At 67.9% G+C, this 112048-nt stretch carries 103 protein-coding genes (1 of these 103 cut by a window edge); 65 read left to right on the forward strand and 38 right to left on the reverse strand.

From position 1 onward, the window contains the following. Positions 1–1317: a replication initiation protein gene (locus tag AC5LXK_RS31885; RefSeq protein ID WP_493394605.1), complete on the forward strand. Its 1317-nt coding sequence runs from the start codon at positions 1–3 to the stop codon at positions 1315–1317. Positions 1318–1410: 93 nt separating this feature from the next. Here AC5LXK_RS31885 and AC5LXK_RS31890 read toward each other — a convergent pair whose 3' ends face one another. The 4 genes from AC5LXK_RS31890 to AC5LXK_RS31905 all read right to left on the reverse strand — a co-directional run bounded on the left by AC5LXK_RS31890 (position 1411) and on the right by AC5LXK_RS31905 (position 7218). After that, positions 1411–2442, reverse strand: coding sequence for a ParB/RepB/Spo0J family partition protein (locus tag AC5LXK_RS31890; RefSeq protein ID WP_493394606.1), 1032 nt, complete (start codon positions 2440–2442; stop codon positions 1411–1413). Further along, a complete protein-coding gene (locus AC5LXK_RS31895) occupies positions 2435–3130 on the reverse strand; it encodes an AAA family ATPase (protein ID WP_006759638.1) in 696 nt (231 codons plus the stop codon). The genes AC5LXK_RS31890 and AC5LXK_RS31895 overlap by 8 nt, the downstream gene beginning before the upstream one ends. Before the next feature lie 1818 nt (positions 3131–4948). Further along, positions 4949–5965, reverse strand: a complete 1017-nt coding sequence (locus AC5LXK_RS31900; protein WP_493394607.1) for an AraC family transcriptional regulator — start codon at positions 5963–5965, stop codon at positions 4949–4951. 128 nt (positions 5966–6093) lie between these two features. After that, the gene (locus AC5LXK_RS31905; protein ID WP_493394608.1) at positions 6094–7218 is read right to left on the reverse strand and encodes an MBL fold metallo-hydrolase; all 1125 of its coding nucleotides are present in this window, start codon (positions 7216–7218) and stop codon (positions 6094–6096) included. Between the two features lie 83 nt (positions 7219–7301). Between AC5LXK_RS31905 and AC5LXK_RS31910 the strand changes: the two genes are divergently transcribed. Both AC5LXK_RS31910 and AC5LXK_RS31915 read left to right on the forward strand, forming a co-directional pair. Beyond that, on the forward strand, positions 7302–7955 hold the full coding sequence (locus tag AC5LXK_RS31910) for a TetR/AcrR family transcriptional regulator (RefSeq protein WP_493394609.1): 654 nt from the start codon (positions 7302–7304) through the stop codon (positions 7953–7955). 190 nt (positions 7956–8145) lie between these two features. Next, on the forward strand, positions 8146–8637 hold the full coding sequence (locus AC5LXK_RS31915; protein WP_493394610.1) for a flavodoxin family protein: 492 nt from the start codon (positions 8146–8148) through the stop codon (positions 8635–8637). Positions 8638–8735: 98 nt separating this feature from the next. On the opposite strand, the gene AC5LXK_RS31920 is transcribed toward AC5LXK_RS31915, so the two are convergent. After that, complete coding sequence (locus tag AC5LXK_RS31920) at positions 8736–9320, reverse strand: DUF2889 domain-containing protein (RefSeq protein WP_493394611.1); 585 nt, start codon at positions 9318–9320, stop codon at positions 8736–8738. A gap of 652 nt (positions 9321–9972) precedes the next feature. On the opposite strand from AC5LXK_RS31920, the gene AC5LXK_RS31925 reads away from it, so the two are divergent. Together AC5LXK_RS31925 and AC5LXK_RS31930 are read left to right on the forward strand one after the other, a co-directional pair. Next, positions 9973–10656, forward strand: a complete 684-nt coding sequence (locus tag AC5LXK_RS31925; RefSeq protein ID WP_493394612.1) for a ProQ/FinO family protein — start codon at positions 9973–9975, stop codon at positions 10654–10656. 480 nt (positions 10657–11136) lie between these two features. Beyond that, the gene (locus AC5LXK_RS31930) at positions 11137–12198 is read left to right on the forward strand and encodes a DMT family transporter (protein WP_493394613.1); all 1062 of its coding nucleotides are present in this window, start codon (positions 11137–11139) and stop codon (positions 12196–12198) included. A 145-nt stretch (positions 12199–12343) separates the two neighbouring features. Here the strand turns inward: AC5LXK_RS31930 and AC5LXK_RS31935 are convergent, their stop codons facing one another. The 7 genes from AC5LXK_RS31935 to AC5LXK_RS31965 form a co-directional block, all read right to left on the reverse strand. Further along, a complete protein-coding gene (locus AC5LXK_RS31935) occupies positions 12344–12940 on the reverse strand; it encodes a nitrogen fixation protein NifQ (RefSeq protein ID WP_493394614.1) in 597 nt (198 codons plus the stop codon). A 75-nt stretch (positions 12941–13015) separates the two neighbouring features. Beyond that, complete coding sequence (locus tag AC5LXK_RS31940) at positions 13016–13441, reverse strand: TOBE domain-containing protein (protein ID WP_493394615.1); 426 nt, start codon at positions 13439–13441, stop codon at positions 13016–13018. A gap of 179 nt (positions 13442–13620) precedes the next feature. Next, positions 13621–15129: an efflux transporter outer membrane subunit gene (locus tag AC5LXK_RS31945; protein WP_493394616.1), complete on the reverse strand. Its 1509-nt coding sequence runs from the start codon at positions 15127–15129 to the stop codon at positions 13621–13623. After that, positions 15126–16106 carry an efflux RND transporter periplasmic adaptor subunit gene (locus tag AC5LXK_RS31950; RefSeq protein ID WP_493394617.1) on the reverse strand — a complete coding sequence of 327 codons (981 nt, stop codon included), beginning with the start codon at positions 16104–16106 and terminating at the stop codon, positions 15126–15128. Before AC5LXK_RS31950 ends, AC5LXK_RS31945 begins: the two co-directional genes overlap by 4 nt. 1 nt (position 16107) lies before the next feature. Next, positions 16108–16320, reverse strand: a complete 213-nt coding sequence (locus tag AC5LXK_RS31955; protein ID WP_059241095.1) for a DUF1656 domain-containing protein — start codon at positions 16318–16320, stop codon at positions 16108–16110. 34 nt (positions 16321–16354) lie between these two features. Beyond that, positions 16355–18508, reverse strand: coding sequence for an FUSC family protein (locus AC5LXK_RS31960; protein WP_493394618.1), 2154 nt, complete (start codon positions 18506–18508; stop codon positions 16355–16357). Next, positions 18505–18984: a MarR family winged helix-turn-helix transcriptional regulator gene (locus AC5LXK_RS31965; RefSeq protein ID WP_493394619.1), complete on the reverse strand. Its 480-nt coding sequence runs from the start codon at positions 18982–18984 to the stop codon at positions 18505–18507. The genes AC5LXK_RS31960 and AC5LXK_RS31965 overlap by 4 nt, the downstream gene beginning before the upstream one ends. Before the next feature lie 326 nt (positions 18985–19310). Here AC5LXK_RS31965 and AC5LXK_RS31970 point away from each other — a divergent pair, with 326 nt between their 5' ends. The 5 genes from AC5LXK_RS31970 to AC5LXK_RS31990 are packed head-to-tail and all read left to right on the forward strand — an operon-like array spanning position 19311 to position 24768. After that, positions 19311–20171 (forward strand): HTD2 family dehydratase, encoded by an 861-nt coding sequence (locus tag AC5LXK_RS31970; protein ID WP_493394620.1) that lies wholly within the window; start codon positions 19311–19313, stop codon positions 20169–20171. Positions 20172–20201: 30 nt separating this feature from the next. Continuing rightward, complete coding sequence (locus AC5LXK_RS31975; RefSeq protein WP_493394621.1) at positions 20202–21365, forward strand: acyl-CoA dehydrogenase family protein; 1164 nt, start codon at positions 20202–20204, stop codon at positions 21363–21365. Positions 21366–21377: 12 nt separating this feature from the next. Continuing rightward, a complete protein-coding gene (locus AC5LXK_RS31980) occupies positions 21378–22556 on the forward strand; it encodes a CaiB/BaiF CoA transferase family protein (RefSeq protein WP_493394622.1) in 1179 nt (392 codons plus the stop codon). A gap of 20 nt (positions 22557–22576) precedes the next feature. Then, positions 22577–23962: an MmgE/PrpD family protein gene (locus AC5LXK_RS31985; RefSeq protein ID WP_493394623.1), complete on the forward strand. Its 1386-nt coding sequence runs from the start codon at positions 22577–22579 to the stop codon at positions 23960–23962. Beyond that, entirely contained in the window at positions 23959–24768 is an 810-nt protein-coding gene (locus AC5LXK_RS31990) for an HpcH/HpaI aldolase/citrate lyase family protein (RefSeq protein ID WP_493394624.1), read from the forward strand. The genes AC5LXK_RS31985 and AC5LXK_RS31990 overlap by 4 nt, the downstream gene beginning before the upstream one ends. 59 nt (positions 24769–24827) lie before the next feature. Here the strand turns inward: AC5LXK_RS31990 and AC5LXK_RS31995 are convergent, their stop codons facing one another. Beyond that, entirely contained in the window at positions 24828–25523 is a 696-nt protein-coding gene (locus AC5LXK_RS31995) for a TetR/AcrR family transcriptional regulator (protein WP_493394625.1), read from the reverse strand. 637 nt (positions 25524–26160) lie between these two features. On the opposite strand from AC5LXK_RS31995, the gene AC5LXK_RS32000 reads away from it, so the two are divergent. Together AC5LXK_RS32000 and AC5LXK_RS32005 are read left to right on the forward strand one after the other, a co-directional pair. Next, positions 26161–27525 carry a DUF1329 domain-containing protein gene (locus AC5LXK_RS32000; RefSeq protein ID WP_493394626.1) on the forward strand — a complete coding sequence of 455 codons (1365 nt, stop codon included), beginning with the start codon at positions 26161–26163 and terminating at the stop codon, positions 27523–27525. Positions 27526–27598: 73 nt separating this feature from the next. Continuing rightward, the gene (locus AC5LXK_RS32005; RefSeq protein ID WP_493394627.1) at positions 27599–29443 is read left to right on the forward strand and encodes a DUF1302 domain-containing protein; all 1845 of its coding nucleotides are present in this window, start codon (positions 27599–27601) and stop codon (positions 29441–29443) included. Here AC5LXK_RS32005 and AC5LXK_RS32010 read toward each other — a convergent pair. Continuing rightward, positions 29427–29660, reverse strand: a complete 234-nt coding sequence (locus AC5LXK_RS32010) for a hypothetical protein (protein ID WP_493395117.1) — start codon at positions 29658–29660, stop codon at positions 29427–29429. The genes AC5LXK_RS32005 and AC5LXK_RS32010 overlap by 17 nt on opposite strands. On the opposite strand from AC5LXK_RS32010, the gene AC5LXK_RS32015 reads away from it, so the two are divergent. The 3 genes from AC5LXK_RS32015 to AC5LXK_RS32025 are packed head-to-tail and all read left to right on the forward strand — an operon-like array spanning position 29595 to position 33159. Then, a complete protein-coding gene (locus tag AC5LXK_RS32015) occupies positions 29595–31865 on the forward strand; it encodes an efflux RND transporter permease subunit (protein WP_493395081.1) in 2271 nt (756 codons plus the stop codon). The two genes, AC5LXK_RS32010 and AC5LXK_RS32015, sit on opposite strands and share 66 nt — an antisense overlap. A 31-nt stretch (positions 31866–31896) precedes the next feature. Beyond that, the gene (locus tag AC5LXK_RS32020) at positions 31897–32163 is read left to right on the forward strand and encodes a hypothetical protein (protein WP_493394628.1); all 267 of its coding nucleotides are present in this window, start codon (positions 31897–31899) and stop codon (positions 32161–32163) included. Positions 32164–32190: 27 nt separating this feature from the next. Beyond that, positions 32191–33159 (forward strand): WD40/YVTN/BNR-like repeat-containing protein, encoded by a 969-nt coding sequence (locus tag AC5LXK_RS32025; protein WP_493394629.1) that lies wholly within the window; start codon positions 32191–32193, stop codon positions 33157–33159. 328 nt (positions 33160–33487) lie between these two features. Here the strand turns inward: AC5LXK_RS32025 and AC5LXK_RS32030 are convergent, their stop codons facing one another. Then, a complete protein-coding gene (locus AC5LXK_RS32030) occupies positions 33488–34384 on the reverse strand; it encodes a LysR family transcriptional regulator (protein WP_493394630.1) in 897 nt (298 codons plus the stop codon). A 157-nt stretch (positions 34385–34541) separates the two neighbouring features. Between AC5LXK_RS32030 and AC5LXK_RS32035 the strand changes: the two genes are divergently transcribed. From AC5LXK_RS32035 to AC5LXK_RS32105, 15 genes are all read left to right on the forward strand, one after another. Continuing rightward, positions 34542–35804 (forward strand): MFS transporter, encoded by a 1263-nt coding sequence (locus AC5LXK_RS32035; RefSeq protein ID WP_493395082.1) that lies wholly within the window; start codon positions 34542–34544, stop codon positions 35802–35804. Positions 35805–35876: 72 nt separating this feature from the next. Beyond that, positions 35877–36767, forward strand: coding sequence for an amidohydrolase family protein (locus AC5LXK_RS32040; protein WP_493394631.1), 891 nt, complete (start codon positions 35877–35879; stop codon positions 36765–36767). Positions 36768–36775: 8 nt separating this feature from the next. Beyond that, the gene (locus AC5LXK_RS32045) at positions 36776–37663 is read left to right on the forward strand and encodes an isocitrate lyase/PEP mutase family protein (protein ID WP_493394632.1); all 888 of its coding nucleotides are present in this window, start codon (positions 36776–36778) and stop codon (positions 37661–37663) included. 64 nt (positions 37664–37727) lie between these two features. Continuing rightward, positions 37728–39056, forward strand: a complete 1329-nt coding sequence (locus AC5LXK_RS32050) for an MFS transporter (protein WP_493394633.1) — start codon at positions 37728–37730, stop codon at positions 39054–39056. A gap of 174 nt (positions 39057–39230) precedes the next feature. After that, positions 39231–40643 (forward strand): KamA family radical SAM protein, encoded by a 1413-nt coding sequence (locus AC5LXK_RS32055; RefSeq protein WP_493394634.1) that lies wholly within the window; start codon positions 39231–39233, stop codon positions 40641–40643. Next, positions 40640–41785 carry an NAD(P)/FAD-dependent oxidoreductase gene (locus tag AC5LXK_RS32060; RefSeq protein ID WP_493394635.1) on the forward strand — a complete coding sequence of 382 codons (1146 nt, stop codon included), beginning with the start codon at positions 40640–40642 and terminating at the stop codon, positions 41783–41785. The genes AC5LXK_RS32055 and AC5LXK_RS32060 overlap by 4 nt, the downstream gene beginning before the upstream one ends. Then, the gene (locus AC5LXK_RS32065; RefSeq protein ID WP_493394636.1) at positions 41782–43137 is read left to right on the forward strand and encodes a lysine N(6)-hydroxylase/L-ornithine N(5)-oxygenase family protein; all 1356 of its coding nucleotides are present in this window, start codon (positions 41782–41784) and stop codon (positions 43135–43137) included. The genes AC5LXK_RS32060 and AC5LXK_RS32065 overlap by 4 nt, the downstream gene beginning before the upstream one ends. A 14-nt stretch (positions 43138–43151) precedes the next feature. Continuing rightward, positions 43152–44417, forward strand: a complete 1266-nt coding sequence (locus AC5LXK_RS32070) for an ATP-grasp domain-containing protein (RefSeq protein ID WP_493394637.1) — start codon at positions 43152–43154, stop codon at positions 44415–44417. A gap of 13 nt (positions 44418–44430) precedes the next feature. After that, positions 44431–46026, forward strand: a complete 1596-nt coding sequence (locus tag AC5LXK_RS32075) for a methionine--tRNA ligase (protein ID WP_493394638.1) — start codon at positions 44431–44433, stop codon at positions 46024–46026. Further along, positions 46023–47204 carry a CaiB/BaiF CoA transferase family protein gene (locus tag AC5LXK_RS32080; RefSeq protein WP_493394639.1) on the forward strand — a complete coding sequence of 394 codons (1182 nt, stop codon included), beginning with the start codon at positions 46023–46025 and terminating at the stop codon, positions 47202–47204. The genes AC5LXK_RS32075 and AC5LXK_RS32080 overlap by 4 nt, the downstream gene beginning before the upstream one ends. Continuing rightward, positions 47191–47541, forward strand: coding sequence for a cupin domain-containing protein (locus tag AC5LXK_RS32085; RefSeq protein WP_493394640.1), 351 nt, complete (start codon positions 47191–47193; stop codon positions 47539–47541). The genes AC5LXK_RS32080 and AC5LXK_RS32085 overlap by 14 nt, the downstream gene beginning before the upstream one ends. Continuing rightward, entirely contained in the window at positions 47531–48685 is a 1155-nt protein-coding gene (locus tag AC5LXK_RS32090; protein ID WP_493394641.1) for an NAD(P)/FAD-dependent oxidoreductase, read from the forward strand. Before AC5LXK_RS32085 ends, AC5LXK_RS32090 begins: the two co-directional genes overlap by 11 nt. Further along, positions 48637–49560: an AEC family transporter gene (locus AC5LXK_RS32095; protein WP_493394642.1), complete on the forward strand. Its 924-nt coding sequence runs from the start codon at positions 48637–48639 to the stop codon at positions 49558–49560. Before AC5LXK_RS32090 ends, AC5LXK_RS32095 begins: the two co-directional genes overlap by 49 nt. 69 nt (positions 49561–49629) lie before the next feature. Further along, on the forward strand, positions 49630–50541 hold the full coding sequence (locus tag AC5LXK_RS32100) for an amidohydrolase family protein (protein WP_493394643.1): 912 nt from the start codon (positions 49630–49632) through the stop codon (positions 50539–50541). Between the two features lie 58 nt (positions 50542–50599). Further along, positions 50600–51070 (forward strand): hypothetical protein, encoded by a 471-nt coding sequence (locus tag AC5LXK_RS32105; RefSeq protein WP_493394644.1) that lies wholly within the window; start codon positions 50600–50602, stop codon positions 51068–51070. Between the two features lie 52 nt (positions 51071–51122). Here AC5LXK_RS32105 and AC5LXK_RS32110 read toward each other — a convergent pair whose 3' ends face one another. Both AC5LXK_RS32110 and AC5LXK_RS32115 read right to left on the reverse strand, forming a co-directional pair. Beyond that, the gene (locus tag AC5LXK_RS32110; protein ID WP_493394645.1) at positions 51123–52823 is read right to left on the reverse strand and encodes a dihydroxyacetone kinase family protein; all 1701 of its coding nucleotides are present in this window, start codon (positions 52821–52823) and stop codon (positions 51123–51125) included. Between the two features lie 239 nt (positions 52824–53062). Beyond that, positions 53063–54205, reverse strand: coding sequence for a sigma-54 interaction domain-containing protein (locus tag AC5LXK_RS32115; protein ID WP_493394646.1), 1143 nt, complete (start codon positions 54203–54205; stop codon positions 53063–53065). Between the two features lie 478 nt (positions 54206–54683). Between AC5LXK_RS32115 and msuE the strand changes: the two genes are divergently transcribed. After that, positions 54684–55244: an FMN reductase gene (msuE, locus tag AC5LXK_RS32120; RefSeq protein ID WP_493394647.1), complete on the forward strand. Its 561-nt coding sequence runs from the start codon at positions 54684–54686 to the stop codon at positions 55242–55244. A 35-nt stretch (positions 55245–55279) separates the two neighbouring features. Further along, positions 55280–56383, forward strand: coding sequence for a dimethylsulfone monooxygenase SfnG (gene sfnG, locus AC5LXK_RS32125; protein ID WP_493394648.1), 1104 nt, complete (start codon positions 55280–55282; stop codon positions 56381–56383). 60 nt (positions 56384–56443) lie between these two features. On the opposite strand, the gene AC5LXK_RS32130 is transcribed toward sfnG, so the two are convergent. Continuing rightward, positions 56444–57091 (reverse strand): LysE family translocator, encoded by a 648-nt coding sequence (locus AC5LXK_RS32130; protein WP_493394649.1) that lies wholly within the window; start codon positions 57089–57091, stop codon positions 56444–56446. A 111-nt stretch (positions 57092–57202) separates the two neighbouring features. Between AC5LXK_RS32130 and AC5LXK_RS32135 the strand changes: the two genes are divergently transcribed. Beyond that, positions 57203–58054, forward strand: a complete 852-nt coding sequence (locus AC5LXK_RS32135; protein ID WP_493394650.1) for a LysR substrate-binding domain-containing protein — start codon at positions 57203–57205, stop codon at positions 58052–58054. 22 nt (positions 58055–58076) lie between these two features. Here the strand turns inward: AC5LXK_RS32135 and AC5LXK_RS32140 are convergent, their stop codons facing one another. Then, positions 58077–58967: a LysR substrate-binding domain-containing protein gene (locus tag AC5LXK_RS32140; protein WP_493394651.1), complete on the reverse strand. Its 891-nt coding sequence runs from the start codon at positions 58965–58967 to the stop codon at positions 58077–58079. Positions 58968–59121: 154 nt separating this feature from the next. Between AC5LXK_RS32140 and ydiJ the strand changes: the two genes are divergently transcribed. Beyond that, positions 59122–62175, forward strand: a complete 3054-nt coding sequence (gene ydiJ / locus AC5LXK_RS32145; protein WP_493394652.1) for a D-2-hydroxyglutarate dehydrogenase YdiJ — start codon at positions 59122–59124, stop codon at positions 62173–62175. 90 nt (positions 62176–62265) lie between these two features. Here ydiJ and AC5LXK_RS32150 read toward each other — a convergent pair whose 3' ends face one another. The 3 genes from AC5LXK_RS32150 to AC5LXK_RS32160 all read right to left on the reverse strand — a co-directional run bounded on the left by AC5LXK_RS32150 (position 62266) and on the right by AC5LXK_RS32160 (position 65333). After that, a complete protein-coding gene (locus AC5LXK_RS32150; protein ID WP_493394653.1) occupies positions 62266–62568 on the reverse strand; it encodes an XRE family transcriptional regulator in 303 nt (100 codons plus the stop codon). 87 nt (positions 62569–62655) lie between these two features. Next, on the reverse strand, positions 62656–63810 hold the full coding sequence (locus tag AC5LXK_RS32155; RefSeq protein ID WP_493394654.1) for a branched-chain amino acid ABC transporter substrate-binding protein: 1155 nt from the start codon (positions 63808–63810) through the stop codon (positions 62656–62658). A 623-nt stretch (positions 63811–64433) separates the two neighbouring features. Continuing rightward, positions 64434–65333 carry a DMT family transporter gene (locus AC5LXK_RS32160; RefSeq protein ID WP_493394655.1) on the reverse strand — a complete coding sequence of 300 codons (900 nt, stop codon included), beginning with the start codon at positions 65331–65333 and terminating at the stop codon, positions 64434–64436. 57 nt (positions 65334–65390) lie between these two features. Between AC5LXK_RS32160 and AC5LXK_RS32165 the strand changes: the two genes are divergently transcribed. The 3 genes from AC5LXK_RS32165 to AC5LXK_RS32175 all read left to right on the forward strand — a co-directional run bounded on the left by AC5LXK_RS32165 (position 65391) and on the right by AC5LXK_RS32175 (position 67765). After that, on the forward strand, positions 65391–66368 hold the full coding sequence (locus AC5LXK_RS32165; protein WP_493394656.1) for a LysR substrate-binding domain-containing protein: 978 nt from the start codon (positions 65391–65393) through the stop codon (positions 66366–66368). 206 nt (positions 66369–66574) lie between these two features. Continuing rightward, on the forward strand, positions 66575–67246 hold the full coding sequence (locus tag AC5LXK_RS32170) for a nitroreductase (protein ID WP_493394657.1): 672 nt from the start codon (positions 66575–66577) through the stop codon (positions 67244–67246). Positions 67247–67267: 21 nt separating this feature from the next. Continuing rightward, positions 67268–67765: a sodium:proline symporter gene (locus AC5LXK_RS32175; RefSeq protein WP_493394658.1), complete on the forward strand. Its 498-nt coding sequence runs from the start codon at positions 67268–67270 to the stop codon at positions 67763–67765. Positions 67766–67840: 75 nt separating this feature from the next. On the opposite strand, the gene AC5LXK_RS32180 is transcribed toward AC5LXK_RS32175, so the two are convergent. From AC5LXK_RS32180 to AC5LXK_RS32195, 4 genes are all read right to left on the reverse strand, one after another. After that, complete coding sequence (locus tag AC5LXK_RS32180; protein WP_493394659.1) at positions 67841–69007, reverse strand: acyltransferase family protein; 1167 nt, start codon at positions 69005–69007, stop codon at positions 67841–67843. 152 nt (positions 69008–69159) lie between these two features. Beyond that, positions 69160–69804: a glutathione S-transferase family protein gene (locus AC5LXK_RS32185; RefSeq protein WP_493394660.1), complete on the reverse strand. Its 645-nt coding sequence runs from the start codon at positions 69802–69804 to the stop codon at positions 69160–69162. Between the two features lie 105 nt (positions 69805–69909). Then, on the reverse strand, positions 69910–71082 hold the full coding sequence (locus tag AC5LXK_RS32190; RefSeq protein WP_493394661.1) for a porin: 1173 nt from the start codon (positions 71080–71082) through the stop codon (positions 69910–69912). A 137-nt stretch (positions 71083–71219) separates the two neighbouring features. After that, complete coding sequence (locus AC5LXK_RS32195; protein WP_493394662.1) at positions 71220–72050, reverse strand: helix-turn-helix transcriptional regulator; 831 nt, start codon at positions 72048–72050, stop codon at positions 71220–71222. Between the two features lie 241 nt (positions 72051–72291). Between AC5LXK_RS32195 and AC5LXK_RS32200 the strand changes: the two genes are divergently transcribed. From AC5LXK_RS32200 to AC5LXK_RS32240, 9 genes are all read left to right on the forward strand, one after another. Then, positions 72292–73413: a polyamine ABC transporter substrate-binding protein gene (locus tag AC5LXK_RS32200; protein ID WP_493394663.1), complete on the forward strand. Its 1122-nt coding sequence runs from the start codon at positions 72292–72294 to the stop codon at positions 73411–73413. Between the two features lie 11 nt (positions 73414–73424). Further along, entirely contained in the window at positions 73425–74564 is a 1140-nt protein-coding gene (locus tag AC5LXK_RS32205) for an ABC transporter ATP-binding protein (protein WP_493394664.1), read from the forward strand. Positions 74565–74571: 7 nt separating this feature from the next. Next, positions 74572–75495 (forward strand): ABC transporter permease subunit, encoded by a 924-nt coding sequence (locus tag AC5LXK_RS32210; protein WP_493394665.1) that lies wholly within the window; start codon positions 74572–74574, stop codon positions 75493–75495. Continuing rightward, positions 75492–76424, forward strand: coding sequence for an ABC transporter permease subunit (locus AC5LXK_RS32215; RefSeq protein WP_493394666.1), 933 nt, complete (start codon positions 75492–75494; stop codon positions 76422–76424). The genes AC5LXK_RS32210 and AC5LXK_RS32215 overlap by 4 nt, the downstream gene beginning before the upstream one ends. Positions 76425–76455: 31 nt before the next feature. Beyond that, the gene (locus AC5LXK_RS32220) at positions 76456–78012 is read left to right on the forward strand and encodes a DUF3138 family protein (RefSeq protein WP_493394667.1); all 1557 of its coding nucleotides are present in this window, start codon (positions 76456–76458) and stop codon (positions 78010–78012) included. Positions 78013–78038: 26 nt separating this feature from the next. Beyond that, a complete protein-coding gene (locus tag AC5LXK_RS32225) occupies positions 78039–79331 on the forward strand; it encodes an NAD(P)/FAD-dependent oxidoreductase (RefSeq protein ID WP_493394668.1) in 1293 nt (430 codons plus the stop codon). A 71-nt stretch (positions 79332–79402) separates the two neighbouring features. Beyond that, positions 79403–79783: a cupin domain-containing protein gene (locus tag AC5LXK_RS32230; protein ID WP_493394669.1), complete on the forward strand. Its 381-nt coding sequence runs from the start codon at positions 79403–79405 to the stop codon at positions 79781–79783. Positions 79784–79828: 45 nt separating this feature from the next. Continuing rightward, positions 79829–81244, forward strand: coding sequence for an amidase family protein (locus AC5LXK_RS32235; RefSeq protein ID WP_493394670.1), 1416 nt, complete (start codon positions 79829–79831; stop codon positions 81242–81244). Between the two features lie 25 nt (positions 81245–81269). Beyond that, positions 81270–82760, forward strand: a complete 1491-nt coding sequence (locus AC5LXK_RS32240; protein WP_493394671.1) for an aldehyde dehydrogenase — start codon at positions 81270–81272, stop codon at positions 82758–82760. A gap of 55 nt (positions 82761–82815) precedes the next feature. On the opposite strand, the gene AC5LXK_RS32245 is transcribed toward AC5LXK_RS32240, so the two are convergent. The 3 genes from AC5LXK_RS32245 to AC5LXK_RS32255 form a co-directional block, all read right to left on the reverse strand. Then, complete coding sequence (locus AC5LXK_RS32245) at positions 82816–83328, reverse strand: DUF4262 domain-containing protein (RefSeq protein WP_493394672.1); 513 nt, start codon at positions 83326–83328, stop codon at positions 82816–82818. Positions 83329–83453: 125 nt separating this feature from the next. Continuing rightward, the gene (locus tag AC5LXK_RS32250; protein WP_493394673.1) at positions 83454–85307 is read right to left on the reverse strand and encodes an ABC transporter ATP-binding protein; all 1854 of its coding nucleotides are present in this window, start codon (positions 85305–85307) and stop codon (positions 83454–83456) included. Between the two features lie 105 nt (positions 85308–85412). Then, a complete protein-coding gene (locus AC5LXK_RS32255) occupies positions 85413–86441 on the reverse strand; it encodes an alpha/beta hydrolase family protein (protein ID WP_493394674.1) in 1029 nt (342 codons plus the stop codon). Between the two features lie 147 nt (positions 86442–86588). Between AC5LXK_RS32255 and AC5LXK_RS32260 the strand changes: the two genes are divergently transcribed. Next, complete coding sequence (locus AC5LXK_RS32260) at positions 86589–87185, forward strand: TetR/AcrR family transcriptional regulator (protein ID WP_493394675.1); 597 nt, start codon at positions 86589–86591, stop codon at positions 87183–87185. A 33-nt stretch (positions 87186–87218) separates the two neighbouring features. Here the strand turns inward: AC5LXK_RS32260 and AC5LXK_RS32265 are convergent, their stop codons facing one another. Together AC5LXK_RS32265 and AC5LXK_RS32270 are read right to left on the reverse strand one after the other, a co-directional pair. Beyond that, entirely contained in the window at positions 87219–87584 is a 366-nt protein-coding gene (locus AC5LXK_RS32265; RefSeq protein WP_493394676.1) for a carboxymuconolactone decarboxylase family protein, read from the reverse strand. A 91-nt stretch (positions 87585–87675) separates the two neighbouring features. Next, entirely contained in the window at positions 87676–88449 is a 774-nt protein-coding gene (locus tag AC5LXK_RS32270) for an SDR family NAD(P)-dependent oxidoreductase (RefSeq protein ID WP_493394677.1), read from the reverse strand. Positions 88450–88715: 266 nt separating this feature from the next. On the opposite strand from AC5LXK_RS32270, the gene gcvA reads away from it, so the two are divergent. The 4 genes from gcvA to AC5LXK_RS32290 all read left to right on the forward strand — a co-directional run bounded on the left by gcvA (position 88716) and on the right by AC5LXK_RS32290 (position 92125). After that, positions 88716–89627: a transcriptional regulator GcvA gene (gene gcvA / locus AC5LXK_RS32275; protein ID WP_493394678.1), complete on the forward strand. Its 912-nt coding sequence runs from the start codon at positions 88716–88718 to the stop codon at positions 89625–89627. A gap of 189 nt (positions 89628–89816) precedes the next feature. Further along, on the forward strand, positions 89817–90383 hold the full coding sequence (locus AC5LXK_RS32280) for a TetR/AcrR family transcriptional regulator (protein ID WP_493394679.1): 567 nt from the start codon (positions 89817–89819) through the stop codon (positions 90381–90383). Between the two features lie 223 nt (positions 90384–90606). Beyond that, the gene (locus tag AC5LXK_RS32285; RefSeq protein ID WP_174928967.1) at positions 90607–91032 is read left to right on the forward strand and encodes an organic hydroperoxide resistance protein; all 426 of its coding nucleotides are present in this window, start codon (positions 90607–90609) and stop codon (positions 91030–91032) included. Positions 91033–91090: 58 nt separating this feature from the next. After that, complete coding sequence (locus tag AC5LXK_RS32290; protein WP_493394680.1) at positions 91091–92125, forward strand: alpha/beta hydrolase; 1035 nt, start codon at positions 91091–91093, stop codon at positions 92123–92125. A gap of 113 nt (positions 92126–92238) precedes the next feature. Here the strand turns inward: AC5LXK_RS32290 and AC5LXK_RS32295 are convergent, their stop codons facing one another. From AC5LXK_RS32295 to AC5LXK_RS32320, 6 genes are all read right to left on the reverse strand, one after another. After that, positions 92239–92565: a c-type cytochrome gene (locus AC5LXK_RS32295; protein ID WP_493394681.1), complete on the reverse strand. Its 327-nt coding sequence runs from the start codon at positions 92563–92565 to the stop codon at positions 92239–92241. A 153-nt stretch (positions 92566–92718) separates the two neighbouring features. Continuing rightward, positions 92719–94527, reverse strand: a complete 1809-nt coding sequence (locus AC5LXK_RS32300) for an LVIVD repeat-containing protein (RefSeq protein ID WP_493394682.1) — start codon at positions 94525–94527, stop codon at positions 92719–92721. Positions 94528–94607: 80 nt separating this feature from the next. Then, on the reverse strand, positions 94608–95648 hold the full coding sequence (locus AC5LXK_RS32305; protein ID WP_493394683.1) for a porin: 1041 nt from the start codon (positions 95646–95648) through the stop codon (positions 94608–94610). Between the two features lie 264 nt (positions 95649–95912). Next, on the reverse strand, positions 95913–96935 hold the full coding sequence (locus tag AC5LXK_RS32310; protein WP_493394684.1) for a porin: 1023 nt from the start codon (positions 96933–96935) through the stop codon (positions 95913–95915). A gap of 69 nt (positions 96936–97004) precedes the next feature. Beyond that, positions 97005–97943, reverse strand: a complete 939-nt coding sequence (locus AC5LXK_RS32315; RefSeq protein WP_493394685.1) for a 2-hydroxyacid dehydrogenase — start codon at positions 97941–97943, stop codon at positions 97005–97007. Continuing rightward, a complete protein-coding gene (locus tag AC5LXK_RS32320) occupies positions 97940–98365 on the reverse strand; it encodes a VOC family protein (protein WP_011350343.1) in 426 nt (141 codons plus the stop codon). The genes AC5LXK_RS32315 and AC5LXK_RS32320 overlap by 4 nt, the downstream gene beginning before the upstream one ends. Positions 98366–98572: 207 nt before the next feature. Between AC5LXK_RS32320 and AC5LXK_RS32325 the strand changes: the two genes are divergently transcribed. Continuing rightward, complete coding sequence (locus AC5LXK_RS32325; protein WP_493394686.1) at positions 98573–99523, forward strand: alpha/beta hydrolase; 951 nt, start codon at positions 98573–98575, stop codon at positions 99521–99523. Between the two features lie 38 nt (positions 99524–99561). Next, positions 99562–100485, forward strand: a complete 924-nt coding sequence (locus AC5LXK_RS32330; RefSeq protein WP_493394687.1) for a dihydrodipicolinate synthase family protein — start codon at positions 99562–99564, stop codon at positions 100483–100485. Between the two features lie 38 nt (positions 100486–100523). Here the strand turns inward: AC5LXK_RS32330 and AC5LXK_RS32335 are convergent, their stop codons facing one another. Further along, positions 100524–101183, reverse strand: coding sequence for a GntR family transcriptional regulator (locus AC5LXK_RS32335; RefSeq protein ID WP_175846737.1), 660 nt, complete (start codon positions 101181–101183; stop codon positions 100524–100526). A gap of 272 nt (positions 101184–101455) precedes the next feature. Here AC5LXK_RS32335 and AC5LXK_RS32340 point away from each other — a divergent pair, with 272 nt between their 5' ends. The 12 genes from AC5LXK_RS32340 to AC5LXK_RS32395 all read left to right on the forward strand — a co-directional run. Further along, on the forward strand, positions 101456–102376 hold the full coding sequence (locus AC5LXK_RS32340) for a fumarylacetoacetate hydrolase family protein (protein ID WP_493394688.1): 921 nt from the start codon (positions 101456–101458) through the stop codon (positions 102374–102376). Between the two features lie 52 nt (positions 102377–102428). After that, complete coding sequence (locus tag AC5LXK_RS32345; RefSeq protein ID WP_493394689.1) at positions 102429–103427, forward strand: ABC transporter substrate-binding protein; 999 nt, start codon at positions 102429–102431, stop codon at positions 103425–103427. Between the two features lie 87 nt (positions 103428–103514). Then, a complete protein-coding gene (locus tag AC5LXK_RS32350; protein ID WP_493394690.1) occupies positions 103515–104126 on the forward strand; it encodes a VOC family protein in 612 nt (203 codons plus the stop codon). Beyond that, a complete protein-coding gene (locus tag AC5LXK_RS32355) occupies positions 104123–104866 on the forward strand; it encodes an ABC transporter permease (protein ID WP_493394691.1) in 744 nt (247 codons plus the stop codon). Before AC5LXK_RS32350 ends, AC5LXK_RS32355 begins: the two co-directional genes overlap by 4 nt. Then, complete coding sequence (locus tag AC5LXK_RS32360) at positions 104866–105720, forward strand: ABC transporter ATP-binding protein (RefSeq protein WP_493394692.1); 855 nt, start codon at positions 104866–104868, stop codon at positions 105718–105720. The genes AC5LXK_RS32355 and AC5LXK_RS32360 overlap by 1 nt, the downstream gene beginning before the upstream one ends. Before the next feature lie 95 nt (positions 105721–105815). After that, positions 105816–106781, forward strand: a complete 966-nt coding sequence (locus AC5LXK_RS32365) for a LysR substrate-binding domain-containing protein (RefSeq protein ID WP_493394693.1) — start codon at positions 105816–105818, stop codon at positions 106779–106781. 138 nt (positions 106782–106919) lie between these two features. Continuing rightward, the gene (locus AC5LXK_RS32370; protein WP_493394694.1) at positions 106920–108410 is read left to right on the forward strand and encodes a 2-hydroxymuconic semialdehyde dehydrogenase; all 1491 of its coding nucleotides are present in this window, start codon (positions 106920–106922) and stop codon (positions 108408–108410) included. Next, positions 108407–109225 (forward strand): 2-keto-4-pentenoate hydratase, encoded by an 819-nt coding sequence (locus AC5LXK_RS32375; RefSeq protein ID WP_493394695.1) that lies wholly within the window; start codon positions 108407–108409, stop codon positions 109223–109225. Before AC5LXK_RS32370 ends, AC5LXK_RS32375 begins: the two co-directional genes overlap by 4 nt. Then, positions 109222–110166 (forward strand): acetaldehyde dehydrogenase (acetylating), encoded by a 945-nt coding sequence (locus AC5LXK_RS32380; RefSeq protein WP_493394696.1) that lies wholly within the window; start codon positions 109222–109224, stop codon positions 110164–110166. The genes AC5LXK_RS32375 and AC5LXK_RS32380 overlap by 4 nt, the downstream gene beginning before the upstream one ends. A gap of 13 nt (positions 110167–110179) precedes the next feature. Continuing rightward, complete coding sequence (dmpG, locus tag AC5LXK_RS32385; protein WP_493394697.1) at positions 110180–111208, forward strand: 4-hydroxy-2-oxovalerate aldolase; 1029 nt, start codon at positions 110180–110182, stop codon at positions 111206–111208. Next, complete coding sequence (locus tag AC5LXK_RS32390) at positions 111205–111978, forward strand: 2-keto-4-pentenoate hydratase (protein ID WP_493394698.1); 774 nt, start codon at positions 111205–111207, stop codon at positions 111976–111978. Before dmpG ends, AC5LXK_RS32390 begins: the two co-directional genes overlap by 4 nt. Next, positions 111975–112048 carry the 5' portion of a RidA family protein gene (locus AC5LXK_RS32395; protein WP_493394699.1) on the forward strand. Its footprint extends 358 nt past the window's final position, so 74 of the gene's 432 nt are visible here — the first part of the coding sequence; the start codon lies at positions 111975–111977; the stop codon falls past the right edge of the window. Before AC5LXK_RS32390 ends, AC5LXK_RS32395 begins: the two co-directional genes overlap by 4 nt.

The raw sequence follows: 112048 nt of genomic DNA on the forward strand, positions 1-112048 counted from the left end.
ATGCCGCGCAAGCCCGCAAGCAAAGGCTCAGACAAACAGGTTTCGCTGTTTCAGACACCCGAGCCTCCCGACTTGCTGCGCAAGGCGGTCCAGGCGATTCATATCGCACCCAAGTCGGGAAAGATCGGTTTGCAGCAGCGCAAGATGTTCAGCTCGCTGATCAAGAATGCGCTTCGGCAGGAGGCGTTCGAGCCGGGCCGGACGAGCTTCTCGATCTCGATCGCATCGTTGTCGCACGAGAGCGGGTTGAACAGCAACAACACGAAGTACGTGAAGGACACGGTCAACTCGTTGATCAGTACCGTCGTCAACTGGGACTACCTGGCAGCCGACCGATCGACGGTCTGGAAAGCGTCGGGCCTGCTTGCAGGCGCCGAGCTCGAGCAATCGGTGCTGAAGTACAGCTTCTCCGACCAGATTCGCAGCGAACTGCTCAATCCCGAAATCTACGCGCTGATCGATATGCGGATCGCGCGCGAGTTCCGGCGGTCGCACTCGCTTGCGCTGTGGGAAAACACGGTGCGCTATGAAGGAATCGGTATCACCGCGAAGATTCCGCTGCCGAAATTCCGCGACCTCATTCTCGGCCAGGACAAGGCCTCGCAGTCGTACAAGGAATACAAGCTGTTCAAGAGCAAGGTCCTGGTGCCGTGCATCCAGGAGGTGAACGAAGTATCGGATCACACGCTCGAGCTGATCGAACACAAATCCGGCCGCAGCGTGGAAGCCGTCCAGTTCAAGGTCACGCGCAAGCAGAGCGCCGATACGGTCGAAGACGGCGACGTCAAGAACGAAGCGCTGGTCGAGGAGGTTGCCAAGTTCGGCATTCCGCGTTCGGAAGCGCGCCGGCTGATCACGCAATACGGCGTGCAGCGGATCAAGGCGGCGATCGCCTATACGCTCAATCGGACTACGAAGAAGAATGCGGCGCCGGTCGACAACGTGGCCGCGTACTTCCGCAAGGCGCTGACGCACGGTTACACGCTGGCGGACGGACAGGGAAGCGAAGCGGCCGCACCGGCGAAGGAATCCGCGCAAAGCAAGCAGGAGCAGATTCGCGACAAGTATCTGGCGGCGAAGGTCGAGGAAGCCGGCGCGTATTTCCGCGAGCTGGAGATCGACGACCAGACCAAGCTGATCGAGCGTTACAACGAGACGGTGGCGGGTTCGAAGGACCTGACGCTGTCGCCGAAGAAGAAGGCGAGCAAGCTTGCGCAGACCAGCTTCTTCCGATGGCTCGCACTCGATACCTGGGGCGAACCGACCTCGGACGACCTGCTGGAATTCCTGCTCAAGAGCAGTCTCGCGGGCAACTGAACGAGGCCTCGCAGCCGGGATGTCGTTGGCCGGACGCAGTCGTGGTCCGGCTTCGCGGCGCAACCCGGAGGCGAGGCCTTCTGTTTGTGGTGCTTACTTTGGCGCGGCCGCGGCCAGATCCGCGACGTACGCGTCGATGACAGTCTTGAGCTTGTCGGCGAGCGCTTCCTGATGGGATGCATCGACGCCCTTGAGCTGCAGATCCAGACGCCCGTCCGGATAAGTCTTCAGCTGGCCGATCGCTCGCGATTCGAGCGCGAAGTCGTGGCGCACGCTGTAGCGCGTGCGGCCCGCCTTCTTGTTGCCTTCGCTCTGCGCACGCAGGAAATTCTCGAGATCGCGGACCGACTTTTTCCGGTCGATGACGGCCGTCAGCAAGCGGTCGGCCGTCGGCTCGCCCAGGCGTTCGAAGATCAGCTTCAGGAAGTACGCTGCCTGCAGGCCGACCACGTCGTTCGCGCTGGCCATCCGCTCCAGCAGCGTGTTCGGCAGCGCATTGAGCGACAGCGTCTTGCTGATCGACGCCTTGTCCTTGCCGATCTTTTCGGCCAGCGTGTTCTGGTCGGAAAAGACCTTCTCGTCGAGCAGACGCTTCCACGCGACCGCATCGTCGAAGATCGTCTGCCGTTCGTGGTCGTGATTCGCGCGATACGCGATCGTGTAGAGCTGCTCCGGCGTGTGATCCGTGCGGAACGTGGCGTTGATCGTCTCGTCGCCGTTGATGCTCGTCGCGCGCAGCCTGCGTTGCCCGTCGATCACGACGAGCTTGCCGGGAAACTCGGGGAGCCGCGTGACCTTGATCGGTTCGATCTGCCCTTCCCGTTTCAACGTCAGTGCGAGCTCGTGCAGGCTCGACTCCGAGTAGAACACCCGCGGGTTGAACGGGTTCGGGATGCAGTCCTTGACCAGCACCTTTTGCGGCGCGCCGAGATCGGTCGTACCGGCGGGCGCGGCTGCGGCCGGGGGGCTGACGGGCGCCGCTTCGGCAGCGGCAGCCGGTGCGGCCACCGGCTCGGGCAGCCGCGTTTCGAGCGCGGCATTTTCCTGCGCGAGCCCGCGCAGCAGGCCGGCTGCGAGATGCAGGTTGCCGGTCGGCTTCTTGTCTTTCGAGGTGTCCTTAGCCATGGGCGGCTCCGGTAGCGCGCGTCGACGCGATGTATTGGGCCATTTCCGTGACCAGCCTTTCGATTTCCGCGCGAGCTTCCTTCAGGCCCTTCAGGTATCGATTGTGGTGATGGATCGTGGTGCCGAGCGCGAACGTCTGACGATAGACCTCGCGTTGCGCGATCTGGCTGTCGAGCAGATGCTCCCCTATTTCTTCAGCTCTTAGAATTTTTAAAATTTCTTCACGCATTTTAGTTTTTCCATTGACACTATTCAGCATCAATGCGGAAGAAAGATTAGGGTTTCGAACGGCGCGCATCGATTCGATCATGCGGATCATCGCGACGGTGCTGTACAGGTCGGCCGGCGATGGCGACAGCGGCACCAGGCAGAAGTCGGCCACTTCGAGAACGGATGCAATACGCGGATCTTCGAGGTTGCCGGGACAGTCGACGACGATTACGTCGAAGTTCGCGTCCTGCTTCTTGATCTCGCCGCCGATGCCCCGACCGGCGGGGGCCAGCGAAAGCACCGTCATGGGCAGCGTGTTCTCGCCGCTCGTGACCCAACGGACGGAAGTGCCTTGAGGGTCGGCATCGATCAGCGCGACCTTGTTGCCGCCGGCTTCGAACGCGGCGGCAATGTTGACGGAGATGGTTGTCTTTCCAGTCCCACCTTTTTGATTACTGACGGCGATCTTGAAAGCCATTAAATTCCTCCACGGAGTTTTACGTAATATATGCAGTTATCGTCGAAATGTCCAGAAAGGCATTCGATGCGATGGAAGTTTTGATGATCAATGTGGTTGTCACGTGACAAGTGAGCCGAATGGCTAGCGTGCGAGTCGTGAATAGATATCTATAAAAATAGAATTCCTACCCATGGTTTGAAGAAGACATGTCGCGAGCCCAAGAAAATTCGACTGTTCCTACGTCAATAACGAATGTGACTTGTAGAGATCGAGTGACCAACGCTCCTTTGGCGCCTGAGAATCCCATCGCGAATCTGATTTATTGATGTTGCAGATGCGGTTGAAACGGGCAGTTGTCACGTGACAAGTCGCGGAAATCGATTCCAGGTGCGATGCGGTCGCGGGGAAAGTCGTTGATTCATGCGAAGGCTGGATTGCGAAGACATCACTTCAACGGCAGATATGCGATCGGTAGCAGGCGTGTCGCGAGATGAGTTGTCACGTGACAACCGGCACAGTCCTTAGCCGATACCAGCGACTGCGAAAGTCTCAAGAGACGTAGCAATTGAAGAATCCTGAGAGCAAGCCGGCCGGTCGACTTGAATGAAAGTTGGCGCCGATGACTTATCGCGTAATGCGGCTTGCCATTGGAGTCGGCTGGTGAGTTGTCACGTGACAACAGGGGGGCGGAATCTCGATAGCTCTAGCAACGAGGCGAAATGACGGCCGTTCGATTTACCCGTGGAAGGTGCGCCGTGGGGCGAGATAGAGAGGCATATTCGTTCTGCTTGTCAGAACCCACGCTCGCTGAGCGCCACTACGTTCCTGCGATGGCACATGATTGTCGTGCCGGTCGCAAGCGGCGAGAGCATCCGCAAAGAAGGAATTGTGGTGCAATGATGTGACCCTATTTAATGAGGTCTTCAAGATTCGTCGTTACTCATGCGCTGGCCAGCAGGGGAGGGGTGTGGTTCGATCGCCCGTATTCAGCCCGGTTGGTAGAGTGGAGCTGCCGCTGTATGCGCGTCCCGGCGCATTTGAGCCGTGATTTAGGCTGGATTCACGCGCCCAGGATCATGTGTTGACGCAAACGGGTCGGGTCGTGAAACATTTTCGAGAAATGGGGCATTCTTGTAAATCCTTGTCCAGCAATGACTTGCGCCATATTCTTCATGTTGTTTCACGCGAAATCGACGAAATCGCCTGCGGAAATGGGGGCGCATGACCTATTCGCTTCTGGCTCGTGTCGAGTGGCCCAGAGGTGGTGATATTTGTCTCATTTAATACGTGATTCGTAGTTTTTGAAATGCACCGGGGTCGTCGACAGATCACTGGGGGGCGATCTATTGCCTGATCGGTGCATCGTCGAGGCGATCGAGCCGCGAAACCAGCACCTGATGGACAGGTATTCGGCGCCAGTTGTCACGTGACAACGCACACGCAAGTCGCCTGATTCCTTGAGTTGCAGACAGAGCATCACGAGAAATTAACTCTCGGGATCTGCGGGCGGAAATTCGGAGTGCGCCGCCTCGATGCGCTCAAAGGGCGAAGCGAGATCGTTGCCCCGCCGAGGGTGGGCAGACTTGAGATGGTCCACCGATAGTCGATCGATGCGTGCAAGCCCGGGTATTCGGCCAATGTCGATGCACACCAGCCGGCGTTCGATATTCAAACGGATTGTTCCGGCAGATGCCGAGCAAACCATCCTCGGCCGGGAACAAGCACGCATCCTGCCGCGCCAGCTCGAGCCGATCCCGCACGTGACGAGCCAATCCACCCGGTCACGCCGAAGATTCCGCCAATCCGGCACGTTACTCGGCTACCGCCGATCCGTGATCAATAACTGGCCGCGATCGACAGAACGACGTCCGCTCTGCCGCGGAGGCTATCGATATCCCTCCGCGGCGAATTGCCGAACAACCGGCTGTATTCGCGGTTGAACTGGGTCGGGCTCGCATACCCGACCCTGAAAGACGCAGACGCGGCGTCGAGTCGCTCCGACAGCATCAGTCGACGTGCCTCGTTGAGCCGTATCCATTTCTGATACTGCAGCGGACTCATGCCGGTGAGCTGGCGGAAGTGGTGATGGAAGGTCGAACTGCTCATCTGAACCTGCGCCGCGAGATCGTCGACGCGCAGCGACTCGTCATAGTGGGCACGCAACCACCGGATCGCGCGCGACACGCGGTTGCACTGGCTGCCGGCGGATGCGATCTGCCGCAGGCGGGCGCCCTGGTCGCTCGTCAGCAGGCGATAGTAGATTTCCCGCTCGACGTACGGTGCGAGAACGGCAATGGCGCTCGGGTCGTCGAGCAACGCCAGCAACCGGTTCAGTGCGTCGTACAGCGGCTCGGTCATGTCGCCGACGACAAGGCCGCGGCCTGCCGGCGCATCGTCGTGATCCGGTGCGACCTGCATCATCAGTTCGGCCATGACGCGAAAATCGAGCTTGAGGCCGAGCCCAAGAAACGGTTTTTCGCGGCTGGCTTCGATGACCTGCGTCGATCCGGGCAGATCAAGTGACGTGATCAGAAAGCGGTTGGTGTCGTAGATATAGGCATCGCCGCTCTGCAAGACCCGCTTCGTGCCCTGAACGACGAGGCCGAAGCTCGGCTCGACCATGCACTCCATCGGCTCCGTCGGTGCTTCCCTTCGATGAAAGCTCAGATTGGGAATGGCGGTGGTGACGTGGTCGACACCCTCCGTCCATCTCGCGACGCGCTCGGCGAGCGTCTGCCGCAGCTCGCTCTCGCGGCTATCGCGGGGCGACCGGTGGTGTGCCTGGTTGAGTACAGCGATGGCGTCGTCGTCGTTTCGCTGGCCGGGAATGTATCGGACGGGTGCCGGATGCATGGTTTCTCTACTCGGGTAATCGGGTCGACGGGCACGCCGTCGACATGTTGGGGCTCCAGCAACGAAAACGCCTTCCGGAATCGCGGCATCGCCGCACTTCCGGAAGGCGCGTGCAGCGACTGTCGGATCTACTTCGTCGCCTGCGACGCGCAAAGCTGCCAGCGGCGCGATTTCGCTGCCGGCGTTGCCGCGTGCTCGTCGACCGTGCGCCACCACCGCTCGCCGCGATGGGGCGCATCGAGATCGACGCGCTCACCTATCCTGGGTGTCGACAACTCGACGCCGCGCACGATCGCCAGCGCCGTGACGCGCTCGAACGGCTCCTGCCAGCGATGCATCGCGAGATCGAACGTGCCGTTGTGGATCGGGATCAGCCAGCGTCCGCGCAAGTCGATGTGTGCCTGCACGGTCTCTTCGGGCTGCATGTGCACGTACGGCCATTGCGCATCATAAGCGCCTGTTTCGATCAGCGTGATGTCAAACGGCCCGAGGCGCTCGCCGATTTCCCGGAACCCGTCGAAATAGCCCGTGTCGCCGCTGAAGAAGATGCGCAGGTCGTCGTCGACGATCACCCACGACGCCCACAGCGTGCTGTTGCCGTCGAATAGGCTGCGCCCGGAAAAGTGCTGGGCGGGCGTCGCGGTCAGCGTCAGGCCGGCTACGTCCACGCTCTGCCACCAGTCGAGCTGGCGGACCTTGCTCGCATCGATACCCCATTCGATCAGGCGGTCGCCGACGCCCAGCGTCGTCACGAACACCTCGGTGGTGGCAGCAAGCGCGAGCACCGTATCGCGGTCGAGGTGATCGTAGTGATCGTGCGACAGGATCACGCCGCGCAATGGCGGAAGATCCGCCAGCGCGATCGGCGGCGCATGGAAGCGTTTGGGGCCGATGCGCCGAAACGGCGACGCGCGCTCCGCAAACACGGGATCGGTCAGCCAGAATTCACCGCGCAGCTTGAGCAGCAGCGTCGAATGGCCAAGCCGGTACAGGCTGCGATCGGGCGCCGCGTCGAGTTCCGCGCGGGTCAGCGAATCGACGGGCAGCGTGCCGGCGGGCACGGTATTGCGCGGCTTGTTGACCAGCATGTTCCAGGCGATCCCCAGCGTCTTGCCCAAGCCTTCGGCGGGACGCGGGGCGACATTGGCGAAGCGCTCGCCATTATGCTGCGGCGAACCGCCGGACAGCGTGCGGCCGCGTCGGGCGGCCGCAAAACCCAGAATGCGGTGAATCAAAACGAGAGGCGATGCCATGTCGGTTCGTCCGGTGAATAAAGTACACTGGACAGTGTAGTTTATTTTCAGGATAAGTAAACTGTCCGGTGTAAAATTTCCACATGGATACCAGCACTCCCCCCCAGCGCCTGACCGATCGAAAGCGCGCGGCCATCGTCGACGCGGCGATCGAGGAATTTCTCGCGGCGGGCTACGATGCGACCAGCATGGATCGCATCGCTGCGCGCGCGGACGTGTCGAAGCGCACGGTCTACAACCACTTCCCGGGCAAGGAGACGCTGTTCGCCGCGATCCTGAACAAGCTGTGGGAGGCGACGCGGACCGGCAGTTCGCCGAGCTATCGCGCCGACGTGCCGCTGCGCGAACAACTGCTCACGTTGCTGGACCGCAAAATGCGGCTGCTGAGCGACGAGGCGTTTCTTGCGCTCGCGCGCGTCGCGATCGGCGCAGTCATCCATTCGCCTGACCGGGTACGCGACATGGTCGAGCGTCTCGGCGAGCGCGAGGAGGACGTCACGGTCTGGGTGCGCGAGGCCGCGGCGGCCGGGTGCCTGTCGGTAACCGATCCGGTGTTCGCCGCGCATCAGTTGCATGGGGTGGTGAAGGCATTCGCGTTCTGGCCGCAGATCACGATGGGCCAGCCGCCGCTCAACGCGCAGGAGCAGCAGAAAGTGGCGGAATCGGCGGCCGACATGTTCCTCGCGTACTATGCGCGACCGTCCGACCGGGGCGCATCGCATCGCCCGCAGGATTGACCGCGCATCCGGATGCACCCGGACGTCGGTGCAAATCGAAACCGCCGCGATGCGCGCGGCACCGACAGGCGGGCAAACTGCCCGATCGGGGAAAACGAACGCAACATGACGCTCACACGTGACGACCGGGCGTCGAGCGGAAACCGGCGATGCCACCGGCGTACCTGAAGCCGAACACGAGCGACTACCGATGAAGACGTTGCTGATCGTCTATCACACGATGACCGGAGGCACGCAACAGATGGCCGAAGCGGCTGCCGGCGCGGCGCGTGAACAACCCGGCGTCGACGTCCGGCTGCAGCGCGCGGATGCGACGAGCCCGGACGACGTGCTGGCGGCCGACGCCTACCTGTTTGCGACGCCGGAGAATCTCGCGGCGATGTCCGGGTTGATGAAGGATTTCTTCGATCGCTGTTACTACGCGGCACTCGATCGCGTGAACGGGCGCCCGTATGCGGCGATGATCTGCGCGGGAAGCGACGGACAGAACGCGTTGCGCCAGATCGACCGGATCGCGACCGGATGGCGGCTGAAGAACGTGGCTCCTGGCCTGATCGTCTGTACTCATGCGCAGACGCCGGAGCGTATCCTCGCGGCGAAGACGATCGACGGCGACGCGCTCGCGCGCTGCGCCGAACTGGGGGCGGGCCTTGCCGCGGGCCTCGCGCTGGGCGTTTTCTGACGACCGGCGCCGCGGCCGTCGACGTGACGCAGGTCGATCCGCTGCTGCTCGAGCAGCACCGATTCCACGGACACGGAGCGGGTCGAATGCACGCAGTCCTAGCTGCCCTTCGCCGTGCCCGCAGGCTGGTGATATTCGGGCCAAAGACGTTTCACGAGATCGCGCGATGCGCCGTACGCGTGGCAACTGTCGATCTTGAGCGGCTTGCCTTCGCTGTCGCGGTAGTCGAGCGACGATCGCCGCATGCCGACCATCGTCTGATAGGCGGTGGTGGCGATCGGGCCGAGCAATTCCTTCAGGTGGGTGCAGGTGTCGCAGGACGGCAGGCGCTTGCGAACTTCGCTGTTCCAGCCGGCGCCGATGTTCAGCCCGACGAGCGCCTGCAGCGTGTCGCCGCCGCCCGGGCACTGCGCATACGGATGCGAGCGGATGAACGTGGAGACGGCCCGGACAACCATGTCGGCGTCGAAGACCAGCGTCACGCCGAGATCGTGGATCGGCGACAGCGCCATGACCGTCCGCGTGCCGCCCGGCGGCGTGAAATCGCTGGTCTTGCGGTCCGCGAGGCAGGCTGTCACTTCGAACAGGCCGTCGCTGCGGCGATAGCCGCGCATGTCGATCTGCCGATGATGAATCTCCTCGCGCACGATGCCGTCGTGCGAGGGGGTGTCGTGGGAAACCATGCATCCGCTCCGTTTCTTGTAACCGGTTCTTTTCGCTGGCAAACGGGAAATCGCCGGCTGACCGGGTGTGCAGTGAAACAGGCGAGAGACGCTGCCGACGACGTCGATCCGGCCATACTACGCACTTTCCGGTATCTTCGTCCGCCACGCGATCGATGCGTACGCAACGAGTCGCGCGCCGTGCGGGCGCCATCCAGGGGCGAGCAGGCTTCGCGTGACGTTGCGCCGATCCGGTGCGATTTACGCGCGACGCGGTGATGCGCGATGTCCGTCGCGCGGAAAACCGCACCTCAGGCGTCGGCGCGGACCGAGGCCCGGCCTGGCCCGATTTCCGCCGGCAGCCGCGAACGGCGTGACTTTCGGAGGCGTATCCCTATAATGCGCAACACGACCGCGCGGACGCATTTCCGGCTTGCCGAATCGGGCCAATGCAGACCGGCGAGTCAACCGGCCGCCGCGCGTACCGGTATACTTCCACTCCTGCCTTGTCCGGCATCGTGGCCGGGTGCCTGAAAACAGAGTGGCGTGCGCGATGCGGCCCCGTAGTGTTCCGCATCGGTGGCAGACGGGCTGCACGTATGGCGGCGAAGTTTTTGTGCCGCGCGGCATGGCCGCACGAACCACACCTTATATTCCTGGTGGATTGAATTTTATGGGTTTTGAACAACTTGCCGAATTGCGGGCGCAGCTCGCAGCGAAGGCCAAGCAGGAGCGCAACGCGAAGCGGCCGGCAGCGCCGGCGGACACCGGCACGAAGCCGAAGTCCGGCGACCAGCCGCCCCGTGGTGCGAAGCCGGGTGCCGGCGCCAAGCCGCAGCAGCGTGCGAAGCCTGCTTCGGCGAAGCCGTCGGCGCCGGTCGATCCGGTTATCGTCGCGATCGGCAAACTGCAACGGAAGTTTCCGCGCGCGTTCCCGAAGAATCCGGCCCCGAAAGTGCCGCTCAAGGTCGGCATCTGGGACGATCTCGCACGTGAAGCGCAGGCCGTCGGCCTCAGCGAAGCCGAACTGCGCGAAGCGATGTCGACGTGGTGCCGTGGCAACCGCTACTGGTCGTGCCTCATCGAAGACGCGGTGCGTGTCGACCTGCAGGGCAACGAGGCAGGGCGCGTGACGCATGACGATGCAGCGCGTGCGCGCCGCCTGAAGTCTCGCCGCCCGGGCAAGGGTGCGGCACAGGCAGCCAAGGGTGCGCCGCAGCAGCCGAAGGCCGAGCAGCCGGCCGAGGCCGTTGCCGCGCCGCAACCGGCGGAAGTCGAAGCGGAAGCGAAGGTGCGAACCGACGCCACCCCGCAGGTCGAACAGCAAGCCGAGCAGCAAGCGGCCGGCAACGAGTAATCCTCGCCGCGCTGCGGCCGACCGCACGACGCGTCCCCGCCTGCAGCGCACGCAACAACAGACCGGCCTGCCTCGCCAGAGGCAGGTCGGGACTGCCTCCGCCGGCGTCTGAGCTACCGGTCACTCCCTCCTACATCGAATTGATCACGCGAATGGACGAAGAACGTTCGTCGAGTGATGCCGCGCGCAATACGTTTCCGCTTTTTCGTGTTCGTCAAAATGATTCGTATGCCTTAATACATATCGGTTCCATTCATATATTTCGTTTTCCGAAATATATGAATGGAAAATCACCACCTGTCGCGTGAACGATCCCGGCCGGACGCCGTGACATGATGGCGCGCGATAATCGCGACTGGATCGTCGGGCCATCGGCAAGTCGGCCGGCGCGATGCAGCTTGCATTCCGAAAGGTAACGGCTGCCGGCCGCGGGCACACCCGAAGCCACGCCCAGTTTTCAACGTCAATTCAAACCGGATCATGAACTCGAGACATTCCGCGATTCTCGTCGCGCTCGCCGCCGCCGCGCTGTTCGGTGCCGCGACTCCGCTCGCCAAGGCGCTGGTCGGCGCGATGTCGCCGTTCATGGTTGCCGGCCTCTTCTATCTCGGCAGCGGCGTCGGGCTCGGCATCGGGATCCTGCTTCGTGGATGGCGCAGCCGTCGCGCGCCGGCTGCGGATGCCGCGCCGCTCCAGCGTGCCGACCTGCCGTGGCTGGCCGGCGCGATCGCGGCGGGCGGCGTGGCCGGCCCGGCCTTGCTGATGCTCGGGCTGTCGAGCACGCCGGCGGCGACGAGCGCGTTGCTGCTCAATCTCGAAGGCGTGCTGACGGCCGTCATCGCATGGGTCGTGTTTCGCGAGAACGTGGATACGCAGATATTCCTCGGCATGGTCGCGATCGTCACCGGCGGCACGCTGCTGTCGTGGACGCCGGGCCGGGCCGGCGTGTCGGTCGGCGCGCTGCTGATCGTCGGCGCATGCCTATGCTGGGCGATCGACAACAACCTGACCCGCAAGGTTGCCGCGAACGACGCGATGGTCATCGCGTGTATGAAAGGACTGATCGCGGGGCCCGTGAACATCGGCATCGCACTGGCGACCGGCGCGACGCTGCCCGCGATACCCGTCACGGCCGCGGCGATGCTGACGGGGCTCGGCGGCTACGGCATCAGCCTCGTGCTGTTCGTCGTCGCGCTGCGTCATCTCGGCAGCGCGCGCACCGGCGCGTATTTCTCGATCGCGCCGCTGTTCGGCGTCGTGTTGTCGCTGTTGATCTGGCCCGCGTTGCCGCCCGCGACGTTCTGGATCGCTGCCGCGCTGATGGCGCTCGGCATCTGGCTGCACGTCCGCGAACGGCACGAACACACGCATGCGCACGAGCGGCTCGCGCATACGCATCGGCATCGGCACGACGAACATCACCAGCATACGCACGACTTCGCGTATGACGGCGACGAACCGCACACGCATCCGCACGTGCATCTGCCGATCACGCACAGCCATGCGCATTTTCCGGACATTCATCACCGGCATCGGCACTGACGGCACGATGCGGGACGGATGATACGCATCGCAAGGTCACCGTTTATGGGATGGCGACCGGCGGGTGGCCGGCACCGGATGCCGGTCGATGCGTGTTCTCTGGCTGGCGATGCGATGAATCAGGTGCGGGCGGCGCGAGCCGCTGTCATGACCGTTGCGTGTGAGGAAAGCAGAAGCCGAAATCCTCGCAGCCCGGGCATCCCGGTGCGGGCCCCGGGGGCATGCCGAGCGATGCGGCCACTTCCTGTGCGAGGAATTTCTTCCAGCGGAGCGGGGTGACGTTGCGTGCGGCGAGCGCAGGAAAAAAGCGATCGAGCATTGCCGATACCGCATCGCGCCCGTCGAGCCCGAGATCGCGCCACAGGTGATCGGGGCGCAGGCACGCATGCGCGATGATCGAGGCGAGGCAGTCGGCATCGTCGCGCGCGACCGCGGGATTCGCGTCGTCCATCAACCGTGCGTGCAGTGTCGCGACGAATGCCGAGTGACTGGCGGGCAGCAGTGCCAGCGCGACCGTCGGCATGAACGCAGCGGTGTCGGTGGGGGGCAGGTGCGGAAATTGCCGGGCGAGCAGGCCGGCGAACCGGGCAGGAGACAGGCCCAGCAATGAAAGTTCGTTGCGGCACGCGCGTGCCGCAACGAGTGCGCCGAACAGGCGCGCATCGGCGGAGCCGGCGTGGGCCGCTGCCGACAGCAGCGACTGCAACGCCTGTTCATGCGTGCGACCGGACGTGGCCGTCATCGCGCGCATCCTGACGACGATCGGGCCGCATGCCGGTGCGGCGCACGACGGATCGTCATCGTGATCGTCACGCGATCACTCGACGCCGACGATGACGCTCGATGCCTTGAAGATCGCGGCGGCGGCCGTCCCGCTCGCGAGGCCGAGGCGATCGACGCTGTCGTTGGTGACGATCGCGACGATTTCGGCGCCGCCTGCGGCCTTGATCACGACTTCCGAGTTGACTGCGCCCTTCGCGACGGACGCGACGGTGCCCGCGATGCAGTTGCGTGCCGACACCTTGCTGCTGTCGACGTCGACCATCACGATGACCGACGATGCCTTGACGAGCGCGAACGCCTTCGTGCCGGCCGCGAGGCCCAGCGATGCTGCGCTGCCGTGGGTGATCACGGCGACGATGTCGAGGCCGTCCTGCGTGCGGAGCGTGATTTCGTCATTGACGGCACCGGGCTTGACGGCGCTGACCTGGCCGGCGAAATGGTTGCGTGCGCTGGTTCGCATGATGACTCTCCGAGTGATGCCGCTGCCGGAGCGGCAACGGTAGATGAATGAAAATGCATCGACCAGTTTACCGTCAACGCGGGTGCCCGTCGCGCTCCGAATGCTATGGCGCGAATCAGGAAAACCCGCCACCACAGGGCATTTCGCCGCACCTGCGTTATGTACTTGAGGTAATAACGCTACCGTGACGATGTGCTGCCGGCGGGTGTCGCGGCAGCATTCGCGGCGGCAGGGCGAACGTCCTGTGCCGCCGCCGTGCCATCGCCATCCCAGCCGCCGCCGAGCGCGAGAAAGAGTCGTACCTGATCGGCCGCGACCTGGCCTTCGGCCGCCGCGACCTGCGCGCGTACACCGGTGAGCGTGCGCGTCGCATCGAGATCGGAAATGAACGATTCGCGGCCGGCAGCATAGAGACGATGTGTTTCGTCGGCGGAACTGCGCGCCGATTCGTAGGCCGTGCGCAACGCATCCGTGCGCTGCACGTCGGCCGCATAGGTCGCGAGGCTGGACTGCGTTTCGCGCAGCGCATTCAGCACGACGCCGTCGAAGTGCGCGAGCGCGCCGCCCGTCGCGGCTTCCGCTTCGCGCACGCGCGCACGCTGGCCGTTGACGGGGAACGACCAGCTGATCAGTGGACCGAACGACCAGCGATTCGTCGTCGACGAGAACAGGTCGGCTGCGACGCCGACCGAGCCGGCCGACGCACCGATGCTGATCGACGGATACAGCGCGGCGGTCGCCACGCCGATGCGCGCGGTCGCGGCGGCGAGCTGCCGCTCGGCCTCGCGCACGTCGGGGCGGCGGCGCAGGAGCGCCGCGCCGTCGCCGATCGGAATCGGCTGGCGCAGCGCCGGCAGGCGCTCGCATTCGGCGACAGCCTTCGGCAGGTCGGCCGGCGAGCGCGCGAGCAGCGCGGCGAGCTGGTATTGCGCGACCTTGCGACGGCCCTCGAAGCGCGGGATGTCGGCGGCGAGGGTGCGGACCTGCGTCACGCCGCGCGTCACGTCGGTCTGGTTGCCGCGTCCGGCATCGCGCAGCCGCTGCGACAGTGCGACGCGCTGCTTCTGCAGCGCGAGCGACTGCTTCGCGATCGCGAGCTCGTCGCCGGCCGAGCACGATTCGACGTACGCACGCACGACGTCCGCGACGACCGTGATGCGCGCGAGGTCGCCCGCGGCCTTGACGGCGTCGCTGTCCGCGCGCGCAGCTTCGACGCCGCGCCGCAGCTTGCCGAACAGGTCGATTTCGTACGACACGTTGATGCCGACCGTGCCTTCGTTGACGACCGGCAGCTTGTTTTCAAGCAGGTATTGCTCGGCCGATTCCTGCGCGCGCTGAACGGCGGCTTCGGCGCCGCCCGAGAATCCGCCCTGTTCGTTCGCGACTTCCAGCGCAGCGCGCGAACGCGCGAGGTTGGCCGCGGCGACGCGCAGGTCGGTGTTCGACTTCAGCGCATCGCGCACGAGTGCGTCGAGCACGGGGTCGTCATACAGTTGCCACCAGTTGCCGGGCACCGCGTCGCGCGATACCAGCGTGCCGTTTGCATCGTCGAGCGCGTGATTCGCGAGCGGCGCATTCACATAGGCTTGCTGCGGCAGCGTGTAGTCGGGGCCGACGGACTTGCACGCGCCGAGTGCGAGCGCAAGCGGCGCGAGCGCCGCCGCGAGGCGCAGATCGTGCCTGTTCATTGCGATGCTCCCGCCGCGCTCGCGACTGCCCCGGATGCCGTAGAGACCGGCGCGGCCACGGAGGCCGCGCTGGCACCGGCAGCCGGCTGCGCGTGGTCGTGGCGGCGCGTATCGTCGCCGCGCATCGACACGGTGGCGGTGCGGCCCGCGATCATCCGGAAATCGTCGGGCACCTCGTCGAGCACGACGCGCACCGGCACGCGCTGCGCAAGCCGCACCCAGCTGAACGCGGGGTTCACGTTCGGCAGCAGGTTCGCGCCCTGCGTGCGGTCGCGATCCTCGATCGCGGCGACGATGCTTTGTACGTGGCCGCGCAGCGTATGCGGCTCGCCCATCACGATGATGTCGACCGGCTGGCCGATATGGATGCCGCGCAGCTTGGTTTCCTCGAAGTAGCCGTCGACGCGGAACGAATTGCGGTCGACCACCGACAGCACCGCGCGGCCGGCCGGCACGTATTCGCCGACGCGCGGCGCACGGTCGTTCAGGTAGCCGTCTACGGGACTCACGATCGTCGTGCGCTGCAGGTTCAGCTTCGCGGTGTCGAGCGACACCTGCGCATCGGCGACGCTGGCCTCGCCCTGTTCGACGCGCGTGCGGCTTTCCTCGACCTGCTCGCTCGCGACCAGGTTGCCGAGCTGCAGGTTGCGCGCGTATTCGCGCTTCGCCTGGGCCAGCGTCGCGCGGCGCTGCGCGAGCGTCGCTTCGGCAAGCCGCTCCGCGAGCGTGTAGCGCGCCTGGTCGATCACGAACAGCACCTGGCCGCGCCTGACCTCCTGGTTGTCGGCGACCTGCACCGCCGTGATGAGACCCGACACGTCCGGCGCGACCTGGATCACGTCGGCGCGCACGTGCCCGTCGCGCGTCCACGGCGAGAACATGTAGTAGTTGATGATCCGCCACAGCACGAGGCCGGCCACGACGACGACGATCAGGGTGAGCAGGATTTGCCCTGCCGAGAGCCAGGTTTTTTTCACGTTAGGTAGCCACGAGATGGTGGGAAGCGATCACGACGGCGGCAAGCACGAACACGTAGATGCCGAGGTCGAAGATCGAACGGTGCCAGACGAGGCGGTAGAAGCCGACGCGCTCGAGCACCGCGCGCACGACGATGTTGATCAGGTAGGCGATCAGCATCAGCACGAGCGGAGCCGGCACGAACACGCCGAAGATGTCGATTTCGCCGATCATGGTCGCGGTTGGAAGGACAGGGTGGAAAGCCGGATCATGCGTGCGCTCCGTCCGGTGCCTGCGGCGCCTGCCCGGCCGCAGCCGGATACAGCGACAGGCGCAGGCCGACGAGCGCATGCAGCGTGTCGCGCAGCCGGCGATGCGTCGCGGGCGTGGTCGGTGTCGCGGGGGCAGCGGGGGGCGTGCCGTCGTCCGTCGGGGCCGGTGCCGCGGAGGCGCCCGGCAGGTTGTGGCCGGCCACGCGGTGCAGCGCGTCGTCGATCGTCGCAAGCAGCGCGGGCGGTGCCGGCTGGCGCGCGTTCGCGGTCGCGCAGCGCGTGTAGTGATCGGTGACGCCGGCCAGCACGCGATCGATCGCGTCGGGCACGTCGCCCGACAGCCGGCGGCGCGAGCGGCGCAGGTCGAGCGCATTCAGCGCGATGCGCAGGTCGCGGAAACTTTCGATCGACGGGTGGCGGTGATCGTCGGACGCGCCGAGACGCGGCAGCAGCTGCGTGACGCGGTCGAGCATCCGCGATGCGTGGTTGCGCTGGTCGTCGAGCGGCTGCGTCGACGCGGAGCGTGCGACGTCTTCCCAGCCCGAGCGCAGCAGGCGCCGCACCGCGAGCTCCGCGCCGAACGGCCGCGTCGCGCGCGTCCACACGTACGCGAACAGCAGCCCGGCGACGCCCGCGAGGTTGCTGTTCAGAAACACGAAGAAATCGGCCTCGTATGCGCTCTGGATGCTGATGAAGGTGGCCGTGTTCACCGCGACGAGCATCGTCACCATGTTGAACTGCGGGCGCGGCAGCAGCGTGCCGATCAGGATGAACGGGCCCGCGAACATCAGCACGAGCATCGCGAAATCGTGTACGTGCGGCAGCACGACGAACAGGTAGAGCCCCGCGAACACGACACTCGCAGCGGTCGACAGGAAGAACTTGAACACCAGCGGCGCGGGCTCGTCGAGCGCGGCGAAGAAGCTGCACGACACGGCCACGAGCGTGACGGCGGCGGCGCCGTCGTGCCAGCCGGACGAGATCCACAGCCAGCACGCGAACACGATCGCGAGCACGACCGTCAGCGTCGAGAATGCCATCATCCCGCGATCGAAGAAGCGTTCGGTGCCGCCGAGCCGCCAGTGCCGGTAGCGCGGCTGCCACACGCCCGATTCGTTCGCGATCAGCGCGCGCAGCGAGCGGCAGTCCTGCCAGATGTCGATCACCTGGCGCAGCCGCCACAGCGCGTTCGACATCAGCGCGCCGTCCCAGCTCGCGAGCGCGCTGTCGGGCGGCTGCAGCGCGGCGATGCGCGCGCGCAGGTTGTCCGCGACCGGATCGTGGGTCATGTCGCCGTCGGTGCCGGTTTTCACGGCCGGCAGCGGCGCGTCGAACCACTTCGCGGCATCGGCCAGCAGCGCGTCGAGCGCGGGCGGGCGCACGTGCAGGTCGCGCATCAGCGCGATCAGCGGATCGGCGAGCGACGACATCAGCGGCAGGAACAGCTGCATCCGGCCCGCGAGCGCCTGCGCGCGCGCGAGGATGCGCGGGTGCGCATGGTCGTAGCCCAACTGGCTCAGCAGGAACTCGAGGCCGGTGATCGTCGCGGCGAGCCGCTGCCGGCACGCGGACAGCGCCTTGCCGGCGAGGTGCCCCGACAGCGTTTCGCGGCCGTAGAACGCGGCGTCCTTGAACCACGCGTCGGTGCGCTCGATCAGCGTCGGCGCGAGCCGGTTCGGGAACACCGCGCTGCCGACCACGCTCGCGCACACGATGCCGAGCACGATTTCCTCGGTCCGCGCGATCGCGACGTCGAACACGGTGGACGGATCGGTCACGGTCGGCAGTGCGATCAGCGGCATCGTATAGCCGGCGAGCATGAACACGTAGCTGCGCGCGGTGCGGTCGGAGATCGCGAGGTAGAGCAGCGTGCCGCACCAGGTCGCGACGATGATGCTGAACAGGAGCGGCGTCTCGACGAACGGCGGCACGAAGAAGATCGCGGCGGCCGCGCCGAGCGCGGTGCCGAGCGCGCGGTACAGCGCCTTCGAGCGCGTCGCGCCGACGAACGGGTTCGACACGATGTAGACGCTCGCCATCGCCCAGTACGGGCGCGGCAGCTGGAAATACAGGCCGAGGTACAGCGCGAGCATCGACGCGGCGAACGTCTTGCCCGAGAACAGCCAGTCGCGAAGGCTCGGATAGGTCATGACGCGGAGTCGTCGGCGTGGAAGGTGCGCGTGGCGGGCGAGTGCGATTCGGACGCATTGAACGCGTCGAGTACGCGCAGCGTCGTTTCGAGATCGGCGCGCGAAACGCCCTTGAGCACCTGCGCGCGCAATGCGCGCAGGTCTTCTTCCATCTTCGCGGTGACCGCGCGGCCGGCGGCCGTCAGCGAGATCGTTTTCGCACGGCGGTCGTGCGGATCCTCGTCGCGGCGCGCGAGGCCGGCCGCGCACAGCTGGTCGAGCAGGCGCACGAGCGACGGGCCTTCGATGCCGACGTGTTCGGCGAGCGTGCCTTGCCGCACGCCTTCGCCGAGACGCCCGGCGATCAGGAGCGGCGTCGCGCAGGCTTCGGACACGTTGTACGCGTTCAGCACGCCGTCACTGGTGCGGCGCCACTTGCGCGCGGACGTCACGAGCAGGCTGCTGACGGCGAGACGGAGGTCGTGCAGGTTGGTCATGGGCGAGATGATAGGGGCAAAAACATTCGATAGCAAACTATCGTTTTTTGTCACCCGGATGACATGTCGCTCGTGGCGTGGCCGGTCCGTCTGAAGCAATTTAGGCGGCGTGCCGGCGGCGGTCAAGCTGTAAGGTTGGCGGCCGGAAGCCGCGCGCGGCCGGCGCGGCGACTATATTGAATAGTCAGACGAGAATCGTCCGGCAGGACGGAGCAGCGCCGCGCGCGTTAAGCAAATTCGAAGCCCCGGTTCGGGAAAGCCGACTTCGCGAAACGGTGCGCGGCGTGCATATTAGGGCCATGGCAAGCACACCGGAGACGCCCCACGTGTCGACCTCATCCCCGCAGTCCCCCGTCCCCGCGTCGCTCGACGCGTGGCTTGGCAAGACCGAAACGCTCGGCGACGACATCACCGCGTTCCCGCTGAACGCGCTGGCCGCCACGCTCGACCGCCCGCCGCCCGGCGACGTCGTGCCGCCGATGTGGCACTGGCTCTACTTCCTGCCCGTTGCGCCGCTGGCCGAGGTCGGCCCCGACGGCCACCCGAAGCGCGGCGGCTTCCTGCCGCCCGTGCCGCTGCCGCGCCGCATGTGGGCCGGCGGCCGGCTGACGTTCCATGCGCCGCTGCGCGCGGGGCAGCATGCGACGCGCGAATCGACGATCGCGAACCTCGAGGACAAGACGGGCCGCAGCGGCCGGCTCGTGTTCGTGACGGTGCTGCACCGGATCGAAGCCGGCGGCGCGCTGTGCGTCGAGGAAGAGCACGACATCGTCTATCGCGATGCGCCGCAGCCGGGCGCGAACGCACCGAAGCCGGTCGCGGCGCCCGCGGGCGAAACGTGGTCGCGCATCGTCACGGCCGACGCCGTGATGTTGTTCCGCTATTCGGCGCTGACCTTCAACGGCCACCGCATCCACTACGACCGCAGCTACGTGACGCAGGAAGAAGGCTATCCGGGGCTCGTCGTGCACGGCCCGCTGATCGCGACGCTGCTCGTCGATCTCGTGCACCGCGAACGGCCGGACGCGACGCTCGCGAGCTTCGCGTTCCGCGCGGTGCGCCCGACCTTCGACGGGGAGCCGTTCACGCTGTGCGGCAAGCCATCGGAAGACGGTCGCACGATCGAGCTGTGGGCGAAGGACCGCGACGGCTGGCTGACGATGCAGGCCACCGCGACCCTCGCCTGACGCGCTTTACTTCATTCATCGACGACGGACATGCAGACAACGCAACACGACCCGTACCAGGACATCCGCGAAGCGGTGCGCGACCTGTGCAGCCAGTTTCCCGGCGAATATTTCCGCAAGATCGACGAAGCACGCGGCTATCCCGACGCGTTCGTCGACGCGCTCACGAAGGCCGGCTGGCTCGCGGCGCTGATTCCGCAGGAATACGGCGGCTCGGGCCTCGGCCTCACCGAGGCATCGATCATCATGGAGGAGATCAACCGCTCGGGCGGCAACTCCGGCGCGTGCCACGGGCAGATGTACAACATGGGCACGCTGTTGCGCCACGGTTCGGCCGGGCAGAAGCGCGCGTACCTGCCGAAGATCGCGAGCGGCGAGTTGCGCCTGCAGTCGATGGGCGTGACCGAGCCGACCACCGGCACCGACACGACGAAGATCCAGACGACCGCCGAGCGGCGCGGCGACCGCTACGTGATCAACGGGCAGAAGGTGTGGATCTCGCGCGTCCAGCACTCGGACCTGATGATCCTGCTCGCGCGTACGACGCCGCTCGCCGACGTGAAGAAGAAATCGGAGGGGATGTCGATCTTTCTCGTCGACCTGCGCGAGGCCGTCGGCCGCGGGCTGACGGTGCAGCCGATCCCGAACATGGTCAATCACGAGACCAACGAGCTGTTCTTCGACAACCTCGAGATTCCGGCGGAGAACCTGATCGGCGAGGAAGGGCAGGGATTCAGGTACATCCTCGACGGGCTGAACGCGGAGCGCACGCTGATCGCGGCCGAATGCATCGGCGACGGCTACTGGTTCATCGACAAGGTGTCGCAGTACGTGAAGGAGCGCGTCGTGTTCGGCCGCCCGATCGGGCAGAACCAGGGCGTGCAGTTTCCGATCGCGCGCGCGTTCGTGAACGTCGAGGCCGCGAGCCTGATGCGCTTCGACGCCGCGCGCCGGTTCGATGCGCACGAACCGTGCGGCGCGCAGGCGAACATGGCGAAGCTGCTCGCGGCCGACGCGTCGTGGGAAGCGGCGAACGCCTGCCTGCAGTTTCACGGCGGCTTCGGCTTCGCATGCGAATATGACGTCGAGCGCAAGTTCCGCGAGACGCGGCTGTACCAGGTCGCGCCGATCTCGACCAACCTGATCCTGGCCTACGTCGCGGAGCACATCCTCGACCTGCCGCGCTCGTTCTGACGGAGGCCGACGATGAGACCACTCGACGGCATCAAGGTGATCACGCTCGAACATGCGATCGCGGCGCCGTTCTGCACGCGCCAGCTCGCCGATCTCGGCGCGCGCGTGATCAAGATCGAGCGGCCCGGCAGCGGCGACTTCGCGCGCGGCTACGACGAACGCGTGCACGGGCTGTCGTCGCATTTCGTCTGGGTGAACCGCTCGAAGGAAAGCCTGACGCTCGACGTCAAGCAGCCCGACGCGGCCGCCGTGCTGAACGCGCTGCTCGCGGATGCCGACGTGCTCGTGCAGAATCTCGCGCCGGGTGCGGCCGAGCGGCTCGGCCTCGGCTACGACGCGCTGAAGGACACGCATCCGCGCCTGATCGTCTGCGACATCTCGGGCTATGGCGACGACGGCCCGTATCGCGACCGCAAGGCCTACGACCTGCTGATCCAGAGCGAAGCCGGGTTCCTGTCGATCACGGGCTCGCCCGGGCAACCGGCGAAGGCCGGCTGCTCGATCGCGGACATCGCGGCCGGCATGTACGCGTACACGAACATCCTGAGCGCGCTGCTGATGCGCGGCCGGACCGGCACAGGATGCCGGATCGACGTGTCGATGCTGGAGAGCATGGTCGAGTGGATGGGCTATCCGCTCTACTACGCGATCGACGGGCAAAGCCCGCCCGCGCCGTCGGGCGCGTCGCACGCGACGATCTGCCCGTACGGCCCGTTCGCGGCCGGCGACGGCAAGACCGTGATGCTCGGGTTGCAGAACGAGCGCGAATGGAAGCTGTTCTGCGAACAGGTGCTGCGGCAACCCGCGCTCGCCGACGACCCGCGCTTCAACGCGAATTCGAAACGCCATGCGGCGCGCGAGGCGGTCGATGCGCTGATCGTCGCGGCCTTTTCGACGCTGACGGCTGCCGACGTGATGCAGCGCCTCGACGCGGCCGGCATCGCGAACGCGCAGATGAACACGCTCGACGACGTGTGGCGGCACCCGCAATTGAACGCGCGCGAACGCTGGCGCAGCGTGGATACGGCGGCCGGTCCGGTGCCCGCGCTGCTGCCGCCCGGGCTGCCCGGCGGCGTCGAGCCGCGCATGGATGCGGTGCCGGCGCTCGGCCAGCATACCGATGCGATCCTCGCCGAACTCGGCTACGACCGCGCGCATATCGATGCGCTGCGCGCGAACGGCACGATCTGATTCCGCTTTCACGACCGACGATGACGAATATGCTTCCCGCCCCCGGCCTCACGCTCGCGACGTTCGCGTCGCAACTGCGCTTCGACGCGATTCCGCACGATGTCGTCGCGCGCACCGTCAACCTGTATGTCGACTGGCTCGGCTCTGCGCTGGCCGGCAAGGGCGCCCGCCCGGTCGAGACGATCGCCGCATTCGCGCGCCGCGCGGGCGGCCCGGCCGGCGGGCCCGGCACGGCCGACGTGCTGATCGACCGCGCGCGCGCGACACCGTATTTCGCGGCGATGACGAACGGCGCGGCATCGCACTTCGCCGAGCAGGACGACGTGCACAACGGGTCGGTGTTCCATCCGGCGACCGTCGTGTTTCCGGTCGCGCTCGCGCTGGCGCAGGCACGCGGCGCGAGCGGCCGCGCCTTCATCGAGGCGGCGGTGGCGGGCTATGAAGTCGGCATCCGCGTCGGCGAATTTCTCGGCCGCTCGCACTACAAGGTGTTCCATACGACCGGCACCGCAGGCACGGTCGCGGCCGCCGCGACGGCCGGGCGGCTGCTCGGCCTGTCGCCGGAACGGATGCTCGATGCGTTCGGATCGGCCGGCACGCAGGCGAGCGGGTTGTGGGAATTCCTGCGCGACGCGGCCGATTCGAAGCAACTGCATACGGCGATGGCCGCCGCGAACGGGCTGATGGCGGCCGAACTCGCGCGCGACGGATTTCGCGGCGCCACGCGGATACTCGAAGGCGCGCAGGGGATGGCGGCCGGGATGTCGACCGATGCGGACCCCGCGCGGCTGACCGACCGGCTCGGCGAGCGCTGGGCGACGGCGGAAACGTCGTTCAAGTATCACGCGTCGTGCCGTCATACGCATCCGGCGGCCGACGCGCTGCTCGCGGTGATGGCGCGCGAGCGGCTCGCGATCGCCGATATCGAAACGGTCGTCACGCACGTGCACCAGGGCGCGATCGACGTGCTCGGCGCGGTCACGGTGCCGAGCACCGTGCATCAGGCGAAGTTCAACATGGGCACCGTGCTCGCGCTGGCTGCGTTGCACGGGCATGCGGGTGTCGACGAATTCGAGCGCGATTACGCGGCGGCACACGTCGCCGCGTTCCGCGACCGCGTGTCGATGGTGTTCGACGACGAAGTCGACCGCGCATATCCGGCGCGCTGGATCGGCAAGGTCACGGTCACGACGCGCGACGGCCGCGCGCTCGCGGGCCGCGTCGACGAGCCGAAGGGCGATCCGGGCAACACGCTGTCGCGCGACGAGATCGCGCGGAAGGTGGGCAAGCTGGCCGCGTTCTCGGGCGCGGCGTCAGCCGTCGAAGTCGAGCGGCTCGTTGCCGACGCATGGCAGGTCGCATCGTGCGAAGCGATCGGCACGCTGTTTCCGGAGGCATCGGCATGACGTCGGCCGCTCCTTTCGCCCGTTCGTGGCTGTTCGTTCCCGGCAACCGCCCGGAGCGTTTCGAAAAGGCACGCGCGGCCGGTGCCGACACGGTGATCGTCGATCTCGAGGATGCGGTGCCGCCGGACGGCAAGCCGGCGGCGCGCGACGCGGTCGTCGCGCATCTCGATCCCGCACGGCCCGTATGGGTGCGCGTGAACGCGGCCGATACCGCGTGGTTCGCCGACGACGTCGCGGCGCTCGCCGCGCATCCGGGCACGGCCGGCGTGATGCTGCCGAAATGCGAGACGCGCGCGCAGGCCGGCGCGGTGCTCGCGCGTGCGCATCGTGCGCTCGAATTGCTGCCGATCGTCGAGACGGCGGCCGGCATGGCGGGGCTCGATGAAGTCTGTACGTCGCCGCGCGTCGTGCGCGTGGCATTCGGCACGCTCGATTTCCAGGTCGATCTCGGGATCGACGGTGACGGGGAGGAACTGAATGCGTTCCGCTCGCGGATCGTGCTGGCGTCGCGGCTGGCCGGGATCGCACCGCCGGTCGACGGCGTGTCGACGGTGATCGGCGATCCGGATGCGATCGAACGGCATGCGCGCTACGCGCGGCGGTTCGGCTTCGGCGGGAAGCTGTGCATTCACCCGAAGCAGCTCGACGCCGTGCATCGTGCGTATGCGTGGACCGACGCAGAACGGGCGTGGGCGCGGCGCGTGCTCGATGCGCTCGACGCGAGCGGCGGCGCGGCGGTCGCGCTCGACGGCAGGATGGTCGACATGCCGGTGATCCTGAAGGCGCGGCGCGTGCTGCGCGGGTAGGCGGCGAGCTTCGATTGCCCGTCTGTGAGGGGCGCCGGCGTCCCGGCGTTGCCGTGCGCTCAGCCCGGCAGCGCCGCCACCGCGAGCACGGCCTTCACCGTTTCGTCTTCCATGCCCTTGATGTCGGACGGGAAGCGGTTGCGCTGCGGGATCAATACGCCCAGCCCCTCGATCTGCGCGGCGATCAATGCCGATCGGCGCGCGAGTTGCTGCGGCGTCAAAGCGGGATTCACCGCCGTCACGAAGCCGGCAATTATCTGACGCTGGAACAGGTACGCGTCTTCCATCGTCTGCCGCGCGAACTCGTGCGCATGCGCGAGCGCCCAGAAGTTCACGAACAGGCTTTGCGTGCGTGGCAGCTTCGCATCCTCGATCAGCATCCGGACCACTTTCTCCAGTCGTGCTTCGGGAGACAGCGTCTCGTCGGTCCGCACGCTGTCGTAGTTCCTCGAATACTCGGCGATGGTCTCGCTGATGATCGTCGCGTAGAGATCCTCGCGCGAAGGGAAGTAGTGCTGCAGGTTCGACAGCGCAAGCCCCGCGCCGGCGGCGACCTTGCGCATCGTCAGGCCGCCGTAGCCGTCGACGATGAAGATGTCGATCGCGCTCTCTAGAATGCGGGCGACCGTATGCCGGCCGCGCTGGGTCAGCGCACGCGTACCGTCAGGCGTTTTCGCGTCCGGCGCAGGTTCCGATCGACGGGGCGACGCCGGTTCCGCGCGAATGTCGTCAGGGCTCGTCGATTTCGGTTCCATCGAAGTTTCTCCTCCTGCGGGCAACACATGCCCGGGCTTTCGGATGTAAGGCTGATTGTAGGTTATTCGACCTAGTGCCTCAAGCCGGGCGGTTTTTCCCTGCATGCCGGCCGGCTCGGCGAACGCCGCCGGCGCCCGCGTGCGCCGGTTCTGTCCAATCACCGATGCCCGAAATTTTAAGCGTGTTTGCCGCCTTGTCCGGGTGATGCGGGCCCCGTTGCCTCTGCCTTCATCGCGCCTTCGTCAAAACTTGACTGTGTGCGACGTCAAAAATAAGGTCAATCAACCTATTAATTGTTGCGAATCAGGCAACTGCGTGAACCATTCGAACGTGCGGATGACACGTGTCAACTTGCCGATGAACGACACATGATCACGTAATTATCCAATAGGTACGCGAAAAATCGCATGAATTAGCTTGGCTATCCTGCGCGATACGTAACCTTTTCATCGAGGGTTTCACCCGACTTGTGGCATCAAATAGCCGTGCGTATAACGCTAACTAGGTCATATGACATATTTGCGAGGGTCGGTGAAGCCAGCCCTCCAGGAAAACGCGCCATCGCGCCGATGGTGGAGACGGCTTCGTGTTGCCCGGCAACTGCCGGCAACCGGAGCGGGATTTGGAGCGAGAACCATGAACAGGAAGCATGCAATTGGAACGTTGAGCGCCGTCGCGGCAGCGTTGTTGCTGGCCGCAGGCAGTGCGGCGGCCGAGGACCTCACGGCGACCGGCGCGGAGCGCGGGCCGAGCAAGGACGGCCTCGTGCCGGCCTTTGCCGGGCGCCAGGCGCCGCAGTCGGGCTGGGAGTACGGGAAAGTCCGCGGCGATTTCTGGAAGCACCGCAACGAGCAGCCGCTGTACTCGATCGACGCGGCGAACGTCGACAAGTACGCGGACAAGCTGTCGCCCGGCCAGATCCAGCTGATCAGGCAGTTGAAGGGCTACCGGATGGACGTCTATCCGTCGCACCGCGAATGCCAGTTGCCCGATGTGGCCGAACAGAACTCGAAAGCGAACCTGACGCAGGCGAAGCTGGCCGCGAACGGTCAGTCGCTGCAGTCGGCGGCGCTGCCCGGCGTGCCGTTCCCGCAACCGAAGACCGGCGCGGAAGCGATGCTCAACTACGAGACGCGGTATCGCGGCGAAGGGATCGAGTGGTCGCCGATCGCGACCGTGATCTCGCCGCGCCCGGGCAGCAGCGACTGGATCGACGGGATCGGCCCGCAGGCCGTGTACCTGCCGGCCGGCAAGCTCGGCAAGAGCTCGCCGCAGGATGTCGACCAGATGAACATGGCCGTCTATTTCTCGATCAATTCGCCGGCCGCACTCGCCGGGCAGTCGTTCGTGCAGCGTCAGTACTACGACAAGGACTCGGAGACGTACTACTACTTCCCCGGCCAGCGGCGCGTGCGACGCATGCCGGCCTATACGCACGACGCGCCGCTGATCGGCTTCGAGAATCAGTATCTGATCGACGACGCGAACATGTTCAACGGCTCGCTTGACCGGTTCGACTGGAAGCTGGTCGGCAAGAAGGAAATGATCGTGCCGTACAACGCATTCGGCATGTACACGTTCAAGAGCAAGCTGCATGACGTCGCGACGCCGAACGGCATTTCCGCCGAGCACCGGCGCTATGAAGTGCACCGCGTGTGGGTCGTCGAGGCGACGCTCAAGCCGAGCGCGCGCCACGTCGCGTCGAAGAAGACCTTCTATCTCGACGAGGACAGCTGGCTCGCGCTTGCGTCGGAAGACTACGACGCGCAAGGCAAGCTCTGGAAGGTGCGCGAAAGCTACCCGATCCCGGTGTTCGAGCTGGGCGGCGCGTGCGACAACCAGCCGTTCGTCCAGTACGACCTGAACAACGGCCGCTACGTGTTCGACGGTTCGTCGATCGGCCAGGGCAAGGACATCCGCTACTACGAACGCGCGAACGATCCGCGTTTCAAGGCGGATTTCTACACGGCCGAATCGCTGCGCGCGGTCAGCGAGCGGTGACGCACACCGCCTAGCGTGAAGAACCGGTGCGCGTGCGGCGCGCACCGGCGCCGACAAGGGGAGGAGACAGGTCATGAAACCAAGAATAATGATTAGGCATACTACGATTTCACTCGCCGTGATGAGCGCGACGGCCACGAGTGCGTTCGGGTACCAGTTCACGTCCGCGGGCGGCGACCTGCAGGGTTCGTGGGTCACGAACCTGACGGCCGGCGCCGGCATCCGGACCAAGAACCCGAGCTGCTCGCTGACCGGCGATCCGAATGCGTTCGGCTGCGGCGCGGGCGCGAATACGAATCAATGGGGCTTCGGCGACAACGGCGACCTGAACTACCGCAAGGGCCAGCCGTTCAGCACCTACATCAGCGCAACCAGCGAACTGCTGCTGAAGATGCCGAGCGAAGGGTTGAAGTTCATGGTGCGCGGCACCGGCATGTACGACTTCCTGGCCGGGAACACGAACCGCACGCCGCTGTCGAGCACGGCGGCCGCGCAGGTCGTGTACAACGCGCAACTGCTCGACCTGTGGGCCGAGAAGGATTTCACGATTGCGGACCGGAATGCGCACGTGCGCATCGGCAACCAGGTGATCAACTGGGGCGAGAGCATGTTCGCGCAGAGCGGCATCAACGCGACCAACTCGATCGACGTGCAGAAGCTGCTGATTCCCGGCTCGCAGCTCAAGCAGGCGCTGCTGCCGGCGCCGATGGCGAGCTTTGCCGCCGACCTGTCGCACGGCTTCAGCACCGAGGCGTATTACCAGTTCCAGTGGAACGGCAACCGCTACCCGCCGGTCGGGTCGTACTGGTCGACGTCGAACATCGTCGGGCGTGGCGCCGAACCGTACACGATCAACACGACCAACCCGAACGTCGCCGGCCCGAGCGCGGGTACGATCGCGAACGCGATCGGCGGCCCGAATGCCGCGGGCAACCAGGATGCCGTCAACGCGATCAAGAACGGACTCGTGAACGGCGCCTACGCGGGGCCGCCGTTCAACGACCTCGGCCTGCCGCTCACGACGACGCTGCCGGCGAAATACCGGCCGCAGTTCGGCGTGAAGTTCAACTTCTCGCCGCGCTCGTTCGATGCGAACTTCGCGCTCTACTACGAAAACTATACGGACAAGTCGCCGGTGCTGACCTCGCTCGCGACCGGCGGCATCCGGGCGTCCTATCTCGGCAGTCGCCAGCTGTTCGGCGCGAGCGCGAACTTCGGGCTCGGGCCCTGGGCAATCGGCACCGAGCTGTCGTACCGGCCGCGCGACGCGGTCGCGCTGTCGAACTGCTACGGCGCGGGCGGCCCGCTGGATGCGGTCACGAACGGCGTGGCGGGTGTCGACTGCCAGCAGTGGGTCGACAAGAAGAAGTTCCAGTACGACCTCAACGGCCTGCTCGCGCTCACGCGCAGCGAATATCCGTTCCTGAAGCTGCTCGGCGCCGATTCCGCCGCGCTGACGTGGGAACTCACGTGGATCTACTACCCGGGGTTGAATTCCAGCGGCGTGACGCGAACCGTCGACGGGCAGACCGTCACGCAGGCGCCGCAGGCCGGCTATGCGCCGTGGCTGAACAACGGCTCGGGGCTCGGCTATCCGATCGGGATGGCGCAGGGCACCGCGAGCTCGGTGGGCGCGACGATCGATTTCAACTGGACCTATGACGGCTCGCTGATTCCCGGCTGGCAGGTCACGCCGGGCGTGACGTTCTCCGATGGCCTGTACGGCTACACGCCGACCTTCACCGCGAATTACCTGCAGGGCGCGAAGTCGGTGAACGTCTACGTGCTGTTCAACCAGAATCCGCCGACCTGGCAGGCCGGCATCAACTTCACCGCGTTCTTCGGCGGGCACAACACGGTCGGGCAGCCGTACGCGGACCGCAATTTCGTCGGGATGTTCGTCACGCGGAATTTCTGACGGTGACGGGTGGCAGGCGGCGTGCGTCGTGCGCCGTCGCAATACATGAAGGGGTAAGGTCGTGCTCAATCGTCTGGTCGGTCGCCTGGAAAGGCTCTTTTTCGGTCATCGCGCGCTCGTGCTCGCGGCGATCGCATTGTTTACGGTCGCGATGGCCGTGTTCGCCGTGCAATTGCGGATGGATGCCGGTTTCGAAAAGCAGATGCCGATCGGGCATGAATACATCCGCACGTTCCAGCAATACCGGAACGATCTGCTGGGCGCGAACCGCATCACGGTGGTCGTGCGCGCGAAGCACGGGTCGATCTGGTCGAAGGAAGGGCTGACGCGTCTCTTCGACGTCACGCAGGCCGTCACGTACCTGCCGAACGTCGACCGGATCGGCGTGCGCTCGCTGTGGACGCCGAACGCGTTCGTGAATGAAGTGACCGACGAGGGTTTTCGCGCGGAGCCGATCATTCCCGGCACGATCACGCCCGATCAGCTGACGCCCGGGCGCGTGCAGGGCATTCGCCGGTCGACGACGCTCGGCGGCTACGTGGGCACGCTCGTGTCGCACGGCGAGGACAGCGCGATGATCACGGCCGAGCTGAACGAGCGCGACAGCGCCGGCAAGGTGCTCGACTACGTCGCGTTCAATCACCTGCTCGAAAGCAAGATCCGCAAGCCGTTCGAGGATGCCGGCTACGAGATCCAGATCATCGGCTTCGCGAAGCAGATCGGCGATATCGCCGACGGTGCGACCGCCGTGCTCGGCTTCTGCGCGATCGCGCTGCTGCTGACCACGCTCGCCGTGTACTGGTACTGCCACTCGGTGCGCTTCACGGTGCTGCTGGTTGCGTGCTCGCTGACGTCGCTCGTGTGGCAGTTCGGCACGCTGAAGCTGCTCGGCTTCGGGCTCGATCCGCTCGCGGTGCTGGTGCCGTTCCTGGTGTTCGCGATCGGCGTGTCGCATGGGGTGCAGCAGGTGAACTTCATCGTGCGCGAGATTGCGCACGGGCACAGCTCGTACGACGCCGCGCGCCACAGCTTCCGGGGGCTGCTGATCCCCGGCGTGCTCGCGCTGGTGACGGCGTTCGTGTCGTTCGTCACGCTGCTGCTGATTCCGATCCCGATGGTGCGCGAGCTCGCGATCACCGCGTCGCTCGGCGTGGAGTACAAGATCGTCACGAACCTGATCCTGCTGCCGGTCGCCGCATCGTGCTTCAACTTCGGCAACGCGTATGCGGACCGCGCGCTGAAGCGCGCCGAGCGCCGTGCGGAATGGCTGCGGCCGCTCGCGCGTGTCGCCGAACCGAAGTATGCGGGCGCCGCCGTCGTACTGACCGTCATGGTGTTCGGGCTCGCGGCATGGCAGAGCCGCGACCGCGTGATCGGCACGCTGCAGCCGGGTGCGCCGGAACTGCGTGCGGACGCGCGCTTCAATCGCGACGCGACGTCGATCGCCGGCAACTACGACATGGGCCTCGACTGGCTGACGGTCGCGATCGAATCGAACGGCAAGGCCTGCGACAACCCGGCGGTCGGCCTGTACGAAGACGATTTCTCGGCCGCGATGCGCACCGAGCCGGGTGTCGTGTCGGTGCAGTCGTACGCGTCGATGCTGCGCGCCTACAACCAGGGCTACAACGAGGACTTCCCGAAGATGAACGTCGTGCCGATCGATGCCGGGAACTACGGTGCGGTGTCGGTCGACGTCGGGCGCGCGAAGGGGTTCATGAAGGCAGACTGCAGCATGACGGCCGTGCACCTGTTCCTGACCGATCACAAGGCGACGACGATCAACCGCATCCTCGACGACGTGAAGCAGTACCGCACCGCGCATCCGTTCCCGGGCATCACGGTGCGGCTGGCGGCCGGCAATGCGGGGGTGCTCGCCGCGACGAACGACGAGGTCGCCAGAAGCGAGCTGCCGATGATGCTGTACGTGTACGCGGCGATCCTGATCCTCGTGTTCCTCGCGTACCGCGACTGGCGCGCGATGCTCGCGTGTTGCGTGCCGCTGTCGGTCGCGACCTTCATCGGCTACGGGTTCATGAAGGCGCTGCAGATCGGGCTGACGGTCGCGACGCTGCCGGTGATGGTGCTGGCGGTGGGCATCGGCGTCGACTACGCGTTCTACATCTACAACCGGCTGCAGGTGCATCTCGCGGGCGGGCAGGACATCGTGAAGGCCGTCCAGCACGCGATGCTCGAAGTCGGCGTGGCGACCATCTTCACCGCGATCACGCTGGCGATCGGCGTGGCGACGTGGAGCTTCTCCGCGCTCAAGTTCCAGGCCGACATGGGCAAGCTGCTCGCGTTCATGTTCATCGTGAACCTCGTGATGGCGATGACGGCGCTGCCCGCGCTCGCGTCGCTGCTCGAACGCGTGTTCCCGCGCCGCAAGCCGGCCCGTGCACCGGGCCTGTTCAGCCACTGACCCCGACGCGCATCCTGACGGAGATTCAGTCATGGTCAAGACCCTGGTTGCCTGCGGCGCACTGTGTATCGCAGCCGCATCCTTTGCCCGATTCCATGGAGCGGTCGCGGACCGGACCGCTTTCGTTCATGCGGTCGCGACCGACGCGAGACATGTCGGCGTGCGCCATGCCACGGCCGGCGAACCGGGCATCGCGCCGTCGTCGAACGATGGCAACGCCGCGCAGGGCGCCGGCATGCCGCCGGTCGTTGCGCTTGGCGAAGCGCATGCCGGCTGGTCGGCGCTCTTCAACCACTGATGCCCGCACACACGACAGAGATTCACGATGATCAAGACGTTAGTTGCCTCTATGGCGCTTTGCGCCGCCGCGACGGCCTTCGCCCAACCGCCGGACGGAACGGTTGCGGCCTGGGCCGCGCAGCCCGCGCATGCGTGGGCCGCGCCGACGCACATGATGCTGATGGACGCCACCCGTGCCGGGTCGAGGATCGTCGCGGTCGGCGAGCACGGCATCGTGCTGCTGTCCGACGACGACGGCAGGACCTGGCGGCAGGCGCGGCGCGTGCCGGTGTCGGCGACGCTGTCGGCCGTGTCGTTCGCGGATGCGAAGCACGGCTGGGCCGTCGGCCAGTGGGGCGCGATTCTCTCGACCGATGACGGCGGCGATACCTGGGTCACGCAACGGCTCGATACGTCGGTCGACCAGCCGCTGTTCTCGGTGCTGTTCACGAATGCGCAGGACGGCATCGCGGTCGGCCTGTGGTCGCTGATGCTGCAGACCCACGACGGCGGCAGGACGTGGGCGCGCACGCCATTGCCGAAGCCGCCGGGCGGCGGCAAGGCCGACCGCAATCTCTATCACGCGTTCGCCGACGCCACGCATGCGCTCTACATCGTGTCCGAACAGGGGATGGTGCTCAAGTCGGCCGACGGCGGCGCGAACTGGACCTACCTGCCGACGGGCGGCAAGGGCACGTTGTGGTCGGGTGTGGCGATGCCCGACGGCCGGATCGTGGTCGGTGGGTTGCTCGGCAGCCTGTTCGAGAGCCGCGACGGCGGCACGACGTGGACCGCGCAGCACACGGGCACGCGTAGTTCGATCACGGATCTCGTCGCGACCGGCGGCGGGCTGACCGGTGTCGGGCTGGACGGTCTCGTGCTGACGCAGCGCGTGGCGGGGGGCCCGTTCGCCGTCGCGCAGCGCGCGGATCGCGCGACGCTCACGGCCGCGCTGATCGACGCACGCGGAAAGCCGGTGTTTGTGTCGCAGTCAGGCGTGCTCGACACGCCGTGACACGGCCTGCGACTTTTCGTGTTTCCCGAATCGGCGTACACGCTATCCAGTCCAACCTCGTTCAATGCGGGCGCTTCGCCGGACGGCACGGGGCTGTGGCACGCGCTCGATCGGGACGCCGGCGCGAAGGGCGCAGCCGGCCTGATTGCGCTCGCGAGATTCGTGGCCGTGCGCGCCGCAGCGGGCAGGGCCGTCATTGGCGTGAGCGGACCCTGTTCGCACCATGCACATCGCCCGCGGTCCGTTACCGGACGGCGGGCGACGCGAGGGGTGCCGTTTACGGGATGCGGCGGCCGCCGCCGCGGGGGCGGCCCGGCGCGCCGGATGCTCAGGCGCGCATCTCGGCCGACGGCAGCAGCGCGGCGAAGCGGTCCGCGAGCGTCGGGCGCGAGCGGGCGGGCCAGATCGCGCTCAGTTCGAAATTCGGCAGCCCGGCGCCGTCGCGGATCGGGCTGTAGGCAACGCCGTCGAACGAGAAGGCGTGAATCGAGCGCGGCAGCAGCGACACGCCGCACCCGGCCGCGACGCACGCGACGACGGTCAGCGTGCGGTTCACGTCGAGCACGATGTCCACCGGATGCCCGGCCTGGCGGAACGCGCTGAGGATGCCCGCGCGGATCAGCGGCAGCTGATCGTGCGGAAACCACACGAGGCCGGCCGCTGCGAGATCGGACAGCGTCACCGTGCCGTCGGGCTGGCGCGGGAACTCCTTCGGCAGCACCGCGACGAGCGGATCGCGCCGGATCAGCTTCTCGCGCATCCTGCCGTTGACCGCGACCGGCGTATGCAGCAGCCCGATGTCGATTTCGCCGCGCTCGAGCGCGATCGCCTGCTCGGCATTGCTCATCTCGCTCATCACGAGCTCGACGTCGGGCGTGCTCTCGCGCAGCGCGCGGATCGCGCGCGGCAGCGTGTCGAACAGCGCGGCACTGACGAAGCCGATGGTCAGGCGCCCGGCGCGCTGTGCGCCGATCTCGCCCGCCCGGTGCGCGGCCGCATCGAGCCGCGCGATGCTCAGGCGCAGGTCGTCGACCATCGCGAGCCCGGCCGGCGTGAGCGTCGCGCCGCGCCGCGACCGGTCGAACAGCCGGACTCCCAGCTCCTTTTCCATCCGGTTCAGCGCCTGGCTGAGTGCCGGCTGCGCGATGCCGAGCTCGCTGGCGGCGCGCGTGAAGCTGCCGGAATCCGCGATCGCGAGAAAGTAGCGGACGTGCCTGATTTCCATAAGCGGGTGTTATGAATAATTATTCGAAACATAGTAGCGAATTATCCAAATGATTCATAGGATGCACATCGGGCGTCGTCGATACAGGCCGCGCCTCCGGTAGCGGCGCGATCAGGCGGCGCACGGCGACAACACGAGGAGACCTCCGTTGAACTGGATGCGCGAACTCTCGACGACCGAACGGCGCACGTTGCGCGGCTGCTTTGCCGGCTGGGCGCTCGACGGCCTCGACACCCAGATGTTCAGCCTCGTGATCCCGGCGCTGCTCGCGACCTGGAGCATCGGCAAGGGGCAGGCCGGGCTGATCGGCGGCGCGACGCTCGTGTCGGGCGCGCTCGGTGGCCTGCTGGCCGGCGTGATCGCCGATCGCTACGGGCGCGTGCGGGCGCTGCAGATCACCGTGTGCTGGTTCTCCGCCTTCACGTTCCTGAGCGCATTCGCGCAGAACTTCGAACAGTTGCTGGTGCTGAAGGCGCTGCAGGGGCTCGGTTTCGGCGGCGAATGGACCGCGGGCGCGGTGCTGCTCGCGGAGACGGTCGGCGCGCGTCATCGCGGCAAGGCGATGGGCGTCGTGCAGAGCGCATGGGGATTCGGCTGGGGCGCGGCGGTGCTGCTGTACATGATCGTGTTCGCGTGGCTGCCGGCCGAATGGGCATGGCGCGTGCTGTTCGCGATCGGCGCGCTGCCCGCGCTGCTGGTGCTGTATATCCGCCGCTCGATTCCCGAGCCGCCGCGCGCGCAGCCGGCGCCTGCCCACGCGGACGATGGGCCGACGGTCGGCATCTTCGACCGGTCGGTGCTGCGTGCGACGGTGGTGGGCGGCCTGATCGGCGTCGGTGCGCATGGCGGCTATCACGCGATCACGATCTGGCTGCCGACCTACCTGAAGACCGAGCGGCACCTGTCGGTGCTCGGCACCGGCGCGTATCTCGCGGTCGTGATCGTCGCGTTCATCTGCGGCTGCTTCCTGAGCGCGTACCTGCAGGACCGGATCGGCCGGCGCCGCAACGTGATGCTGTTCGCCGCGTGTTGCGCGGTGATGGTGAACCTGTATGTGTTCCTGCCGCTGAACGACGTCGCGATGCTGCTGCTCGGGTTTCCGCTCGGGCTGTGCTCGGCCGGCATCCCGGCGACGCTCGGCACGTTGTTCAACGAGCTGTATCCGCAGAACGTGCGCGGGCGCGGCGTCGGCTTCTGCTACAACTTCGGCCGCATCGTGTCGGCGATCTTTCCGGTGCTGGTCGGACGCATGGGCGAATCGCTGTCGCTCGGCACGGCGCTCGGCATCGATGCGGGCATCGCGTACGGGCTGGTCGTGATCGCGGTGTGGTTCCTGCCGGAAACGCGCGGGCGCCGCCTGCCCGACGCGGCCGCCGGGCCGGGCGCCGACGGCGACGCACGCGCCGGCGCATCGCTGTAGTTTTCGTCTTTCGTTCATTCCGTCGCCTGGCGCCCGCAGCCCGGGCCGGGCTCCTCTTGCAGGCAAGTCGTCATGGATCGAGCAGTGAATCCGCCGGTCGAACCGGTTTCAGCGGCGCAGGACACGGCCGCGTGGTACGCAACGGCGGCCGCCGTCGCGGCGGTCGATGCGCATGCGCACGTGTTTGCGCGCGGCCTGCCGCTTGCGCCGGTCGTGCGCCACGCGCCCGATTACGATGCGTCGCTCGACGCGTACGTCGCGCATCTCGCCGCGCACGGCATCACGCACGCGGTGCTGGTGCAGCCGAGCTTTCTCGGCACCGACAACGCGTTCTTCGTCGACGTGCTGCGGCGCTACCCGAACCGCTTTCGCGGCGTCGCGGTCGTCGATCCGGTGATCGACGACGATGCGCTCGCCGCGCTGGACCGCGCGGGCGTCGCGGGCATGCGGCTCAACCTGGTCGGCCTGCCGATTCCGGATTTCGGCACGCGCGTCTGGCGCGCACTGTTCGCGCGCATCAACGCGCTCGGCTGGCATGTCGAGATCCATCGCGACGCGGCCGACCTGCATGCGATCGCCGCGAGCCTGCTCGCGCAATCGTGCACGCTCGTGATCGACCATTTCGGCCGCCCGTCGCCGACGCTCGGCGAGCGCGATCCCGGCTTCCGTCACCTGCTGTCGCTCGCCGATACCGGGCGCGTGTGGGTCAAGCTGTCGGCCGCCTACCGCAACAGCCTGGCCGGCGACGGCACCGATGCCGCGCTCGGCGCCGCGCAGGCGTTGCGCACGGCGTTCACGGCCGAGCGGCTCGTGTGGGGCAGCGACTGGCCGCATACGCAGCATCGCGAGCGCGTCGATTTCGCTGCAACCTGCGCGGCGCTCGAACGCTGGCTGCCCGACTCCGGCGAGCGCACGCGCGTGCTGCGCGACTCGCCGCGAACCCTGTTCCGTTTCGACCAATGAGGCCCTGCATGACCGATCAAACCGCCCTTCGTCGCGCCGCGTTCCGGCGCAGCATCGCCGCCCGCCAGGGGCTGCTCGTCGCCGGCACGTTCAATGCGCTGAGCGCGCGGATCGCCGCCGATCTCGGCTTCGGCGCGCTGTACCTGAGCGGCGCCGGCGTCACCAACATGTCGCTCGGCCTGCCGGATCTCGGATTCGTCGGGCTCGGCGAGCTGGCCGAGCACACCGCGCGCGTGCGCGGCGCCGTCGACCTGCCGCTGATGGTCGATGCCGATACCGGTTTCGGCAACGCGCTGAACGTGCTGCACACGGTCCGCACGCTCGAACGCAGCGGCGCCGACGCGATCCAGCTCGAGGATCAGGTGCTGCCGAAGAAATGCGGTCACTTCGCGGGCAAGGAGGTGATTCCGGCCGCGGAAATGGTCGGCAAGCTGAAGGCGGCCGTCGACGCGCGCGTCGACCCGAACCTGCTGATCGTCGCCCGCACCGATGCGGCCGCCGTGCACGGCATCGACGACGCGATCGAGCGCGCGCACCGCTATGCGGCGGCCGGCGCCGACGTGCTGTTCATCGAGGCGATGGACACGCCGGAGGACGTCGAACGGCTGCCCGCGCTGTTCGATACGCCGCAGCTCATCAACATCGTGATCGGCGGCAAGACGCCGACGCGCTCGCGCGACGCGCTGGCGCGCCTCGGTTACGGCATCGTGCTGTATGCGAACGCGGCGCTGCAGGGCGCCGTGCACGGGATGCAGGCCGCGCTGACGGAATTGCGCGATACGGGCCGGCTCGACGAAAACCCCGCGCTCGTCGCGCCGTTCGCCGAACGGCAGCGGCTCGTCGACAAGGCGCGCTTCGACGCGCTCGACGCACGCTACGCGGCCGGGCAGCCGTAACGCCGGCACGCGGCACGGGCGGCCGCATGCCGGCCGCCCGATACAGAACAGACAGGAGACAACCGTGGCAACTTCCCCAACCGGGGCGGCCGATGCGCCGCCGCGCATCGGCTCGATCGTCGGCGGACTGGCCGGCAACCTGATCGAGTGGTACGACTTTCTCGCGTACAGCATCTTCTCGATCTACTTCGCGCCGTCGTTCTTTCCGGCCGACCGGCCGACCGTGCAACTGATGAACACCGCGGCGATTGCTGCGGTCGGCTACGTCGCGCGGCCCGCGGGGAGCTGGCTCGTCGGCCTGTACGCGGACCGGCACGGGCGCAAGGCCGCGCTGACGAAATCGGTGCTCGCGATGTGCGCGGGCTCGATGCTGATCGCCGTCACGCCCGGCTATGCGACGATCGGCATGCTCGCGCCGGCGCTGCTCGTGGCCGCGCGCCTGCTGCAGGGCCTCAGCATGGGCGGCGAATACGGCACCAGCGCGACCTACCTGAGCGAGATCGCGCCGCCGAACCGGCGCGGCTTCTACGTCGGCTTCCTGCAGGTGAGCGTGGTGGCCGGCCAGCTCGTCGCGCTCGGGCTGATGCTCGCGATGCAGCGGATCTTCGCCGGCACGCATGACATCGAACGCTGGGGTTGGCGGATTCCGTTCTTCGTCGGCGGCGTGCTCGCGCTGTTCGCGCTGTACATGCGCCGCAACGTCGTCGAGAGCGACGCGTTCGTCGCGAGCCGGGCGCGCGCGGCGAAGACGCGCGTGACGGCCGACCTCGCCGCCCACTGGCGCGAGCTGCTGCTCGCGATCGGCATCACGATCGGCGGCACCGTCGCGTTCTATACGTACACCGTCTACATGCAGAAATACCTGGTCAACTCCGTCGGCCTGCACAAGGAAACGGCGACCTGGATCTGCACGCTCGCGCTGCTGCTGTACATGCCGCTGCAACCGCTGTTCGGCCTCGTGTCGGATCGCGTCGGGCGCCGGCCGGTGCTGCTGTGGTTCGGGCTCGGCGGCGCGCTGCTGTCGGTGCCGATCTTCACGACGCTCGCGCACGTGCACGATCCGCTCGCCGCGTTCGCGCTGGTGTTCGCGGGGCTCGTCGTGCTGAGCGGATTCACGTCGGTCCACATGCTGGTCAAGGCCGAGCTGTTTCCGCCGCAGATCCGCGCGCTGGCGGTCGGGCTGCCGTATGCGCTGACGACGGCGATCCTCGGCGGCACGACCGAATTCGTCGCGCTGCGGCTGAAGGCGAGCGGCAACGAGACGATGTTCTTCTGGTACGTGGCGGCCTGCGCGGCGATCTCGCTGATCGTGTACTGGCGGATGCCGGAAACCCATCCGGCGAAGCGCGCGCGGGCGGCGCGGCAGGCGGTGGGCGCCGCCGCACCCCGCTGAATTGGTGCGAAGCCGCATGCGAAACGCTTATGGATAAATAACACGGCGGTAATGCTTCGCCGCGGCGATTGCTTCTAGTATCTGCAGAACGCCGACGGGCTGCCTGGCCGTCGGCGGCGAGCAGACGAGACACACGACATACATTAGTACATCTAAAAAAATGGAGTCGAGTCAATGATCGAACTATCCGAGGGCCAACGGATATCCTTGCGTGACGGCGTGCCGGGCGGTGCGCCGCCGCGACCGTCGATTCCGGTCCATCCCGTATTCAAGGCGTACAACCGGTCGAAGCTGGACGACATTCCGCAGCTCGCGATGCTGCCGCCGACGATGCGCGAGCAGATCGGGCTGGTGGCGCGTGTGCTGCCGTTCAAGGTCAACCGTTATGTCGTCGAGCAGTTGATCGACTGGACGGACGTCCCGGACGATCCGCTGTTCCGGCTGACGTTTCCGCAACCCGACATGCTCACGCCCGACGATCTCGCGGAGCTGGCCGCGCTGTCGCGTGACGCGGCGCACCAGCCGGAGCTGGACGCGCTGGTCGCGCGCCTGCGCGCCCGGATGAATCCGCATCCGGCCGACCAGCGGCTCAACGAGCCGGCGCTCGACGGCGAGCACTGCCCGGGCATCCAGCACAAGTATGCGCAGACGGTGCTGTACTTTCCGAGCCACGGGCAGACCTGCCATGCGTATTGCACGTTCTGCTTCCGCTGGCCGCAGTTCGTCGGCGACACGGCGCTGAAGTTCGCGTCGAGCGAAGCCGCGCGGCTGCATGCCTACCTGCGCGCACACGGCGAAGTGACCGACCTGCTGATGACGGGCGGCGATCCGATGGTGATGAGCGCGGCGCGCCTGCGCGAGTACCTGATGCCGCTGCTGGAGCCGGGGCTCGAGCATGTCGGCAACATCCGGATCGGCACGAAGGCGCTGACCTACTGGCCGTACCGTTTCGTCAGCGATCCGGATACGCCGGAGCTGCTCGCGCTGCTGCGCACGCTGATCGATGCCGGGCGCAACGTGACGGTCATGGCGCACCTGAACCACTGGCGCGAACTGTCGACGGAGATCGCCGAGCAGGCCGTGATGAACCTGCGCCGCATCGGCGTCGTGATCCGCTCGCAGGGGCCGGTGCTGCGCCACATCAACGACGACGCGGAAGTCTGGCGGCGCAACTGGGTCGGGCAGGTGCGCCTCGGCATCGTGCCGTACTACATGTTCGTCGAGCGCGATACGGGGCCGCGCGGTTACTTCGAATTGCCGCTCGCGCAGGCGCTCGACATCTACAACACCGCGATCGCGTCGGTGTCCGGGCTCGCGCGCAGCGCGCGCGGCCCGTCGATGAGCGCGGGCCCCGGTAAGGTCGAGGTCGCGGGCACGCTCGAACTGCACGGGCAGCGCTACTTCCTGCTGAATTTCCTGCAGGCGCGCGATCCGCGCTGGCTGCGCCGGCCGTTCCTCGCGAAGTATTCGGCGACGGCCTGCTGGCTCGACCAGCTCGAACCGCCGGATGGCGAGCCCGCGTTCTTCTTCGATGCGCCGTACCGCGCATTCGTCGACGCGCATCAGCACCAGCCGGAGCACGCATGAGGGCGCCCGGCACACGAACCGCCGACGTCGCGATCGTCGGCGGCGGCTACGCGGGCCTGTCCGCCGCGATCCACCTGGCGGAGCAGGGCGCGACGGTCGACGTCTGCGACGCCGATCCGCCCGGTGACGTTCCGAGCGCATTCAACTTCGGCTCGGTCGCGAGCGTCGCGCCGGCGCTGCCGCGCGGCCCGGTGTCGGCCGCGCACGCGCAGGCCGCCGAGCGCACGGCCGGCGAGGCCATCGCGTACCTGAAGCGCTTCGTCGACAGCCGCAACCTCGCGTGCGACTGGGCACATCCCGGCCACATCACGCTCGCGTGCGATGACGCGTCGGCGGCGCAGCTCGCGCGCCGCTTCGAGCACTACGCGGCGCAGCCGGACGCGAGCGTCGCGTGGCTCGACGCACAGGCTGTCGCCCGGGAAACCGGTGCGGCGCAGGCGGTCGCCGGGCTGCTGAACCTGCGCTTTGCGCTGATCCGGCCGCGCGCGCTCCGCGATGCGATGCGGATGCGGGCCGCGACGCTCGGCGTGCGGATCCGGCGCGGCGCGCACGTGAATGCCGTGCGGCTCGCGCCGGACGGAGTCGTGCTCGACCTCGGCGACGCGACGCTTGCCGCCGGCACCGTGCTGGTCTGCGCGGAGGACGCGTGGCCGCTGCTGCCGGCCGACATGCGCCCGCCGCTCGAGCGCTACGGCACGCACCTGCTGGCCACCCGCATCCTCGACGACGCAACGCAGCGCCGCATTTCGCGGCAGCCGCGCGTGTACGGCACGTTGTCCGCCGACAAGGACTATTTCCGGCTCGACGACAGCGGGCGACTGCTGTTCGGCAGCCGGCTCGGCCTCGCGGCCGACGTGCCGCCCGCGGGCGTCGAGGCTGCGTTGCGCGCGCGGCTGGCCGTGTATTTCCCGGCGCTCGAGCACGTGGACGTCGAGCGCGTGTGGTCCGCGCCGCTCGGCTTCACCGCGCACGGCGTGCCGCACGTCGGCACGGCCGGGCGGCTGGGCTGGTGCGGCGGCTATTGCGGCAGCGGGATCGCCACGGCGGTTCATGGCGGCGCGGCGCTGGCCGCGCGCGTGCTCGGCCAGGCCGACGACGTTGCCTTTCACGATTCGATCACCGGTGCCGGGGAGGCACGATGAACACTTTCGAATTCCAGACGCCCGACGGCGCGCAGCCGCGGGCCTTTGCCGGGGAAGAAGTCGACGTGCTCGGTATCGGCGTCGGCCCGTTCAACCTGAGCCTGGCGGCGCTGCTGGCACCGCTGGACGGCCTGCGTTCGCTGTTCGTCGAGCGCCGGCCCGAATTCCGCTGGCATCCGGGGCTGATGCTCGCCGATTCGTCGCTGACGACCAGTTTCCTGAAGGATCTCGTGACGCTGGCCGATCCGTGCAGCCGCTATTCGTTCATTGCGTTCCTGCAACGCACCGAACGGCTGTACTCGTTCGCGAATGCGCGCTTTCCGACCGTGCGCCGCCGCGAGTTCGAGCAGTACATGCAGTGGGTGTGCGCGTCGCTCGACAACCTGCGGTTCGACTGCGAAGTCGAAAGCGTCGTGCGCGACGGGCGCGCGTTGCGCGTCACGACCTCGCACGGCGTCGTGCGCACCGCGAATCTCGTGGTCGGCGTCGGCCTGCGCCCGACCGTTCCCGCGTGCGCGCGGCCGCACCTCGGCGCCGACGTGCTGCATTCGTCGCAGTTCTGCACCGCGCGGCCGGCGCTCGCCGGCCGGCGCGTCGCGATCGTCGGCGGCGGGCAGAGCGGCGCGGAGCTCGCACTGCACCTGCTCGGGCTGACGGGCGACGCGGCGCCCGCGCACATCGCGTGGCTGACGCGGCGCGAGAACTTCCTGCCGATGGACGACTCGCCGTTCGTCAACGAATGGTTCGTGCCGCAATACAACGAGCATTTCTCGCGGCTGTCGCCGGAGCGCAAGCGCGACGCGCTGGAGACGCAGCGCCTCGCGAGCGACGGCGTCACGTTGCCGCTGCTGACGGCGATTTACCAGCGGCTCTACGAGATCACGCACATTGACGGGCGCCCCGGCCACTGCGCGCTGATGCCCGGCCGCAGCATGGCGAACCTGCATCGCGCCGACGGCGGCTACGTGCTGAGCGTCGACGACGGGACCGGCGTGCATGCGCCGCTGCATGCGGACGTCGTGCTGCTCGCGACGGGCAGCGAATTCCAGATGCCCGGTGCGCTCGAAGCGCTGCGCTTCGAGATGCACACGCGCAACGGCGTGCCGGAGCTCGACGACGATTACGCGGTGCGCTGGAACCGGCCGAGCGCCGCGCGGATTTTCTTCCAGAACGCCGCGCGTACGACGCGCGGCATTGCCGACCCGAACCTGAGCCTCGCCGCGTGGCGCAGCGGCCGGATCGCGAATGCGATCGCGGGCACGTCCGTCTACGAGGTCGGCACGCCGCCGGGATTCGTCGACTGGCCGCACGGCGATGCGCCGCAGGCCGCCACCCAACAACTCGTGAACTGACAGGAGCACCCGCCATGACCCATGCACCGGCCATGCTGTATCTCGACACGCGCGCACTTCCGGGCGAGCGGATCGCCGAAATCGACGCGGCGCGCAGCCTCGGGCTCGACCTCTACGTGGCGACGCCGACGCCGGACGCGTTCCGCTCGTTCGGCTGCGCCGGCATCATTCCGACGCGGCTCGGCGATTACGATGCCGCCGAGCGGACGATCCTCGACTACCTGCGCGAACATCGCGTCGAGCTGTCCGGCGTCGTCGCGTGGAAGGATCTCGAAGTCGTGCTCGCGAGCCGGCTGTCGCACCGGCTCGGCCTGCGCGGCACGACGCCGGACGCCGCGCTCAACGTGCGCGACAAGGCCGCGACCCGCCGCGTGCTCGATGCGGTGCCGAACGCGAACCCGCGCTATGCGGTGGTCAGCAGCGAAGCCGAATTCACGGCCGCGCTGAAGCGGATCGGCGCGCCCGCGCTGCTGAAGCCGGCCGGCAACTCAGGCAGCCGCGGCATCTTTCCGGTCGATGCGCACGCCGATCCCGTCGAAGTCTATCGCGCGTTTCGCGCGTACAACTCGCCGGAGAAGGGCGAGATGTTCAGCCTCTACGGCGATCACGCGCTGCTCGAGGAGCAACTGACGGGCAGCGAGCATTCGGTGTCCGGCGTCGTCGCGCAGGGGCGCGTCGCGATCAACGCGATCATCGACAAGACCTTCGACCGGTCGATCCCGATCCAGTACGAGAACGTGACGCCGTCGCTGCTGCCGGCCGATACGCAGGCAGCGATTCGCGACATGGTGCGCGCGGGCGTCGCGGCCACGGGCATCGACTGGTGCGGCTTCCATGCGGACGTGATGGTGACGCGCGACGGCCCGAAGATTCTCGAGATCGGCGGGCGGCTCGGCGGCGAATTCATCAACTCGCACCTGATCCCGTACAGCGTCGCGGGCTTCTCGTCGTACCGCACGGTGCTCGATCTCGCGCGCGGCGCGATCGACGGCCCGCTCGACGACCGGCTCGGCACCGCATCGACGCGCGCGGGCCAGCGCATCGTGATGCCGCCGGGGCTCGGCCGCATCGTCCGCGTCGAGGGCTTCGAGCGGCTGTGGCGGCGGCCGGAGCTGCGCTTCCTGCAGGTCGTCGCCGGCAAGGGCGCGCAGATGGCGTTGCCGAAGGACGTGTTCAAGGCGTACGAGATCGCGTACCTGATCGCGCAGTGCGAGCTCGACCGCGACATCGTGGCGCTGCTGCGCGAGCTCGCGGCCGACGTGACCGTCACGCTGGACTGACCCGGAGACCCTCATGGCGATCGACACGAACCGCACCCCGCGCCACTACCTGCTCGTCCCGGCGATGCCGGCGCCGAACGGGCGCCTGCACCTCGGTCACATCGCGGGCCCGTACCTGCGGCTCGACATGCTTGCGCGCCACCTGCGCAGCCGCGGCGAGGTCGCGCGCATCGCGTGCGCGAGCGATCCGTACGATTCCTACATCCCGCTGCGCGCCGGGCAGGCCGGCCTCGATGCGGCGGCGCTCGCGCGGCAGAGCTGCGCGGGCATCGTCGATGATCTCGCCGCGATGAACATCGACGTCGACCTGTTCGTCGATCCGCTCGGCGACGCGCATCACGACGCGTACCTCGCCGCGCACGACGGGCTCGTCGCGCGGCTGGCCGCGCAGCGGCGCGTGTCGACGGTGCGCGAGCGCCTGCCGTATTCGGCCGCGCGCGACAGCTACGTGACCGGCAGTTTCCTGCTCGGCCGCTGCCCGCAGTGCGCGCGCGACGTGTCGGGATTCTTCTGCGAGGACTGCGGCGCGCATTTCCAGCCGGAAGACGTGCGCGAACCGACGGCGCGCTGGGGCGAGACGCTCGCGATGCGTGAGCAGGACAACCTGTTCTTCGACATCGCGGATCCCGCCGCGCTGGTCGCGCAGCTGGTCGGCACCGCAACCGCGCCGGTGTTCGTCGATATCGCGCGCCGCCATCTCGCGCACGACGGCGCGCGTTTCCGCCTGACGAGCCACGCGGGCTGGGGGCTGCCGTACGCGCTCGACGGCGCGCCGCGCACGCTGTTCGGGCACGGGCTGCTGTTCGGCGCGATCCGCTTCGTCGGCGATCTCTATGCGCGCCGGCACGGGCTGCACGCGAACCCGTTCGATCGCGACTCGGACGTGATCACCGTCAACGGATTCGGAATCGACAACTGCGTGTCGCACCTGGTCGGCATCCAGGCGATGGCGATGGCCGACGGCGTGTCGAAGCCGTTCGACCGCTTCGTGATCAATCACTTCTACACGCTGGAAGGGCGCAAGTTCTCGACGAGCCTGCGCTGGGCGATCTGGGTCGAGGATCTCGCGGCCCGCACGCGCGTGCCGGCCGACGCGGTGCGCTTCTTCGTCGCGTCGACCAATCCGGTCGATGCACGCACCGACTTCGACCGCGACGCGTTCTGCCGCTTCGTGAACGGGCCGTACGCGACCGTGCGGCGGCACGTGGCCGAGTCGATCGGCGGCCCGCTCGCGGCACGCGTGCCGGGCGACGAGACGACGCGGGCGGCCGAGGCGGCGTGGCGCGATGCGCAGCGCGCGATGGATTTCGCGACGTTCGACCCGACGGCGCTGGCCGGTCTCGTCGAGCGCTGGAGCGCGCGCTTCGACGGCGCGCGCGCGGCCGGTGACCTGTACGGCTGGACGAAGGGTTTCGCACTGCTCGCGTGGCCGCTGATGCCGGCGCTCGCGCAGACCGCGTGGCGCGCGCTCGGGTTGCGCGGCGAGCCGAACGCGGGCGACTTCGCGCGGCTGTCGGCGCCGGTCGTCACGCCGCTGGCGAGCTTCGACCCGGTCGTGCCCGGGGATCTGGCGGCGGTCCTGCCGTCCGGCATGCAGGAGGTCGCATGATGGAAGGCGCACTCGAAGGGCTCGTGATCGTCGACCTGACGCGCGTGCTGGCCGGCCCGTTCTGCACGATGCTGCTGGCCGATCACGGCGCGCGCGTGATCAAGGTCGAGCGGCCGTCGACCGGCGACGACGCACGCGCGTACGGCCCGTGGTACGGCAGCAAGTCCGCGTATTTCGCATCGCTCAACCGCGGCAAGGAGAGCATCGCGCTCGACCTGAAGGATCCGTCCGACCGCCGCGTGCTCGACGCGCTGCTCGAGAAGGCCGACGTCGTCACCGAGAACTTCCGGCCCGGCACGATGGCGCGCATCGGCTACGACTGGGACACGCTGCACGCGCGCTTTCCGCGCCTGATCTACGGCAGCGCATCGGGGTTCGGCCACACCGGGCCGTACCGCGACCACCGTGCGTACGACATGATCGTCCAGGGGCTCGGCGGGATCATGAGCGTGACGGGCGAGCCCGGGCGCATGCCCGTGCGGGTGGGGCCGTCGATCGGCGATCTCGCGGCCGGCCTGTTCCTGACGACCGGGCTGCTGATGGCGCTCGTGCGGCGCGGCCGCACCGGGCAGGGCTCGAAGGTCGACATTGGCATGTTCGACTGCCAGCTCGCGCTGATGGAGTATTTCATCGGCCGCTACTTCGCGACCGGCGAAGTCACGGGGCCGGTCGGCAGCTATCGGCCGGCGATCGCGCCGCCGTTCGGCGTCTACCGCGCGGCGGACGGCCCGCTCATCATCGCGGCCGGCAACGACAAGCTGTTCCGGCTGCTGTGCGATGCGCTCGGCGTGCCGGCGCTCGCGGCCGATCCGCGTTTCGCGGGCGGCGAGGCGCGCAAGGATCATGAGGCCGAACTCGAAAGCACGCTCAACGGCCTGCTGGCGGCGCACGGCGTCGAGACCTGGTGCGAGCGCTTCGCGCGCGCGGGGCTGCCGGCCGGCCCGATCAACCGGGTCGACCAGGCCGTCGTTCATCCGCAGACGGCCGCGCGCAACATGCTGATCGACGTCGACGATCCCGACGTCGGCCCGTACCGGCTCGTCGGGACGCCGATCAAGATCTCGGGCTGCCCCGATCCGGCCACGCGCCGGGCCGCGCCGGCGCTCGATCGCGACCGCGATGCGATTCTCGCGGAACTGGGCCTCGTCGGCGAGGAGGCGAACGATGAACGCGCGTAGGTTTCCGCATGTCGGCGCATTGCCGCCGGAGTCGCATGTGCCGGGCGTCGTGTTGCGCCAGGCCGATTTCGCCGGGCTCGGCGACGGCGAGATTCCGTTTCGCGGCGGCTTGTTCACGGTCGAGCCGAACTGCACGTCGCGGCTGGACGTTCACGCGGTACGCGAATGCTGGATGATCGCGCAGGGCAGCGGCCGGCTGACCTACGACGGCGAGCCCGTGCGCGTGCAGGCCGGCGACGTGCTGTATTTCGAATCGCACCGCTCGCACCAGGTGCAGAACGACGGCGCGACGCCGCTCGTGATCAGCACCGTCTGGTGGCAGGCCGATGCGGGTTGATCTCGCGATCGTCGGTGCGGGCGTGACGGGAGCGACGATCGCGCACGTGGCGGCGCGGCATGCGGGCGCGCTGCGGATTGCCGTGTTCGATGCACGGCCGGCCGTGCAGACGGCCACCGCGTTGTCGGCCGGCGTGATCACGCCGTTCTGCGGCACCGGCGAGCGCCGCGCGCGCTCGCTGGTCGCGAATGCGTACTACGGGGCGTGGGCGCGTGCCGGGTGCTGCGTGCGCGATGCGCCGTTCGCCTTCGTTGCGGACGCACCCGACGCGGGCGGCCCGTTGCTCGCGCCGCCCGTGGCCGACGCCACGCCGAACGATGCCGCCCCCCTCGGCGCGCTGCCGGCTGGCGCGCGTCTGTGGCGCAGCGGCCGCGCGTGGCTGGTCGACGTGCCGCGGCTGGTCGCGCACTACCTGACGGGCGCGCACAGCGTCGAGCGCTTCGATGTGCCGGTCACGCACGTGACGCACGATGCCGGCGGCTGGACCGTCGTCGCTCACGGCGTGACGCTGCGCGCCGACCGGCTCGTCCGCGCCAGCGGCCCGTGGCCGGCGGTCGACGGCGAGGCTGCCGGCGACGCGCGGGCGGACATCGTGACGAAGAAGATCGTCGCGTTCGATGTCGACGGCCGCGCATTGCCGCCCGCGCCGGACGCGCCGGTCGTCTACCTGCCCGATGCGCAGGCGTTTCTCGCGCCGATGCACGCGCGGCGCGGCTGGCTGCTGAGCATCACGTCGCATGCGTGGGGCTGCGCCGCCGGCGTGCGCGTCGCACCGAGCGCCGACGAACGTGCGCTGGCGCGCACGCTGCTCGACCGTCATTTTCCGGGCCTGCGCGATGCGCATCTCGCCGCGCGCACGGCGGTCGACGGTTACACGGCCGACCGCAATCCGCGGGTCGCGCCGATCGGCCGCAACGGTTGCGCGGTGGCGGGCGCGTCGGGTTCCGGCGTGCGCTTCGCGCCGGCCCTCGCATACGAGGTGCTCGCCGCCGTCGGGCTGCCGTTCGAACCCGATCCCGCGGCGACCGCCCCCGAGCCGCCATTTCACACCCAGGCCGACCTGCCCGCTGCTTCCCTCTCCGAATCCGTCCAACCATGCATACCGAACTCGCCTGGGTCGCCGTCGCACCCGCCTTCGCCCTGATCTGCATCGGCATCGCCGTGCGCCGCATCGCGCTGGTCGATGCGGCATTCTGGCCGTCCGCCGAAAAGCTCACCCACTACGTGCTGTTTCCCGCCTTCCTCGTGCATTCGATCGGACTGGCTGGGCCGCTCGACGCGTCGTCGAAATCGACGATCGTGCTGCTGACGGGGCTCACGCTCGCGGTGCTGGCGGCCGTCGTGCTCGGCTGCCGATGGTGCGCGGTGCCGCACGCATCGTTCACGTCGATCGTCCAGGGCTCGATCCGCTTCAACAGCTACATCTTCCTGTCGGTCGCAGCGGGGTTGCTGAGCCGCGCCGACTACGGGATCGCGGCGGTCGTCGTCGCGTACATGGTCGCGATCTCGAACACGCTCGTGCTGCTGTCGTTCGAGCATGGCCAGGCCGGCGGCCGCGGGCTCGCGCGGATCGTCGGCAAGGTGGCGGCGAATCCGCTGATCGTCGCGAGCGCGTTCGGGATCGTGCTGAACCTGACCGGCTGGCGCCTGCCCGCCGCCGTGGACCAGACCGTCGACGTGCTCGGCGGCGCCGCGCTGCCGTTGAGCCTGATCTGCGTGGGCGCCGCGCTGCGGCTGCCGCTGCCGCGCAAGGAGGCGGCGCTCGTGCGTGCCGGGCTCGTGACCACCGCGATCCGGCTGGTCGGCTTTCCGCTGCTCGCGCTGAGCGCGACGAAGGCATTCGCGGTGACGCCGCTGGCGGGGAACCTGATCCTGCTCTATTCGGTGCTGCCGTGTGCGAGCAACTCGTACGTGCTGTCCACGCAGTACGGCGGCAACCATCGGCTGATGGCGTTCGTCGTCGCGCTGTCGACGGTGCTGTCGTTCGTCCCGATATTCCTCGTCGCGCGCACGATGTAGGCTGGTGCGCCGCTTCGCGGCCGGCGGGGCCGCGCCGTTCAAGACAATCAACAAATACAGGAGACACCCATGATTTCGAGGCGCTCGTTTAACCGCGCACTCGCCGGACTCGCGATGGCCGAAGTGCTTGGCGGATGTGCCGGCGCGAACCCGGGCCGACGCACGATCACCGGCGTCGACGCACACGCGCACGTTTTCCTGAAATCGCTGCCGCTCGTGCCGGGCCATCGCTACACGATCGCGTACGACGCGTCGCTCGACCAGTACCTCGCGATGCTCGATCGCCACGGCATGTCGAACGGCGTGCTGATCCAGCCGAGCTTTCTCGGCACCGACAACCGTTATCTGCTTGCCGCGCTGCGCGCGCAGCCCGAGCGCCTGCGCGGCATCGTCGTGATCGATCCCGCGCGCGATGCGGAGCAGGTGGCCGCCTGGACGCCGCTCGGCGTGCGCGGCATTCGCCTGAACCTGATCGGCGAACGCGATCCGGATTTCGCCGGCGCGGCGTGGCGTGCGCTGTTGCCGCTGCTGCGTGCGCATCGCTGGCAGGTCGAGCTGCATGCGGAAGCCGCGCGCCTGCCGACACTGATGCCGCCGCTGCTCGACGCGGGCGTCGACGTGTCGCTCGACCACTTCGGCCGGCCCGACCCGCGGCTCGGGATCGACGATCCCGGCTTCCGCTATTTGCTGACGACGGCGGCGAGCAAGCGCGTGTGGGTCAAGGTGTCGGGCGCCTACCGGAACGACCGCGCCGACCGCTGGCAGGCGTCCGGGCTGACGGCGATGCGCGCGTTGCGCGACGCGTTCGGCACGCAGCGGCTCGTGTGGGGCAGCGACTGGCCGCACGTCGGGTACGAGGCGGCCGTGAACGATGCGCTCGCGTACCAGTACATGGCGACGCTGTTGCCGGACGAGGCCGGACGCCGGCAGGTACCGGTCGATACGCCGGCGGCGCTGTACCGGTTCGACGGAAACGGTTGAGCGGGCGGCCCGGCCGCGTATGGCAGAATCGCGGCGATCCCCCGTCCGCGACGCCACCATGAACCCGACGACGCCTTCCTCCGCACCCATCCGTCCGCCGATGGGGCGCACAGCCACCGTGCTGCTGGCCGCCAGCATGCTGTTCTATCTCGTCGCGATGTTCACCGCGCCGTTTCGCACCGGCGCGCCGGACCCGCACCCGTGGGCCGATGGCTGGCAGGTGCTGCTGACGGGCTGGATGGGTGTGCTCGGCGGCATCTATGCATGGCTCGCGAACCCGCTCGTGTTCGGCGCGTGGTTACTGACCGTGAAGCGCCTGCGCGTGCAGGCGGTCGTGCTGGCCGCCCTTGCGCTGCTGTTCGGGCTGAGCTTCCTGTCGCAGCACCAGATCGTCGTCAACGAAGCCGGCAGTGTCGAGCCGGTTCATCTCGACGCGATCGGCTACTGGTGCTGGCTCGCGAGTTTCGGTGCCGCGCTGGTCGGTGCGATGTTCCTGCCCGGGCGGACAATGGGGCGCGCGGCAGGCTGACGCGCGCGGCACGGGTGGGGGCGGCCCGCATCGCGCGCCGCCGTTCGACCGTTCAGCGGACGTGCGGCTGCAACGCGCGCAGCCAGTACGACACGGCCACCGCGCCGCCGTCCGGCGTGCCGATCGCACGCTCGCCGAGATAGCTCGCGCGGCCCGCGCGCGGCGTCATGCGCGCCGTTTCCGCCGCACCCTGTTCGGCCGCCTCGACGGCCGCCGCCCACGCGCTCGCGGGGTCGCGATCGCCGTCGAGCGCACGGTCGAACGCATCGGCGGCCGGCACCAGCGCATCGAGCATCGTCCGGTCGCCCGCATGCGCGCCGCCCAGTTCGCTGATCGAATCCACCGCCGCGCGGAATGCCGCGGCCCAGTCGCGCGCCGACGGCTCGGCGAGATCGGCCAGCCGGCGCGATGCGCGCAGCAGCGCCGTTGCATAGAACGGCCCGGAGCTGCCGGCGATCGCGCGGCGCAACGCGGCGCCGAGCGCCGCGAGCGCGCCGGCCGGCGTGCCGCAGGCGGTGTCGGGCAGTTCGAGGATCGCCTGCGCGGCGCGCAGCATGCTCGCACCGAGATCGCCGTCGCCGGCCGCCGCATCGAGGTCGGTCAGTGTCTGCTCGTGGTCGATCAGCGTCTGCGCGACCGCGTGCAGCGCCGGCTGCAGGCGCGTGGCCCATGCGCGCCCGGCCGCATCGAGCGGCGCCGGCGGCGCGTCGTGCGACGCGGCCGCGGCCAGGTGGATCTGCGTGTTCACGGCGCCGCCGCCCGGCCATGCGCGCGCCTGCGTCGGCGCGTCGAGCAGCGCCGTGCGCTCGTCGTTCAGCCGCAGCACCGAGATCGAGCAGCCGGGCATGTTCAGCGCGGACAGGAACGTGCCGGCCCACGCGCGCGCGACGACGATGCCGCGCCGGCTCAGGTGGTCGTATGCGGCGCGCAGCACGATCGCGAGTTCCATGTCCGGCGTCGCGCCGAGGCCGTTGACGAACAGCGCGACGCGTTCGCCGCGGTCCAGCACGAGATCGGCGACGATGCTCGACAGCAGCGTGTCGGCCAGCGCGTCGGCCGCCAGCGGCGCGCGGCGCTCGACGCCTTTCTCGCCATGGATGCCGAGCCCGAGCTCGATCTCGTTGTCGCCGAGGCTGAAGCCGGACTTGTCGGCGCCGGGGATCGTACAGCCGTCGAGTGCGACGCCCATCGTGCCGAGTTCGGCCGCCGCGTCGCGCGCGATTCCCGCGACGCGGGCCAGCGGCAGCCCGCGCGCGGCGGCCGCGCCGGCGAGCTTGTGGATCAGCACGGTGCCGGCGATTCCGCGCCGCTGGCCGCGCTCGACGCGGCCGCGCAGCGCGACGTCGTCGGCGACGATGACCGTTTCGACCGGAATGCCTTCCGCGCGCGCGAGCTCGGCCGCGAGCCCGAAATTGAGGCGGTCGCCCGTGTAGTTCTTCACGATCAGCAGCGCGCCGTTCGGGCCGGCGCTCGCGCGGATCGCGGCGAGCACGGCGTCGGTGGACGGCGACGTGAACACTTCGCCGCACACGGCCGCGCTCAGCATCCCTTCGCCGACGTAGCCGCCGTGCGCGGGCTCGTGGCCGCTGCCGCCGCCGGACAGGATCGCGACCGGCCGCTGCGACGGGTCGGGCAACGGCTGGCGGACGAGCACGTGCTCGTCGCCGAGGATCGCGAGATGCGGCGATTGCCGCGCGATGCCTTCCAGCATTTCTCGCACGACATCGGACGGACGGTTCACAAGCTTTTTCATGGCGACGGATTCCGGACGGGTGAAAAGGGCACGGCCGGGCCCGCGCGGGCGCCGGCCGGCTTGCGTGTTGCGGAGGTGCGTGCGGAGGCCCGGTCGCCGGGCGCGGGCGGCCGCATGGCGAGCGGCCGGAGTGCGGGAGCGGCGACGAAGCATGCGCTTCGCGCCACGATACATCAGGTTCGGACGTTGCTGCACGGATCGCGGCGCGATTGCGCCGGGGCGGGGTGTGCTGCAGGCGGCTACTTTTGCGCGGCAATCTCCTTCGCCCGGATCAGCCGCGCGCGCAGCACGTTGCGGCTGATGCCGAGCAGCGCGGCGGCCTTTATCTGGTTGCGGTGGCTGAAGTCGAACGCGACGCGCATCACCGTGTCCTCGATGTGTTCGAACAGGTTGCCATGTGCGTCGTCGAACAGGTCGCGCAACGCGCTTTCGAGCGCCGCCTGCGCATCGACGGACGAATCGGCCGCGCGCGCGGCAACGGCCGGCATGCACGGCGGCGCAAGGTGCAGGTCGGTATCCTGCAAAGCATCGTGGCGGCTCACGAGCAGCGCATGATGGATCACGTTCTCCAGTTCGCGGACATTGCCGGGCCAGCCGTGAGCCATGAGCCTGCGCTCGGCGCGCGGATCGATGCCGCGCGGCCCGTCGCCGAGGCGGCTGCGGTACACGTCGAAGAAATGACGCGCGAGCGGCAGGATGTCGCCGGGGCGCTCGCGCAGTGGCGGGACCGCGAGTGGCACGACGTTGAGCCGGTAGAACAGGTCGCCGCGAAAATGCCCGGCCGCGACGGCCTGCTGCAGGTCGACGTTGGTCGCGGCGACCACGCGCACGTCGACCGGAATGCCCGTGCGCGACCCGAGCCGCACGACCTCGCGCTCCTGCAGCACGCGCAGCAGCTTCACCTGCATCGACAACGGCAGGTCGCCGATCTCGTCTAGAAACAGCGTGCCGCCGTGCGCAGCCTCGAACCAGCCGGGCTTTGCGCTGAATGCGCCGGTAAACGCCCCTTTCTCGTGACCGAACAGTTCGCTGTCGACGAGCGTTTCGGAGAACGCGCCACAATTCACCGCGACGAACGGGCCGTCGCGGCGCATGCCGAGATCGTGCACGTGGCGGGCGATCAGTTCCTTGCCGGTGCCCGTCTCGCCGGCGATCAGCACGTTCGCGTCGCTCGGCGCGACGCGGCGAACCTGTTCGAGCAGCGCGAGCGAACGCGGATCGGCGAATACCTGTGCATGCGCCGGGATCGGCGTGTGGCGTTCGGGCGGCGCGAGCGCGGGCGCCACGCGCACTGCCGCGTGAAGCACGGACGGATCGCGGGCGCGGGGCACGGCGACGACACGAAGATTGGGCGGGCGCGGCGATGCGGATATGGAAGTCATGGCGGTGAACCGTAGGATGGCCGAACGAAGCGGGCCCGCGCCGACGGGCGCAGGAATTCGGCTGCTGCGTGGTCAGCAGAGTGTTCAACGTTTCGCCGCGCGCGAAAAGCATCGATTTCTGATAACCAAAGCGCGATTGCTGCGGAACCTGCAATGGTGCGGAAAAGCGGCGGGGCCGTGACGTCATGGCGTCGCATTCGATGTCGTTGCATGCCGCTCGCTGCTGCCTGATCAGCAGCGAGCAAGCAAAAACCGCTTCACCGGGTTCATCACGCCGGGGAATATCGATGTGACGCGTGAACGGGAACGCTTGCCGCTGCAGTGCATTTGGCCGAACCCCCTCTCCCACGGGCGATGACGGAAAACTTCGTGATGCAGATGATTGCTGCACGACGAACCTGAAGCAATGGCACGTTCCTTGCTGACCCGAAACGTTATCGCCGCATCGACACGCGGCTCCACAACGGGAACGCATCGCATGAGCAACACCCTCAACGTGGTCGTGATATCGGGCAGCCTGCAACGGCCGTCGCGCACGCTGGCGCTGACCCACGAGATCGTCGCGGCACTCGGCGCCGCACTGCCGATCGACACGCGGCTGATCGAACTCGGTGAAATCGGCAGCCGGCTGGCCGGCGCGCTGACGCGCGCGCAGGTGCCGGCCGATCTGGACACGCTGATCCGCGCGATCGAGACGGCCGATGCGCTCGTCGTCGCGAGCCCCGTGTATCGCGCGTCGTACACGGGCCTCTTCAAGCACCTGTTCGACCTCGTGCGCCACGACGCACTCGTCGACGTGCCCGTGCTGCTCGCCGCCACCGGCGGCAGCGAGCGTCACGCACTCGTGATCGACCATCAACTGCGGCCGCTGTTCAGCTTCTTCCAGGCGCGCACGCTGCCGATCGGCGTGTACGCATCCGAAAGCGATTTCGACGCGTACCGGATCGCGAATCCCGCACTGCGCGAGCGCATCGCGCTCGCCGTGGATCGCGCGGTGCCGCAACTGCGTCCGCACGCCCTTTCCGCCGCGGCCGCGTAAGCCGCTTCCGTTTTCCCCTTCGACCAGGACACTTCATGAGCCTTCCCGACCCGACCGCCGACGGCGTCAAATTCGCGTACTGGGTGCCGAACGTCAGCGGCGGCCTCGTCGTCAGCACGATCGAGCAGCGCACCGACTGGAGCCTTGAATACAACCAGCAGCTCGCACGCACGGCCGAGGCGGCCGGCTTCGACTATGCGCTGAGCCAGATCCGCTTCACGGCCGGCTACGGCGCCGAATATCAGCACGAATCGGTATCGTTCAGCCAGGCGCTGCTGCACGCGACGACGAAGCTCAAGGTGCTTGCCGCAATCCTGCCGGGACCGTGGCATCCGGCCGTGGTCGCGAAGCAGCTCGCGACGATCGACCACATCTCGAACGGGCGCATCGCGATCAACGTCGTGAGCGGCTGGTTCAAGGGCGAATTCACCGCGATCGGCGAGCCGTGGCTCGAGCACGACGAACGCTACCGCCGCTCGAAGGAATTCATCCAGGCGCTGAAGGGCATCTGGACGCAGGACAACTTCACGTTCAAGGGCGACTTCTACCGCTTCAACGACTACACGCTGAGCCCGAAGCCGGTGCAGAAACCGCATCCGGAAATTTTCCAGGGCGGCAGCTCGCGCGCGGCACGCGACAACGCGGCGAGCGTGTCGGACTGGTATTTCACGAACGGCAACACGCCGGAGAACCTGAAGGCGCAGATCGACGACATTCGCGCGAAGGCGGCCGCGAACCACCATCGCGTACGCATCGGCGTCAATGCGTTCGTGATCGCGCGCGACACCGAGGAAGAGGCGAAGGCCGTGCTCGACGACATCATCCGGCACGCGCACGTCGAGGCCGTGCACGCATTCGGCGATGCGGTGAAGGAGGCCGGCAAGGCCTCGCCCGAAGGCGAGGGCAACTGGGCGAAATCGACGTTCGAGGATCTCGTTCAGTACAACGACGGCTTCCGCACGAACCTGATCGGTACGCCGCAGCAGATTGCCGAGCGGATCGTCGCGCTGAAGGCGATCGGCGTCGATCTGGTGCTGACCGGATTCCTGCACTTCATCGAGGAGGTCGAGTATTTTGGCCAGCGCGTGTTGCCGCTGGTGCGCGAACTCGAGGCGCAGCGGCAGGCCATTGCCGCGTGACGCCTGCCCGATGAAAGCCCGCGGCCCGCGATCACGCGGGCCCGCGCGGCGGCGTGACGCTCACGCGACGCCGGCCAGCTTCGACGCCTCGACCACCATCTGCACGCCGAGACTGCCGAGGATGAGACCCATCGCCCAGCGCTGCGCAAGCAGCAGCATCGGGCGGCCCTGCAGGAACTTCGCGATGCTGCTGGAGCAGATCGCCACCAGCCCGTTGGCCGACGCGAACGCGGCGATCAGCAGGGACCCGAGAAACAGCGACTGGCCGAACACGTTGCCCTGCCCGTAGTCGATGAACTGCGGCAGCAGCGACACGAACAGCATCGCGAGCTTCGGGTTCAGCACGCTGGTCGTCGCGCCCATCGCGAGCAGCCGCAGCGGCTGTTCGTTCGGCAGCGCCTTCACCTCGAACGGCGAGCGGCCGCCAGGCCGCACCGCCTGCCAGGCCAGGTACAGCAGGTAGGTGGCCCCGACCGCGCCCAGCACGCTGCCCGCATAGGGCACGCTCATGAACAGCGTCGTGATGCCGAACGCGGCGCCGAACATGTAGAACAGGTAGCCGATCATCACACCGGCGAGCGAAATGAGCCCGGCCGCCCGCCCTTGCGCGATCGAGCGCGACATCACGTAGACCATGTTCGGCCCCGGCGTGACCGCGAGCATGCCGCCGACGACGAGAAACCCGTAGAGCGATCCGGATGGTTGCATGTTTTCCGCTTCCTGCATCGATTGAGTGCTGACGGAATGCATTGTCCGGCCCTGGAGGCGAACAGTAAAACGGGATAAACTGAATCGATTAATCAGCTTTTCTGAATCGAAATGAAGAAGCTTGACCTCGACGTGCTCGCGATGGTGGTGGCCGTCGCCGAAACCGGATCGTTCGCGCAGGGCGCGCAGGCCGTGCACCGGTCGCCGTCGGCGGTGAGCATGCAGATCAGGACGCTGGAAGACGCGCTCGGCAAGCCGCTGTTCATCCGCGACACGCGCAACGTGACGGCGACCGACGACGGCAGGATGCTCGCCGAGTACGGCCGGCGGATGCTCGCGATGCGCGACGAGGCGTGGGCGTCGGTCGTGCGCCCGGAGATCCGCGGCCGCGTGACGATCGGCGTGCCCGACGACTACATTTCGTCGCTGCTGCCGCAGGTGCTCGGCAAGTTCGCCGCGATGCACCCGCGCGTGGAAGTGCGCGTGATCGGGCAGCCGAGCAGCGCGCTCGTGCCGATGCTGAAGGACAACACGGTCGACCTCGCGTGCCTCACGCGAATCAAGGGCGTGACCGGCGAGCTGATCCGGATGGAGCCGCTCGTCTGGGCCGGCTCGCCGAAGCGCAGCGTGTGGGAGGAGCGGCCGCTGCCGGTGGCCTTTTTCACGCACGGCGGCAGCATGGCGCGCGATCACGCGGTCAGGGCGCTGAACCGGCGGAAGATCCCGTACCGGATGTCGTACGAAAGCCCGAGCCACCTCGGGCTGCTGAGCATGGTGGAGGCCGGGCTCGCGGTCGCGCCGCTGGCGCGCTGCTGCATTCCGGATCACCTCGTGCAGCTTTCGGAAAGCCACGGGCTGCCGCCGCTGGGCGAGCTCGAAGTGGTGCTGGCGCGCAGCGCGCAGTCCGCGCGGCCGCCGTGCGACTACCTCGCCGAGCAGATTCTCGGCGAATGGCGCGCGTGAGCGGCACGCGGCCGGCGGCGGGTCAGCACGACGCCAGCAGCCATTCGCGGAACGCGACCAGCGACGGCAGCGTCTCGTTGCTGGGCGGATAGACGAGGTAGTAGCTGCGCTGGCTCGTGATCGCGTCGCCGATCGACACGAGCTCGCCGCGGCCCAGTTCGTCCTCCACCAGCACCTTCGGCACCAGCCCGATCCCCATCCCGGCCCGCACGGCCTGGATCAGGTGCGACGTCAGCTCGAAGCTCGGGCCGATGCGCATCTGCCGATGATCGAGCCGGCAGTGCGAGAACCATTCGGCCCACGCCTGCTGATTGCTGGTCACGCCCAGCAGCGTCTGCTTCGTGGCCCACGCCGGCGTGCGCGCATCGGCCTTGCGGGTGCGGCCCGTCTCGGGCGGCGCGATCGCGATCAGGAACTCGTTGTACAGCCGGTGCGCGTGCAGGCCCGGCCAGTCGCCCGCGCCGACGGTGATCGCCGCGTCGAGATCGTCGTGGAGGAAATCGATCGCGCCGATCCGCGAATGCAGGTGCACGGTCACGCCCGGATGCGCGGCGTAGAAGTCGTGCAGGTGCGGCAGCAGCCATTTCGAGCCGAAGGTCGGCAGCGTCGCGAGCCGCAGCGTGCCGGCGCCCGCCTGGTGCGACATCGCCTGCAGCGTCGCGCCGCGGATGCGCCCGAGCGCGCCGCTCAGCTCGGCGAAGTAGCGGCGGCCGACGTCGGTCAGCTTGACCGAGCGGCCCTCGCGCCGGAACAGCGGCACGCCGAGCTGATCCTCCAGCGTCTGGACCTGCCGGCTGATCGCGCTCTGGCTCAGCGACAGCTCCTCGGCCGCGCGCGTGTAGCTTTCATGCCGCGCGGCGGCCTCGAACACGAGCAGCAGCGACATCGACGGGGTGAGGCGACGGTAATTCATGAGTTTTATGCAACTTTTGCCGGACGAGAATTCGTTTGTTTCTCAGGGAATATCCAAAGATACTGGAATTCCCGGTCGCGCGGAAACTTGCCAAAAAATCATGTTTCGGTGTGCGCGAGCCGGCCGGCTCCACCCACACTGCGTTTTTGCCCCCATGTCGATCGCCCCGTTGCACCGCCCCGTCAGCCCGCCCGCGAACGTTTACCGTGATTTTCTCGCCGCGCTGCAGGCCGCCGGCTTTGCCGGGGAGATTCGCGCGGACCACGCGAACCGGACGGTGCAGGCCACCGACAACTCGATCTACCAGCGTCTGCCGCAGGCGGTGATCAGCCCCGCGCATGCCGACGACGTCCTGCTGCTGGCCCGGCTACTGGCCGAACCCGCGCACCGCGACGTCGCGGTGGCCGCGCGCGGCGGCGGCACCGGCACCAACGGGCAGTCGCTGACCGACGGCATCGTCGTCGACCTGTCGCGGAACATGAACCGGATCCTCGAAATCGACGTCGCGCAGCGCTGGGTGCGCGTGGAGGCGGGCGTCGTCAAGGATCAGCTCAATGCAGCGCTGAAGCCGCACGGGCTGTTCTTCGCGCCGGAGCTGTCGACGTCGAACCGGGCGACCGTCGGCGGGATGATCAACACCGACGCGAGCGGGCAGGGCAGCTGCACGTACGGCAAGACGCGCGACCACGTGCTCGAGCTCGATTTCGTGCTGATGGGCGGCGAGCGGCTGCACAGCGACGCGCTCGACGACGACGAACTGGAACGCCGCTGTGCGCAACAGGACCGCATCGGCAAGGTGTATCGCACCGCGCGGCGCATCAGCGACGACAAGGCGGCGCTGATCGACGCGAAGTTTCCGAAGCTCAACCGCTGCCTGACCGGCTATGACCTCGCGCACCTGCGCGAACCCGATGGCCGCTTCAACCTGAACAGCGTGCTGTGCGGCGCCGAAGGCTCGCTCGGCTTCGTCGTCGAGGCGAAGCTCAACGTGCTGCCGATTCCGAAGGTTTCGGTGCTGGTCAACGTGCGTTACGCGGGCTTCATGGACGCGCTGCGCGACGCGCGCGCGCTGCTCGAGCACCAGCCGCTGTCGATCGAGACGGTCGACTCGAAGGTGCTGATGCTCGCGATGAAGGACTTCGTGTGGAGCAGCGTCGCCGAGTATTTTCCGCAGGACGACGCGCGGCCGACGCTCGGCATCAACCTGATCGAATTCAGCGGCGACGACGCGCACGACGTCGATGCGCGCGTGCATGCGTTCGTCGAGCACCTGCGCACCGATACGCGCGTCGAGCGTCTCGGCCATACGATCGCGACCGGCGACGATGCGGTGAAGCGCGTGTATGCGATGCGCAAGCGCGCGGTCGGCCTGCTCGGCAACGTGCAGGGCGAGGCGCGGCCGCAGCCGTTCGTCGAGGACACCGCGGTGCCGCCCGAGAATCTCGCCGCGTACATCGCCGAATTCCGTGCGCTGCTCGACGGCCACGGGCTGCAGTACGGGATGTTCGGCCACGTCGATGCGGGCGTGCTGCACGTGCGCCCGGCGCTCGACATGAAGGACCCGAAGCAGGCCGCGCTGGTGCGGCCCGTGTCGGATGCGGTGGCCGAGCTCACGCAGCGGCATGGTGGCCTGTTATGGGGCGAGCACGGCAAGGGCGTGCGCTCCGAATATGCGCCGGCGTTTTTCGGCGAGCTGTATCCGTCGCTGCAGCAACTGAAGGCCGCGTTCGATCCGCACAACCAGTTCAACCCGGGCAAGATCGCGACGCCGCCGGATCACACGATGCGGCTGCTGAAGATCGACGAGGTGCCGACGCGCGGCGAACACGACCGGCAGATCGACGAGCGCGTGTGGCAGCGCTACGGCACCGCGATGCACTGCAACGGCAACGGCGCGTGCTACAACTTCGACCCGGACGACGCGATGTGCCCGTCGTGGAAGGCGACGCGCGAACGCGTGCAGTCGCCGAAGGGGCGTGCGTCGCTGATGCGCGAGTGGTTGCGCCTGCAGGGGCAGGCCGGCGTCGACGTCGTCGCGGCGGCGCGCGCGCGGCAGCCGTTCCTGCGCGGCCTGGCCGAGCGCTGGCGCAACAGCCGCGCGGCGCGCAACGGCGACGCCGATTTCTCGCACGAGGTGTACGACGCGATGGCCGGCTGCCTCGCGTGCAAGTCGTGCGCGGGCCAGTGCCCGGTCAAGGTCAACGTGCCCGAATTCCGGTCGCGTTTTCTCGAGCTGTATCACCAGCGCTACCTGCGGCCGCTGCGCGACTACCTGATCGGCTCGCTCGAATTCACGATGCCGTGGATGGCGCGCGTGCCGGCGCTGTACAACGGGCTGATGGGGGCCGGCTGGGTGCGTACGCTGCTCGAGCGGCAGGTCGGCATGGTCGACAGCCCGCTGCTGAGCCGCTTCGATCTCGCCGCCGTGATCCGGCAATGGAACGTGCGGCCGGCCGACCCGCGTGCGCTCGCGGCGCTGGACGACGTGCAGCGCGCGCGCAGCGTCGTCATCGTGCAGGACACGTTCACGCGCTATTTCGAACCCGAGCAACTGGCGACGCTGATCGAGCTGGCGGCGCGCACGGGCTTCAAGGTGTGGCTGGCGCCGCTCGCGCCGAACGGCAAGGCGCTGCACGTGCAGGGTTTTCTGCAGGCGTTCGAGAAAGCGGCGATCCGCAACGCGACGCAACTGGCCGCGCTCGCCCGCTCGGGCGTCGCGCTGGTCGGCCTCGATCCGGCGATGACGCTCACGTACCGGCAGGAATACCTGAAGGTGACGGGGCTGGCCGATGTACCGAAAGTTGCGTTGCCGCAGGAGTGGTTGCTGCAGGCGCTGCCGGAAGCCGGCGCGGGCGTGAGCGATGCGGCCGGTGCGTACCGGCTGCTGCCGCACTGTACCGAGAAGACCAATGCGCCGGACAGCGGCAAGCAGTGGGTGCAGGTGTTCGCGCGCCGCGGGCTGCGGTTGCAGGTTCAGGCGGCCGGGTGCTGCGGGATGTCGGGCACGTACGGGCACGAGGCGCGCAATCTCGCGACGTCGAAGACGATCTATGCGCAGTCGTGGGCGACGCACGTCGACGGGCCGGGGGAGGCAGGCGAGGTGCTGGCGACCGGGTATTCGTGTCGCAGCCAGGTCAAGCGCATGTCGTCGAAGCAGCTGCGCCATCCGTTGCAGGCGCTGCTCGATCACGTGCGGGCGGCGGGGTGACGATCGGGCGGTGCGGGCCGCGTGGCCCGTGAAGGACGCGATCGAGCGTCGCGCGGCCATCTCCGTGCCGCCGTCGACGCATGCCGCGGCTCAGGCGTCGGCTTTCGCCGCTTTCCGCGAACGCGGTTTTTCCACTGCGGGAAACACGCCGACGCCGCGCGGCCGTTTCGGCTCGATCCGCATCTGCCGGATCACGCGCCGGAAGTCGATCTCGTGCGCGGCCAGCGTGCCGATCAGTTTCGCGATGACCGCGAGGTGGGAAGGGACGGTGCCCTTGCTCGAATAGTTCGTGATCGAACTTTCGTTCATCCGGATCAGGCGGGCGAACTCGCGCGCCGTCAACTGCGCTTTCTTCAACTCCTGTTGGAATTCCGCATACGCCATTGCACACATGATGCTTCGTCTCCGTGAATCAGAAATCGGACCGCGCGGCGCCGGCGCGGACGGGTGGCGTTCCCGTCGTGCCGGCGCCGCGGCGGGTTACATCTTCACCTGGTCGAGGAACGTCTTCTTGCCGCCCTTGTAGCCGTAGATCGAGATGATCCCGTGCGTCAGGTCGCCCTTCGAGTCGAACGTCGTCGTGCCGATCACGCCGTCGTACTTCGTCGCCGGCATGGCCGCGAGGATCTTCGCCGGATCCGTCGAGTTCGCGCGCTTCATCGCGTCGACCGCGATGTAGACCGCGTCATACGCGAACGGCGCATCGAACTTGATGCCCTGGTTGAAGCGCTTCTCGTACTTCGCGACGAACGCCGCGCCGCCCGGCATCTTCTCGAGCGCCGCGCCGGCCTGCGAGCACAGCACGTTGTCGGCCGCCGGGCCGGCCAGGTCGGCCAGCGAGTCGGTGCACACGCCGTCGCCGGACAGGATCCGCGCGCGCAGGCCGAGCTGCTTCGCCTGCTTCGCGAGCGGGCCGCCGGTTGCGTCCATGCCGCCGTACATGATCGCGTCCGGGTTCTCGCCCTTGACCTTCGTCAGAATCGCGCGGAAGTCGACCGCCTTGTCGTTGGTCGCGTCGTGCGACAGCACCTTCAGGCCGAGCGCCTTCGCCTTCTTCTCGAATTCGTTCGCGAGGCCCTGGCCGTACGCGGTCGAATCGTCGATCACCGCGACGCTCTTCACGCCCTTCGACTGCGCGTAGCTCGCGAGCGCCGGGCCTTGCTGCGCGTCGGTCGCGACGACGCGGTAGGTCGTCTTGAAGCCTTGCTGCGTGTAGGTCGGGTTCGTGGCCGACGGCGAGATCTGCACGATGCCCGCGTCGCTGTAGATCTTCGATGCCGGGATCGACGTGCCCGAATTCAGGTGGCCGATGACGGCGACGACCTTGTCGTCGACGAGCTTCTGCGCAACCTGCGTGGCCTGGCGCGGGTCGGCCGCGTCATCCTGCGCGTCGAGCTGCAGCGTGACCTTCTTGCCGCCGATCGTGAGACCCTTGGCGTTGATTTCCTCGACCGCGAGGCGCGCGCCGTTCTCGTTGTCCTTGCCGAGGTGCGAGATGCCGCCCGTCGTCGGTTCGACGCTGCCGATCTTCACGACCTGGTCGGCCATCGCGGTCGACGCGGCCGCGAACGCGGCGGCAGCCAGTGCAACGGTGATCAGGGGTTTGCAGCGCATGCCGACAGTGCTTCGTTCCATCTGCCATCTCCGAATTGAATGTCTTTCTATTGACGCCTCGACCGGCCGGCTGGGGCGCCGGGGCGATCGGACGAGTCTCCATACCCATCACGGGCTTCACTTGCACGGTGTCCGGCCGGACGACCTGCCGCCCGGACGAGCGGGCGGACGGCGCATGACTTCGTGCAATTCATATGAATATATATGAACCCGATTTTGCGCGCTGCGGCGAATCGCGTAGCGGGCCGGTGCGGCGCGGTCCGGCGCCCGGTTGTCGAAGGTTCCGGATGCCGGAAATCGTGCGCTGCGGCGGGCCTCGGGCCGCGATTCGCTGTCGTTGGCCTTACGGCCGTATCCATTATTTGGCCGGTCGCCGGCGCGAAGCCATGGACACTGGCGCACGGTCAATCCGGAACTGTTCGGTCGATTTGTCTGCACAGTTTGGGCACCAGCGGATCGCGGATCCGGTTTCGCCGTCATGCTTCGTCCGCGACGATATCGGTTGAATTGCAACTAACGGTCAATTTCGGCAACATCCGCGAGTGGGCGTGACCTGTACAATCCCGATCCTCGATCCGGCTGTGCAGAAATCGGGGCGCTTTTTGTCCGCCCTGCTTGCGGATCGCTGCGCCGGCATGACGCTCCTACGAACGTCCGCGCAGTGCGACGAAGATCACGCCCGCGATCGCCAGCAAGCCGCCGCACGCCGTCGCGATGCCGGGCCGCTCGCCCGTCAGCACCATCGACAGGAGCGTCGCGACCGCCGGCGTCAGGTAGAGAAAGTTGGCCGCGCGTGCCGCACCGAAATAGCCGAGCGCGAAGGTCCAGGTCGCGTAACCCAGCGCGGCGGGAAAGACGCCGAGCACCACGACGGCCAGCGCCGTGTCGCGCGATCCGCTGCCGAGCGACACGAGTGCGCCGGGCAGCCACGGCGCGAGCAGCACGGCGCCGGCCAGCAGCGTGTACGCTGTGCAGGTCAGTGCGCCGTACACGGGAATCAGCCGCCGCTGCAACACGAAATAGCTGGCGCAGCACAGTGCGGCGCCGAGGATCAGCGTGCTCCCCGAGCCGATGACGAGGCCGCCCGGCTGGCCGTGCGCGATGACGGCGATGCCGGCGAGGCTGACGAGCGAACCGAGCCATCCCCAGCGATTGAAGCGCTCGCGCAGAAACACGGCGGCCAGCAGCGCGGTGAAGATCGGCAGCGTGTTCACGATGAAGCTCGCCGCGCCGGCCGATACGGTCTGCTCGCCGGTATTGAGCAGCGCGTTGTAGAGCGCGATGCCGAGAAAGCCGCACGCGACGAAGCGCAATGCATCGCCTTTCGCGGGCAGCGGCGGGCGTCGCCATGCGAGCCACGCGATCACGAGCACCGCGGCCGTTGCGAAGCGCGCCGCCGCGAGCTGCAGTGGCGCGAGGCCGTGCAGGCCGATCCGGATGAACGGGAAGGCGGATGCCCACGAGACGATCGTGAACGCGATCGCGCCTGCCGCGACGAGCGGTTGTCGCGTGCCGCGCGACGTCGGTGAGGAAAGGGTATTCATGCGGCCATGGTGCGGCGTCGCGAGATGCTAAGCTAGCGCACAGATCAACACCCGGATATGAATATGGCGCACAGCTCGGATGTGCGGCGGGCTGACGGTCCGGCGCGTGCGCGCCAGGTGGCGGACGCGCTGTCGGCGGTCGCGCCGGCGCCCGGCCCGCGGCCACCGCTCGCGAGCCTCGAGACTGTCTGCACGGTGGCGCGCGTGGGGTCGTTTCTCGCGGCCGCCGACGTGTCGGGCGTCACGCACGGCGCGATCAGCCGGCGGGTGGCCGCCGTGGAAAACTGGCTGGGGATGGCGCTGTTCGAGCGGCATGCGCGCGGCGTGCGCCTGACGCCGGACGGGCAGCGCTTCGTCGGCCGGATCGAGCAGGCGTTCGCGATCATCGACAGCACGGCCGATCAGTGGCGCTCGCCGCGTACGCCGCGGCTGGTCCGGATGAGCGTGGTGCCCGCGTTCGCGCAGCTGTGGCTGTTCGGGCGGCAGCATGCGCTCGAAAGCGAAGCGCCTGCGCTGCGCATCGAGCTCGGCATCGAACTGCGCAACGTGGATATCGCCGGCGGCGAAGCCGATCTGTCGATCCGGTACGGGCGCGGCAACTGGCGTCAGCTCGAAACCCGCGCGTTCATGCCGGAACGGCTGTATCCGGTCGCGCATCCTCGGCTGGCCGCGCAACTGGCGAAGGCGCGCCGCCGGACGGGCGACGCCGCGCTGCTCGACTTGCCGCTGCTGCACGATTCCGACGTGACGGGCTGGCGTACCTGGTTCGACGCGCTCGGCATACCGTTCAAGGCGCGTGCGCAGGATCGCCGGTTCGAGGACTACAACCTCGTGCTGGCGGCGGCCGAAGCGGGGCTCGGCGTGGCGCTCGCGCGCACGCCGCTTGCGGATGCGCACCTGAAGCGCAGCGCGCTCGTTCGCGTGAGCCGCCACGAGGTCGATTCGGAACTCAGCTATCACTTCGTGCATGCGAAGGGCGAGAATCGGCCGGAAGTGCTCGCGTTGATGGCGCGAATGGTGAACGCGTTGGGGTAGCGCGAGCGCGGGCCGTACGGATGTCTCGTATACCGGGTTTGGGCAGGCGACTACCCGATTCGCCCGACCGGGGCCGCCATATCGTTACAATGCAGCCGCGGAAAACGGCGAGATCACGGCAGTCAAGCAGAATCGAGCCTTTGGCCGGCAGCCGGCCAATCTCCAATCATTGCAGTACGGGTTCAAATTTGCAGAAAAGGGAACCGATGAATAGACCAGACAAGTCGTCGAAAGCGCGTGCCGCGCTGGATCAACTGTTTTCGGGCATGGCGCCTGCGGACGCGACGCGTTCATCGCCGCGTGCCGGCAATCCGTTCGAAGCGGCGGACGACGAGGTGTCCAGTGCATCCGGCGGCCGCGGCCGTGTCGAAGTCACGCTGTCGACCCGGATCCAGCTGCGCGGCTATCCGAGCGCCGATGCGTTCATGAAGCGCATGGCCGAAGCGTGGGGCCTCGAGTGGGGGACCTACGACAGCGTCCGTGCGGTGGCGACGCTGCCGGTCGGCTGGCGCTCGCGCCGGTTGCCGGAAGTCACGCAGATCGTCGATGAACACGACGTGCTGCGTGCCGAGAGCAGCCTGCAGGGCGGCGAGATGTCGTATCTGAAGGTGCATCCGCGCTACTACATCGATGCGCGCAAGCGGTTCGGCTGGAGCAAGTCGTCGAAGGCGTCCGACGATCCGGATCTCGACGGCCCCGACTGGAACTGCTTCGTGATCGATCGGGAAAAATCCATCGAAGTGCACGAACTGACGACGTCGTCGCTGAAGGCCGATATGGACAATGCCCGTGCGACGCTGCTGAAATGGCTCGACGAGCGTTATCCGAAACACCGCGATCCGTTTGCGTACTGGACGGACTGCGAAGGGGCTGCGTAAGCCGGCTGGCACGGCAGGTCGATGCGTCGACCGTTCACCTGGGGGCGACGATTGAAACAGGCGAGTCGGGCCCCGGTTCTCTGGGCGGCGTTCGGTGCGGCGGTCGGATCGACTGCCATCGAGCTGCTGCTCTGGCCGCTCGTCGGCGACGACGCGATCCGGAACCTGCTGCGCGACGCGCGCCTCACGGCGGCCATCGCGATGGGGCGAAGCGTACTCGGTGCGTCCGGCGGCTTCGATCCGCTGGTCATGGCCGTGGCGACGCTCGTGCATGCGGCGCTTTCGCTTGTCTATGCGGCCGTGCTGGCGCGGCTGGTCCGCGGTCTGTCGTTCGCGGCCGCGCTGTTCGCCGGCGGCGCGTTCGGCCTTCTGCTGTACGGCGTCAACCTGTACGCATTCACGGCGATCTTCCCGTGGTTCGTCGCGGTCCGCGGCGCGATCACGCTGGTGGCCCATCTGGTATTCGGGATCACGGCGGCGGTGGTCTACTGCGTCGCCACACGCCGGTTCGAGCGCTGATCCCGGCAACGCTTGCCGGGCAAACCCCTGGAACAACCCGCCGCGCGGTTCAGCCGACGCGAGGAAGGCGTGCGCTCACAGGATCGACGCGAGCCTCGGCACGCGAAGCAGCAGGCCGGCAATCAGGTAGCACGCGATGCAGGCGACGCTGCCGGTCACCGCGAATTTCAGGAACGGTGCCGCCGGCACGTGTCGCCACGCGAGGGCGGCAGCCACCAGCACGGGCGGATGGATGACGTAGATCGTGTAGGCGCGTCGCGACAGCGGCTGCCACCAGCCCGTCAGTCGATCGAAGCGCTGCTGGAAGCGGCTGATGAGAAACAGGATCGCTCCCCACGCGACCAGCGGCTCCCAGAATGCGTAGATCACGTCCTGCGGACGGCCGCGCAGCGCGGGAACGTGTTTCGCGAGCAGATAGGCGATCGGCAGCACGGGGAGCGCCAGCAGTGCGATGCGCGACCACAGTCCGACCTGCGGTGCCGGCAGGCGCTCGATCCAGCGCACGCGTGCAGTCCGGCAACCGGCTGCGAACAACACGACATAGCTCGCGAAGTAGCCGAGCTGCAGCCCCCATACGTTGATACCTATCGGCCATCGGGACCGCAACGCCAGTGCCGCGAGACCCGTGAGCAATGCCGCGGCGGCCAGTGTCCGGTTGGAAGGAAACGGGTTCCGGGCGGAGCGGTTCGTATCGCGTGCCACCGCGGTGCGCGGGAAGGCGATGTGCCAGAGTGCCGTCGCTGCGCTGAAAATCAGCAACGCCTCGGCGAACCACATCGGCCCGTTCTCGAACGTGCCTTTCTGCAACAGACGTTCCAGCGTATCCGCAAACGGATGACCCGCGCCCGACCGTGCGAGCGCGATCGTCGCGGGGCCGATCAGGAAGCCGTACACCAGCAGCGGCAACCCGAGCCGGAGAAGCCGGTCGGACATGAAGCGGGCGGGGCCCTTGCGATCGATGGATGGCGGCGTGTAGCAGCCCGCCAGGAAAAAGAACAGGCCCATGAAAAAAGCCTGGTTGATCGCGCAGAAGAGCGTCAGCAGCGCGGATGCCGCCGACGGGCCGGCCGCCACCTCGTGGTAGTACCATCCGCCGAGCGCGCCGTACGTGATCGCGCAATGATGAAAGACCACCAGCAACGTCAGGCACGCGCGCAACGCGTCGAGGCCGGCGTTTCGATGGACGGCCGCCGCCGTGTCCTGCTGAAAAGCGAAGTCGACCGGAACGTCCTGAGCGCTCATCACGTTGCCTGCGTGGTTGGTCAGTCATGACCCGCCCGGCGACGATCGTAGTCGTCGACGCATGCCTATCCGGCGGGTGTACAGGTCGGCACCCTACGCCGTTGTCCTTACAACCTTCCAACAAGCGGTTCCACTGCCGGCGCGGCCTGTGCCTAGTCGAGTTTGCCGCGCAGGTCGTCGAACGGAATCATCACGTGCGTGCGATACGCGGGCCGTGCCTTCAGCCGTTCGTACCACGCCTGCACGTTCGGCACGTCGGGCCGTGCGATATCGAGTTCGAAATACCGGTAGAGATGCGTGCCGGCCGCGATGTCGGCGAGCGTGATCGTGTCGCCCGCGAGAAACGGGTGCTGGGCGAGCGCCGCGTCGAGCTGCCGGAAATACTGCGCGCATTGCGCGATGCTCTGCTCGACGCGCACGGTGTCGCGTTGCTCGGGTGGCGTCCGGAAGTAGCCGCGGAACACGCCGTTGAGGAACGCCGGCTGCAGCGTCGTCTGCGCCCAGTCCATCCAGCGGTCGGCGCGCGACTGTTCGGCGGGATCGTCGTGCCAGAAACCGGGGCGCCCGTGGCGCGCGGCGAGGTAGCGCAGGATACTGTGCGATTCCCATACGACGGTGCCGTCGTCGTCGATCACGGGCACGCGTCCGTGTGGATTCATCGCGAGGAAGCCGGGCGTGTCGAGCACGCCGAACCGGCCGCCGGCCGGCACGTGCCGATGCGCGAGCGCGAGCTCGTCGACGAGCCACATCACCTTCTGGACGTTGAACGCGTTGCGTCGTCCCCATACCGTCAGCATGTCGGGTCTCCCGGTGTCGTGCGGAACATGAAGACGGACAGTGTAAACGCCGCAGGCGCGCACCGCGGTGCGCGCCTGCGAGGCGGCCGTCATGCGACGACGCGATCAGAACTTGTGGCGAATGCCGACGATCGCGAGTTCCTGAGTATCGGTGCCGGAATTCACGCCGTACGAGCCGACCGACGCGGTGGCCTTCACGGTCGCGCCGCTCGCGTTGAGCGTGTTGCCGCTCGCCTTCTGGTAGCCGAACAGCGCATACAGGTCGGTGCGCTTCGACAGCGCGTAGTCCGCGCCGAGGTTCACCTGGTTGTAGTGCGCGGAGGCCGGGCCCGTCAGCGACGTGTAGTTGTAGCCGACACCCGCGCGCAGCGCCGGCGAGAACTGCCAGTTGAAGAATGCCGAACCGTTGTTGAACTTCGCGTTCTGGCTGAAGGCCGACAGCGTGTCCGCGCCGTACTGCGTATTCGAATACGCGAGGCCGAAGGTTGCCGGGCCCGCTACGTACTGGCCGGCCACGCGCACGATCTGGATCGACTTCGCGCTCGAGAAGCCCTGGTTGATCACGGTGTTGAACAGCGTATCCGAGCTGCTCGACCACGTGCGCACGCCATTGGCGACCGTCGTGCCGCCGTTCGCGTAGAAGAAGCCGGCGCCGAGCGACAGCGGGCCGTTCGCATAGCTCGCGCCGAAGCTGTACGTGCGGCCGTTGCCGGTCGAGCCCGCGACGCCGCCGAAGCCGTACAGGCCTTCGAACTGGAAGCCCGAGATCAGCGGGCTCGTGTATTTCACCGAGTTGCTGACGCGCAGGCTGTTGTCGTAGTTGTCGAGGTCGCCCGGCGTCGCGAACACGCCGCCGAAGTAGTTGTCCTGCGTGAGGCCCTGCACCAGATCGACGACCGGATCGTACTGGCGGCCGAGCGTCACGGTGCCGTACGTGCTGCTCGCGAGGCCGACGACGGCCTTGCGGCCGAATTCGCGTCCGCCCTGGCCGAGCGCGCCGGTGCCGATGTTGAAGCCGTTCTCGAGCTGGAACAGCGCGGCCAGGCCGCCGCCGAGATCCTCGGTGCCGCGCAGCCCCCAGCGGCTGCCCGACAGGTTGCCGCTGCTGAACTTGACGAGGCTCGACGCGTTGCCGCCGCTCGCGTTTTGCGCGTTGTGTACGTAGGCGATGCCCGCGTCGGCGATGCCGTACAGCGTGACGCTGCTTTGCGCGTGTGCGCCTGCGGCGTAGAGCGCGGCCGGCAGCGCGAGCAGTGCGAATGAGCGGATGCGTTTCATTGTTGGATTCCCCCGGTGGTCGATAGGTCTGACGAGTCGGTGAACGATACGGACGGCGCATCGTCAAGGGAACCAATAAATTGTCGAATCGTTATCAGGCGGCGCGGTGATGGAGGCGCGGGCAACGGGCCGGCAGCCTACGCGTCGTGCCGTCTCGAAGCATTCCGCAACACGAGCGTCATCAGTTGCCGTCGCGAATCGACGCCGAGCTTCGCGAACGCGCGCTTCGCATACGTGTCGATGGTCGACGTCTTGAGTCCCATCGACTGCGCGATCGCGGCCGACGTCATGCCCTGGATGAACGACGCGCAGACGTGCATCTCGCGCGCGGTCAGCCGTTCCTGCCATTCCGGCAGCCATTGCGCGACGAGGTCGAGATCGAGTTCGTCGCGCGGCGAGTCGTCGGCACACGCGCCGAGCAGGCGCTTGTGCGCGGACGCCATCGGCAGCACGACCTGCGACAGCTGCTTCAGCAGGCTCAGCTCCTTCAGCGAGAACGACGGCAGGCGCCGCGAGCGCGCGATCGAGATCGAGTAGCGCGTGCCGCCCGTCACCCCCGCGATCACGCATTCGTCGTGAATGTCGCCGGCATCGAAGAACAGGTGTCGCAGCTCGCTCGCGACGCGCTGCGAGGACACCTGCACCAGCTGCACGTCGCTTTCGGTTTCGATCGCCGCATACGTCGCGTCTTCGCTCGCATAGCTGCGGTAGTAGTGACGCATCACCTGCGCGATCAGCTCGGGCTCGCGGCCGAAGCTGCCGATCCAGCCGACGTTGCGCCGGCCCGGTGCCGCCGCGCGTTCGTAGTCGAGATGCACGGCGTCGAAATCGACGTAGCGCACGAGCGTGTCGTAGACGGCGCGCATGAACTGCGGCGTCCCGACGGCTTGCGCGATGTCGCCCAGCGTTTCGGTCACGAACGCGACGTGGCTCAGCGGGAGATCGGGGGCGGGCAGCGCAGCGTTCATGACGTCGGGTGTCGAAGGTTTTCGGGTGGCGCTACAGGTATCACGAATATTTTCGACTGCCTACGCGGGAATCTACCCAAACGGCCCGAAACGACGTCGCCGTTTGTCCCGGTTTTCGGGACTGACGCTGCGGGCCGCGATCTCTACATTGCCCCTTGTGCTGAACACCGCTCGACGGCGTTGACGCGAGTCCCGACCCGGACCGATGCAACGGCCGATCCCCATCACAAGGAGAATCCCCATGCGTATCCGTATCCGTCGTCAACCGGCCCTGCGCGCCGCGCTCGTCGCGTCGGCGGGCCTGGCCCTCGCGGCCAGCCTGTCCGCCCGCGCGGGCGACGCCAACCTGAACGTGTACAACTGGTCGGAGTACGTCGCGAAGGACACGGTGCCCAACTTCGAGAAGCAGTCGGGCATCAAGGTGCGCTACGACAGCTACGACAGCGACGATACGCTGCAGACCAAGCTGCTCGCGGGCAGCTCGGGTTACGACATCGTCGTGCCGACGTCGAACTATCTCGCGCAGCAGATCCAGGCCGGCGTGTACCAGAAGCTCGACAAGTCGAAGCTGCCGAACCTCGCGAACCTCGACCCGGTGCTGATGAAGATGATCGCGAAGGCCGACCCGGGCAACCAGTACGGCGTGCCGTGGGCGTGGGGCACGACGGGGATCGGCTACAACGTCGAGGCCGTGCGCAAGCGGCTCGGCGACAGCGCGCCGACCGACAGCTGGGCGCTGCTGTTCGACCCGGCGAACGCGGCGAAGCTGAAAGGCTGCGGGATCTCGCTGCTCGACGCGCCGGACGCCGCGTTCGCGGCGGCGCTGCAGTACATGGGCAAGGATCCGGAGAGCAAGAACCCGGCCGACTACCAGGCGGCCTACGAGGTGCTGAAGAAGATCCGCCCGTACGTGACGCAGTTCAGCTCGGCCGGCTACGCGGACGATCTCGCGAACAACGACGTGTGCGTCGTGCTCGGCTGGTCGGGCGACGTGAGCATTGCGCGGCGGCGCACGCTGGATGCGAAGCGCTCGTACGAGATCCGCTACGTGAATCCGAAGGAAGGCGGCCTGCTGTGGTTCGACGTGATGGCGATTCCGAAGGATGCGCCGCACCCGGAAGCCGCGCTGAAGTGGATCAACTACATCGAGGATCCGAAGACCAACGCGGCGATCACGAACGAGATCTTCTACCCGAGCGCGAACAAGGCCGCACGCGCGTTCGTGACGCCGGCGATCGTACAGGACCCGAGCGTCTACCTGTCCGACGCGACGCTTGCGAAGACGTCGCTCGCGATGCCGAGAAGCGCCGACATCGCGCGGATGCAGAACCGTCTGTGGCTGCAGCTGAAGTCCGGCGGTTGAGGGAGACGGCAATGATCCATACGCTCCCCGCCGCGCGGGCCACGGCCGGTGCCGGCCACGACGCGCATGCGTTCGTCCGAATCGAGAACGTCGTGAAGAAATTCGGCGATAGCACGGCCGTCGACAACGTGAACCTGACGATCGCGAAGAACGAGCTGTTCGCGCTGCTCGGCAGCTCCGGCTGCGGCAAGTCGACGCTGCTGCGCATGCTCGCCGGGCTCGAGACGGCCACCTCCGGCAAGATCTTCGTCGACGGCGAGGATCTCGCGTCGCTGCCGCCGTACCGCCGCCCGGTGAACATGATGTTCCAGTCGTACGCGCTGTTCCCGCACATGACGGTCGAATCGAACGTCGCGTTCGGCCTGAAGCAGGAAGGCACGCCGAAGAACGAGATCAGGGAGCGCGTGGCCAATGCGCTCGCGCTCGTGCAGATGAGCAAGTACACGAAGCGCAAGCCGCACCAGCTGTCGGGCGGCCAGCAGCAGCGCGTCGCGCTGGCGCGCTCGCTGGTCAAGCGCCCGAAGCTGCTGCTGCTCGACGAGCCGATGTCCGCGCTCGACAAGAAGATCCGTCAGAAGACCCAGCTCGAACTCGTGAACATCATCGAGAAGGTCGACGTGACCTGCGTGATGGTCACGCACGACCAGGAAGAGGCGATGACGATGGCCAGCCGCCTCGCGGTGATGAGCGAAGGCAAGATCGTGCAGATCGGCGCGCCGGGTGAGGTGTACGAGTTTCCGAACAGCCGCTTCTCCGCCGAATTCATCGGCTCGACCAACCTGTTCGAGGGCCGCGTGGTCGAGGACGAACCCGATCACATCTTCGTCGAGAGCGACGACCTCGAAGCCCGCATGCACGTGAGCCACGGCATCACCGGCCCGCTCGGCATGCCGGTCGGCATCTCGGTGCGCCCGGAGCGCGTGCACGTGTCGCGCGAGAAGCCGGGCTCGAAACACAACTGGGCGCGCGGCGTCGTGACCGACATCGCGTACATGGGCAGCTACTCGCTGTACCACGTGCGCCTGCCGAGCGGCAAGACGGTCGTGTCGAACCTGTCGAGCTCGCACCTGATGAGCGACGATGCGCCGGCGTGGAACGACGACGTGTTCGTGTCGTGGTCGCCCGCCAGCGGCGTCGTGCTGACGCAATGAGGACGCCATGACGAAACTTTCCGCTTCCATGCAGTCCTCGCTGTCGCGCTGGCTGCCGTCGGGCCGCAGCGTCGCGATCGGCGTGCCGTTTCTGTGGCTCGTGATTTTCTTCGCGCTGCCGTTCGTGCTGGTGCTGAAGATCAGCTTCGCCGACCAGGTGCTCGGCATTCCGCCGTACACCGCACTCGCCAGGCTGGAGGCCGGCTCGGTGCAGTTCGTGCTGTCGCTGAAGCACTACGCGCTGCTGCTGCAGGACGACCTGTACCTGAACACGTACGTCAGCTCGCTGAAGATGGCCGCCGCGTCGACGCTGATGTGCCTGCTGGCCGGCTACCCGATCGCGTACTGCATCGCCCGCGCGGCGCCTGCGCGCCGCAACCTGCTGATGATGGCCGTGATGCTGCCGTTCTGGACGTCGTTCCTGATCCGCGTGTACGCGTGGGTCGGGATCATGAAGGACGACGGGCTGCTGAATCACGCGCTGGCCGCGCTCGGCCTGATCGCGACGCCGCTGCGGCTGTATCACACCGACGCGGGCGTCTACATCGGGATGGTCTATTCGTACCTGCCGTTCATGGTGATGCCGCTGTACGCGCACCTCGTGAAGATGGACCTCACGCTGCTCGAGGCCGCGAACGATCTCGGCGCGACGCCGTGGTCCGCGTTCTGGCGCATCACGCTGCCGCTGTCGAGGAACGGGATCGTCGCGGGCAGCCTGCTCGTGTTCATCCCGGCGGTGGGCGAATACGTGATTCCCGAGCTGCTCGGCGGCGCGAACACGCTGATGCTCGGCCGCGTGATGTGGGATGAATTCTTCAACAACATGGACTGGCCGATGGCGTCCGCCGTCACGGTGACGATGGTGCTGTTGCTGCTCGTGCCGATGGCGCTGCTCCATTACAGCCAGACCGAAGCGGAGGCACGGCCATGACCCGCGCGCATCGCATCCTGTCCGCGTGCGTGCTGGGCGCGGGCTTCCTGTTCCTGTACGTGCCGATCGCCAGCCTGGTCGTCTATTCGTTCAACGCGTCGAAGCTCGTGACGGTATGGACCGGCTTCTCGATGAAGTGGTACGGCGCGCTGCTGCACGACGACGAGCTGCTGACGGCCGCGTGGCTGTCGCTGAAGATCGCGCTGCTGACGGCCACCGCATCGGTCGCGATCGGCACGTGGGCCGGTTTCGTGCTGGCCCGCATGGGGCGCTTTCGCGGCTTCACGCTGTATGCCGCGATGATCAACGCACCGCTGGTGATTCCCGAAGTGATCCAGGGCATCTCGCTGCTGCTGCTGTTCGTCGCGATGCAGCAGGCCTTCGGCTGGCCGGCCGGGCGCGGCTGGCTGACGATCTGGATCGGCCACGTGATGCTGTGCCTGTCGTTCGTCGCGGTGATCGTGCAGTCGCGTGTGAAGGAGCTCGACCGCTCGATCGAGGAAGCCGCGCTCGACCTCGGCGCGCGGCCGGTGAAGGTGTTCTTCGTGATCACGCTGCCGCTGATCGCCCAGGCACTGGTGTCCGGCTGGCTGCTCGCGTTCACGGTGTCGATCGACGACGTGATCCTGTCCGCGTTCCTGTCGGGCCCCGGCTCGACGACGCTGCCGCTCGTGGTGTTCTCGCGTGTGCGGATGGGGCTGAATCCGGAGATGAATGCGCTCGCGACGGTGTTCATCACGGTCGTGACGATCGGCGTCGTCGTCGTGAATCGCGCGATGCTGGCCCGCGAACGGCGACAGGCGCGTGACGCCCGTGCGTGGCACGCGAGCGCCGCGCCGGATACGTCGGCACCGCCTGCCGCATTGTCGCCCGCGCGAGCGTCGGCTGCGCCGCCCCGGCACGACCCCGCACCGCATCCCGTGAAGTGAAGAACGACAACGAACGACCAGGAGACTTTCCGTGAAGAAGAAAATGCTTTGCGCGCTGATCGCCGGCGCGCTGCCGGGGCTCGCCGCCGCGAATTCGGGCGACGACCAGATCAGGGCGCTGCAGCAACAGCTCGCCGTGCTGCAGCGGCAGATGAATGCGCTGCAGTCGCAACTCGCCAGGAAACCGGCGGCCGCGCCGGTCGCATCGAACGCAGCGGCCACGGCCGACCCGTCGGCGCCCGGCTACGGGCAGGCGACGGCCGTGCTGACCAACGACGACGTGACCGAAATCCGCCAGCAGGTCGCGAACCAGCAACTGAAGGTCGACTCGCTGACCGATGCCGCGCGCACCGGCCCGATCGCCGGTCTGTCGGTGACGGGCTATCTCGACCCGACCTACGTGTACAACCGCGGCGGCGGCACCTCGTCGTTCCAGTTCGCGAACCATGAGAACGCGTACACGTACTACAACAGCACGTTCGGCGACGTGTTCCTCGACATCAAGAAGACGTTCGGCGTCGGCCCGACCGCGCCGTCCGCGGAAATCACGCTGATGCCGAACCGCGGCGCGGGCCTGTCGATGATGTCGGGCAGCGGCGCGAGCGGGCTCGACATCGTGAACACGGCGGTCGTCACGGTGCCGTTGTCGGATACCACGTCGTTCGTCGGTGGGCTCGTGCTCGGCTTCGGCGGCTACGAGTACCAGCAGTCGAGCCAGATGCTCACGCTCACGCACAACCTGCTGTACGACTTCTCCGATCCGGGCTCGTCTATCGGCGCGGGCGTCAATTACCAGAGCGCGGACGGCCACTGGGCGTGGAAGTTCTTCGTCGGCAACGAGCAGTTCCGCAGCGCGGGCGCGGTCACGCAGACGGGCGTCAATGCGCTCGGCGATCCGGTCACGACGAGCAACAAGGTGCCGACTTTCACGGCGCGGGTCGACTACATGCACGGCAGCGCGCTCGACGTCGGCGGCTCGATCAACATCGGCCGGCAGACGCTGGTGAGCGCGATCGATCCGGCGACCGGCAACGTGCGCTACGGCGTGGGCGGCAATGCGCCGAGCGCGTACGGCGCGTTCTTCTTCGGCGAAGCCGATGCCACCTACACGCTTGCCGATGCGCAGTACAACGCGGAGCTCGACTACGGCCAGCAGCAGCACGGCGCGTTCAACGGCGGGCTCGCGCAGTGGTTCGGGCTGTCGCTGCTCGCGCACCGCAAGTTCAACCTGCCGGTGGTCGGGCGCATGGGCGCGACGCTGCGCTACGACCTGCTCGTGAACCGGAAGAACGGTGGCGGCGGCTCGTCGATCGGCCTGAACGGCAACGGGATGGATCCGAACAACGGCTTCGGCATCGACGCGGATTGCCTCGCGCAGTCGAAGGCGAACGGCGGCGTCGGCTTCGAGTGCAAGGGCGCCACCCGCCAGGCTGCCGCGTTCGACCTGCTGTTCTATCCGACCCAGCAGGTGACGGTGAAGGTCGAATACCGGCACGACTGGGCGAGCAACAAGGTCTTCCTGCGTCACGACGGATCGTATGCGAAGTCGAACGACCTGCTCGCGACCCAACTCATCTACGCCTTCTGACGCGACGCCGTTCGCGAGTCTTACCTATGCTCAAGTTCGAAAACCAGCAACATGTTCAGTCGTACTATGCAGCGTCGGCCAGTAACCGCACGCGCCATCCGTCGCTCGACGGGGCCGTGACCGCCGACGTGTGCGTGATCGGCGGCGGGCTCACCGGCCTGTCCGCGGCGCTCGATCTCGCCGAGCGCGGCCATTCGGTCGTGCTCGTCGAGGCGTCGAAGATCGGCTGGGGCGCGAGCGGCCGCAACGGCGGCCAGCTGATCGCCGGGTACTCGTGCGACATCGACACGTTTTCCGCGTACCTGCCGGAAGACGACGTGCGGCGCGTGTGGGCGATGGGGCTCGAGTCGGTCGACATCGTCAGGCAGCGCGTCGAGCGGCACGGCATCGATTGCGACCTGAGCTTCGGCTACCTGACCGCCGCGAACAAGCCGCGCCACCTCGATGCGCTGCGCAGGTGGCGCGATACCGCGGCAGCGCGGTTCGGCTATCGCGGCTACGACCTCGTCGAACGCGCCGACATGCCGCGTTACGTCGCATCGGACCGCTACGTCGGCGGCCTGCACTACGAAGGCAGCGGCCACCTGCATCCGCTGAACTACACGCTCGGCCTCGCGCGGGCGGCGCGGGCGGCCGGCGTGACGATCCACGAGGACACGGCGGCGCTCGCGCTCGAGCGCGCCGCGCCGTTCCACCGCGTCCGGTGCGCACGCGGGCACGTGGATGCCCGGTACGTCGTGCTGGCCGGCAATGCGTACCTCGGGCAACTGGCGCCGTCGCTCGCGCGCAAGATCATCCCGGTGGCGACCTACCTGATCGCGACCGAGCCGCTCGGCGACGCCCGTGCCGCGCAGACAATGCCGGCGAATGCCGCGATCAGCGACTGCAATTCGGCGCTCGACTACTTCCGGCTCACGCGCGACGGCCGGCTGCTGTGGGGCGGCAAGGCCAGCAGCTCGACGAACACGCCGCGCGACCTGGCGGCCGCGATGCGGCGCGACATGCTGAAGACGTTCCCGCAGCTCGCCGACGTGCGGGTCGACTACGCGTGGGGCGGCCTGATCGACGCGACGATGAATCGCGCGCCGCATTTCGGCCGGCTGGAGCCGACCGTGTATTTCGCGCAGGGCTTTTCCGGGCACGGCGTCAACGTGACGGGCCTCGCGGGGCGGCTGATCGCGGAAGCGATCGATGCGCAGGCGGCGCGCTTCGACCTGTTCGGCCGGATCCGCCATCGCGACTTCCCCGGCGGCCGCCTGCTGCGCACGCCGCTGCTCGCGCTCGCGATGGCGTGGCACCGGACGATGGACCTGCTTTGACACCCGCGGGCCGGTTTGCCCGGCCGCGCGGCATCACACCGTTTCGAACCACTCATGCCCTGGAGGCACACATGACCACCATCACGAACCTCGTCGACCTGATGCGGGCGCCGGCCAAGCTCACGCAGAGCCGCGTGCCGAGCGGGTTGCTGCTCGACGGCAACCCGATGCAGACGCTGTCGCATCACTACATCAGCCCGTGCGGGCAGTTCAGTTGCGGGATCTGGGCATGCACGCCCGGCCGCTGGACGATCGAGTACGACGAGTCGGAGTATTGCGAGATGCTGAGCGGTGTCGCGATCGTGCGCGACGCGGACGGCCGCGAACGTGTGCTGCGCGCCGGCGACCGGTTCGTGATCCCGCCGGGTTTTCGCGGCACGTGGGAAGTCGTCGAAACCTGCCGCAAGATCTATGCGTCGCACGCCCCGCACGCCGGGCAGCCGCGCGCTTGACGCGGCCGGGCCCATCCAATCATCGAGATCAACGAGGAGCAACCCATGACCCAGGAACTGTGGCGTCTCAGCGCGGCCGAGATGGCCGCGCATGTCGCGCAGCGCGACGTGTCGGCAACCGAACTCACGCGCAGCTGCCTGCAGCGGCTCGAGCAGGTGAACCCCGTCATCAACGCGATCGTCGACGTGATGGCCGACAGCGCGTTGCACGCGGCGGCGGAAGCCGATGCGGCGGTCGCGCGCGGCGCGCCGCTCGGCCCGCTGCACGGCGTGCCGGTGACCGTGAAGATCAACGTCGACACGGCCGGCTGCGCGACGACCAACGGCGTGCCCGCGTTTGCCGACCTGATCGCGCAGGAGGACAGCCCGGTGACCGCGAACCTGCGCAAGGCCGGCGCGATCGTGATCGGGCGCAGCAACGCGCCGGCGTTTTCGTACCGGTGGTTCACCGACAACGAACTGCACGGCCGCACGTCGAATCCGTGGGATGCGTCGCTGACGCCGGGCGGCTCCAGCGGCGGTGCAGCCGCGGCGGTGGCCGCCGGCATCGGCGCGATCGCGCACGGCAACGACCTCGGCGGGTCGATCCGCTACCCGGCCTACGCGTGCGGCGTCGCGGGGCTGCGGCCGAGTACCGGGCGTGTGCCCGCGTACAACCCGACGCAGTCGAAGGACCGCACGCTCGCGGTGCAGCTTGCATCCGTGCAGGGCCCGCTCGCGCGCACGGTCGGCGACCTGCGGCTCGCGCTCGACGCGATGTCGGCCGGTGACGCGCGCGACGCATGGTGGATGCCGGTCGCGCCGGCGGCACACGAGGCCGCTTTCCCCGCACGCGTGGCCGTGTGCACGTCGCTGCCGGGCGTACCGACCGACCCGGCGGTCGCCGACGCGATCCGGCAGGCTGCACGCTGGCTCGAAGAGGCCGGCTGCATCGTCGAGGAAGCCGTGCCGCCGCGATTCGCCGAAGCGTGCGAACTGTGGCTCGACCTCGTGACGAACGAAGCGCGCAGCGGGCTCGGCGACGTGATCATGCAGCACGGCGACGCGGCGATCCGCACCGCATTCGCGAGCCAGCGCAATCTGGCCGCGCCGCTGGATCTCGCCGGCTACATGAACGGCCTCGCGCGGCGCACCGCGCTGCTGCGCGACTGGCAGCAGTTCTTCGCACGCCATCCGCTGCTGCTGATGCCCGTGTCGTGCGCGCGGCCGTTCGCGATCGACGCCGACCTGCAGGGCGACGCCGCGATGCGCGAGATCGTCGACCGGCAGGCGCCGTTGCTTGCAACCGCGCTGCTCGGGCTGCCGGGGCTGTCGGTGCCGACCGGTATCCGCGACGGCGTGCCGACCGGCGTGCAGTTGGTCGCCGGTCGCTTCCAGGAGGCGCTGTGTCTCGCCGCGGGCGAGGCGATCGAGGCGCGCGCGGGCATCTTCACGCCGATCGATCCGGTTCGCGGATCGTGATGCGCCACATTTCACGAGGAAACACATGACTCGACCGACATTCGAGGACTGGCAGGCCCGCGCGGCTGTGCTGACGATCGACGGACGCGCGTTCATCGACGGCGACGCGCGCCACGCGCACGCCGGCGCGACCTTCGCGTGCGTGAGCCCGATCGACGGTTGCGTGCTCGCGCACGTGGCCGATTGCGGGGCCGACGACGTCGACCGCGCGGTTGCGGCGGCGCGCCGCGCATTCGATGCGCAGACCTGGGCAGGCCTGAACCCGCGCGCCCGCAAGGCCGTGCTGCAACGCTGGGCCGCGCTGATGCGCGAACATGCGGACGAACTCGCGCTGCTCGAGACGCTCGACACCGGCAAGCCGATCGCCGATACGACGGCAATCGACATCCCGGCCGCCGCGCATTGCGTCGACTGGTATGCGGAAGCGATCGACAAGGTCGGCGGCGAGGTCGCGCCGGCCGACCGTCATCTGGTCGGGCTCGTCACGCGCGAGCCGATCGGCGTCGTCGCGGCGGTCGTGCCGTGGAATTTCCCGCTGCTGATGGCCGCGTGGAAGTTCGCACCGGCGCTCGCGGCCGGCAACAGCGTGGTGCTGAAGCCGTCGGAGAAATCGCCGCTGACCGCGATCCGCGTCGCGCAGCTCGCGTGCGACGCGGGCATTCCGGCCGGCGTGTTCAATGTCGTGCCGGGCGGCGCGGAGCCGGGCAGGGCGCTGGCGCTGCATCGCGACGTCGACTGCATCGCGTTGACGGGGTCGACCCGCACCGGGCAGCAGATCATGGCGTGCGCCGCGCAGTCGAACCTGAAGCGCGTATGGCTCGAACTCGGCGGCAAGTCGCCGAACATCGTGTTGCCCGACTGCCCCGATCTCGACCGCGCCGCGCAGGCGGCCGCCGATGCGATCTTCTTCAACATGGGCGAAGTGTGCACCGCCGGCTCGCGCCTGCTCGTGCATCGCGACATCAGGGACGCATTCGTCGCGAAGCTGGTCGACGCGTCGCGGCGCTTCGCGCCCGGGCATCCGCTCGATCCCGCGGTGACGATGGGCGCGATCGTCGATCGCGCGCAGCTCGATCGCGTGATGGGGTATATCGGTCTCGGGCGCGACGAAGGTCGCCTGGTGACGGGCGGCAAGCGGGTGCGCGAGGAGACGGGCGGGTTCTATGTCGAGCCGACGGTATTCGAGGTGAAGCCCGATGCGGCGATCGCGCGGGAGGAGATCTTCGGGCCGGTGCTGTCGGTGATCGCGTTCGACGACGTCGACGAAGCCGTCCGCATCGCCAACGACACCGAGTACGGGCTCGCGGCGGCGGTATGGTCGGCGAACCTGTCGACCGCGCACTCGGTCGCGCGGCGCTTGCGCGCGGGCACCGTGTGGGTCAACTGCTACGGTGACGGCAGCGACGACATGAACTTTCCGTTCGGCGGTTACAAGCTGTCGGGCAACGGCCGCGACAAGTCGCTGCACGCACTCGACAAGTACACCGAGCTGAAGTCGACGATCGTGCGGTTGTAGCCCGGTGGAGAAGGCGCGGCACGCTTGCGGCGTGCCGCGCGATCCGGTGCGCCGGTCAGTGGCGATCGACGCCCGGCGCGAACAGGCGCGGCTGCGCGGCGTTCAACGTGTCGCTCGCGTCCGGCTGCCACGGAAAAACCCCGTCGGGGTCGGGCCACAGCAGCTGGACGCACGGGAAGTCGTCGTTGCCGTAGAACCAGCGGTTCCAGCCGAGATGCGCTTCGTAGTGCGCCTTCTCGACCGGCATCAGCAGCGCGTTCGCGTTGCCGTAGACGGACGCCGTGACTTCGCCGACCGGCGGCGGCGTGCCGGCCGCGACCAGCCGGTAGACGTCCCACAGTACGTCGTGGGCGACGCGCGCCGGCAGCGAGAACACGATGATTTCCGGGAAGCCGTGGTTGACCCACAGCCCGGTCGTGAACGAGAAGCCCGGGTTGCCGCCTTCGCCAAACACTTCGGTGCGGAACCAGCCGTGCTCGCGAATCAGCTTCACGAAGCGCTGCTCGGCTTCGTCGAGTACCGAATCGGGCGCGTCGAGCGCGGTGGCGATATCCGGTCGGGTGGTCATGCGGGCTCCCTGGATCTGCGTCGGGTGACGGTGAACCGGACGATGGCGCCCGGCCGGCGCGGCGTGCGAGCGCGGCAAGTTCGCCGCGCACGCACCGTGCCGTCATGTTGCCATAGCGATCCCGCTTACTGCGCGGCGCCTTCCGCTTCCTCCGTTTCGCCGAGGAACCCGCCGCTCTGGTGCGCCCACAGCGCCGCGTAGATGCCGCCCGCGTTCAGCAACTGCTGGTGCGTGCCTTCCTCGACGATGCGCCCTTCGTCGAGCACGATCAGCCGGTCCATCGCCGCGATCGTCGACAGCCGGTGGGCGATCGCGATCACCGTCTTGCCGCTCATCAGCGTGTCGAGGCTGCGCTGGATCGCGACTTCGACCTCGGAGTCGAGCGCGCTGGTGGCTTCGTCGAGCACGAGGATCGGTGCGTCCTTGAGCATCACGCGCGCGATCGCGACGCGCTGCCGCTGGCCGCCCGACAGCTTCACGCCGCGCTCGCCGACCTCGACGTCGTAGCCGCTGCGCCCGTGACGGTCGCGCAGCCGGTCGATGAACTCGGACGCTTCCGCGCGCACGGCCGCGTCCTGCATCTCGCGCTCGGTCGCGTCGGGGCGGCCGTACAGCAGGTTCTCGCGCATCGTGCGGTGCAGCAGCGACGTATCCTGCGTGACCATCCCGATCGCGCTGCGCAGGCTGTCCTGCGTCACGTGCGCGATGTCCTGGCCGTCGATCCGGATCGATCCGCCGCCGACGTCGTAGAAACGCAGCAGCAGGTTCACGAGCGTCGACTTGCCGGCGCCCGAACGGCCGATCAGGCCGATCCGCTCGCCCGGCCGGATCGTCAGGTTCAGCCCGTCGAATACCGCGCGATCGTTATCTTCGTGCGCGAACTGCACGTTGTCGAACACGATCCCGCCGCGCTGCACCGCGAGGCGCTTCGCGTCGGGCGCGTCGACCACGCTGCGCACCTTCGTCAGCGTGTTGATGCCGTCCTGGATCGTGCCGACGTTCTCGAACAGCTCGGTCATCTCCCACATGATCCAGTGCGAGTAGCTCGACAGGCGCAGCGCCATCGCGATCACGGCCGCGACGACGCCCGCGCTCGCCTCGCCGTGCATCCACAGAGCCAGCGCGAGCCCGGCCGAGCCGATCAGCAGCAGCGTCGACAAAAGGTGGTTGACGATCTCGAACGCGCTGACGAGCCGCATCTGCGCGTCGCCGGTTTCCTTGAATGCTTCCATTGCGCGACGCGCATGGTCGGCTTCCCGCCGCGTGTGCGAGAACAGCTTCACGGTCGTGATGTTCGAGTACGCGTCGGTGATGCGGCCCGTCATCATCGCGCGCGCATCGGCCTGCCGGCTGCCGACGGCGCCCAGGCGCGGCACGAAGTACGCGCATGCGGCGCCGTAGCCGAGCGCCCACAGCACGAGCGGAATCATCAGCCGCCAGTCGAAGCTTGCCGCCAGCACCAGAATGCCGATCAGGTACGCGGTGACGCCGATCACGACGTCGACCGACATGAACAGCGCGTCGCGCACCGCGAGCGCGGTCTGCATGATCTTGGTCGTCACGCGGCCCGCGAACTCGTTCGCGTAGAACGACAGGCTCTGGTCGAGCATCAGCCGGTGAAACAGCCAGCGCAGCCGCATCGGGAAGTTGATCGCGAGCACCTGGTGCTTGACCATCGTATGCAGCGCGATCAGCAGCGCGCTGCCCGCGAGGATCGCCGCGAAGCCGGCGAGCGTGCCGGAGTGGCGGCCGCCGAATGCCGCCGGCGTCGACGACGACAGCCAGTCGACCATGTGCCCCATCATCGCGAACAGCGCGGCTTCGTACGCGGCCAGCGCGGCCGACGTCAGCGCGATCAGCAGGATCCAGCTGCGCGCGCCTTTCGTGCACGCCCAGACGAACGAGAAGAATCCCTTCGGCGGCGTGACGGGATCTTCGAGCGGGAAAGTCGGCAGGCGCCGTTCAAACCACGAGTACATTGAGACCTCTCCTTGATGCGGCCGCGCGGGTTGGCGCGACCGGTATTGCCTGATGCCTGTTTCGTGCGCGGCCCGACGTGCGGCGGCGCCACGTTGCACACGTGCTCACTGCGACCGGATCCACGTTTCGATCGGGCCGAGCGTACCCGGCGCATACGCGTGGCGCCCGAGCGCCATGTACAGCCACGTCTTCCACTTCGGCCAGTCGGACTCGAGCTGGTAATCGAACCACCCGGCGCGCAGCAACGCATGCGTTGCCGCGGGCACCACGACGACACGCCGGTCGGGCCGGCCCGCGAAGGCGTGCGCGTAGGTGTTCGCCTCGTCGACCGGATCGACGTTGCGATCCTGCGCGCCCCACACGGCCAGCACGGGCCCCTGCATCGTCGCAAGCGCCGGTGACGCGTCTTCCAGGTAGTTGCGTGCAATGAAGCCGAAGCGGCGCGGCGCGATGTCCGGGCGCCGGGCCGGATCGGCCGGCACGTCTGCCCGACCGAAGATCGCGTCGTTCTCGCGTCGCTCGGCGGCCAGTGTCGCATCGATTCGATCCGGCTGCAGGCCGGTTGCGAGGAGCTGCTGGCGCGTCAGGTAGGTGCCTTGCCGGCGCCAGCTGACGGCGCCGCCGACGATCACCGAGAACGCGGGCCGCACCGCATTCGCCACGCGCGGCACGACCCAGCCGCCCTGCGAGAAGCCGAGCAGGCCGACCTTGTGCGCGGGGCCGGCGGCGGCGCGCACGCGCGCCATCGCGGCGATCGTTTCGTTCGCGCGGTCCTGCATCGATTGCGCGAGCCAGTCGCCGCCGCTGCGGCCGGTGCCCTGCTTGTCCCACGCGAATACGCCGATGCCGGCGTCGAGCAGGCTGTTGACGAGCGGCAGCATCGCGTCGTCGGCGAAGCGCGTGCGCGGCCCGTCGCCGTGCACGAGCAGCGCGATCGGCGCGATCGGCGCATCGGGCGCGTGCGCTGGCAGGGCGAGCGTGCCGACGAGATCGGCGCCGCCGGCGTGGAACGCGAGCGTCGACACGTTCGCGCCCTTCAGCTCGAAATCGGACAGGCCGCGCAGCGCGAGCGCGCCGGCCGCGACACATGCGAACAGGACGAGTGCGATGCCGGCAACTGCAATGCGTTTCATTGGCCCTCTCTCTGGTTGTGTAAGCGCCTGCCGCAGGCGGCCCATGCAGGAGCACGGTGCCTTGACGCCTGTGGTGCATCGCCATGATAATAGATCGACTAATCAGTCTAATAAATATTCGAGCTATCGTCGAGCCCGGAGTTCCCGTTGAGAAAGATCGATCCTGAAAGAGTGGAAGCGAAGCGGCGCCAGATCCTGGATGCCGCGATCGACTGTTTTGCGCGCGACGGCTTCCATGCGACGTCCACGGCCGTAATCTGCAAGGCGGCCGGGATGAGCCCCGGCAACCTGTTTCACTATTTCCCGACCAAGGCGGCGATCGTCGAGGCGATCGCACAGGACGACCAGCGCGAGATGGCCGAATTGTTCGCGCGGCATGCGGACGCCGCCGATGCGCTGGCGGCGATCGAGGAGATCGCGCTGGCGTTGATGGAGCTGTCGAGCGATCCCGTCTATGCGCGTATCAGCATCGAGACCGCGGCCGAGGCGACGCGCAATCCGGACGTGGCTGCGCTGCTCTCGGCGAACGAGGCGCAGGTGAAAGGGCGGATGGTCGCGCTGATCAAGCGCGGGGTCGCGCAGGGGACGATCGACGGGAGCCTGAAGCCGGATCTCGTCGCGACCTGGGTGCTCGCGCTGGCGGAAGGGGCGGTCTGCCGCGTTGTGTTCGAGCCGGGGTTCAAGCCGCGCGCGCATCGCGCGATGCTGCGGACGATCATTCAGCGGATGTTGCGGCCGCAGTGAGGGTGGAGGGGCCGACGTCGAGCGCCCCCCGATTTATCGAGACTGCGTGTCGGGCAACGTATCGGGCAATTGCGCGTGCGCTTCCAGCACGCGCGCCGAGTAGGTCAGCGCGGCGCCCGCATTTAACGCGATGGCGACGCCAAGCGCTTCGGAAATTTCCGCGAGCGTCGCGCCCTGTTCGACCGCTTTCTTCGTGTGTACGGAGATGCAGCCGTCGCAACGCGTGGTGACGGCCACCGCCAGTGCGATCAGCTCGTGAATCTTCGGTTCGAGTTGCGCAGTCTTGCGTGCGGCATGCTCGATCGTCGCGAGGCCGCGCATTACGTCACCGCTTTGTCGGGCATAGTCGCCGACGCGTTGCATCAGCGATTCGCGGTAGAGGTTCCAGTCCTGCATCATGGTTGGTGCTCCGGTTCGGATGAAGTGTCCGGCGACACTGCGTCGCCGGGGTGAGCGGATGCGCGGCCCGGCAGGGCGCACTCGCCGACAGTCAGTTGCGCCCGGCCATCACGCCGCCGTCGACGTCCCAGATCGCGCCGGTCACCCAGCCCGCCTTGTCCGACAGCAGGAACGCGACGACCTCGGCGACGTCCTGCGGCGTGCCGACCCGGCCGATCGGGTGGAAGCCGTTGAAACCCTGCAGGGCCGCATGCACGTCGGCCTTCGGGATGAAGCCTTCGTAGATCGGCGTCTGCACGACTGCTGGCGAAACCGCGTTGACGCGGATGTGCTTCGGTGCGAGCTCCATCGCGAGGTGTTGCGTCAGCGCATGCAGGCCGGCCTTGGCCATCGAGTAAGCGGACGACGGCGTCGCGGCGATCGCCTGCTTCGCCCACATCGAGCCGATGTTGACGATCGCGCCCGGGCGATCCTTCGCCACCAGGTTGGCCGCGACCTTTTGTGTGATGAAGTAGGTCGCCTTGTTCAGCTTCATGTACTGGTCGTAGTCGGCTTCCCGATGCTCGAGGAACGGCTTCGGGAAGAACACGCCTGCGGCGTTGACCAGCAGGTCGACGTCGGCATGCTGCGCGTCGATGCGCTCCAGTAGCGCGGCCAGGCCGGCGTCGCTGGACAGGTCGCCAGTCAGCGCGTGAACGTCGCCGAGCGCGGCCAGTTCCTGGCGCGCGGCGTCGGTCTTGGCCGGCCGGTTGCCGACGATGACCGCGCTGCCACCTTCGGCCAGCACGGTCCGCGCCGTTTGCAGGCCGATGCCGCTGGTGCCGCCGACAACCAGCAGTTTCTTGCCCTTGAATGCGTTGCTCATGTTGAAAACCCCTTTGTCCGCCTGTCGATCGACAGGCACCGGTTGAAGAATGGCGGCGCGCAACGAAGTCGTGCTCCGGTCGCGCCTCGATGGGTGACCGGAGGCGAGCACAGGTAGAAAATCCATCGGTGCAGGTGGCCTGAGGTATCCGCGGGCGGTTGCCTGAAGATGGAGCCAACCTTCGATCTGATCGGGATTTTTCGCGGGTTCTGCTTTTGAGACAAACGAGATAAAGTGTCCGTTATTAAAAGAAAATCTTTAGTGCCATGAAGACACCGGTCCATCTGAACGCGTTGCGCGCATTCGAGGCGAGCGCCCGTCACCAGAGTTTTTCCGCGGCCGCGGCCGAACTCCATGTCACGCCGGCGGCGGTCGGCCAGCTTGTGCGTACGCTGGAGGAATGGCTCGGCACGCCGCTGTTTCACCGCGGCGCCAGCGGGCGTGTCCGGCTCGTGCCGACCGAGGCTGCCGAGCGCGCGCTGCCGCACGTCCGGACGGGTTTCGACACGCTTGCGCTAGGGCTGGAGCTGCTGAAGGAAGGTTCGACGAACGGGGGGCTGACGGTGGCCGCCAGTCCGGCGTTTGCGGCCAAGTGGCTGTTGCCGCGCATCGAGAGCTTCCAGGCGGAGTGGCCGGACACCGGCGTGCGGCTCGATACCAATCTCAAGCCGGTCGATTTCGTCTCGCAGCGGATCGACATCGGCGTGCGTTACGGCACGGGGCACTGGCCGGGGCTCGCGGCCGACCGTCTGATGGACGAGGAGGTCTATCCGGTGTGCTCGCCGAAACTGGCGGGCGTGCGCGGCCGGTTGCGGCGGCCGGCCGACCTTGTCCGGGAAACGCTGATCCACGACCTGTCGATGGATAGCGAGACCGGCTTTCCGTCATGGGATACCTGGCTGCAGCGGGCTGGCGTCGACCATGTCGCCGTGTCGCGCGGGATGCAGATCAACAACTCGGCAGCCGTGCTGCAGGCGGCCATCGACGGGCATGGCGTCGCCCTCGCGCGCAGCGTGATGGCGCGCGACGATCTCGCGGCGGGGCGGCTCGTGCGGCTGTTTCCGACGATTGGTTTCGTATCGCCGCTCGCCTACTACGTCGTCTATCGCCCCGAGTGTGCGGGGATGGCGAAGCTCGCGGCCTTTCGCGGCTGGCTGCTGGCGCAGGCCGCGCTGTAGCGGCCCGAATGCGCCGGGTTACGTGCCGCAAACGCCCGTCCGGCGCCGGGAATGCGCGCGGGGCCGCGTTGGGTGGTTTGAAGGGGGGGCGCACGCCGGGCGCGGCGTCGAGCGGCGACCGGTGCGGACCGCATCACGTCGCTGAAAAAGTCCTTGAATGTCTATCTATGAGTAGATAAAGTTCGATCCATGGAAACGAAACCGACCGTCCGCGAACAGATTCTCGATCACGCGATCACGCTGATGATGCTGCGCGGTTACAACGGCTTCAGCTATCGAGATCTGTCCGACCTGGTGGGCGTGAAGACATCGAGCATCCACTACTACTTCCCGTCGAAGGACGACCTCGTGCTGGAAGCGGTGGCGGTGTACAGCGATGAAGTCCTCCCGGCCATGCGGGCGATCGATCCGGCGCTGCCCGCCGACGTGAAACTGAGCCTGTACACGAAGATGTTCGGCCGCACGTTGGGTGACGGCAACCTGATCTGTCTGTGCGGGATGCTCGCATCCGACATCGAGACGCTGCCGGAGAGCGTACGGCAGGCCGTGCAGGCGTTCTTCACGGCCAACGAACGCTGGCTGGCGGAACTGCTGGCGCAGGGCGCGAAGGAAGGCACGCTGCAATTCAGCGGCGAGCCCGACACGGCGGCGCGCACGTTGTACGCGGCGTTCCAGGGCAGTGTGCTGGCCAGCCGGCTGTTTCACACACGGGCGCGCCTCGAGGATGTCGAGGCCGTCTGGAAAACGCGGTCCTGACGGGCGGCGCAGGCAATAAGGCGGTTCGCCGCCTTTTTATTGGATCTTGTTATCTATCTGTTAATAGATAGATAACCGGTGCAGATGGGATGACCCTCTGCTTTTTTTGGGGATGTTTATCTATCTATGAGTAGATAAACAAGCGCGGCGCGAATGGCGAGGCTGTCGCCGCGCGGTCCCCGGTTCGAAGGCTGTTTCATTCATTGCTGAAAAGGAGTCTGTCATGTCGATCGAAAAAGTGCTGTACCGCGCCCATGCAAAAGCCACCGGTGGCCGTGACGGCCGTGCGACGGTGCCCGAAAGCGGCCTCGACCTGAAGCTGACCACGCCGCGCGAACTCGGCGGCGCGGGCGGTGCAGGCGCGAATCCCGAGCAACTGTTCGCCGCCGGCTACAGCGCGTGTTTCATCGGCGCGATGAAGTTCGTCGCGGCCCGCGACAAGATTGCGATGCCTGCGGACGCCGCGATCGAAGGCAGCGTCGGCATCGGTGCGATCCCGAACGGCTTCGGCATCGAAGTCGAGCTGAAGATCTCGCTGCCGGGCCTCGATCGCGACGTCGCGCAAACGCTGATCGACCGTGCGCACCTCGTGTGCCCGTACTCGAATGCGACGCGCGGCAACATCGACGTCACGCTCACGCTTGCCTGATCCATCGCACTGCGAATCATCCATCGTCATTTACGCATTCAAGCCAAGGAATATCACCATGAAGATCGTCAAGCCGCTGCTGATCGCCGCCGCCGTTGCAGCAGCGCTGCCCACCGCACCTGCCGCATTCGCCGCCGGTAGCGACACCGTTCGTCCCGATGCGAAGACGAGCGCGTTCCTCGCCGCACTGAACGGCCAGAAGGGCCCGGGCCTCGAGACGCTGAGCCCCGCGAAGGCGCGCCAGGTGCTAGTCGACGCGCAGAACGGCGTGAAGGTCGACCTGTCCGGCATCGACGTGTCGAACCGCACGATCGAACAGGACGGCCTGTCGGTGCCGGTCACGATCGTGCGCCCGCAAGGCGCGACGGGCACGCTGCCGGTGTTCGTGTTCATCCACGGCGGCGGCTGGGTGCTCGGCGATTTCCCGACGCACGAGCGCCTCGTGCGCGATCTCGTCGTGCAATCGGGCGCCGTCGCGGTGTTCGTGAACTACACGCCGTCTCCGGAAGCGCGTTACCCGGTCGCGATCAACCAGGCGTATGCGGCGACGAAGTGGGTGGCCGCGCACGGCGCGGAGATCGGTGTTGACGGCAGCCGCCTCGCGGTAGTCGGCAACAGCGTCGGCGGGAACATGACGGCCGTCGTGGCGCTGATGGCGAAGGACAAGGGCGGCCCCGCGATCCGCTTCCAGGGCCTGATGTGGCCCGTCACGGACCACAACTTCAACACGGGCTCGTACGACGCGTATCAGCAGGGCCACTTCCTGACACGGCCGATGATGAAGTGGTTCTGGGATGCCTATACGAAGAGCGAAGCGCAACGCAACGAGATCTACGCGTCGCCGCTGCGCGCGAGCCTCGCGCAGTTGAAGGGCCTGCCGCCCGCGCTGATCCAGGTCGCGCAGTTCGACGTGCTGCGTGACGAAGGCGAAGCGTACGGCCGCAAGCTCGACGCGGCCGGGGTGGATGCGACGACCACGCGCTACGACGGCACGATCCATGATTTCGGTCTGCTGAACGCGCTGGCCGACGATGCACCGACGAAGGCCGCGACGAAGGCGATGGCGAATGAAATCGCGACACGGTTGAAGTAACGCGCCGGGTTCGCGCGTGCACCGCAAGCGTAGCGGGGCGCGTGCGAACGATGCGGAAAAAGGCGGGCGCATGCCCGCCTTTTTTCGCATGCGGCCGGCGGCCGGATCGCCGGCTACTTCCCGTCCCGGTTCAGCGACATGATCCACTTCGCGAACCGCGCCGCATCGTCGGCCGAGATCGCGTTGGGCGGCATCGTCGCGCCGCCCCATTTGCCGCTGCTGCCTTCGAGCATGCTTTTCTGAAGTTTCGCGAGCGCATCGGAATCGTTGCGGTAGTGCGCGGCGATCGCGCGGAACGGCGGCCCGACTTTCGTCGTATCGAGCGTGTGGCACGCGCGGCAGGTCTGCTCGCTGGCCGACGTGGCGGCGCGGCCGGGTGTCGCCGTCGTGGCGAGCAGGAGCGCGCATAGCAGCGGTGCGGCAAACGGTTTGAACATCATCGGGGAAACGTCCTTGAACGTGAATCCGCCGGTCGCCCGGCGGGGATCGAAACGATGCGGTGTCATGAAATGCGCGCCGCACCGCGTATGGCCGTGGCCGCGGCGCGCGACCCGAACCGGACGGTCACCCGCCCGGCCGTTTCACTGCGCCGCTCAACGCGGCGGCCACGGCTTCGTCGGCTTGCCGAGCACGGGCTCGCCGAGCAGCGGCGTCGACAGCGCATACGCACCGTTCTCCGTGAAGGCCCAGATGATGTTGCGGTCGTACTCCGTGTAGATCGCGAACACGCCCTTGCCGAGCGTATAGGACGGCAGTTCCTTCTCGTCCGCGAGCGCCGGCACGAAGTAGCCGGCAATCGTCGGCTTCGCCGGGTTCTTCACGTCGTAGATCTGCACGCCCGCGTTGTAGAACGAGTACGGGACGATGCCCTGCCGCCAGGTGCCGGGCTGGCCGATCGCGTTCGCGCGCTTCGGCCCGAAGTTGCCGCCGCGCTGGCAGAAGCTCGTGAACGGCGCGCCGGCCGGCACTTCCGGCACCGGCAGCTTGGCCGCGACCTTCAGGTGCGACGGGTCGCGGGCATCGACGACGAAGATGTCCTTGTACGGCTCGTAGCAGTCGCGGTTCATCGGATAGCCGTTCGTGAGCACGTAGCCGGTGCGGGCGTACTGGCTCACGTCCGCGTTGTCGAACTCGGTGCCCGCGAAGCTCGGCGGCGTGTTCACGTTGCCGAGGATCTTCGGCTTCGCCGGGTCGCTCAGGTCGAACGAGTAGAAGCCGAGGCCGCCCATCGCGCCGAAGCCGATCTTGCCGCCGTTCTCCAGCGGCTTCGGCAGGAAGATCGGGTTGCGCGAGCCCATCCACGACGTCCGGTTGCCGGCGCGCGGATTCATCAGGTACGCCTGCTCGTGTTCCTCGTTGCCGAGGATCTGGCCGGGCACCGCGATCTGCGACACGAACACCGGGTTCGCCGGGTCCGACATGTCCCATACCTGGTAACCCGGCGAGTACAGGTAGTTCGGATACTCGGTCAGCGCATAACTGTCGTCGGGCGCGGCCGACACGATCATGTACTTGCCGCCGTAGTACTCGGGCGCATCGAGCGAGCCGGAACCCTGCTGCTGGCCGATCGGCGCGTCGGGGTGGCGGTAGTCGGTCGTGCGCGTCGCGAGCAGCTTCCACTGGCTCGGCAGCGGGCCGTCCATCTCGTACACGCGGAAGCCCTTCAGCGAGTTGTAGTGGCGCTGCGCGGCGACCTTGTCGGGCTGGTCGATCTTCTCGGTCATCAGCCCGTAGCGGCCGATCTCGAACGACGCGACGAGCACCGGCTTGCCGAGCTTGCGGCTCCACGCAACTGTCGCGCCGCCGAGGTAGTCGTGCACGTTGTTCGGATCGAAGTGCTCGCTCGAGCCCTTCGGCCCCCACACGCCGCCCTTCGAGAACACGACCTTGCCGTGCGCGGGATCGGTCACGTCCATGATGCGCAGGTAGTCGCGGTCGTGGATGTACAGGTAGCGCTTGCCGTCGAAGTCGACGATGTTGTTCCACGCATGGAAGGGCGAATCGACGCCCGGGTAGAACGCGAGCACCTTCACGTTCTTCGTGTAGCTCTTGTTGTCCCACGTCGAAAGCTCGCCGGGGAAACGCTGCCCCTGGTGGACTTCGGGCGTCGCCTTCGGCCACACGAACTGGCCGGTGGCCGGGTCCATCCCGTAGTCGACGCCGGGTTTCTGCGGCACCGGCCGGCGCTCGGGCGTGAGGCGCAGCCAGCCGGCGAGATACGGATCGGCGACGCCCGGCGTGCCGGGCGTCCCGGAGGCGGCAACACTCGTGCTGGCCGCGGCGGGGGCTTCCGCCGCCGGTTGCGCGGCGCTGGCCAGTGCCGATGCCGCGATCAGGATCGATGCGGCGGCCGGGCCGATGATCCGGGCCTGCGGAATGCGTGTGTTGCGTGGTCGAAGCATGAACGTCTCCTTGTCATGATGTTTGCGTGGCGTCGCGCACGGCCGGATCGCCGGTCGCGACGCGCGGGTTGTTCGGTCGATCAGAACGCGTGGCGGATCCCGATCTGGAAGCCGGACGGGTTCTGGCCGCCGTCCGGATACACCTGGAACGTGACCGGATACGCGACGGGCACGCGATGCTGGCTCTTCACGTGCGCGGCGGTCACGTACAGGTCGGTGCGCTTCGACAGGCTGTAGATGTAGCCGATCACGCCGCCCGTCGCGCTCGAGATGTTGGTGTTGTTGTCGTCGTGGCGATGGACGACGCTCAGGTACACACGGTTGATGCCGTCGATGTTCCAGCGCGCGCCGATCTGCGCGTCCCAGCCCTGCGAGTTGAACGCGACGTACGGCGGATACGCGTAGTAGCCGTTGTACGTGTGGTAGATCACGGTCGGCTCGAAGCCGCCGAAGCGGTACACGGCCGAGAAATAGTTGTCGCGCGACGAATGGATCTGCGACGAACGGAAGATGTCGCGCGTGTATTGCAGCTCGCTCACGGCGCCGAGGAACAGCGGCCCGTTGCGGTATTCGATGCCGGTGCTGAAGAAGCGCCCGGCGCGCGTGCCGTCGCCGAGCCCGGTCGTGATCATCACGCGCCCGGTGAAGCCGTGGAAGGTCGGCGTCTTGTACTGCAGCGAGTTGTCGACGCGATAGGTCGCGTAGAAGAACTGCATGTCGTTGACCATGCTGAAATCGGCCGCCCACGTCGGGTCCGCATAGCCGGCCAGCCAGTACGACGGCGTGAACTGGCGGCCCATCGTCAGCTCGCCCCAGTCGCCCTTCAGGCCGACGAACGACTGCCGGAACTGCGCCGACTGCACGCCCGTGTTCGCGGAAAACATCGGCTCGATCGTGAAGACGGCCTTGTTGCCGCCGCCGAGATCCTCGACGCCGCTCAGGTTGAAGCGCGAATTGTTCAGACCGCCGCTCGACATCCGCGTGATGTTGCCGCCCGGGCCCGACGAAATCAGGTGCTCGATGTTCAGGTCCATGTAACCGGACAGCCAGATGCGTGACTGCGCATGCGCACCGGCGCAGGCGAGCAGCATGACACTGGACGCGATCAGCTTCTTTTTCATTCGGTCTCCAAATAGTCGTCGTTGTTTTCCGGGGCGAAGCGGCTTGCGCCGGACGGGCATCGTGCGAGGCGATCCCGCGGGCGGCGGCCGGTTCGCATGACGCGAGCGGGACGCGGGCCGTGCCGGTTCATGAACCGTGTTCGTGTATACATGAACTGAGAAAAATTATACGCACGGACGTTGTTGAATTCGAAGCACTTCTTTTTTATACAAAACAGCGATTTGGTTATAGCGGGTAGACCCGGATACGCGATTCGCGCGGCGTCAGAACAGGTGCCGGATGCCGAGCGCCCAGGTCGCCGCGACGCCGCTGCCGCCGAGCCGGTCGTACACGGCGAGCGCATAGACGTCGGTGCGCCGCGACAGCGTGTAGTCGAGCCCGGCCGCGCCGGTGTTGCGCGACACGGCCGTCCGTAACGCGGTGCGGCGCGTGTACGCCCATTCGGCGAGCGCGGCCAGCCGCGACGTGACGGGCACCGACAGGCCGGCTTCGAACGTGTGCGAACCCGTGTCGGTCGCGGAAGTTCGCGTGCCCTGCAGCGCGCCGTACAGCGTGATGCGCGGGAATGCGTACGCGAAACCGGCGAGGTACGCGTTCTGGGTCGGCGCGACGGCGCCTGCGACGATCCGCGTGCGCTGCGCGGTCGCGACGGCCGTGAGCGGGCCGTTCGCATAGCGCAGCGACAGGCCCGCGTTGGCCGCGCCGTTCGCGCCCGCGAGCCCGCCGGGCGCGTAGACGGCGCTCGCGGTCAGCCCGCCGGCGGTCGGGCTCGTGTACTGGATCGCGTTGTTCCAGACCGTGTCGCCGGCGATCGCGCCGCCGTAGGTCGCAACGAAGGTCTGCATCACCAGCGGCGAAAACAGGACCGACGCGCGAAACGGATTGACGGCCTGTTCGGCGAGATAGAGCAGGTTGGTCTGCCGCCCCATCGTCACGGTGCCGAACGGGCCTTCGATGCCCGCATACGCGTTGCGCCCCCAGTACGGGTCGGCCGACGTGCGGCCGATGCCGCCGTTGACGGGCTGGAAGAAGCTTTCGAGCACGGCGAGCGCGCGGTAGCCGCCGCCGAGATCCTCGGTGACGCGCAGCCCCCAGTACGGCGCGGTGAGCCCCGGGCTCTGCATCGCGATCGCGGCCGGCGGGCCGCCGCTGCGCTTCGCGCTGGCGACGTCGAGCCCGATCAGGCCGTACAGCGTCGCGGACGATTGCGCGTGGGAGGAACGGCCGGCCAGCAGGCCGGCGGCCGCGCAGTACAGCGCGGCGAGGCACAACGATCGAACCTTCATGGTGGCGATCTCCGAAGCGGCGCGCGGCGGCGCGGCGAACGAAACGGCGCGGGGATGCGCCGCTCGTGCCTACGCGGCGCGCACCGCGAATTCGACGGGCAGGCGGGAGAAGTGCTGGGCGAGACTCGCGAGCAGCGCGTCACGCTGGGCGAGCCATGCGGCGGGCGAGCGGCCCGCGACATGCGGTGTGACGAGTACGTCGGGATGGCCGAACAGCGCGGCCGGCACGTCGGGTTCGTGCTCGATGACGTCGAGCCCGGCGCCCGCGAGCTCGCCCGCGTCGAGCGCGTCGAGCAGCGCGGCCGTATCGAGCACCGAGCCGCGCGCGACGTTGACGACGTAGCCGTGCGGCCCCAGCGCGCGCAGCACCGCGCGGTCGACCAGATGCCGGGTGGCCGGGCCGCCGTGGCACGCGATCACGAGAAAGTCGCTGTCGGCCGCGAGCTGCACGAGGTCGGTGTAGTAGCGGCCGGGCGCGTCGTCGTGCGGGCCGCGGGCGTGATAGCCGAGCGTCATGTCGAAGCCCTGCGCGCGCGCGGCGATCAGCCGGCCGATGCGGCCCATGCCGATCACGCCGAGCGCGGCGCCGGCAAGCGTCGGCCGCGCGGCGCGCGACGCATGCCAGCGGCCGGCCCGCACCGCGCCGGTGAGCGGCGCGTAGCCGCGCGCAAGCGCGAGCAGCATGCCGATCGCGTGGTCGGCGACGGTCGCCGCATTGGTGCCCGGCGCGTGCGTGACGACGATCCCGCGCCGCGCGGCGGCCGCAACGTCGACGTTCTCGTAGCCGGCGCCGAATGCGCAGACGATTTCAAGCGCGGGCAGGCGCGCGACGCGTGCATCGTCGAGCCCGCAGGTGCCGTTGGTGACGACCGCGCGGATCGTGGCGGCTTCGGCCAGTTCGGCCGGCATGCCGTCCGGGTGATAGTGCAGCACGTAGTCGCGCCGCAGCGCGTCGAGCGTCGTGTCCGGCAACGGCACCAGCGCGAGTACGGCCAGCCGCGCGGTCACGGCTGCGTGCCCGCTGCGCCGGCCGGCACGACTTCCTTCACCGCGCCCTTCCAGCCGTTCGACGTGATGTCGAACACCGTGCCGTCGGGCATCCGGTATTTCACTTCATAGAACACGTTCGGATCCTGCTCGTGCCGACCGGTCAGGTAGGTGCCGCCGGCCGCGACGACGCGCTCGGCGGTCGCGTCGACGTCGTCCACCCACATCCCGAAGTGGATCACGCCGCGTACGTCCTTCAGGCCCGCATAGCCGGGCACCGTCTCGTCCTTGAAGTTCAGCAGCGCGACGTTGATCGTGCCGTCCGTCATGTAGATCCCGCGCATCGCGTTGCCCGCGCGGCGCATGCCGAACGCACGCTCGAAGAATTGCGCGGCCGCTTCCGGATCGTCGACCGAAAGCGCGATGTGGCGAAGCTTGTCCATGGGTGTCCTTGAAGAATGTCGGCGTGCGACGGATGAGTGCATGGGCGTGACTGTCGCGCAAAAATGCCTGGATTCTCATTGGGTATACTACGTAGTGATTGTGTATACACAAAACGAGATTTATATACCAGAATGGTCCCCGTCGCCGTTCGAACGGCGGAACACCGGCACACGCCGGCCGTTAGCCGTCATGCAGGGAGGCAGGGGATGCACGCTTGGCAGGAACCGTTGGGCAATCTGTCGGAAGCGCTGAGGGCGCGCTTCGCGGAGATCGGCGCCGTCTGGGGGCAGGACATCGACGCGCATCGCGACTGGGTGATCGGCACGTACACGCCGCTCGTCGCCGCGCGTGCGGCGACGGATCTCGGCTGCGAGATCGAGCGCGACATTCCGTACGGGCCCGATGCGCGTCAGCGTCTCGACGTGTTCGTGCAGCACGCGACCCGTCAGGGCGCGCCGGCCGACGTCGTGCTGTTCGTGCACGGCGGCGCGTTCGTGCGCGGCCGCAAGAGCATCAACGGGCTGATCTACGACAACGTGCCGCGCTGGTTCGCGCGCCATGGCTACGTCGCGGTCAACGTCGAATACCGGCTGGCGCCCGATGCGCCGTATCCGGCCGGCGCGCAGGACATCGCGGCGGCGCTCGACTGGACGCGCACGCACATTGCGTCGTATGGCGGCCATCCGGGGCGGATCTTCGTCGTCGGGCATTCGGCGGGCGGCGCGCATGTCGCGACGTATCTCGGCGATCCGCTGCTCGATGCGCGGCGCGGCGAACGCGTCGCGGGCGCCGTGCTGATCAGCGCGCGGCTCGCGGCCGACACGCTGCCCGACAACCCGAACGCAGCCGGCGTGCGCGCGTATTTCGGCGACGACCCGTCGCGCTACGCCGCGCGCTCGCCGCTCGCGTATGCGGAGCGCATCGACGTGCCGTTGATGATCGTCGTCGCCGAATACGAGAACCCTTATCTCGACGCGTACGGCGCCGCGTTCTTCGAGCGCGTCGCACGTGCGCGCCAAAGCGAACGCCGCCCGGGACGCGCACCGCGTTTCCTGCAGATGCCGCGCCACAACCACACGTCGGTGGTCGCCCATTTCGATTCGGGCGAAACGCTGCTGGGCGACGCGATGCTGGATTTCTTCAGCGCATCCGCATGACGGCCCGCCGATCGGCTCATCCAACCGGAGACTCCCGCATGTCAGCCTTTGCCACGCCGCGCGTGTTCGCGCCCGTTCTCACGCCGTTTCGCGCCGACCTGTCGATCGACGCGCCGCGCTTCGTCGCGTTCTGCCGCTGGCTCGTCGGGCAGGGCGCGGGCCTCGCGCCGTTCGGCACCAACAGCGAGGCGAACTCGCTGAGCGTCGCGGAGCGCTGCACGCTGCTCGACGAGATCGCGGCCGCCGACATCGATCCCGCGCAGGTGCTGCCGGGCACCGGCGCGTGCGCGCTGCCGGACGCGATCGCGCTGACGCGCCATGCGGTGGCGACCGGCTGCGCGGGCGTGCTGATGCTGCCGCCGTTCTTCTACCAGGGCGTGAGCGATGAAGGCTTGTTCGCGTATTACGCGGGCGTGATCGACGCGGTCGGCTCGGAACGGCTGCGCGTGCTGCTGTATCACATCCCGCAACTGACGGGCGTGCCGATCACGCACACGCTGATCGAGCGGCTGGTCGCCGCGTATCCGCGCACGGTGGTCGGCATCAAGGACAGTTCGGGCGACTGGGCGAACACGGTGACGATGCTCGAACGCTTTCCGGGTTTCGCGGTGTTTCCGGCGTCGGAGGCGCTGCTGGGCCGCGCGCTGCCGCTCGGCGCGGCCGGCTGCATTTCGGCGACCGCGAACCTGCAGCCGCACGCGATCGCGCAACTGCTCGCGGCGCCGACGGCCGTCGAGCGCGCGACGTGGGAAGGGCGCGTGTCGACCGTGCGCACCGCGCTGCAATCGCCGTCGATGATTCCGGCGCTGAAGGCCGTGGTCGCGCATTTCACGCGGCATGGCGACTGGGCGCGCGTGCGTGCGCCGCTCGCGTCGCATGCGCCGGCCGACACGCGTGCGCTGCTCGCGCAGCTCGACGCGCTCGGCTTCACGATGCCGTCGATCGACGAGGCGCGCGCATGATGCGGCTCAACGCGCCGCGCGCCCGCGCCTGCCTGCCGTCAGATCGATTCGCGCTCGTTGCGCTGGCGCTTGAGCCGGCCGAGCACGACGATCGACAGGCGCGCGGTGTGGTCGCGCATCGCGTTGTACGCGCGCTCGGGCTCGGCGGCGAGGATCGCGTCGACGATTTCGCGGTGCTCGTCGGTGGCCGCCTCGAAGCGCTTCGGCGACGCGGGCTGCGCCGCGCGAAAGCCCGCGAGGCGCTGCCTTTGCACCGCGATGATCGACGCGAGCGACTTGCTTTGCGCGCCCTTGCAGATCAGTTCGTGGAATTCGCGGTTGAGCTGGAAGTACTCGGCCTCGTCGCCGCGCGCGATCGCCTCGTTCATCTCGATCTGCAGCTCCTCGAGCTGCTTCTTCTCGACGACGCTCATCCGCTGCGCGCTGAGCCGGCAACACAGCGCCTCGAGCTCGCACATCGCTTCGAGCATGTCGGCGAGTTCGTCGAGGCTGAACTGCGCGACGACCACGCCCTTGCGCGGCGTCAGCTCGACCATGCCGCGCGCGGCCAGCTCGCGCAGCGCTTCGCGGATCGGCGTGCGCGACGCATTGAACCGCTCGGCAAGCGCGATTTCCTCGAGCTTCTGGCCCGGTTCGAGCGTGCCGTCGATGATCTCGTCGAACAGCAGGCGATAGATCTTGGAAGAGAGCGTGGTCATCGTGTCGTGTGTGGTGTGGACATCGCCGGCGGCAGCCCCTGCCGGCCGGAAACCGCGCGGAACGGTGCGGCCGCCGGGCCGGCCCATTATGCGCCCGCCGTCGGAGCGGCTCAATTTGCGACGCGCGGCCCAGGACCGGACCCGCCGCGCAGTGTACGCGGAATTCGTTTCCGACCCGATAGGAGTATACGAGAAATATCAAATGAATACACGAGTGATTTATTGTATACGCGTCACTCGTCCCTTCCTGACGACGACAAAAGAGGACAACCGTGATCTGGTTCGGTATCGCAACGTATGAACTGAATGGCCGCGTCGCGGCGGGGCTCGCGATGGAAGGCGCGCTGTACGACGCGCAGGCCGTACTGCAACGGGCGGGCGGCGACGCCGCGCCGCTCGACGTCGACACGCTGGTCGCGGACTGGCCGCTGCGCGGCGCGCAGACCGTCGCGCGCCTCGAAGCGGCCGCGCGCGAAATCGCCGCCGGCCGGCTGGATGCACAGCCGCTGAAAGGCTACCGGCTGCGCGTGCCGTATGCGCCGCGGCGGATTTTCGCGGCCGCGTCCAATTACTACGAGCATGCACGCGAGATGGGCACGGAGCTCGCGCCGCGCGAGGAAAGCTCGCCGTACATGTTCATGAAGGCCGAGACGAGCGTGGTACCGACGCTGGCCGAAGTCGTGATGCCGCCGCAGGCCGAGCGGGTCGACTGGGAGGTCGAGCTGGCCGTCGTGATCGGCCGGCCGGGCCGCCACATCGCGGTGGAGGATGCGTTCGACTACGTCGCGGGCTACACGATCCTGAACGACGTGAGCGCGCGCGACCTGAATCGGCGCACCGACTATCCGTTCAAGCACGACTGGTTTCGCGGCAAGAGTTTCGATACCTTCGGTCCGCTCGGGCCCTGGCTCGTGCCGCGCGCGTGCATCGCCGAACCGCAGAACCTGCGGATGCGGCTGGCCGTGAACGGCGAAATGATGCAGGACGGCAATACCGGCGAGATGATCTTCAGTATTGCGGAGCAGATCCATTACCTGTCGTCGATCCTGACGCTGCAGCCTGGCGACCTGATCGCGACCGGCACGCCGACGGGCGTCGGCATGGGGCGTGGCATCTATCTGCAGCCGGGCGACGTGATGGTCGCGTCGATCGACGGCATCGGCTCGATCGAAAACCCGCTGGTGCGCGGGTAACCGCGCATGCCGGGCCGGCCCGAACCCGAACACTACAAGACAGGAGGAGGACATGTTTGAGCGCATCCAAGCGCTGGCGCGCGGCGCGGTGCTGGCCGCGGGCCTGTGGGCCGCGATCCCGGCCGCTCACGCGGCCGACGCGGTACGCGTCAATCTCGCGTGGCTGCCGCAGGGCAGCACCGGCGGGATCCTGGTCGCGCAGGCGAAGGGCTTCTACAAGGACGCCGGCCTCGACGTGACGGTGCAGCGCGGCTACGGCGGCCAGCGGACCGTCAACGAAATCGACGAAGGGCTGTTCGAGTTCGGCTATGGCGACCCCGTCAGCGTGATCCTGAATCGCGCGCACGGCGGCCACACGGTGCTGGTCGGCGCGATCAACACGCGCTGGCCGGGTGCGATGTGCTATCTCGAGCGGCCCGGTTTCAAGCCGAAGTCGTTGAAGGATCTCGCGGGGCTGTCGCTCGGCGGCGGCAACGCGTCGGCGGTGCAGAACATCGTGCCGGCGTGGCTGAAGCAGAACGGGATGGCGCCCGACGCGATCCGCCTCGTGCGGCTCGATCCGGCCGTGATCAACACCGCGCTGCTGCAAAAGCGCATCGACCTGTCGGAATGCTGGGAAGGCGCGAGCCTGCCGGTGCAGGCCGCGTTCGCACGCCGTGCCGGGCAGACGCTCGGCAAGGTCACGTATCGCGATCTCGGGCTCGACATGCTCGGCAGCGGGATCGTGACGACCGATGCGTACGTCGCGCAGCATCCGGATGTCGTGAAGCGCTTCGTCGATGCGACGTATCGCGGCTATGCGCTGATGCGCGACCGGCCGCAGGATGCGGTCGACGCGATCGTGTCGCGCAATCCGCTGCTCGACCGCACGATCCTGCGCGAGCAGATCGACGAGACCAATGCGTTGATCAGCGACGACGCGGCCGGCCACCGGCTCGGCTGGCTGCGCCCCGAACGTATCGACGCGACGCTCGGCTTCGTGTCGCGCGCGTTCGCGCTCGGCGCGAAGGTCAAGGCCGACAGTCTGTACACCAATCGTTTCGTCGAGTAACCCGATCGGGATCGCGGCGGCGGCAGCGCGCCGCCGCCGGCGATCCAACCCTGCCCGCGCGGCGCGCGGGCACACAGGAGAACGGTAATGAACAGCTTGCGTCCCAGGCGGCTCGGACACATGGTGCTGATGGTGCGGGATATCCATCGGTCTGCGAAGTTCTATACGGAAGTGATGGGCCTGAAGGTGTCCGACTGGATCGGCGAACAGATGGTGTTCCTGCGCGCGGGTACCGATCACCACGATCTCGCGCTCGCGCAGCTGCCGAAGGATTCGCCCGATTTCGACGACCTGCCGCGCTATTCGCGCCCGGGCCTCGAACACTTCTCGTACCTGGTCGACAGCATCGAGGAGATGGAGCGCTCGGTGAAGGTGCTGCAGTCGCACGGCGTCGAGATCGTGCGCGGGATCGGGCGGCACGGCCCGGGTGACAATTTCTTCCTGGTGTTCAAGGATCCGGACGGCAACAACGTCGAGGTCTACTGCGCGATGGAGCAGATCGGCGAACGCGATCCGCGCGAGCCGCAGGTGTGGGAGCGCACGATCGAATCGTTCGACCAGTACCGCTTCGCGCGCTTCGTCGTGCCGCCGCCGCCGCATCTCGTCGCGGAGAAGTCGAGCAGTACCGCGCCGGCTGCAGCGCCCGCCGGCGACGAGGCGGATGCGTCGCGCGATGCGCCGAAGGGAGGCCCGGCATGAAGCGGCTGATCGAAACGGTCGCATTCTGGGCGATCGTGGGCCTTGCATGGGAATTCGGCGTGCGCTGGACCGGCACGCGCGAATACGTGCTGCCGTCGCTGTCGTCGGTGCTCGCGGCCGGCTGGGAGATGCGCGCGCAACTGCTGGCCGATACGCTCACGACGGCCTGGGAAGTGTTCGCGGGCTTCGCACTGGCGGTGGCCGGCGGCCTCGCGATCGGGCTGCTCGCGAGCACGTCGAACCTCGTGCGGCGCACGCTGCTGCCGTTCGTGACCGCGTTGCAGAGCATGCCGAAGATCGCGCTTGCGCCGTTGCTGATCGTCTGGTTCGGCTACGGCTTCGCGTCGAAGCTCGCGGCGGCCGTGCTGTTCGCGTTCTTCCCGATCGTCGTCGCGACGATGGGCGGCCTCGCGGGCGTGCCGCGCCATCTCGACGAGCATTTCCGCGCGCTCGGCGCGTCGTCCGCGCACACGTTCTGGCACCTGCGCCTGCCCGCCGCGCTGCCGGCGCTGATGGACGGCCTGAAGATCGCGATGCCGCTCGCGGTGATCGGCGCGATCGTCGGCGAGTTTATCGGCGCGGAGGCGGGGCTCGGACACCTGATCGTGTTCGCGACGTCGAATGCGCAAACGCCGCTGTGCTTCGCGGCGATCCTGATGGTGACCGCGCTTGCGATGCTGTTCTACGGCGCGGTCGACCTGGTTTCACGTGCAGTCTGGTGGAGAGGAGTCACGGCCTGATGACGATCGTCAATCTCGCGCGCCCGGTGCGGCGCGCTTCCGTTTCCGAAGGCGCGACGGCGGCGCCCGTCCAGGGCGGCGACCGCGCGGACGCGCTGATCGCCGTCGAGCAGGCCGGCAAGCGCTTTGCGGCGCGCGGCGGCGCCGACGCGTTCAACGCGCTCGACCAGGTGTCGATGCACGTGCAGCCGCGCGAATTCGTGTCGATCCTCGGGCCGAGCGGCTGCGGCAAGAGCACGCTGCTGCGGATGGTCGCGGGGCTCGTGCCGTGCGATGCCGGGTCGATCCGCGTCGCCGGCACGCCGGTGGCCGGCCCGCATCCCGATATCGGCGTCGTGTTCCAGACCAGCAACATGCTGCCGTGGCTCACGGTCGGCGCGAACATCCGGCTCGGCGCGAAGCTGCGCAAGCTGCCGCGTGCGCACGTCGAAGCGCGGCTGCCCGCGCTGCTCGACACGCTCGGCCTCGCGCAGTTCGTCGACCGCTATCCGCACGAGCTGTCGGGCGGGATGCGGCAACGCGCGGCGATCGGCCAGATCCTGCTGCTGGAGCCGCGCGTGATGCTGATGGACGAGCCGTTCGGCGCGCTCGACGCCCTGACGCGCGACCGGCTCAACGTCGAGCTGCTGCGTATCTGGCAGCAGAGCACGCTGACGGTGCTGCTCGTCACGCACAGCATCCACGAGGCCGTGTTCCTGTCGGATCGCGTGCTGGTGATGTCCGCGCGCCCGGGCCGCGTGCTGCACGACGTGAAGATCGATTTGCCGCGACCGCGCCAGCCGGACGAGATCAAGCGCGACCCGCGTTATGGCGAGTATGTGGCGGAGCTGTCCGCGATGATGGGCGTCTACTGATACAAGGGGGAGGCGCGGGCCGTGCATCTCCCGATGCGCGCCGGACGTAAAGTTGTTAAGGTCCGGCATCCCCCTTTTTCGACGACGAAGCAGACATGGACGCGAATCCGCTCAGCGAGATCTCCCTGATCCGCCGGCTCAAGCTGAACCAGTTGATGATTTTCGAGCGCGTGCTGGAAACGCGCTCGGTGGTGCGTGCGGCCAACGAGATGCGGCTCACGCAGCCGGCCGTGACGAAGGTGATCCACGAACTCGAATCGTGCTTCGACGGCCCGCTGTTCTCGCGCTCGAACCGCGGCGTGGTGCCGACCGAGCTCGGCCTGCTGCTCGGGCGGCGCGTGAAGTCGCTGATGGCCGAGCTGCGCTACATGACCGACGAGCTGAACGATTTCCGGCTCGGCACGAGCGGCCACGTGATCGTCGGCACGCTGATCTCGGCGTCGGCGCGGCTGCTGCCGCGCGCGATCGCGATGCTGAAGGCGCGCACGCCGCACGTGCTGGTGACCGTGCGCGAAGGCACGACCGCGCACCTGTTCCCGGCGCTCGCCACCGGCGATCTCGACATCGTCGTCGGCCGTCTGCCGGAGCGCGAGCTGCCGATCGCGAGCGCGTTCCCGCTCACGCACGAAGCGCTGTTCGACGAATCGATGTGCGCGGTGGTCGGCAACGGCTACGGCCCGGTACCCGATCCGGCGCCGTCGCTGCGCGAGCTGGTCGATGCGCCGTGGATCCTGCCGACGCCCGATTCGCCGTCGCGGCTCGCGGCGGAGCACCTGTTCCGCGCGGCCGGGCTGCCGCTGCCGACCGACATCGTCGAATCGCTGTCGCTGCTCACCAACATCGGGCTGCTGCTCGACACGCCGCGCATCGCGCTGATGCCGCGCGTCGCCGCGCGACAGTTCGCGCAGGCCGGGCTGCTGCGCGTGCTCGATCTGCCCGAAACCGGCGCGTTCGGCACGGTCGGGTTCTCGGTGCGCTCGAACAAGGAGCAGAGCGCCGCGTGTCGCGCGTTCATCGAATGCCTGAAGGAAGCGGTGCAGGAGTGCCCGGCGGGAGGCTGAGCGCCGGGCTGGAACCCTTGCGGCGCGAGGCTCGCGCGGGTATTCCCGTTTAGCATAGCCAGCGACGAATGTTTGATTGTCGCTTCTCGCGCGGCTTCCCTAGACTCCTGCTGACAGTCCATACGAGCAGGAGACGTTGTGAATCGAGAAACGACTGACGCCGCGCGCCCGACGCGGCTGTTGCGACACTACATCGACGGCGCGTTCGTCGAGACCGCGCAGACCTTCGCGGATACGAGCCCGGTCGACGGCCGCGAAATCGCCCGCGTCTGCGAGGCCGACGCCGCGCAGGTCGACGCCGCCGTGCGCGCGGCCCGCGCCGCGCAGGCGGCCGGCTGGCGCCACACGACGCCCGCGCAGCGGGCCGACTGGCTGCACCGGATCGCCGACGGCATCCAGGCGCGCTTCGACGATTTCGTCGCGGCCGAAGTGGCCGACACCGGCCGCCCGCTCGCGCAGGCCCGCTCGCTCGACATCGCACGCGGCATCGCGAATTTCCGCACGTTCGCCGATCTCGTCCGCACGGCCGGCGACGACTGCTTCGAATCGCAGACCGCCGACGGCGCGCAATACCTCAACTACGTGACGCGCAAGCCGCTCGGCGTGGTCGGCATCATCTCGCCGTGGAACCTGCCGTTGCTGCTGTTCACGTGGAAGGTCGCGCCGGCGCTCGCGATGGGCAACTGCGTCGTGGCGAAGCCGTCGGAAGAGACGCCCGGCTCCGCGACGTTGCTGGCCGAGGTGATCGACGCGGTCGGCCTGCCGCGCGGCGTGTTCAACCTCGTGCACGGCCACGGGCCGGCTGCGGCCGGCGAATTCCTCACGCGCCACGCCGGTATCGACGCGATCACGTTTACCGGCGAATCGCGCACGGGCAGCGCAATCATGAAAGCCGTCGCCGACGGTGTGAAGGACATCTCGTTCGAACTGGGCGGCAAGAACGCGGCCGTCGTGTTTGCCGACGCCGATTTCGACGCGGCCGTGGACGGCATCGTCAAGTCGAGCTTCACCAACGCCGGGCAGGTGTGCCTGTGCAGCGAGCGCGTGTACGTCGAGCGGCCGATCTTCGAGCGCTTCGTCGCCGCGCTGAAAACGCGCACGGAAGCGCTGCGGGTCGGCGCACCCGACGATCCCGCGACGACGATGGGGCCGCTGATCTCGCGCGGCCATCGTGACAAGGTGCTGTCGTATTTCCGGCTGGCCGTCGACGAAGGCGCGACGGTCGTGACGGGCGGCGGCGTGCCGGCCTTCGGCGACGCGCGCGACGACGGCGCGTTCGTGCAGCCGACGATCTGGACCGGGCTGCCCGATACCGCGCGCTGCGTGACCGAGGAAATTTTCGGGCCGGTGTGCCACGTCGCGCCGTTCGACAGCGAGGACGAAGTGATTCGCCGCGTGAACGACAGCGCATACGGCCTGGCCGCGAGCGTGTGGACGACGCACCTCGCGCGCGGCCACCGTGTCGCGAAGCAGATCGAGACGGGCATCGTGTGGCTGAACGCATGGTTCGTGCGCGACCTGCGCACACCGTTCGGCGGCACCAAGCTGTCGGGGATCGGCCGCGAGGGCGGCCGCCACTCGCTCGATTTCTACTCCGAAACGACCAACGTCTGCGTGAGGGTCGCATGAACGAATTCGACCGGAATGCCGTGCAGGCGATCGCCGACACGTTGTGGGCGGCCGAGCGCGACGGCGTGTCGTGCGCGCCGGTGCGCGACGCGATCGCGGCGCTCGGCGGCGATGCACTCGATGCCGCGTACGCGGTGCAGCGCGCGAACACGGCGCGCAAGCGGGCAGCAGGGCGGCGGCTCGTCGGCCGCAAGATCGGCCTGACGTCGGCGGCCGTGCAGAAGCAGCTCGGCGTCGGCCAGCCCGACTTCGGGATGCTGTTCGACGACATGGCGATCGCCGACGGCGAGGAGATCGCGCTGGCGCGCACGCAGCAGCCGAAGGTCGAGGCCGAGATCGCGCTGGTGCTCGAACGCGACCTGCCGCACGAACGGCACACGATGGCCGACCTGATCGGTGCGACCGCATATGTGCTGCCGGCGATCGAGATCGTCGGCAGCCGGATCGCGAACTGGGACATCCGGCTGACCGACACGGTCGCGGACAACGCGTCGAGCGGCCTGTTCGTGCTCGGCAGCCGGCCGGTCGCGCTTGGCGCGTTCGACGCGATCCAGTGCGGGATGGCGATGGAGCGGCGCGGCGAGCCGGTGAGCGTCGGCGCGGGCGCCGCATGCCTCGGCAATCCGCTGCATGCGGCGCTGTGGCTCGCGAACACGATGGCGCGCGTCGGCGCGCCGCTGCGGGCCGGCGACATCGTGCTGACGGGCGCGCTCGGGCCGATGGTCGGCGTGCAGCCGGGCGACGTGTTCACCGCACGGATCGAAGGGCTCGGCAGCGTGAGCGCCTATTTCTCTACCCAACCGGAGCGTGAATGATGAAAGACCTCGACAAGCTCGCCGTGGCCATCATCGGCTCCGGCAACATCGGCACCGACCTGATGATCAAGGTGCTGCGTAATTCGAAGCATCTGGAAATGGCCGCGATGGTCGGCATCGACGCGGCGTCCGATGGCCTCGCGCGCGCCGCGCGGCTCGGCGTGGCGACCACCGCCGGCGGGATCGACGGCCTTGTCGCGATGCCCGGATTCGCGAACGTGCGGATCGCGTTCGACGCGACGTCGGCCGGCGCGCATGCGCGTCATGCGGAAGTGCTCGGCCGCCATGGCGTGCAGGTGATCGACCTGACGCCGGCCGCGATCGGCCCGTTCGTCGTGCCCGTCGTCAACCTGTTCGAGCATCTCGACGCACCGAACCTGAACATGGTGACCTGCGGCGGCCAGGCGACGATCCCGATCGTGCACGCGGTGTCGCGTGTCGCGCCCGTGCATTACGCGGAGATCGTCGCGTCGATCTCGAGCCGCTCGGCCGGCCCCGGCACGCGCGCGAACATCGACGAATTCACCGAAACGACGTCGAAGGCGATCGAGACGGTCGGCGGCGCCGCGCGCGGCAAGGCGATCATCGTGCTGAACCCGGCCGAGCCGCCGCTGATGATGCGCGACACCGTGTACTGCCTGACCGACGAGCATGCCGACACCGCCGCGATCGAGCGTTCGATCAGGACGATGGTCGACGCGGTCGCGAGCTACGTGCCCGGCTACCGGCTCAAGCAGGCCGTCCAGTTCGACCGTTACACAGCCGCGCAGCCGCTCGCGTTCGACGCGGGCGAGCGCCGCGCTGGGCTGAAGGTCAGCGTGTTCCTCGAAGTCGAAGGCGCCGCGCATTACCTGCCGTCGTACGCGGGGAACCTGGACATCATGACGTCGGCCGCGCTCGCGGCCGCCGAACAGATCGCGGCCAGCCGCGTCGCAGCATGACGGGAGATCGGCGATGACCGACCAGACGAAAAAAATCTATCTGTCCGACGTGACGCTGCGTGACGGCATGCATGCGATCCGTCATCAGTATTCGCTCGACAGCGCCGTCGCGATCGCACGCGCGCTCGACGCCGCGGGCGTCGACAGCATCGAGGTCGCACACGGCGACGGCCTGTCCGGATCGAGCTTCAACTACGGCTTCGGCGCGCATACCGACCTGCAGTGGATCGAGGCGGTGGCCGGCACGGTGAAGCGTGCGCGTGTCGCAACGCTGCTGCTTCCGGGTATCGGCACCGTGCACGACCTGCGCGCCGCGTACGACGCCGGCGCGCGCATCGTGCGGATCGCGACGCACTGCACGGAAGCCGACATCTCGAAGCAGCACATCGCGTATGCACGCGAACTCGGGATGGATACCGTCGGCTTCCTGATGATGTCGCACATGACGTCGCCCGAAGCGCTCGGACAACAGGCGAAGCTGATGGAAAGCTACGGTGCGCAGTGCGTGTACGTGGTCGATTCCGGCGGCGCGCTCGGCATGCGCGACGTGGCCGCGCGTTTCGATGCGCTGAAGGCCGTGCTCGATCCGGCCACGCAGACGGGCATGCACGCGCACCACAACCTGTCGCTCGGCGTCGCGAACTCGATCGTCGCGCTCGAACACGGTTGCGACCGCATCGATGCGTCGCTGACCGGGATGGGCGCAGGCGCCGGCAACGCGCCGCTCGAAGTGTTCGTCGCGGCGGTCGACCGGCTCGGGCTGAATCACGGCTGCGACGTGAAGCAGCTGATCGACGCGGCGGAAGACATCGTGCGGCCGCTGCAGGAGCGCCCGGTGCGGGTCGACCGCGAGACGCTCGCGCTCGGTTATGCGGGCGTGTATTCGAGCTTCCTGCGCCACACGGAAGCGGCCGCCGCGAAATACGGGCTGTCGGCGTTCGACATCATGGTCGAGCTCGGTCGGCGGCGCATGGTCGGCGGGCAGGAAGACATGATCGTCGACGTCGCGCTCGACATGCTGAAGGCACGGGAGGCCGCATGACCGATCTCGACAGGCTAGCCGCCCGCGTCGATGACGCCGCGCGCCACGCGGAGGCGATCGCGCAGCTGACGACCGGCACCGCGTTCTCGCTCGACGAGGCGTACGTGATCCAGCGCGCGTCGATCGAGCGCCGCATCGATCGCGGCGAGACGATGGTCGGCGTGAAGCTGGGCTTCACGAGCCGCGCGAAGATGATCCAGATGGGCGTCGACAGCCTGATCTGGGGCTGGCTTACCGACACGATGCTGGAAGAGGACGGCGGGCACGTCGCGCTCGGGCGCTTCATCCATCCGCGCGTGGAGCCGGAAGTGTGCTTCCTCACGCGCCGCGACATCGACCGGCCGCTGACGCTGCTCGAAGCGGCCGGCTACCTGGAAGCCGTCGCGCCCGCGATGGAGATCATCGATTCGCGTTACCGCGACTTCCGCTTCACGCTGGAGGACGTAGTGGCCGACAACTGCTCGTCGGCGGGCCTGACGATCGGCCCGTGGAGCACGCGTTTCGACGGGCTGCGCAACGCGGGCGTCGTGATGCGGATCGACGGCCGCGTGGTCCAGACCGGCTCGACCGCCGCGATCCTCGGCGATCCGCTGCGCTCGGTCGTGCAGGCGTCGCGCCTGGTCGCCGCGAGCGGGCTCGTGCTGCCGGCCGGCTCGCTGATCATGGCCGGCGCCGCGACGGCCGCCGACGCATTACCTGCCGGCGCGCACGTGCACTGCACGGTGCACGGGCTCGGCAGCACCGAATTCACCACCACTCGACCATCATGAGCCAAGACCATTCGATCCAGGGCCGCGTCGTGCCCGGCAAGGCCACGCCGCGCGGCCGCTTTCCGCACAT

The sequence above is a fragment of the Burkholderia pulmonis genome, from assembly GCF_984667975.1.

Excerpts from the sequence above, each read along its gene's own strand:
- AC5LXK_RS31895 (WP_006759638.1), bottom strand. The coding sequence starts at position 3,130 with ATGGCTTTCAAGATCGCCGTCAGTAATCAAAAAGGTGGGACTGGAAAG.
- AC5LXK_RS32185 (WP_493394660.1), bottom strand. The coding sequence starts at position 69,804 with ATGCTGACGGTATGGGGACGACGCAACGCGTTCAACGTCCAGAAGGTG.
- AC5LXK_RS31920 (WP_493394611.1), bottom strand. The coding sequence starts at position 9,320 with ATGGTTTCCCACGACACCCCCTCGCACGACGGCATCGTGCGCGAGGAG.
- AC5LXK_RS32330 (WP_493394687.1), top strand. The coding sequence starts at position 99,562 with ATGTCAGCCTTTGCCACGCCGCGCGTGTTCGCGCCCGTTCTCACGCCG.
- AC5LXK_RS31995 (WP_493394625.1), bottom strand. The coding sequence starts at position 25,523 with ATGGAACCGAAATCGACGAGCCCTGACGACATTCGCGCGGAACCGGCG.
- AC5LXK_RS32000 (WP_493394626.1), top strand. The coding sequence starts at position 26,161 with ATGAACAGGAAGCATGCAATTGGAACGTTGAGCGCCGTCGCGGCAGCG.
- AC5LXK_RS32075 (WP_493394638.1), top strand. The coding sequence starts at position 44,431 with ATGGCGATCGACACGAACCGCACCCCGCGCCACTACCTGCTCGTCCCG.
- AC5LXK_RS32070 (WP_493394637.1), top strand. The coding sequence starts at position 43,152 with ATGACCCATGCACCGGCCATGCTGTATCTCGACACGCGCGCACTTCCG.
- AC5LXK_RS32110 (WP_493394645.1), bottom strand. The coding sequence starts at position 52,823 with ATGAAAAAGCTTGTGAACCGTCCGTCCGATGTCGTGCGAGAAATGCTG.
- AC5LXK_RS32300 (WP_493394682.1), bottom strand. The coding sequence starts at position 94,527 with ATGCTTCGACCACGCAACACACGCATTCCGCAGGCCCGGATCATCGGC.
- AC5LXK_RS32135 (WP_493394650.1), top strand. The coding sequence starts at position 57,203 with ATGAAGAAGCTTGACCTCGACGTGCTCGCGATGGTGGTGGCCGTCGCC.
- AC5LXK_RS31965 (WP_493394619.1), bottom strand. The coding sequence starts at position 18,984 with ATGACCAACCTGCACGACCTCCGTCTCGCCGTCAGCAGCCTGCTCGTG.
- AC5LXK_RS32205 (WP_493394664.1), top strand. The coding sequence starts at position 73,425 with ATGATCCATACGCTCCCCGCCGCGCGGGCCACGGCCGGTGCCGGCCAC.
- AC5LXK_RS32360 (WP_493394692.1), top strand. The coding sequence starts at position 104,866 with ATGACGATCGTCAATCTCGCGCGCCCGGTGCGGCGCGCTTCCGTTTCC.
- AC5LXK_RS32240 (WP_493394671.1), top strand. The coding sequence starts at position 81,270 with ATGACTCGACCGACATTCGAGGACTGGCAGGCCCGCGCGGCTGTGCTG.
- AC5LXK_RS32080 (WP_493394639.1), top strand. The coding sequence starts at position 46,023 with ATGATGGAAGGCGCACTCGAAGGGCTCGTGATCGTCGACCTGACGCGC.
- AC5LXK_RS32100 (WP_493394643.1), top strand. The coding sequence starts at position 49,630 with ATGATTTCGAGGCGCTCGTTTAACCGCGCACTCGCCGGACTCGCGATG.
- AC5LXK_RS31925 (WP_493394612.1), top strand. The coding sequence starts at position 9,973 with ATGGGTTTTGAACAACTTGCCGAATTGCGGGCGCAGCTCGCAGCGAAG.
- AC5LXK_RS31990 (WP_493394624.1), top strand. The coding sequence starts at position 23,959 with ATGACGTCGGCCGCTCCTTTCGCCCGTTCGTGGCTGTTCGTTCCCGGC.
- AC5LXK_RS31980 (WP_493394622.1), top strand. The coding sequence starts at position 21,378 with ATGAGACCACTCGACGGCATCAAGGTGATCACGCTCGAACATGCGATC.
- AC5LXK_RS32060 (WP_493394635.1), top strand. The coding sequence starts at position 40,640 with ATGAGGGCGCCCGGCACACGAACCGCCGACGTCGCGATCGTCGGCGGC.
- AC5LXK_RS32230 (WP_493394669.1), top strand. The coding sequence starts at position 79,403 with ATGACCACCATCACGAACCTCGTCGACCTGATGCGGGCGCCGGCCAAG.
- AC5LXK_RS32245 (WP_493394672.1), bottom strand. The coding sequence starts at position 83,328 with ATGACCACCCGACCGGATATCGCCACCGCGCTCGACGCGCCCGATTCG.
- AC5LXK_RS32375 (WP_493394695.1), top strand. The coding sequence starts at position 108,407 with ATGAACGAATTCGACCGGAATGCCGTGCAGGCGATCGCCGACACGTTG.
- AC5LXK_RS32015 (WP_493395081.1), top strand. The coding sequence starts at position 29,595 with ATGGCCGTGTTCGCCGTGCAATTGCGGATGGATGCCGGTTTCGAAAAG.
- sfnG (WP_493394648.1), top strand. The coding sequence starts at position 55,280 with ATGAGCCTTCCCGACCCGACCGCCGACGGCGTCAAATTCGCGTACTGG.
- AC5LXK_RS31885 (WP_493394605.1), top strand. The coding sequence starts at position 1 with ATGCCGCGCAAGCCCGCAAGCAAAGGCTCAGACAAACAGGTTTCGCTG.
- AC5LXK_RS32025 (WP_493394629.1), top strand. The coding sequence starts at position 32,191 with ATGATCAAGACGTTAGTTGCCTCTATGGCGCTTTGCGCCGCCGCGACG.
- AC5LXK_RS31935 (WP_493394614.1), bottom strand. The coding sequence starts at position 12,940 with ATGACGGCCACGTCCGGTCGCACGCATGAACAGGCGTTGCAGTCGCTG.
- AC5LXK_RS32190 (WP_493394661.1), bottom strand. The coding sequence starts at position 71,082 with ATGAAACGCATCCGCTCATTCGCACTGCTCGCGCTGCCGGCCGCGCTC.
- AC5LXK_RS32200 (WP_493394663.1), top strand. The coding sequence starts at position 72,292 with ATGCGTATCCGTATCCGTCGTCAACCGGCCCTGCGCGCCGCGCTCGTC.
- AC5LXK_RS32380 (WP_493394696.1), top strand. The coding sequence starts at position 109,222 with ATGATGAAAGACCTCGACAAGCTCGCCGTGGCCATCATCGGCTCCGGC.
- AC5LXK_RS32040 (WP_493394631.1), top strand. The coding sequence starts at position 35,877 with ATGGATCGAGCAGTGAATCCGCCGGTCGAACCGGTTTCAGCGGCGCAG.
- AC5LXK_RS31960 (WP_493394618.1), bottom strand. The coding sequence starts at position 18,508 with ATGACCTATCCGAGCCTTCGCGACTGGCTGTTCTCGGGCAAGACGTTC.
- AC5LXK_RS32170 (WP_493394657.1), top strand. The coding sequence starts at position 66,575 with ATGAATAGACCAGACAAGTCGTCGAAAGCGCGTGCCGCGCTGGATCAA.
- AC5LXK_RS31955 (WP_059241095.1), bottom strand. The coding sequence starts at position 16,320 with ATGATCGGCGAAATCGACATCTTCGGCGTGTTCGTGCCGGCTCCGCTC.
- AC5LXK_RS32085 (WP_493394640.1), top strand. The coding sequence starts at position 47,191 with ATGAACGCGCGTAGGTTTCCGCATGTCGGCGCATTGCCGCCGGAGTCG.
- ydiJ (WP_493394652.1), top strand. The coding sequence starts at position 59,122 with ATGTCGATCGCCCCGTTGCACCGCCCCGTCAGCCCGCCCGCGAACGTT.
- AC5LXK_RS32295 (WP_493394681.1), bottom strand. The coding sequence starts at position 92,565 with ATGATGTTCAAACCGTTTGCCGCACCGCTGCTATGCGCGCTCCTGCTC.
- AC5LXK_RS32345 (WP_493394689.1), top strand. The coding sequence starts at position 102,429 with ATGTTTGAGCGCATCCAAGCGCTGGCGCGCGGCGCGGTGCTGGCCGCG.
- AC5LXK_RS32140 (WP_493394651.1), bottom strand. The coding sequence starts at position 58,967 with ATGAATTACCGTCGCCTCACCCCGTCGATGTCGCTGCTGCTCGTGTTC.
- AC5LXK_RS31910 (WP_493394609.1), top strand. The coding sequence starts at position 7,302 with ATGGATACCAGCACTCCCCCCCAGCGCCTGACCGATCGAAAGCGCGCG.
- AC5LXK_RS32165 (WP_493394656.1), top strand. The coding sequence starts at position 65,391 with ATGAATATGGCGCACAGCTCGGATGTGCGGCGGGCTGACGGTCCGGCG.
- AC5LXK_RS32130 (WP_493394649.1), bottom strand. The coding sequence starts at position 57,091 with ATGCAACCATCCGGATCGCTCTACGGGTTTCTCGTCGTCGGCGGCATG.
- AC5LXK_RS32160 (WP_493394655.1), bottom strand. The coding sequence starts at position 65,333 with ATGAATACCCTTTCCTCACCGACGTCGCGCGGCACGCGACAACCGCTC.
- AC5LXK_RS32195 (WP_493394662.1), bottom strand. The coding sequence starts at position 72,050 with ATGAACGCTGCGCTGCCCGCCCCCGATCTCCCGCTGAGCCACGTCGCG.
- AC5LXK_RS32235 (WP_493394670.1), top strand. The coding sequence starts at position 79,829 with ATGACCCAGGAACTGTGGCGTCTCAGCGCGGCCGAGATGGCCGCGCAT.
- AC5LXK_RS32045 (WP_493394632.1), top strand. The coding sequence starts at position 36,776 with ATGACCGATCAAACCGCCCTTCGTCGCGCCGCGTTCCGGCGCAGCATC.
- AC5LXK_RS32105 (WP_493394644.1), top strand. The coding sequence starts at position 50,600 with ATGAACCCGACGACGCCTTCCTCCGCACCCATCCGTCCGCCGATGGGG.
- dmpG (WP_493394697.1), top strand. The coding sequence starts at position 110,180 with ATGACCGACCAGACGAAAAAAATCTATCTGTCCGACGTGACGCTGCGT.
- AC5LXK_RS32020 (WP_493394628.1), top strand. The coding sequence starts at position 31,897 with ATGGTCAAGACCCTGGTTGCCTGCGGCGCACTGTGTATCGCAGCCGCA.
- AC5LXK_RS32210 (WP_493394665.1), top strand. The coding sequence starts at position 74,572 with ATGACGAAACTTTCCGCTTCCATGCAGTCCTCGCTGTCGCGCTGGCTG.
- AC5LXK_RS31945 (WP_493394616.1), bottom strand. The coding sequence starts at position 15,129 with ATGAACAGGCACGATCTGCGCCTCGCGGCGGCGCTCGCGCCGCTTGCG.
- AC5LXK_RS31975 (WP_493394621.1), top strand. The coding sequence starts at position 20,202 with ATGCAGACAACGCAACACGACCCGTACCAGGACATCCGCGAAGCGGTG.
- AC5LXK_RS31940 (WP_493394615.1), bottom strand. The coding sequence starts at position 13,441 with ATGCGAACCAGCGCACGCAACCATTTCGCCGGCCAGGTCAGCGCCGTC.
- AC5LXK_RS31890 (WP_493394606.1), bottom strand. The coding sequence starts at position 2,442 with ATGGCTAAGGACACCTCGAAAGACAAGAAGCCGACCGGCAACCTGCAT.
- AC5LXK_RS32225 (WP_493394668.1), top strand. The coding sequence starts at position 78,039 with ATGCTCAAGTTCGAAAACCAGCAACATGTTCAGTCGTACTATGCAGCG.
- AC5LXK_RS32155 (WP_493394654.1), bottom strand. The coding sequence starts at position 63,810 with ATGGAACGAAGCACTGTCGGCATGCGCTGCAAACCCCTGATCACCGTT.
- AC5LXK_RS32280 (WP_493394679.1), top strand. The coding sequence starts at position 89,817 with ATGGAAACGAAACCGACCGTCCGCGAACAGATTCTCGATCACGCGATC.
- AC5LXK_RS32335 (WP_175846737.1), bottom strand. The coding sequence starts at position 101,183 with ATGACCACGCTCTCTTCCAAGATCTATCGCCTGCTGTTCGACGAGATC.
- AC5LXK_RS32290 (WP_493394680.1), top strand. The coding sequence starts at position 91,091 with ATGAAGATCGTCAAGCCGCTGCTGATCGCCGCCGCCGTTGCAGCAGCG.
- AC5LXK_RS32350 (WP_493394690.1), top strand. The coding sequence starts at position 103,515 with ATGAACAGCTTGCGTCCCAGGCGGCTCGGACACATGGTGCTGATGGTG.
- AC5LXK_RS32390 (WP_493394698.1), top strand. The coding sequence starts at position 111,205 with ATGACCGATCTCGACAGGCTAGCCGCCCGCGTCGATGACGCCGCGCGC.
- AC5LXK_RS31905 (WP_493394608.1), bottom strand. The coding sequence starts at position 7,218 with ATGGCATCGCCTCTCGTTTTGATTCACCGCATTCTGGGTTTTGCGGCC.
- AC5LXK_RS32030 (WP_493394630.1), bottom strand. The coding sequence starts at position 34,384 with ATGGAAATCAGGCACGTCCGCTACTTTCTCGCGATCGCGGATTCCGGC.
- AC5LXK_RS32325 (WP_493394686.1), top strand. The coding sequence starts at position 98,573 with ATGCACGCTTGGCAGGAACCGTTGGGCAATCTGTCGGAAGCGCTGAGG.
- AC5LXK_RS32065 (WP_493394636.1), top strand. The coding sequence starts at position 41,782 with ATGAACACTTTCGAATTCCAGACGCCCGACGGCGCGCAGCCGCGGGCC.
- AC5LXK_RS32215 (WP_493394666.1), top strand. The coding sequence starts at position 75,492 with ATGACCCGCGCGCATCGCATCCTGTCCGCGTGCGTGCTGGGCGCGGGC.
- AC5LXK_RS32180 (WP_493394659.1), bottom strand. The coding sequence starts at position 69,007 with ATGAGCGCTCAGGACGTTCCGGTCGACTTCGCTTTTCAGCAGGACACG.
- AC5LXK_RS32175 (WP_493394658.1), top strand. The coding sequence starts at position 67,268 with ATGCGTCGACCGTTCACCTGGGGGCGACGATTGAAACAGGCGAGTCGG.
- AC5LXK_RS32095 (WP_493394642.1), top strand. The coding sequence starts at position 48,637 with ATGCATACCGAACTCGCCTGGGTCGCCGTCGCACCCGCCTTCGCCCTG.
- AC5LXK_RS32270 (WP_493394677.1), bottom strand. The coding sequence starts at position 88,449 with ATGAGCAACGCATTCAAGGGCAAGAAACTGCTGGTTGTCGGCGGCACC.
- AC5LXK_RS31900 (WP_493394607.1), bottom strand. The coding sequence starts at position 5,965 with ATGCATCCGGCACCCGTCCGATACATTCCCGGCCAGCGAAACGACGAC.
- AC5LXK_RS32320 (WP_011350343.1), bottom strand. The coding sequence starts at position 98,365 with ATGGACAAGCTTCGCCACATCGCGCTTTCGGTCGACGATCCGGAAGCG.
- AC5LXK_RS32035 (WP_493395082.1), top strand. The coding sequence starts at position 34,542 with ATGCGCGAACTCTCGACGACCGAACGGCGCACGTTGCGCGGCTGCTTT.
- AC5LXK_RS31915 (WP_493394610.1), top strand. The coding sequence starts at position 8,146 with ATGAAGACGTTGCTGATCGTCTATCACACGATGACCGGAGGCACGCAA.
- AC5LXK_RS31930 (WP_493394613.1), top strand. The coding sequence starts at position 11,137 with ATGAACTCGAGACATTCCGCGATTCTCGTCGCGCTCGCCGCCGCCGCG.
- AC5LXK_RS32005 (WP_493394627.1), top strand. The coding sequence starts at position 27,599 with ATGAAACCAAGAATAATGATTAGGCATACTACGATTTCACTCGCCGTG.
- AC5LXK_RS32285 (WP_174928967.1), top strand. The coding sequence starts at position 90,607 with ATGTCGATCGAAAAAGTGCTGTACCGCGCCCATGCAAAAGCCACCGGT.
- AC5LXK_RS32365 (WP_493394693.1), top strand. The coding sequence starts at position 105,816 with ATGGACGCGAATCCGCTCAGCGAGATCTCCCTGATCCGCCGGCTCAAG.
- AC5LXK_RS32010 (WP_493395117.1), bottom strand. The coding sequence starts at position 29,660 with ATGCCCGATCGGCATCTGCTTTTCGAAACCGGCATCCATCCGCAATTG.
- AC5LXK_RS32305 (WP_493394683.1), bottom strand. The coding sequence starts at position 95,648 with ATGAAAAAGAAGCTGATCGCGTCCAGTGTCATGCTGCTCGCCTGCGCC.
- AC5LXK_RS31985 (WP_493394623.1), top strand. The coding sequence starts at position 22,577 with ATGACGAATATGCTTCCCGCCCCCGGCCTCACGCTCGCGACGTTCGCG.
- AC5LXK_RS32355 (WP_493394691.1), top strand. The coding sequence starts at position 104,123 with ATGAAGCGGCTGATCGAAACGGTCGCATTCTGGGCGATCGTGGGCCTT.
- AC5LXK_RS32150 (WP_493394653.1), bottom strand. The coding sequence starts at position 62,568 with ATGTGTGCAATGGCGTATGCGGAATTCCAACAGGAGTTGAAGAAAGCG.
- AC5LXK_RS32265 (WP_493394676.1), bottom strand. The coding sequence starts at position 87,584 with ATGATGCAGGACTGGAACCTCTACCGCGAATCGCTGATGCAACGCGTC.
- AC5LXK_RS32055 (WP_493394634.1), top strand. The coding sequence starts at position 39,231 with ATGATCGAACTATCCGAGGGCCAACGGATATCCTTGCGTGACGGCGTG.
- AC5LXK_RS32250 (WP_493394673.1), bottom strand. The coding sequence starts at position 85,307 with ATGTACTCGTGGTTTGAACGGCGCCTGCCGACTTTCCCGCTCGAAGAT.
- AC5LXK_RS32090 (WP_493394641.1), top strand. The coding sequence starts at position 47,531 with ATGCGGGTTGATCTCGCGATCGTCGGTGCGGGCGTGACGGGAGCGACG.
- AC5LXK_RS32115 (WP_493394646.1), bottom strand. The coding sequence starts at position 54,205 with ATGACTTCCATATCCGCATCGCCGCGCCCGCCCAATCTTCGTGTCGTC.
- gcvA (WP_493394678.1), top strand. The coding sequence starts at position 88,716 with ATGAAGACACCGGTCCATCTGAACGCGTTGCGCGCATTCGAGGCGAGC.
- AC5LXK_RS32310 (WP_493394684.1), bottom strand. The coding sequence starts at position 96,935 with ATGAAGGTTCGATCGTTGTGCCTCGCCGCGCTGTACTGCGCGGCCGCC.
- AC5LXK_RS32255 (WP_493394674.1), bottom strand. The coding sequence starts at position 86,441 with ATGAAACGCATTGCAGTTGCCGGCATCGCACTCGTCCTGTTCGCATGT.
- msuE (WP_493394647.1), top strand. The coding sequence starts at position 54,684 with ATGAGCAACACCCTCAACGTGGTCGTGATATCGGGCAGCCTGCAACGG.